Source organism: Pseudomonas sp. MF09156, from assembly GCF_059862305.1.
This window is the reverse complement of sequence record NZ_JCBCUR010000012.1, coordinates 1-111,966: the sequence shown is the minus strand read 5'-3', so window position 1 is coordinate 111,966 and position 111,966 is coordinate 1. Positions and strand designations below refer to the sequence as shown.

111 protein-coding genes, 1 tRNA gene and 3 pseudogenes (1 of these 115 only partly in view) are annotated in these 111,966 nt (G+C 58.7%); 59 read left to right on the top strand and 56 right to left on the bottom strand.

Annotated elements, in window-relative coordinates:
* Together sctT and sctU are read left to right on the top strand one after the other, a co-directional pair.
* Positions 1-518, top strand: partial view of a type III secretion system export apparatus subunit SctT gene (gene sctT, locus AC19YY_RS22495; protein ID WP_500604901.1) — the 3' portion only. 271 nt of this gene lie to the left of the window's left edge; the window shows 518 of its 789 coding nt (coding positions 272-789); its start codon lies beyond the left edge, outside the window; the stop codon is at positions 516-518.
* Complete coding sequence (sctU, locus tag AC19YY_RS22490) at positions 515-1,612, top strand: type III secretion system export apparatus subunit SctU (RefSeq protein WP_169954844.1); 1,098 nt, start codon at positions 515-517, stop codon at positions 1,610-1,612. The genes sctT and sctU overlap by 4 nt, the downstream gene beginning before the upstream one ends.
* On the opposite strand, the gene AC19YY_RS22485 is transcribed toward sctU, so the two are convergent.
* From AC19YY_RS22485 to AC19YY_RS22400, 18 genes are all read right to left on the bottom strand, one after another.
* Complete coding sequence (locus AC19YY_RS22485; protein WP_500604900.1) at positions 1,609-1,971, bottom strand: transcriptional regulator; 363 nt, start codon at positions 1,969-1,971, stop codon at positions 1,609-1,611. The genes sctU and AC19YY_RS22485 overlap by 4 nt on opposite strands.
* A 5-nt stretch (positions 1,972-1,976) precedes the next feature.
* Positions 1,977-2,180 (bottom strand): HrpT family type III secretion system protein, encoded by a 204-nt coding sequence (gene hrpT, locus AC19YY_RS22480; protein WP_169954846.1) that lies wholly within the window; start codon positions 2,178-2,180, stop codon positions 1,977-1,979.
* On the bottom strand, positions 2,177-4,318 hold the full coding sequence (gene sctC / locus AC19YY_RS22475; protein WP_169954847.1) for a type III secretion system outer membrane ring subunit SctC: 2,142 nt from the start codon (positions 4,316-4,318) through the stop codon (positions 2,177-2,179). Before sctC ends, hrpT begins: the two co-directional genes overlap by 4 nt.
* 408 nt (positions 4,319-4,726) lie before the next feature.
* Positions 4,727-4,945, bottom strand: coding sequence for a hypothetical protein (locus tag AC19YY_RS22470; protein WP_169954848.1), 219 nt, complete (start codon positions 4,943-4,945; stop codon positions 4,727-4,729).
* 94 nt (positions 4,946-5,039) lie between these two features.
* The gene (gene sctL, locus AC19YY_RS22465; protein WP_169954849.1) at positions 5,040-5,630 is read right to left on the bottom strand and encodes a type III secretion system stator protein SctL; all 591 of its coding nucleotides are present in this window, start codon (positions 5,628-5,630) and stop codon (positions 5,040-5,042) included.
* 5 nt (positions 5,631-5,635) lie between these two features.
* On the bottom strand, positions 5,636-6,151 hold the full coding sequence (locus tag AC19YY_RS22460) for a type III secretion protein (RefSeq protein WP_432755043.1): 516 nt from the start codon (positions 6,149-6,151) through the stop codon (positions 5,636-5,638).
* Positions 6,152-6,185: 34 nt separating this feature from the next.
* The gene (sctJ, locus tag AC19YY_RS22455) at positions 6,186-6,980 is read right to left on the bottom strand and encodes a type III secretion system inner membrane ring lipoprotein SctJ (protein ID WP_500604899.1); all 795 of its coding nucleotides are present in this window, start codon (positions 6,978-6,980) and stop codon (positions 6,186-6,188) included.
* Positions 6,981-6,986: 6 nt separating this feature from the next.
* Positions 6,987-7,145 (bottom strand): type III secretion system rspB, encoded by a 159-nt coding sequence (locus AC19YY_RS22450; protein ID WP_169954851.1) that lies wholly within the window; start codon positions 7,143-7,145, stop codon positions 6,987-6,989.
* Between the two features lie 310 nt (positions 7,146-7,455).
* Complete coding sequence (locus AC19YY_RS22445; RefSeq protein WP_500604898.1) at positions 7,456-7,656, bottom strand: type III secretion protein; 201 nt, start codon at positions 7,654-7,656, stop codon at positions 7,456-7,458.
* Between the two features lie 190 nt (positions 7,657-7,846).
* The gene (locus tag AC19YY_RS22440; RefSeq protein WP_170058584.1) at positions 7,847-8,770 is read right to left on the bottom strand and encodes a sigma 54-interacting transcriptional regulator; all 924 of its coding nucleotides are present in this window, start codon (positions 8,768-8,770) and stop codon (positions 7,847-7,849) included.
* A gap of 425 nt (positions 8,771-9,195) precedes the next feature.
* Entirely contained in the window at positions 9,196-10,296 is a 1,101-nt protein-coding gene (ychF, locus tag AC19YY_RS22435) for a redox-regulated ATPase YchF (protein ID WP_099167955.1), read from the bottom strand.
* A gap of 22 nt (positions 10,297-10,318) precedes the next feature.
* The gene (gene pth / locus AC19YY_RS22430; RefSeq protein WP_500604897.1) at positions 10,319-10,903 is read right to left on the bottom strand and encodes an aminoacyl-tRNA hydrolase; all 585 of its coding nucleotides are present in this window, start codon (positions 10,901-10,903) and stop codon (positions 10,319-10,321) included.
* A 168-nt stretch (positions 10,904-11,071) separates the two neighbouring features.
* Positions 11,072-11,671 carry a 50S ribosomal protein L25/general stress protein Ctc gene (locus tag AC19YY_RS22425; RefSeq protein ID WP_169954853.1) on the bottom strand — a complete coding sequence of 200 codons (600 nt, stop codon included), beginning with the start codon at positions 11,669-11,671 and terminating at the stop codon, positions 11,072-11,074.
* A gap of 138 nt (positions 11,672-11,809) precedes the next feature.
* Positions 11,810-12,751, bottom strand: coding sequence for a ribose-phosphate pyrophosphokinase (locus AC19YY_RS22420; RefSeq protein WP_003171603.1), 942 nt, complete (start codon positions 12,749-12,751; stop codon positions 11,810-11,812).
* A 45-nt stretch (positions 12,752-12,796) separates the two neighbouring features.
* A tRNA-Gln gene (locus AC19YY_RS22415) sits at positions 12,797-12,871 on the bottom strand.
* A 36-nt stretch (positions 12,872-12,907) separates the two neighbouring features.
* On the bottom strand, positions 12,908-13,756 hold the full coding sequence (gene ispE / locus AC19YY_RS22410; RefSeq protein ID WP_170043038.1) for a 4-(cytidine 5'-diphospho)-2-C-methyl-D-erythritol kinase: 849 nt from the start codon (positions 13,754-13,756) through the stop codon (positions 12,908-12,910).
* Position 13,757: 1 nt separating this feature from the next.
* Positions 13,758-14,375 carry a lipoprotein insertase outer membrane protein LolB gene (lolB, locus tag AC19YY_RS22405; RefSeq protein ID WP_070996768.1) on the bottom strand — a complete coding sequence of 206 codons (618 nt, stop codon included), beginning with the start codon at positions 14,373-14,375 and terminating at the stop codon, positions 13,758-13,760.
* Between the two features lie 4 nt (positions 14,376-14,379).
* Complete coding sequence (locus AC19YY_RS22400) at positions 14,380-16,104, bottom strand: tetratricopeptide repeat protein (RefSeq protein ID WP_170058583.1); 1,725 nt, start codon at positions 16,102-16,104, stop codon at positions 14,380-14,382.
* A 182-nt stretch (positions 16,105-16,286) separates the two neighbouring features.
* Between AC19YY_RS22400 and hemA the strand changes: the two genes are divergently transcribed.
* The 6 genes from hemA (at position 16,287) to AC19YY_RS22370 (ending at position 21,654) form a co-directional block, all read left to right on the top strand.
* On the top strand, positions 16,287-17,576 hold the full coding sequence (gene hemA, locus AC19YY_RS22395) for a glutamyl-tRNA reductase (RefSeq protein ID WP_169954856.1): 1,290 nt from the start codon (positions 16,287-16,289) through the stop codon (positions 17,574-17,576).
* Positions 17,573-18,655 carry a peptide chain release factor 1 gene (prfA, locus tag AC19YY_RS22390; protein WP_169954857.1) on the top strand — a complete coding sequence of 361 codons (1,083 nt, stop codon included), beginning with the start codon at positions 17,573-17,575 and terminating at the stop codon, positions 18,653-18,655. Before hemA ends, prfA begins: the two co-directional genes overlap by 4 nt.
* Positions 18,656-19,486, top strand: coding sequence for a peptide chain release factor N(5)-glutamine methyltransferase (gene prmC, locus AC19YY_RS22385; RefSeq protein ID WP_169954858.1), 831 nt, complete (start codon positions 18,656-18,658; stop codon positions 19,484-19,486).
* The gene (locus tag AC19YY_RS22380) at positions 19,480-20,235 is read left to right on the top strand and encodes a molybdopterin-synthase adenylyltransferase MoeB (protein WP_169954859.1); all 756 of its coding nucleotides are present in this window, start codon (positions 19,480-19,482) and stop codon (positions 20,233-20,235) included. The genes prmC and AC19YY_RS22380 overlap by 7 nt, the downstream gene beginning before the upstream one ends.
* Positions 20,228-21,022 (top strand): glutamate racemase, encoded by a 795-nt coding sequence (gene murI, locus AC19YY_RS22375; protein WP_169954860.1) that lies wholly within the window; start codon positions 20,228-20,230, stop codon positions 21,020-21,022. The genes AC19YY_RS22380 and murI overlap by 8 nt, the downstream gene beginning before the upstream one ends.
* A 113-nt stretch (positions 21,023-21,135) precedes the next feature.
* Positions 21,136-21,654, top strand: coding sequence for an acyloxyacyl hydrolase (locus AC19YY_RS22370; RefSeq protein ID WP_169954861.1), 519 nt, complete (start codon positions 21,136-21,138; stop codon positions 21,652-21,654).
* 122 nt (positions 21,655-21,776) lie between these two features.
* Here the strand turns inward: AC19YY_RS22370 and AC19YY_RS22365 are convergent, their stop codons facing one another.
* From AC19YY_RS22365 to AC19YY_RS22310, 12 genes are all read right to left on the bottom strand, one after another.
* On the bottom strand, positions 21,777-22,082 hold the full coding sequence (locus AC19YY_RS22365; protein WP_170058579.1) for a YkgJ family cysteine cluster protein: 306 nt from the start codon (positions 22,080-22,082) through the stop codon (positions 21,777-21,779).
* A 54-nt stretch (positions 22,083-22,136) separates the two neighbouring features.
* Complete coding sequence (locus AC19YY_RS22360) at positions 22,137-22,616, bottom strand: DUF2878 domain-containing protein (RefSeq protein WP_500604896.1); 480 nt, start codon at positions 22,614-22,616, stop codon at positions 22,137-22,139.
* Complete coding sequence (locus tag AC19YY_RS22355) at positions 22,609-23,880, bottom strand: class I SAM-dependent methyltransferase (RefSeq protein ID WP_432755048.1); 1,272 nt, start codon at positions 23,878-23,880, stop codon at positions 22,609-22,611. Before AC19YY_RS22355 ends, AC19YY_RS22360 begins: the two co-directional genes overlap by 8 nt.
* Entirely contained in the window at positions 23,867-24,670 is an 804-nt protein-coding gene (locus AC19YY_RS22350) for a DUF1365 domain-containing protein (RefSeq protein ID WP_500604895.1), read from the bottom strand. Before AC19YY_RS22350 ends, AC19YY_RS22355 begins: the two co-directional genes overlap by 14 nt.
* The gene (locus AC19YY_RS22345; RefSeq protein WP_432755049.1) at positions 24,667-25,914 is read right to left on the bottom strand and encodes an NAD(P)/FAD-dependent oxidoreductase; all 1,248 of its coding nucleotides are present in this window, start codon (positions 25,912-25,914) and stop codon (positions 24,667-24,669) included. Before AC19YY_RS22345 ends, AC19YY_RS22350 begins: the two co-directional genes overlap by 4 nt.
* Positions 25,911-26,693, bottom strand: a complete 783-nt coding sequence (locus AC19YY_RS22340) for an SDR family NAD(P)-dependent oxidoreductase (protein WP_170043033.1) — start codon at positions 26,691-26,693, stop codon at positions 25,911-25,913. Before AC19YY_RS22340 ends, AC19YY_RS22345 begins: the two co-directional genes overlap by 4 nt.
* Entirely contained in the window at positions 26,690-27,112 is a 423-nt protein-coding gene (locus AC19YY_RS22335) for a nuclear transport factor 2 family protein (protein ID WP_169954868.1), read from the bottom strand. The genes AC19YY_RS22340 and AC19YY_RS22335 overlap by 4 nt, the downstream gene beginning before the upstream one ends.
* On the bottom strand, positions 27,105-28,550 hold the full coding sequence (gene phrB, locus AC19YY_RS22330) for a deoxyribodipyrimidine photo-lyase (protein WP_500604894.1): 1,446 nt from the start codon (positions 28,548-28,550) through the stop codon (positions 27,105-27,107). The genes AC19YY_RS22335 and phrB overlap by 8 nt, the downstream gene beginning before the upstream one ends.
* Positions 28,551-29,486 (bottom strand): MerR family transcriptional regulator, encoded by a 936-nt coding sequence (locus AC19YY_RS22325; protein WP_169954870.1) that lies wholly within the window; start codon positions 29,484-29,486, stop codon positions 28,551-28,553.
* 3 nt (positions 29,487-29,489) lie between these two features.
* A complete protein-coding gene (locus tag AC19YY_RS22320; RefSeq protein ID WP_407073427.1) occupies positions 29,490-30,449 on the bottom strand; it encodes a YbgA family protein in 960 nt (319 codons plus the stop codon).
* 113 nt (positions 30,450-30,562) lie between these two features.
* Positions 30,563-30,778 carry a TIGR02450 family Trp-rich protein gene (locus AC19YY_RS22315; RefSeq protein ID WP_169954872.1) on the bottom strand — a complete coding sequence of 72 codons (216 nt, stop codon included), beginning with the start codon at positions 30,776-30,778 and terminating at the stop codon, positions 30,563-30,565.
* Positions 30,775-31,761, bottom strand: a complete 987-nt coding sequence (locus AC19YY_RS22310; protein ID WP_169954873.1) for an NAD(P)/FAD-dependent oxidoreductase — start codon at positions 31,759-31,761, stop codon at positions 30,775-30,777. Before AC19YY_RS22310 ends, AC19YY_RS22315 begins: the two co-directional genes overlap by 4 nt.
* A gap of 197 nt (positions 31,762-31,958) precedes the next feature.
* Here AC19YY_RS22310 and AC19YY_RS22305 point away from each other — a divergent pair, with 197 nt between their 5' ends.
* On the top strand, positions 31,959-32,858 hold the full coding sequence (locus AC19YY_RS22305; RefSeq protein ID WP_169954874.1) for a TIGR01777 family oxidoreductase: 900 nt from the start codon (positions 31,959-31,961) through the stop codon (positions 32,856-32,858).
* Between the two features lie 14 nt (positions 32,859-32,872).
* A complete protein-coding gene (hemH, locus tag AC19YY_RS22300; protein WP_172313470.1) occupies positions 32,873-33,895 on the top strand; it encodes a ferrochelatase in 1,023 nt (340 codons plus the stop codon).
* A gap of 156 nt (positions 33,896-34,051) precedes the next feature.
* Here the strand turns inward: hemH and AC19YY_RS22295 are convergent, their stop codons facing one another.
* From AC19YY_RS22295 to algW, 3 genes are all read right to left on the bottom strand, one after another.
* The gene (locus AC19YY_RS22295; RefSeq protein WP_500604893.1) at positions 34,052-34,771 is read right to left on the bottom strand and encodes a DUF4198 domain-containing protein; all 720 of its coding nucleotides are present in this window, start codon (positions 34,769-34,771) and stop codon (positions 34,052-34,054) included.
* A gap of 12 nt (positions 34,772-34,783) precedes the next feature.
* Positions 34,784-36,892 (bottom strand): TonB-dependent siderophore receptor, encoded by a 2,109-nt coding sequence (locus tag AC19YY_RS22290; protein ID WP_500604892.1) that lies wholly within the window; start codon positions 36,890-36,892, stop codon positions 34,784-34,786.
* A 75-nt stretch (positions 36,893-36,967) separates the two neighbouring features.
* Positions 36,968-38,128 carry a Do family serine endopeptidase AlgW gene (gene algW / locus AC19YY_RS22285; RefSeq protein ID WP_169954878.1) on the bottom strand — a complete coding sequence of 387 codons (1,161 nt, stop codon included), beginning with the start codon at positions 38,126-38,128 and terminating at the stop codon, positions 36,968-36,970.
* A 102-nt stretch (positions 38,129-38,230) separates the two neighbouring features.
* Between algW and AC19YY_RS22280 the strand changes: the two genes are divergently transcribed.
* The 3 genes from AC19YY_RS22280 (at position 38,231) to cysN (ending at position 42,064) form a co-directional block, all read left to right on the top strand.
* A complete protein-coding gene (locus AC19YY_RS22280) occupies positions 38,231-38,989 on the top strand; it encodes a Nif3-like dinuclear metal center hexameric protein (RefSeq protein WP_500604891.1) in 759 nt (252 codons plus the stop codon).
* A gap of 249 nt (positions 38,990-39,238) precedes the next feature.
* Complete coding sequence (gene cysD, locus AC19YY_RS22275) at positions 39,239-40,156, top strand: sulfate adenylyltransferase subunit CysD (protein ID WP_029295601.1); 918 nt, start codon at positions 39,239-39,241, stop codon at positions 40,154-40,156.
* A 9-nt stretch (positions 40,157-40,165) separates the two neighbouring features.
* On the top strand, positions 40,166-42,064 hold the full coding sequence (gene cysN, locus AC19YY_RS22270) for a sulfate adenylyltransferase subunit CysN (protein ID WP_169954880.1): 1,899 nt from the start codon (positions 40,166-40,168) through the stop codon (positions 42,062-42,064).
* 174 nt (positions 42,065-42,238) lie between these two features.
* Here cysN and yihG read toward each other — a convergent pair whose 3' ends face one another.
* The 3 genes from yihG to AC19YY_RS22255 are packed head-to-tail and all read right to left on the bottom strand — an operon-like array spanning position 42,239 to position 45,637.
* Positions 42,239-43,138, bottom strand: coding sequence for a 1-acylglycerol-3-phosphate O-acyltransferase, YihG family (gene yihG / locus AC19YY_RS22265; RefSeq protein ID WP_169954881.1), 900 nt, complete (start codon positions 43,136-43,138; stop codon positions 42,239-42,241).
* On the bottom strand, positions 43,139-45,238 hold the full coding sequence (gene pta, locus AC19YY_RS22260; protein ID WP_169954882.1) for a phosphate acetyltransferase: 2,100 nt from the start codon (positions 45,236-45,238) through the stop codon (positions 43,139-43,141). It abuts the gene before it with no gap.
* Positions 45,239-45,298: 60 nt separating this feature from the next.
* On the bottom strand, positions 45,299-45,637 hold the full coding sequence (locus AC19YY_RS22255; RefSeq protein WP_169954883.1) for a DUF3565 domain-containing protein: 339 nt from the start codon (positions 45,635-45,637) through the stop codon (positions 45,299-45,301).
* On the opposite strand from AC19YY_RS22255, the gene AC19YY_RS22250 reads away from it, so the two are divergent.
* The 3 genes from AC19YY_RS22250 (at position 45,606) to AC19YY_RS22240 (ending at position 47,999) form a co-directional block, all read left to right on the top strand.
* A complete protein-coding gene (locus AC19YY_RS22250) occupies positions 45,606-46,091 on the top strand; it encodes an FKBP-type peptidyl-prolyl cis-trans isomerase (protein WP_017476012.1) in 486 nt (161 codons plus the stop codon). The genes AC19YY_RS22255 and AC19YY_RS22250 overlap by 32 nt on opposite strands.
* 136 nt (positions 46,092-46,227) lie before the next feature.
* A complete protein-coding gene (locus AC19YY_RS22245; RefSeq protein ID WP_169954884.1) occupies positions 46,228-46,710 on the top strand; it encodes a glutathione peroxidase in 483 nt (160 codons plus the stop codon).
* 185 nt (positions 46,711-46,895) lie between these two features.
* Positions 46,896-47,999, top strand: coding sequence for an NADH:flavin oxidoreductase (locus tag AC19YY_RS22240; protein ID WP_170043025.1), 1,104 nt, complete (start codon positions 46,896-46,898; stop codon positions 47,997-47,999).
* 93 nt (positions 48,000-48,092) lie between these two features.
* Here the strand turns inward: AC19YY_RS22240 and AC19YY_RS22235 are convergent, their stop codons facing one another.
* The 3 genes from AC19YY_RS22235 to cysZ form a co-directional block, all read right to left on the bottom strand.
* The gene (locus tag AC19YY_RS22235) at positions 48,093-49,295 is read right to left on the bottom strand and encodes a glycosyltransferase family 4 protein (protein ID WP_500604890.1); all 1,203 of its coding nucleotides are present in this window, start codon (positions 49,293-49,295) and stop codon (positions 48,093-48,095) included.
* A gap of 55 nt (positions 49,296-49,350) precedes the next feature.
* A complete protein-coding gene (locus AC19YY_RS22230; protein ID WP_500604889.1) occupies positions 49,351-50,343 on the bottom strand; it encodes a cytochrome-c peroxidase in 993 nt (330 codons plus the stop codon).
* A gap of 83 nt (positions 50,344-50,426) precedes the next feature.
* Positions 50,427-51,182 carry a sulfate transporter CysZ gene (gene cysZ / locus AC19YY_RS22225; RefSeq protein WP_169954888.1) on the bottom strand — a complete coding sequence of 252 codons (756 nt, stop codon included), beginning with the start codon at positions 51,180-51,182 and terminating at the stop codon, positions 50,427-50,429.
* Positions 51,183-51,474: 292 nt separating this feature from the next.
* On the opposite strand from cysZ, the gene trxB reads away from it, so the two are divergent.
* Entirely contained in the window at positions 51,475-52,437 is a 963-nt protein-coding gene (trxB, locus tag AC19YY_RS22220; protein WP_169954889.1) for a thioredoxin-disulfide reductase, read from the top strand.
* Positions 52,438-52,621: 184 nt separating this feature from the next.
* Here trxB and AC19YY_RS22215 read toward each other — a convergent pair whose 3' ends face one another.
* The 5 genes from AC19YY_RS22215 to AC19YY_RS22195 all read right to left on the bottom strand — a co-directional run bounded on the left by AC19YY_RS22215 (position 52,622) and on the right by AC19YY_RS22195 (position 55,030).
* Positions 52,622-52,960: a HopJ type III effector protein gene (locus tag AC19YY_RS22215; protein ID WP_170058567.1), complete on the bottom strand. Its 339-nt coding sequence runs from the start codon at positions 52,958-52,960 to the stop codon at positions 52,622-52,624.
* A complete protein-coding gene (locus AC19YY_RS22210) occupies positions 52,953-53,249 on the bottom strand; it encodes a DUF1244 domain-containing protein (RefSeq protein ID WP_057437796.1) in 297 nt (98 codons plus the stop codon). Before AC19YY_RS22210 ends, AC19YY_RS22215 begins: the two co-directional genes overlap by 8 nt.
* A 24-nt stretch (positions 53,250-53,273) precedes the next feature.
* Positions 53,274-53,645 (bottom strand): dihydroneopterin triphosphate 2'-epimerase, encoded by a 372-nt coding sequence (folX, locus tag AC19YY_RS22205; RefSeq protein ID WP_057437798.1) that lies wholly within the window; start codon positions 53,643-53,645, stop codon positions 53,274-53,276.
* Between the two features lie 55 nt (positions 53,646-53,700).
* Positions 53,701-54,408, bottom strand: a complete 708-nt coding sequence (gene folM / locus AC19YY_RS22200) for a dihydromonapterin reductase (RefSeq protein WP_169954891.1) — start codon at positions 54,406-54,408, stop codon at positions 53,701-53,703.
* 61 nt (positions 54,409-54,469) lie between these two features.
* Complete coding sequence (locus AC19YY_RS22195; protein ID WP_170043020.1) at positions 54,470-55,030, bottom strand: putative antibiotic biosynthesis monooxygenase; 561 nt, start codon at positions 55,028-55,030, stop codon at positions 54,470-54,472.
* Between the two features lie 214 nt (positions 55,031-55,244).
* On the opposite strand from AC19YY_RS22195, the gene AC19YY_RS22190 reads away from it, so the two are divergent.
* Complete coding sequence (locus tag AC19YY_RS22190; RefSeq protein WP_500604888.1) at positions 55,245-56,204, top strand: MerR family transcriptional regulator; 960 nt, start codon at positions 55,245-55,247, stop codon at positions 56,202-56,204.
* Positions 56,205-56,206: 2 nt separating this feature from the next.
* Here AC19YY_RS22190 and AC19YY_RS22185 read toward each other — a convergent pair whose 3' ends face one another.
* Together AC19YY_RS22185 and AC19YY_RS22180 are read right to left on the bottom strand one after the other, a co-directional pair.
* Entirely contained in the window at positions 56,207-56,812 is a 606-nt protein-coding gene (locus AC19YY_RS22185) for a hypothetical protein (protein ID WP_169954894.1), read from the bottom strand.
* A gap of 58 nt (positions 56,813-56,870) precedes the next feature.
* Positions 56,871-57,338 carry a PAS domain-containing protein gene (locus AC19YY_RS22180; RefSeq protein ID WP_492634132.1) on the bottom strand — a complete coding sequence of 156 codons (468 nt, stop codon included), beginning with the start codon at positions 57,336-57,338 and terminating at the stop codon, positions 56,871-56,873.
* Between the two features lie 103 nt (positions 57,339-57,441).
* Here AC19YY_RS22180 and AC19YY_RS22175 point away from each other — a divergent pair, with 103 nt between their 5' ends.
* Positions 57,442-57,897: a flavodoxin gene (locus tag AC19YY_RS22175; protein ID WP_169954896.1), complete on the top strand. Its 456-nt coding sequence runs from the start codon at positions 57,442-57,444 to the stop codon at positions 57,895-57,897.
* On the opposite strand, the gene AC19YY_RS22170 is transcribed toward AC19YY_RS22175, so the two are convergent.
* Positions 57,878-58,774, bottom strand: coding sequence for a LysR family transcriptional regulator (locus AC19YY_RS22170; protein WP_500604887.1), 897 nt, complete (start codon positions 58,772-58,774; stop codon positions 57,878-57,880). The two genes, AC19YY_RS22175 and AC19YY_RS22170, sit on opposite strands and share 20 nt — an antisense overlap.
* Positions 58,775-58,866: 92 nt before the next feature.
* Here AC19YY_RS22170 and AC19YY_RS22165 point away from each other — a divergent pair, with 92 nt between their 5' ends.
* The 9 genes from AC19YY_RS22165 (at position 58,867) to AC19YY_RS22125 (ending at position 69,410) form a co-directional block, all read left to right on the top strand.
* Positions 58,867-59,259, top strand: coding sequence for a CidA/LrgA family protein (locus AC19YY_RS22165; RefSeq protein ID WP_169954898.1), 393 nt, complete (start codon positions 58,867-58,869; stop codon positions 59,257-59,259).
* Positions 59,249-59,935 carry an LrgB family protein gene (locus tag AC19YY_RS22160; protein ID WP_169954899.1) on the top strand — a complete coding sequence of 229 codons (687 nt, stop codon included), beginning with the start codon at positions 59,249-59,251 and terminating at the stop codon, positions 59,933-59,935. Before AC19YY_RS22165 ends, AC19YY_RS22160 begins: the two co-directional genes overlap by 11 nt.
* 157 nt (positions 59,936-60,092) lie before the next feature.
* Positions 60,093-60,875 carry a class II aldolase/adducin family protein gene (locus AC19YY_RS22155; protein WP_170058564.1) on the top strand — a complete coding sequence of 261 codons (783 nt, stop codon included), beginning with the start codon at positions 60,093-60,095 and terminating at the stop codon, positions 60,873-60,875.
* The gene (locus tag AC19YY_RS22150) at positions 60,875-61,819 is read left to right on the top strand and encodes an alpha/beta fold hydrolase (RefSeq protein ID WP_170043017.1); all 945 of its coding nucleotides are present in this window, start codon (positions 60,875-60,877) and stop codon (positions 61,817-61,819) included. Before AC19YY_RS22155 ends, AC19YY_RS22150 begins: the two co-directional genes overlap by 1 nt.
* A gap of 197 nt (positions 61,820-62,016) precedes the next feature.
* Positions 62,017-62,928 (top strand): SDR family oxidoreductase, encoded by a 912-nt coding sequence (locus AC19YY_RS22145; RefSeq protein WP_169954902.1) that lies wholly within the window; start codon positions 62,017-62,019, stop codon positions 62,926-62,928.
* A gap of 482 nt (positions 62,929-63,410) precedes the next feature.
* Complete coding sequence (locus tag AC19YY_RS22140; RefSeq protein WP_169954903.1) at positions 63,411-65,201, top strand: DUF1302 domain-containing protein; 1,791 nt, start codon at positions 63,411-63,413, stop codon at positions 65,199-65,201.
* A gap of 30 nt (positions 65,202-65,231) precedes the next feature.
* Positions 65,232-66,599 carry a DUF1329 domain-containing protein gene (locus tag AC19YY_RS22135; RefSeq protein ID WP_169954904.1) on the top strand — a complete coding sequence of 456 codons (1,368 nt, stop codon included), beginning with the start codon at positions 65,232-65,234 and terminating at the stop codon, positions 66,597-66,599.
* Between the two features lie 36 nt (positions 66,600-66,635).
* On the top strand, positions 66,636-66,818 hold the full coding sequence (locus AC19YY_RS22130; protein WP_170059001.1) for a hypothetical protein: 183 nt from the start codon (positions 66,636-66,638) through the stop codon (positions 66,816-66,818).
* 51 nt (positions 66,819-66,869) lie between these two features.
* The gene (locus AC19YY_RS22125; RefSeq protein ID WP_500604886.1) at positions 66,870-69,410 is read left to right on the top strand and encodes a LuxR C-terminal-related transcriptional regulator; all 2,541 of its coding nucleotides are present in this window, start codon (positions 66,870-66,872) and stop codon (positions 69,408-69,410) included.
* 294 nt (positions 69,411-69,704) lie between these two features.
* Here the strand turns inward: AC19YY_RS22125 and AC19YY_RS22120 are convergent, their stop codons facing one another.
* Positions 69,705-70,493: an IclR family transcriptional regulator gene (locus AC19YY_RS22120; RefSeq protein WP_170043015.1), complete on the bottom strand. Its 789-nt coding sequence runs from the start codon at positions 70,491-70,493 to the stop codon at positions 69,705-69,707.
* 119 nt (positions 70,494-70,612) lie between these two features.
* Between AC19YY_RS22120 and hmgA the strand changes: the two genes are divergently transcribed.
* The 4 genes from hmgA to AC19YY_RS22100 all read left to right on the top strand — a co-directional run bounded on the left by hmgA (position 70,613) and on the right by AC19YY_RS22100 (position 75,312).
* Complete coding sequence (gene hmgA / locus AC19YY_RS22115) at positions 70,613-71,896, top strand: homogentisate 1,2-dioxygenase (RefSeq protein WP_500604885.1); 1,284 nt, start codon at positions 70,613-70,615, stop codon at positions 71,894-71,896.
* Between the two features lie 3 nt (positions 71,897-71,899).
* Entirely contained in the window at positions 71,900-73,198 is a 1,299-nt protein-coding gene (fahA, locus tag AC19YY_RS22110) for a fumarylacetoacetase (protein ID WP_500604884.1), read from the top strand.
* A 12-nt stretch (positions 73,199-73,210) separates the two neighbouring features.
* Entirely contained in the window at positions 73,211-73,846 is a 636-nt protein-coding gene (gene maiA / locus AC19YY_RS22105) for a maleylacetoacetate isomerase (RefSeq protein ID WP_169954909.1), read from the top strand.
* Positions 73,847-73,956: 110 nt separating this feature from the next.
* Positions 73,957-75,312, top strand: a complete 1,356-nt coding sequence (locus AC19YY_RS22100; RefSeq protein ID WP_500604883.1) for an MFS transporter — start codon at positions 73,957-73,959, stop codon at positions 75,310-75,312.
* 81 nt (positions 75,313-75,393) lie between these two features.
* Here the strand turns inward: AC19YY_RS22100 and AC19YY_RS22095 are convergent, their stop codons facing one another.
* Positions 75,394-76,197, bottom strand: a complete 804-nt coding sequence (locus AC19YY_RS22095) for a SirB1 family protein (protein WP_170043011.1) — start codon at positions 76,195-76,197, stop codon at positions 75,394-75,396.
* A 185-nt stretch (positions 76,198-76,382) separates the two neighbouring features.
* Here AC19YY_RS22095 and AC19YY_RS22090 point away from each other — a divergent pair, with 185 nt between their 5' ends.
* Positions 76,383-77,402, top strand: coding sequence for a Leu/Phe/Val dehydrogenase (locus tag AC19YY_RS22090; protein ID WP_170043010.1), 1,020 nt, complete (start codon positions 76,383-76,385; stop codon positions 77,400-77,402).
* 53 nt (positions 77,403-77,455) lie between these two features.
* Here the strand turns inward: AC19YY_RS22090 and AC19YY_RS22085 are convergent, their stop codons facing one another.
* The gene (locus tag AC19YY_RS22085; protein ID WP_046071033.1) at positions 77,456-77,665 is read right to left on the bottom strand and encodes a YebG family protein; all 210 of its coding nucleotides are present in this window, start codon (positions 77,663-77,665) and stop codon (positions 77,456-77,458) included.
* A 428-nt stretch (positions 77,666-78,093) separates the two neighbouring features.
* On the opposite strand from AC19YY_RS22085, the gene AC19YY_RS22080 reads away from it, so the two are divergent.
* Genes AC19YY_RS22080 through AC19YY_RS22065 form a run of 4 tightly spaced genes read left to right on the top strand, consistent with a single transcriptional unit; the run spans position 78,094 to position 83,440 of the window.
* On the top strand, positions 78,094-79,350 hold the full coding sequence (locus AC19YY_RS22080; protein ID WP_500604882.1) for a tyrosine-type recombinase/integrase: 1,257 nt from the start codon (positions 78,094-78,096) through the stop codon (positions 79,348-79,350).
* Positions 79,340-80,812, top strand: coding sequence for a site-specific integrase (locus AC19YY_RS22075; RefSeq protein ID WP_500604881.1), 1,473 nt, complete (start codon positions 79,340-79,342; stop codon positions 80,810-80,812). Before AC19YY_RS22080 ends, AC19YY_RS22075 begins: the two co-directional genes overlap by 11 nt.
* A 6-nt stretch (positions 80,813-80,818) precedes the next feature.
* Positions 80,819-82,975, top strand: a complete 2,157-nt coding sequence (locus tag AC19YY_RS22070; protein WP_500604880.1) for a site-specific integrase — start codon at positions 80,819-80,821, stop codon at positions 82,973-82,975.
* 9 nt (positions 82,976-82,984) lie between these two features.
* Entirely contained in the window at positions 82,985-83,440 is a 456-nt protein-coding gene (locus AC19YY_RS22065) for a hypothetical protein (RefSeq protein WP_500604879.1), read from the top strand.
* Between the two features lie 497 nt (positions 83,441-83,937).
* On the opposite strand, the pseudogene AC19YY_RS22060 reads toward AC19YY_RS22065, so the two are convergent.
* Positions 83,938-84,082, bottom strand: a pseudogene (locus AC19YY_RS22060) (transcriptional regulator); the annotation flags it as partial.
* Positions 84,083-84,532: 450 nt separating this feature from the next.
* On the opposite strand from AC19YY_RS22060, the gene AC19YY_RS22055 reads away from it, so the two are divergent.
* From AC19YY_RS22055 to AC19YY_RS21980, 16 genes and pseudogenes are all read left to right on the top strand, one after another.
* A complete protein-coding gene (locus AC19YY_RS22055; RefSeq protein ID WP_046071036.1) occupies positions 84,533-85,531 on the top strand; it encodes an ATP-grasp domain-containing protein in 999 nt (332 codons plus the stop codon).
* A 78-nt stretch (positions 85,532-85,609) separates the two neighbouring features.
* Positions 85,610-86,749: a trypsin-like peptidase domain-containing protein gene (locus tag AC19YY_RS22050; RefSeq protein WP_500604878.1), complete on the top strand. Its 1,140-nt coding sequence runs from the start codon at positions 85,610-85,612 to the stop codon at positions 86,747-86,749.
* A gap of 73 nt (positions 86,750-86,822) precedes the next feature.
* Positions 86,823-87,950 carry a phosphoribosyltransferase domain-containing protein gene (locus AC19YY_RS22045; protein WP_500604877.1) on the top strand — a complete coding sequence of 376 codons (1,128 nt, stop codon included), beginning with the start codon at positions 86,823-86,825 and terminating at the stop codon, positions 87,948-87,950.
* Positions 87,940-88,698 (top strand): HAD family hydrolase, encoded by a 759-nt coding sequence (locus AC19YY_RS22040; protein ID WP_500604876.1) that lies wholly within the window; start codon positions 87,940-87,942, stop codon positions 88,696-88,698. The genes AC19YY_RS22045 and AC19YY_RS22040 overlap by 11 nt, the downstream gene beginning before the upstream one ends.
* Positions 88,691-89,785: a cysteine protease StiP family protein gene (locus tag AC19YY_RS22035; RefSeq protein ID WP_500604875.1), complete on the top strand. Its 1,095-nt coding sequence runs from the start codon at positions 88,691-88,693 to the stop codon at positions 89,783-89,785. The genes AC19YY_RS22040 and AC19YY_RS22035 overlap by 8 nt, the downstream gene beginning before the upstream one ends.
* On the top strand, positions 89,785-90,735 hold the full coding sequence (locus AC19YY_RS22030; protein ID WP_500604874.1) for an HpcH/HpaI aldolase/citrate lyase family protein: 951 nt from the start codon (positions 89,785-89,787) through the stop codon (positions 90,733-90,735). The genes AC19YY_RS22035 and AC19YY_RS22030 overlap by 1 nt, the downstream gene beginning before the upstream one ends.
* Positions 90,732-91,403, top strand: a pseudogene (locus AC19YY_RS22025) (HAD-IB family phosphatase). Before AC19YY_RS22030 ends, AC19YY_RS22025 begins: the two are co-directional and overlap by 4 nt.
* Before the next feature lie 82 nt (positions 91,404-91,485).
* Positions 91,486-92,073 (top strand): TerD family protein, encoded by a 588-nt coding sequence (locus AC19YY_RS22020; RefSeq protein WP_500604873.1) that lies wholly within the window; start codon positions 91,486-91,488, stop codon positions 92,071-92,073.
* Entirely contained in the window at positions 92,073-93,254 is a 1,182-nt protein-coding gene (locus AC19YY_RS22015) for a TerD family protein (protein ID WP_500604872.1), read from the top strand. Before AC19YY_RS22020 ends, AC19YY_RS22015 begins: the two co-directional genes overlap by 1 nt.
* 45 nt (positions 93,255-93,299) lie before the next feature.
* Positions 93,300-93,749, top strand: a complete 450-nt coding sequence (locus tag AC19YY_RS22010; protein ID WP_500604871.1) for a tellurite resistance TerB family protein — start codon at positions 93,300-93,302, stop codon at positions 93,747-93,749.
* Between the two features lie 44 nt (positions 93,750-93,793).
* Entirely contained in the window at positions 93,794-94,798 is a 1,005-nt protein-coding gene (locus tag AC19YY_RS22005) for a TerC/Alx family metal homeostasis membrane protein (RefSeq protein ID WP_122562042.1), read from the top strand.
* 24 nt (positions 94,799-94,822) lie between these two features.
* The gene (locus AC19YY_RS22000) at positions 94,823-95,398 is read left to right on the top strand and encodes a TerD family protein (protein WP_500604870.1); all 576 of its coding nucleotides are present in this window, start codon (positions 94,823-94,825) and stop codon (positions 95,396-95,398) included.
* A gap of 81 nt (positions 95,399-95,479) precedes the next feature.
* Positions 95,480-96,058, top strand: a complete 579-nt coding sequence (locus tag AC19YY_RS21995) for a TerD family protein (RefSeq protein WP_046071046.1) — start codon at positions 95,480-95,482, stop codon at positions 96,056-96,058.
* A gap of 164 nt (positions 96,059-96,222) precedes the next feature.
* Entirely contained in the window at positions 96,223-97,224 is a 1,002-nt protein-coding gene (locus tag AC19YY_RS21990; protein WP_500604869.1) for a hypothetical protein, read from the top strand.
* A 100-nt stretch (positions 97,225-97,324) separates the two neighbouring features.
* On the top strand, positions 97,325-98,281 hold the full coding sequence (locus AC19YY_RS21985; protein ID WP_500604868.1) for a lysozyme inhibitor LprI family protein: 957 nt from the start codon (positions 97,325-97,327) through the stop codon (positions 98,279-98,281).
* A 136-nt stretch (positions 98,282-98,417) separates the two neighbouring features.
* Positions 98,418-99,611 carry a DUF4236 domain-containing protein gene (locus AC19YY_RS21980; protein ID WP_500604867.1) on the top strand — a complete coding sequence of 398 codons (1,194 nt, stop codon included), beginning with the start codon at positions 98,418-98,420 and terminating at the stop codon, positions 99,609-99,611.
* 47 nt (positions 99,612-99,658) lie between these two features.
* On the opposite strand, the gene AC19YY_RS21975 is transcribed toward AC19YY_RS21980, so the two are convergent.
* Entirely contained in the window at positions 99,659-100,903 is a 1,245-nt protein-coding gene (locus AC19YY_RS21975) for a VWA domain-containing protein (protein WP_500604866.1), read from the bottom strand.
* A 329-nt stretch (positions 100,904-101,232) separates the two neighbouring features.
* Positions 101,233-102,486: a TerD family protein gene (locus AC19YY_RS21970; protein ID WP_500604865.1), complete on the bottom strand. Its 1,254-nt coding sequence runs from the start codon at positions 102,484-102,486 to the stop codon at positions 101,233-101,235.
* A 418-nt stretch (positions 102,487-102,904) separates the two neighbouring features.
* Here AC19YY_RS21970 and AC19YY_RS21965 point away from each other — a divergent pair, with 418 nt between their 5' ends.
* From AC19YY_RS21965 to AC19YY_RS21940, 6 genes are all read left to right on the top strand, one after another.
* Positions 102,905-104,164, top strand: coding sequence for a hypothetical protein (locus AC19YY_RS21965; protein WP_169904190.1), 1,260 nt, complete (start codon positions 102,905-102,907; stop codon positions 104,162-104,164).
* Between the two features lie 22 nt (positions 104,165-104,186).
* On the top strand, positions 104,187-105,044 hold the full coding sequence (locus tag AC19YY_RS21960) for an SH3 domain-containing protein (RefSeq protein WP_500604864.1): 858 nt from the start codon (positions 104,187-104,189) through the stop codon (positions 105,042-105,044).
* Between the two features lie 9 nt (positions 105,045-105,053).
* Positions 105,054-107,027 (top strand): hypothetical protein, encoded by a 1,974-nt coding sequence (locus AC19YY_RS21955; protein WP_500604863.1) that lies wholly within the window; start codon positions 105,054-105,056, stop codon positions 107,025-107,027.
* Positions 107,028-107,038: 11 nt separating this feature from the next.
* Positions 107,039-108,250 carry a hypothetical protein gene (locus AC19YY_RS21950; RefSeq protein WP_500604862.1) on the top strand — a complete coding sequence of 404 codons (1,212 nt, stop codon included), beginning with the start codon at positions 107,039-107,041 and terminating at the stop codon, positions 108,248-108,250.
* Between the two features lie 84 nt (positions 108,251-108,334).
* The gene (locus tag AC19YY_RS21945; RefSeq protein WP_500604861.1) at positions 108,335-108,811 is read left to right on the top strand and encodes a DUF2059 domain-containing protein; all 477 of its coding nucleotides are present in this window, start codon (positions 108,335-108,337) and stop codon (positions 108,809-108,811) included.
* Positions 108,812-108,895: 84 nt separating this feature from the next.
* The gene (locus AC19YY_RS21940; protein WP_046071057.1) at positions 108,896-109,321 is read left to right on the top strand and encodes a hypothetical protein; all 426 of its coding nucleotides are present in this window, start codon (positions 108,896-108,898) and stop codon (positions 109,319-109,321) included.
* Between the two features lie 129 nt (positions 109,322-109,450).
* Here AC19YY_RS21940 and AC19YY_RS21935 read toward each other — a convergent pair whose 3' ends face one another.
* From AC19YY_RS21935 to AC19YY_RS21925, 3 genes and pseudogenes are all read right to left on the bottom strand, one after another.
* Positions 109,451-109,993, bottom strand: a complete 543-nt coding sequence (locus AC19YY_RS21935) for a DUF1523 family protein (protein WP_500604860.1) — start codon at positions 109,991-109,993, stop codon at positions 109,451-109,453.
* 187 nt (positions 109,994-110,180) lie between these two features.
* On the bottom strand, positions 110,181-111,350 hold the full coding sequence (locus AC19YY_RS21930; protein ID WP_500604859.1) for a lysozyme inhibitor LprI family protein: 1,170 nt from the start codon (positions 111,348-111,350) through the stop codon (positions 110,181-110,183).
* A gap of 170 nt (positions 111,351-111,520) precedes the next feature.
* A pseudogene (locus AC19YY_RS21925) lies at positions 111,521-111,807 on the bottom strand (histone-like nucleoid-structuring protein, MvaT/MvaU family); the annotation flags it as partial.
* Positions 111,808-111,966: the final 159 nt, after the last annotated feature.

Below are 111,966 nucleotides of genomic sequence, written 5' to 3'. Positions count from 1 at the left end.
TGGTCGAGTCGGTCGGCGCGTTGCTCGATAACCAGCGAGGCGCCTTGGCGGGCGGGCAACTCAACCCCTCGCTGGGGCCGGATGCCACGTCGGTCGGGCATCTGTTCAAGCAGTTGGCGATTTTTCTGTTGATCACCACCCTCGGGCTGGGGGCGTTGACGCAGGTGATTTGGGACAGCTATCTGATCTGGCCACCCACGGCCTGGGTGCCACTGCCCGCAGTCAATGGCTTCAGCGTGTTCCTGGGCCTGCTCGGCGATACCTTCGTGCACATGATGCTCTACGCCGCGCCGTTCATCGCGGTGCTGTTGCTGCTGGAATTCGGCTTTGCCCTGCTGGGGCTCTACAGCCCGCAGTTGCAGGTGTCGACCCTGGCCATGCCGGCCAAGAGCCTGGCAGGCCTGGCCTTTTTACTGCTGTACTTTCCCCTGTTGGAAGATTTGATCGCCGGGCGCATGGGCCTTTTGCTCGACCTCAAGCACTCCCTGGGCGTGATGATTGGGGGCGTGGGGTCATGAGTGACTCAGGCGAGAAAAAACACGCGGCGACCCCCAAGAAACTCAAGGACCAACGCAAGAAAGGCCAGGTCGCACAGAGCCAGGACGTGGCCAAGTTATTGGTGCTTACCGCGATCAGCGAGATCGCCCTGTTTACTGCCCAAACCAGCCTGCAGCGCTTCCAGCAGTTGATGGCGCTGCCGTTTTCGCGCATTGGCCAACCGTTTGTTCGCGCCCTGGAAGAGGTGTTGATGGACGGCCTGGTGGTGTTTTTTTCGTTCGGCCTGTTGATGTGTGGGGTAGCGATTGCCGTGAAGCTGATGAGCAGTTGGCTGCAGTTCGGTTTTTTGTTCGCTCCGGAGAGCTTGAAGCCGGACTTCAATCGCCTCAACCCGCTCAATCAGGTCAAGCAGATGTTTTCTGCCCAGTCAGTGATCAACCTGTTGATGGGGCTCGCCAAGGCATTGCTGCTCTCGTTGATTCTGTATGTGGTGATCACCCCGTCCTTGGGGGTGCTGATCAACCTCGCCACCAGCGACCTGCAAAGCTACATCGTGGCGCTGATTACCTTGTTCCGCCATTTGCTGCACGCCTGCCTCGGGCTGCTGCTGGTGCTCGCGCTGGTCGACCTGGCCATGCAGAAGTACTTCTTTGCCAAGCGCATGCGTATGACCCAGGTGGAGGTGGTCAAGGAGTACAAAGACATGGAGGGCGATCCTCACGTCAAGGGCCAGCGCCGCTCCCTGGCCTATCAACTCGCCCAGGAAGAACCCAAGGTCAAGCTGCCCAAGCTTGAAGAGTCCGACATGCTGGTGGTCAACCCGACGCACTATGCCGTGGCGCTGTACTACAGGCCTGGCAAGACGCCGCTGCCCATGTTGGTCGACAAGGGCACGGATGCCCAGGCCCGCAAACTGATTGGCCGGGCCAAGGCTGCTGATGTGCCGGTGATCCAGTGTGTGTGGTTGGCGCGCATGCTGTATGAACGCAAGCTGGGCGCGCCGATCCCGCGGGAGACCTTGCAGGCGGTGGCGTTGATCTATCGCACCTTGCGTGAGCTGGATGATGAGGCCAAGCGCCAGACCCTGGAGCTGCCGGAGTTGGCGCGCCGCTAGGGCGCGCGGTGCACATCCAGGGCCTCGAGCCTGGCCAGGGAGAGCAGGCGGCTGACGATGTCATCGGCCGAATGGCCTTTTGGCGACCATGCATGCCAGATCACCAGGCTGCCTTTGCCATCGAGATAGATAAAGCAGCCATCGAACCCGATCGCGTGGGCAAAGCGCCGCTTCAGCACCTGGTCCAACTGGCCAGGCTGCAACGCCTCAGGTGCAATCTGCAAGGCCAGGCCAGCTTGGCGCCCGGCATTCAGACGGCATAGGCCAATGCCCGGACACAGCGACTGGTAGGCGGCATTGCCGCTTACCAGGTTGTCCAGGAGTACCTGGCGACGCGCACCCTCGTCGGGCAATCCCATGCTTGTCATTGCTCCAGCGAGATCGTCTGGTAATCGGCCCTTTCGCCCGAGGGGCCGGGTTCGACCCGCATCTGCGGCGGCCACCAGACCACCAGCTTGCCGGCGCTCGATTGTGGCCGTGAACAGGAGTCACCTTTGCACGTTGGTGTACAACCGCCCATCAACAGAGCCAGTGCGAAGAGGGTGATGCCGGCGAGTGGTTGTTTCATGGCGCAGTCTTCCGTGTTGGGGTGAGCAGGGACGGGCGGGAGATACCGATGTGTTCATCCTTGACCACCGGGCGCATGGCGATGAACACCTCAGCCTCTTCGCCCGGCTTGAGCCAGGCCCGTGGCCAGACGCTGACGGCCAGGGTCTGGGCGTTGCTGCATTCGTTTTCATCGATGCGCACGTTGCGTTTGAACTGGTTGCGCATCACCACCACCGCCACGTTGAACTGCGGGCCGGCGTACCACTGGCTGCGTTCGGTATTGAGCGCCAGCAACTCGCGAGGGTTGCACAAGGTGTTCAGGCCCAGGGGCATGGGCGCGGCCTTGAACGCATCGGGTACCTGGCCGGTGACGAGGTGGGCGAGGGCGCTGGTGATCTCGCTGCGCTTGATCACCGGCGGGTGCCCGGCATAGCGCCTGGCCAGCGGCTTGAGGGCTGCTTGCAGTTCCACCTGGTCGTCCTGGGGCAAGTAGCGTGACGGGTCGGCCTGGTCGCCGATTACCCGTGGGGTCAGGATAAACAGGCGTTCACGCCGGTTGTTTTTGCGCTGGGTTGAAGAAAACAGCGCCTTGCCCAGCAAGGGAATATCCCCCAGTACCGGCACTTTGTTTTTCTGGTCGGCGCTTTCGGTGACATGGAACCCGCCGACCACCAGCGAGCGTTTTTCCGCCATCACCGCCTGGGTGCTGACCTTGCCCCGGCGCACATCGGGGCCGATGCGCTCAGGGTTGGACTCGTCGAAGTTGCCGTCCTCGATATCCACCGCCAGATAGACCTGGTGGCTGCCGCGCGAGGTGATGACCCGCGGCACCACCTGGAAACTGGTGCCCACGGTGATGGGCAAGATGGTTGCGTTTTCGACGCCGGCGGTCAGGTACTGGGTGCGATTGAAGTCAATCACCGCCGGCTGGTTTTCCAGGGTCAACACTGACGGGTTGGACACCATGGTCGCCAGTCCCTTGGCCTCCAGGGCCCGGATGTCGGCGTAGAAGCGGTCACGGTTCTCGATCGATATTTGCGCGGAGGTGCCGGGCGCCATGTTCACACCGGCGCGAAAGCGACTGTTCTGAAAGCCCCAGTTGACCCCGAACTCGCGCAGTTGCGTGCGCTCGATATCAAGGATGATGGCGTCTATCTCCACCAGCTTGCGTGCCACATCGAGTTGAGCGATCAGTTCGCGGTACATTGCCTGGCGCTCTGGCAGGTCATAGATCAATACCGCGTTGTTACGCACATCGGCCTCGACACGGATCTTGCCTCGGGCAGGCGGTGCCCGGGATGTGAGCGCCATGCTTGGCCCCGTCTGCCCCAGGGACGCTTGCGAGCCGAGCATCTGGTCCAGCATCGGGTTGCCCAGGCGGGGCAGGATCGGGGTTATGGGCGAAGGCTGCGATGACGAGGTGGGGCGCGGGTTCATTGACGACAGTGCCGAGGCATCGCGAGGCTCCAATAACCCGCGCAACATGCTGGCAACCCCCGGGATGACCAGCTTTTCGCCACGGTAATCAATCGGGCGGTCCGCCGCGTTGGCGAACTTGAGCGGGAACGTCAGCACGCTCTGTTTTTCGTCGGGAGATTTACGCTGGCTGCTGAAGTTCTTGATCTGCTCGATATAGCGCTTGGGGCCTGAGACCAGCACCACGCCATCGTCGGGCAGTTCGCCCCAGCCAAAACGGCTATCGAGCAGGCCAATATCGGTCAATGCCTGCTTCAAGTCAGCCACGGTCTCGGCGGACACCTCCAGGCGCGCGGACTCTTGCTGGTCCAGGGTGCTGATGTACAGCGTGTTGTTGTACATGTACCACTGGAAGCGGTGTTCTACCCCCAGCCTATCGAGCATCGACTGCGGGGTGTTGGCGCGTATCTTGCCATTGACGTTGCCCTCCAGCAGGCCGTCGATCTGCAATTGCGTGCCAAAGGTCTGGGCGAAATCCTCCAGTACATCGCGCACCGGCTTATGTTCGGCTTCATAGGCGTATGCGGTGTTTTTCCATTCGGCGGGGATAGCGGCGAGGGGGCTCTGCAAGGGCGCCAGCAACCAGGGCAGCACCAGCAGGCAGCACCAACGGCGGCTTTTTTGGGGGGATGCAGGCGAGACGGCGCGCAAGCAAGTGCGCTTGTGGTTTTTGTTATACATGGAGCGTTCCCTGATTAGTGCGGCAGCGATCGGAGTGACGTGGGCTGGAACCTTGGGGTTGGTTTTGTGAGGCGCGTAATCATTGCGCGCCAGGTATCGCGCTGGTTGAGCAGGGCTTCGAGACTGTCCAATAGATGCTTTTCGCCGGCGCTGTGCGGTAGACACTGGACGAGCCAGAGCACACCCGTTGCAGGCGCCTGGGCGAGCGCTCCCTGAAAGTGACTCAGGCTTGCATTGCCCAGGCGCATCCAGGTGTGGAGGTGTGATTTGTCAGGCCGGCTTGAGGTCAGTTGGACGCGCAGTAACAGGGTGTCAGAACCGCGGCTGAGGATTATTTCGTCGTCATCCTCAAACAGTATTAGTTCTTCAGTACGGCTGTTCAACCAGTTACAAAGTAGCTCCTTCAATTTACTGCCCGCTGTCCAGGCCAGACTTGAGCAGCATATGCCTGGCTCTAATATGCTCGGTGTAAACGTATTCGGATTTGCGATTCTTCCTCAGCAGTTCGTAGAACAAAGCCATATCTTCCTCAGATCCAGAGTTGTCTTCCATCAAGTCGCGGACATCGTTTCTAGTGAGCTTCGCATCCTGTACAAGTCGTGCTCTATAACCTTCGTAGTAGTTCATGGCTTCGCTCCTTTTGTGTTTCCTCTCTGTGGTTTGTATTTCGAATTGGTTCCAGATGTAGCCATTTATTTTGGATACATATGCGTGTTTAAAATCAGCTGCCCAAGAACTTGTCGCTTTGTTCCTGGAAACTATCGCGCATGGCGGCCCAGCCGATACAGAAGTCTCCCTCTTCGGTCTGTAGCAGCAGTGTTTGAGGTTTGACCGTATCGTCAGCACGCAACGCCCAGAGCGTATTGTTGTGGCCGGCCAGGAAGTGCCTGGCGGCTTCCAGTTCCTGTGGATGGCATAGCAAAGCCGCCTTGACCAGCGGAACCTGGCTTGCCATCAATTGCTTGATCAGGGCCGCCATGCGTTGTGCTGGGGGCGTTTCTTCGAGCAGCAGATCAATAGCCTGGTTGGCGATAGACGAGGCATAGCGCTCAAGGTTGTCGTACATCGCCTGGCGCTCGACTTCCCAGCGTTTGAACTGCGCATCGGCACGTTGCCAGATCTCAAGGCCGGCCTGTTCCAGGAGCTTTTCACGCTGCTTTTCTGCCAACTTCAGCAATTTCCTGGCCTGGGCCTTGGCGTGTTCCAACACAGTGTTGGCCTGGGCATAACCCGCCAGCGTTTCGCGGGGGATCAGGGTTTCGGGAGTGGCAGCGGCACCTTTGGGCAAGTCGATTTTGTGTCGGCAAAACATCGTTTTCAGTCTCCATGGTCCTTGGCGTAAGGCGCTTTACCGTCGCTGTTGATCGTTGCAATCCGCCAGACTACGGCGTGCCAAAGGGTATCGAGGCGACTGTACGAGTCGCCCAGCGAAAGGGCGTTTTTCTCCAGCTCCAAGACGCGCCTGCGAGAAAACCTCAATCTGATTCTCTGCCAGGTTGGCGGGCTGACCCAGGTTCGTAGTAATTGCAGGGGGTCGTCATCGGGCAACAACATATCTGCAGGCAACGCCTTGGAGAGTCGGTTGCACCACTGGAGGAGGCTTTCATTCAATAGGCTGGCGTGGCTCGGGCGACACGTGCTGTCGACCAATGCCAGCACCAGGTCCAGTTGGTCCGGCGAGGCGAGCGCCAATTGAAGCAGGGTGGGCTGGGGCGGAGGAGGCAGGCAGGGGGCGATGCCGTATATCTTGCCTACCCATGAATGCCGACTGCGATACAGCCCATTCAGCGCAGGGTGTTCATCAGCCGCTCTCCAATCTTCACGCGAATACATCCAGGGGGTTGCCCACCACTGGACCCAAGCCAGGTTACTCATCGGGCGCGTGGGCCGGGGCGTTAGGGGATGGCGGCGGCAGTACGCGCTGGCCTCGGATCCGCCAGAACGTTACAGCGAGAATCAGCAGCACCAAAACGATCAGGGTGAATGTGACACTGGCCCGCCAAAATCCAATGTCGTCCCCGGGAACCAGGAATGGACCGAAATAGGCCAGGCGTTGCTGCTCCATGTAGGCCGTTGCCGGGACGAATACCACGGTCAATTTTTGCGGGTTTTCGGCAGTGTTGGTCATGCCAGGGATACTGCTGGCAACCAGCCGGCGCACACGGGCCTGGATGTTGTCGGGGTCGAGCCGGGGATCGTGTTTGATGAACACCGATGCGGAGGCGGGTTGCACCGGTTCACCCGGTGCGACTCGCTCGGGCAACACCACGTGCACCCGGGCGACGATGACTCCGTCGATGTTCGACAGCGTTGTTTCCAGCTCCTGGGACAAGGCATAGATATAGCGCGCCCGTTCCTCAAGCGGGGTCGAGATGACCCCTTCCTTGCGGAACGTTTCGCCCATGGTGGCGCGGGCGGCCTTGGGCAATCCCACTGCATCCAGGGTACGTACGGCGCGCCCGATGTCGGATGCGTTGACCATCACGACAACACCGTCTTTGGCGGGAACTTTGCTGGCGCGTATATGTTTGTCTGCCAACTCCGCGAGGACCTCGTTGGCTTCCTGCTCAGAGAGTTGACGGTGAAGTTCGACACGTTCACTACAGGCATTGAGCATAAATGAAAGCGCTAGAACTAATGCAATACGCAGGGTGCGAGTCATGTTTATCTACTGAAGATTGCAGATTTTATCCACGCATTGTGCGGTTTTACCGACACTCTTGACGAGTAAATGCGTGAGCAATAGCGTATCGGACAGTTGGTCCGGGTATTTGCGCGCTTCGTCAAACTTATCGTCGCCACTCAGGGCACGCAGACTTTTGGTCATGCGTTGGGTTACGGAGGATAGTTTGCCTGATGCCTCGGAAAGCATACTTTGTGGCGTCGTATAAGTTGTCGTCGAATTTGCCGGCATTGACGGTGCCATGATTGAGGCAAAAAAGTTCACGTCGGTACTAGAGACAGATGAGTCTTGTGCGCTTGCGGCGCCAGCAAGATTATTCTCTTCAAAAGAACTTACTCTTCCTATAAACATATGGCGCCTATTACGTAAGTACTCAGGAGGGGAGGTGTAGCGCAGACTTTAAGTGGCCTTCCCGCTATCAAGCACCAGGAAGGCCAGAGGGCTGCCGGACTGATTACAAACGGAGTGCGTCAGCGGCTGTTTTTATACCTGCGGTATTTTGGTTCTCCGCAGTTTTCCAAGCGTTTTTCACACCATCTGCCCTCTTTTTTGCTTCTGCGGCTTCAAGGCCCGCGTCGGCCTGTTCTACACTCATACCACCAGCGCCGCTGCCGTAAGGGTTAGATCCGGAAGAGCCAATAGAACCGATACTCATATTTTTTACTCCGTACTTAACGTTGATCTCACTGGAATAGGGCGATCCTGAGAGGTGGTGTGTCACATCCAGTTTCGCTGTTCCATGATTTATGTGGCGCAGAAGATGTATGCGTTCCACGTGTTTCTGGAGGGTGTATTTCAAAAGGTGTAACTTTTTCAGCGCCGTGCGGGTGAGTTGTGCAAGGTACTCAGGTCAGTGATATTTCCAGTTGTTTCATCCGGTAATAAAGTGTGCGCTTGGCAACGCCTAGTTCGATGGCCACCACGTCGACGTTGTGGGCGTGGCGGTTCAGTGAGGCTTCAATCAATGATTTTTCTATCTGCTGTAGCCGCTCCTTGAGAGGCATGTTCATGTCTGCGCGCGCTGCCTCGGGGACGCAAAGGGGGGCTAACCCCAGGACGAAACGCTTGGCCGTCGAACGCAGCTCGCGGACATTCCCCCGCCAGGGGTGACACAGTAATTGTGTTAACAGGTGGCTGGGGGGGGCCGGCACAGGGCATTTGAAATACTCGGCCTCCTGCCGGATCATTTTCAGGAACAAGGGGATGATGCGATCTCGTTGCTCGCGCAGGGGCGGCAGGTTGATGTTGACCACGTTCAGGCGAAAGTACAGATCGCGCCTGAACGCTCCTTGCTCGACCATCTCATGCAAGGATTGCTGCGCGGAGGCGATCACGCGCATATCCACTGGAATAAATCGGGTTGAGCCCAGGCGCTCAACCCCCCGCGACTCCAACACCCGCAGCAATTTGGCCTGCAGGCTCAGCGGCATGCTGTCTATTTCGTCAAGATACAAGGTCCCCAGGTGCGCGGCCTCGACAGAACCTGCACGTGACTGCATGGCCCCTGTGTAGGCCCCGCTGTTGACACCGAACAGTTGGCTTTCGGCAAGGCTCTCCGGTATTGCCGCACAGTTGAGTGCGACGAAATTCCCCCGCCGCCCCGATAAGCAATGAACACGTTGCGCCAAGGTGTCCTTACCCGTCCCCGTTTCCCCCAGCAGCAGCATGTCAATGTTGAGCGGGGCGGTATTTATGATAGTTGTTTCGATGTCTGGGTATTCGTTGAATGGCGTATCTGTTTCAACTTCGTTCTGATAGGAGGCCGACATATTGCTATTGCTCCAATAGAGTTGTCGCTTCACTATTGTTTGAATTAGCGAATGATATTGACCAGTAGACCGCAAAATATCCAGGTTGTCATCGCGAAAGGATGTTGGAATGCGCCGCTGTTGTGCTTTAAGTGTTTAGGGCGTTGTTCTTGGGAAATATTCAAGTTTTTGTAGGAAGGTTATTTGTAGCTGTTGGTAGGAGAAGTCTTAAATGATTTATGAATGTTATTGATTAAGCAAATCTCATGCTTGAAGTGGTTGCGTCCTGTTTTTTAGATGTCTTTATTAAAAATATTTAACGATTGCTTGATGTTTCATGGGCCGCTTGAACTGTTGGAGATCGGCGTCGTTATTGGTGCGGCCATAAAAAAAGCCGATGCTGGGCATCGGCTTTTTTTGTGGGGGCATAGGCCGCCGGTGAAGCGTTATACGTTGAAGCGGAAGTGCATCACATCGCCATCCTTGACGATGTATTCCTTGCCTTCCAGGCGCCATTTGCCGGCTTCCTTGGCCCCGGCTTCGCCCTTGAACTGGATGAAGTCGTTGTAGGCGATCACTTCGGCGCGGATAAAGCCTTTTTCGAAGTCGGTGTGGATCACACCCGCAGCCTGTGGCGCGGTGGCGCCAACCTTGACGGTCCAGGCACGCACTTCTTCGACACCGGCAGTGAAGTAGGTCTGCAGGTGCAGCATTTCGTAGCCCGCACGGATCACGCGGTTCAGGCCAGGCTCTTCCAGGCCCAGGGCCTCGAGGAACATGTCTTTCTCTTCGCCGTCTTCCAGCTCGGCGATTTCCGCTTCGATCTTGTTGCACACCGGTACAACCATCGCGCCTTCTTCTTCGGCAATGGCCATGACCACGTCGAGCAGCGGGTTGTTTTCAAAACCGTCTTCAGCCACGTTGGCGATGTACATCACAGGCTTGGTGGTCAGCAGGTGGAAGCCTTTGATCACGGCCTTTTCGTCGGTGCTCATGCTCTTCATCAGGCTGCGTGCAGGCTTGCCCAGGGTGAAGTGTGCGATCAGCTGCTCAAGCAGGGCCTTCTGGACCACTGCGTCCTTGTCGCCGCCCTTGGCGTTGCGCGTGACCTTTTGCAGTTGCTTTTCGCAGCTGTCGAGGTCGGCGAAGATCAGTTCCAGGTCGATGATCTCGATATCGCGTTTTGGGTCGACGCTGTTGGAGACGTGGATCACGTTCTCGTCTTCAAAGCAGCGGACCACGTGGGCGATGGCATCGGTTTCACGGATGTTGGCGAGGAACTTGTTGCCCAGGCCCTCACCTTTCGACGCGCCAGCCACCAGGCCTGCGATGTCGACGAACTCCATGGTGGTCGGCAGGATGCGCTTGGGATTGACGATGGCCGCCAGGGCCTCCAGGCGCGGATCGGGCATTGGCACGATACCGGTGTTGGGTTCGATGGTGCAGAAGGGGAAGTTCTCCGCCGCAATACCGGACTTGGTCAGGGCGTTGAACAGGGTGGACTTGCCGACGTTAGGTAGGCCGACGATGCCGCAATTGAATCCCATGGTGTTTCCCCTCGGATAAGAGTCAGGCCTTCTGGCTGTGCAGGTTTTTCATCGCACGGTTCCATTCACCGGCGAAGATATCCGGCAGCACGCCGAGGGCAAAATCGATGCTGGCATCGAGTTTTTCCTGTTCGGCGCGTGGCGCACGACCCAGGACGAAATTTGAAACCATACTGGCAACGCCTGGGTGGCCAATGCCGAGCCGCAGGCGGTAGAACGTATTCTGATTGCCCAACTGCGCGATGATGTCGCGCAGGCCATTATGACCGCCGTGGCCGCCGCCTTGCTTGAGCCTGGCAACGCCGGGTGGCAGGTCCAGTTCGTCATGGGCCACCAGGATTTCCTCGGGTTTGATCCGGAAGAAGCCCGCAAGCGCCGCGACAGCCTGGCCGCTGCGGTTCATGTAGGTGGTGGGAATCAGTAGACGAACATCCTGCCCCTGATGCGAGAAGCGTCCGGTCAGGCCAAAATATTTGCGATCGGCCACAAGGTTTACACCTTGGGCGTGGGCGATCCGCTCAACAAAAAGGGCCCCCGCGTTATGCCGGGTCTGTTCGTATTCGGCGCCTGGATTTCCCAGGCCAACGATCAGTTTAATGGCAGTCACGACAGGGGCCCTTCCTTTGGAGTTGTGGATAACATCGCCGCAACCAACGGGCGGCGAAAGTGGACAACAAGAGATCATTTACTCAAGAGTAAACGCCGCGTTATCGCCCGCTTTCTCGCTACGTTTCGGTCCGCGATGTTTCCTCAAGCTCCGGCATTACAGAGTGAATTACTCTGCAGCGCCTTCTTCAGCTTCTGGTGCAACGCGCGGAGCGTGAACGTTTGCAACAGCTTTGTCATCACCGTGAGCCAGTGCGACGAACTCAACGCCTTTAGGCGCCTTGAGGTCGGACAGGTGGATGATGTCGCCGATTTCAGCAGCCGACAGGTCGACTTCGATGAACTCAGGCAGGTCTTTCGGCAGGCAGGTCACTTCGATCTCGGCTACAACGTGCGAGATTTCGCCGCCTTTCTTGATCGGAGCAGCTTCGCCAACGAAGTGCACAGGTACGATAGCGGTCAGTTTCTGACCGGCTACAACGCGTACGAAGTCAGCGTGCAGCACGTGGCCTTTAGCTGGGTGACGTTGCAGGGCCTTGATGATGACGTTCTGCTTTTTGCCACCTACGTTCAGCTCGATGATGTGGCTGTAGGCCGCATCGTTTTCGAGCAGTTTGGCAATTTCTTTAGCCAGCATGCTGATGGATTCAGGGGCTTTTTCGCCACCGTAGACTACAGCTGGAACCAGGCTTGCGAGACGACGCAGGCGGCGGCTCGCACCTTTCCCCAGGTCGGAACGCACTTCAGCATTCAAAGTAAAATCGTTCATGTTGTATCTCCAAAATAACCACATTCGCCCCAGCGTTTGCGACCAGCGCTAAAGGCGATATGGGCAAAAAAGCCCCGCCCCAGCAGAGTGCTGGGGCGGGGCGCTTTTCGTCAGGTTGATGCTGCCAAGGTTTGACCCTTAGCGGAACATCGCGCTGATCGATTCTTCATTGCTGATACGGCGAACCGCCTCAGCAACAACCGGGGCGATATCCAGTTGACGGATACGCGCACAGGCTTGAGCAGCTGCGGACAACGGGATGGTGTTGGTCACCACCAGTTCGTCCAGCACGGAGTTCTCGATGTTCTCGATCGCTCGGCCCGACAGCACAGGGTGTGTGCAGTAGGCGAAGACTTTAGCCGCACCGTGCTCTTTCAAGGCTTTTGCCGCGTGGCACAGGGTGCCGGCGGTATCGACCATGTCATCGACCAGAATACAGGTACGCCCTTCGACATCACCGATGATATGCATCACTTCAGAGTGATTGGCTTTCTCACGGCGTTTGTCGATGATCCCGAGGTCCACGCCCAGGGATTTGGCAACAGCCCGTGCACGCACGACGCCACCAATGTCCGGGGACACGATCATCAGGTTTTCAAAGCGCTGGTCTTCGATGTCATCCACCAGGACGGGGGAGCCGTAGATGTTATCTACCGGAATATCGAAGAACCCCTGGATTTGGTCAGCGTGCAGGTCAACCGTGAGAACACGGTCGATACCTACCACGGTCAGCATGTCAGCGACGACTTTCGCGCTGATAGCCACACGTGCAGAACGCGGACGGCGATCCTGACGGGCATAACCAAAGTAAGGGATTACAGCTGTGATTCGAGTCGCTGAGGAGCGGCGGAAGGCATCAGCCATCACGACGAGTTCCATCAGGTTATCGTTGGTCGGAGCGCAAGTCGGCTGAATAATGAAAACATCTTTACCGCGGACATTTTCATTGATCTCGGCTGTAATCTCGCCGTCGGAAAATTTACCGACAGAGATGTCACCGAGAGGGATATGCAGCTGACGTACAACACGCCGAGCCAGATCGGGGTTGGCATTCCCCGTAAAGACCATCATCTTGGACACGCGCAGTACCTAGAGGCTGAGGGTAACCTGGATGAGTATAGAAAATGGCAGGGGCGGCTGGATTCGAACCAACGCATGGCAGGATCAAAACCTGCTGCCTTACCGCTTGGCGACGCCCCTGTATCTGTTGCAACGAGTACCCAGTACTCGGTTCCTTTAGAGCAGACTTTGCAACTTGCGATGCAACATCGAAACGTTGCTTCCCTTTGCTACAAACCCTGTAAGGGTCTCTGTAAGAAGGGCCGAGACTTTATCAGCTTCAGCTTTGTTTGGGAAGCCCCCAAACACACAACTTCCAGTTCCGGTGAGTTTTGCTTCGGTAAATTTACCTAACAAATTCAAAGCGTTACGTACATCTGGATAACGCCTTGCTACCACCGGTAAGCAGTCATTTCGACTGTTTCCCTTGGGAACGGGGCGCACTTTAATGGGAGAAGAGTTACGTGTCAACAACGGATCTGAAAAAATTTCTGCTGTACTTACAGATACTTGCGGAACAAGCACGACATACCACGGCTCTTCGGGGTCTACGGGTGTGAGTTTTTCCCCGACACCCTCAGCAAATGCGGCGTGTCCACGCACAAAAACCGGGACGTCGGCGCCCAGGGTCAGGCCCAGTGCGGCCAGGCGATCTTCGTCCCAACCCAGTTGCCATAAGTGATTGAGACCGAGCAGGGTGGTCGCGGCATTCGAGCTGCCGCCGCCGATGCCGCCGCCCATGGGCAGGATTTTATCGATCCAGATATCGATGCCCAGCGTACAACCGGATTGCTGCTGAAGTTTTTTTGCGGCCTTCACGATCAGATTGCTGTCGTGGGGTACATCGGCAAATTCGGTGTGCAGTTGAATCACGCCATCGTCGCGCACGGCGAAGGTCATCTCGTCGCCGTAGTCGAGAAATTGAAACAGCGTCTGCAACTCGTGGTAGCCGTCTTCACGACGACCGAGGATGTGCAGCATCAAATTGAGCTTGGCCGGGGACGGCAGCGTCAGGCGTTCAGTCATGTCACTGCCCCAGTTTGCGTGGTTGCCAGTCCTTGATCACCAGCGTGACATCAAGGTTGGAGCCGTGCAGCTTGATACGTTCGGGCAGCCAGTAGCCGCTTTGTTCTACGTAGCTCAAGTATTCAACCTGCCAGCCATCCTGTTCCAGGGTGGCCAGGCGACTGTCGCCATTGAGGCTCAGGCGGCTCTTGCTGTCAGGTGCGGGCAGCCCGCGAACCCACCAGACCAGGTGCGAGACTGGCAGCTTCCAGCCGACCTGCTCTTCGAGCAAGGCCTCCGGTGACGGCGCTTCATAGCGGCCCTGGTTGGCCACCTCGAGGCTCACCTGCCCCGGTCGACCGGTCAGGCGTGCAGCGCCACGGCCCAGGGGGCCGGAGAGGCGGATGTCGTAATAGTCCTGGCGTTGCAGCCAGAACAAGGTGCCGCTGCCCGAATCCTTCGGTGCGCGAACCCCGATCTTGCCCTCGATCTGCCAGCCATCAATGCTGCTGAGCTGATCCTTGTGCTGTCGCCATTGAGCCGGGTTGCCCTGGCCTTCGACGGACTCACGGGCACCGAAGCCCGCACAACCGGCGAGCAAGGCGATAAAACTGAAAACGATGGCGTGGCGCAAAAACATAGAATTAAAGAGTCTCGGATCCGGTCAGGCGCTTGATGGTGCTGCGCAGGATAGGGCTGTCGGGTTGTTCCTTGAGGAACTTGGCCCAGATTTGTCGGGCTTCGCGCTGGTTGCCTTTGGCCCAGAGCACTTCGCCCAGGTGCGCGGCGACTTCCTGGTCGGGGAACCGCTCCAGGGCCTGACGCAGCAGGCGTTCGGCCTCGTCGAGGTTGCCCAGGCGGTAATTCACCCAGCCCAGGCTGTCGAGCACCGCCGGGTCTTCCGGGTTGAGCTGGTGGGCCTGTTCGATCAGGGCCTTGGCCTCGGCATAGCGCGTCGTACGGTCTGACAAGGTGTAGCCCAGGGCGTTCAGTGCCATGGCATTGTCCGGGTCGCGCTTGATGATCAGGCGCAGGTCTTTTTCCATCTGGGCCAGGTCATTGCGTTTTTCGGCCTGCATGGCGCGGGTGTACAGCAGGTTCAGGTCGTCGGGGTATTGCAGCAGGGCCTGGGCGAGGATTTTCCAGGCGCGCTCCCCCTGATTGTTGGCCGACAAGGTTTCGGCCTGGATCAGATACAACTGAATAGCGTAGTCCGGCTCGGCATCACGGGCAGCGGCCAGGCGTTTTTCGGCTTCGTCGGTGCGGCCGTTATTCATCAGGATATCGGCCTGGCGCAGTTGTGCCGGCAGATAGTCATTGCCGGGGCCGACCTGGGCGTATTCGATCAGTGCGCCTTGCGGGTCATCCCGTTCCTCGGCGATGCGCCCCAGATTCAGGTGGGCCGAATCGACATGGCTTTCCCGCGCGATCAGGTCTTCGAGGTAGCCCTTGGCTTCTTCCCAGGCCTTGGCTTCCAGGCAGACCAGTGCCAGGGAGTAACGCAATTCGTCATCGTCCGGGTATTGCTGGACCAGGCTGGCGAACTCTACCTTGGCGTCCTCCATGCGGTCCTGTTCCACCAGCATGCGTGCGTAGGTCAGGCGCAGGCGCTTGTCGTCCGGATACTTCTTGATGCTTTTTTGCAGCAGCGGCAAGGCTTCCTTGCCGCGATTGAGGCTTTGCAGCAGGCGTGCGCGCAGCAGCAGCGGGGCGATTTCACCTTCTTCCGGCGGGTTCTGCTCCAGCAGCTTGAGAGCCGCTTGCGGTTCATCATCCTGTTGCAGCAGCAGCGCCTTGCCAAAGACCAACTGGCCATTGCTTGGGTGCTTTTGCAGCAGGCGGTCGAAACTCTTCATCAGGCCATCGCGGGTGTCCTGGTCGGTGTCGGCGGCCGACAGGGCGAGGAAGTCGAAATGGGTGTCGCCCTTGCCCTGCAAGACTTTCTCCATATAGACCATGGAGTCGTCGTAGCGCCCGGCACGTGCCAGCTGGATCGCCGCGGCGCGCTGGGCTTCCAGGTCGTCCGGGGCGTTTTTCGCCCAGATCAGCGCGGTATCCAGGGCGGCCTGGTCTGCGCCCAGGTATTCGGCGATGCGAAACGCGCGCTCGGAGATCCCTGGGTCCTGGGTGTTGATGGCCTGGGTCACGTAGTTATCCAGGGCAATGTCGAAACGATTGCGCTGGCCGGCCAGCTCCGCGCTCAGCAGGCTGAACACTGTTTCTTCGCTGAACGAGGAATAAACCTTGGGTTTTTCAGGGACGGGGGTGCTGTCTTCCACCGGCGCAGGATTCTGCGGCGATACGGGGGCCATGGACTGGCAGCCGCCGAGGAAGGCAAGGGCAAGGAGCAACGCGGAAGATCTATTCATATAGGAAGAGGACGACTAACCTGCGGTCGGATCATCATGACACAAGCCCTCGGCCAAACATAACCGAGTCTCAATTGGCGCCTTTATAGACACAAGGCATTAGGACAATAGACGACGGTGGTTGTTCTGGATGAGTCGAAGTAGGACAATTGTCGGCTTCTCGACATCATCAGCGATATTGAATGGCCTTCCTTGCTCTGGGTATCAACCACAAGACTGCTTCTGTAGACGTCCGCGAGCGCGTGGCGTTTACCCCGGAGCAGTTGGTTGAGGCTTTGCAGCAGCTGTGCCGGCTCACCGACAGCCGCGAAGCTGCGATCCTTTCCACCTGCAATCGCAGTGAGCTCTATATAGAGCAGGAACATCTTTCGTCGGATGGGGTGCTGCGCTGGCTGGCTGATTACCATCATTTGAGCCTGGATGACCTGCGCGCCAGCGCTTATGTGCATGAAGATGATGCGGCAGTTCGTCACATGATGCGTGTGGCATCCGGGCTCGACTCCCTGGTTTTGGGCGAGCCGCAGATCCTCGGCCAGATGAAATCGGCCTACGCCGTGGCCCGTGAAGCCGGGACCGTGGGGCCGTTGCTGGGGCGTCTGTTCCAGGCCACCTTCAATTCGGCCAAGCAGGTGCGTACCGATACGGCGATTGGCGAAAACCCGGTCTCCGTGGCATTCGCCGCTGTCAGCCTGGCCAAGCAGATCTTCAGCGACCTGCAACGCAGCCAGGCCCTGCTGATCGGTGCCGGCGAGACCATCACCCTGGTCGCCCGGCACCTGCATGACCTGGGGGTCAAGCGGATTGTGGTGGCCAACCGAACCCTGGAGCGCGCCAGCATCCTGGCCGAAGAGTTCGGCGCCCACGCGGTGCTGCTCGCCGACATCCCGGCGGAACTGGTGCGCAGCGATATCGTCATCAGCTCCACCGCCAGCCAGTTGCCGATCCTTGGCAAGGGCGCGGTGGAAAGCGCGCTGAAGCTGCGCAAGCACAAGCCGATTTTCATGGTGGATATCGCCGTTCCCCGGGATATCGAGCCGGAAGTCGGCGAGTTGGACGACGTTTACCTCTATAGCGTCGACGATCTGCACGAAGTGGTCGCCGAAAACCTCAAGAGCCGCCAGGGCGCTGCCCAGGCCGCCGAGGAAATGGTCGCGATCGGCGCCGATGACTTCATGGTGCGCCTGCGCGAGCTGGCCGCGGTGGATGTGCTCAAGGCCTATCGCCAGCAAGGCGAGCGCCTGCGTGACGAGGAATTGATCAAGGCCCAGCGCCTGCTGGCCAATGGCGGCAATGCTGAAGATATCTTGATGCAATTGGCCCGTGGCCTCACCAACAAGCTGTTGCATGCTCCCAGCGTACAGCTTAAAAAACTGACAGCCGAAGGCCGCCTCGATGCGCTGGCCATGGCCCAGGAACTCTTTGCCCTCGGTGAGGGCGCGTCAGACAGCTCTTCGGATAAAAAACTGCAATGAAAGCGTCACTGCTCAATAAACTGGACGTGCTCCAGGACCGTTTCGAAGAACTGACCGCCTTGCTCGGCGACGGCGAGGTTATTTCCGATCAGACCAAGTTCCGTGCCTATTCCAAGGAATACGCCGAAGTTGAGCCGATCGTGACCACCTATTCGCAACTGCTCAAAGTGCAGGCCGACCTCGAAGGCGCCCAGGCGCTGCTCAAGGACAGCGACCCGGACATGCGCGAAATGGCCGTGGAAGAAGTCCGCGAAGCCAAGGAAAAGCTCGTCGAGCTCGAAGGCGACCTGCAACGCATGCTGCTGCCCAAAGACCCTAACGATGGGCGCAACGTCTTCCTGGAAATCCGCGCCGGCACCGGCGGTGACGAGGCGGCGATTTTCTCCGGCGACCTGTTTCGCATGTATTCGCGGTATGCCGAGCGGCGCGGCTGGCGCGTGGAAATCCTCTCCGAGAACGAAGGCGAGCACGGCGGCTACAAGGAAATCATCGCCCGCGTCGAAGGCGAGAACGTCTACGGCAAGCTGAAGTTCGAATCCGGCGCGCACCGCGTACAACGTGTGCCCGCCACCGAGTCCCAGGGCCGTATCCACACCTCGGCCTGCACCGTGGCGGTATTGCCAGAACCGGACGAGCAGGAAGCCATCGAAATCAACCCGGCGGACTTGCGCGTCGACACTTATCGCTCATCGGGCGCCGGTGGCCAGCACGTCAACAAGACTGACTCGGCGATCCGCATCACCCACTTGCCGTCCGGCATTGTGGTGGAGTGCCAGGAAGAGCGTTCCCAGCACAAGAACCGGGCGCGGGCCATGTCCTGGTTGTCGGCCAAGCTCAACGACCAGCAGACCAGCGCCGCGGCCAACGCAATTGCCAGCGAGCGCAAGTTGCTGGTGGGCTCGGGTGACCGCTCCGAGCGCATTCGCACCTATAACTACGCCCAGGGCCGGGTCACCGACCACCGGGTCAACCTGACCCTGTATTCCCTGGACGAAATCCTTGCCGGTGGCGTGGACGCAGTGATCGAGCCGTTGCTCGCCGAATACCAGGCCGACCAACTGGCCGCGATAGGTGAATAAATGACCATTATTGCCAGCTTGTTGCGCGCCGCCGACCTGCCAGATTCGCCTACCGCCCGCCTGGATGCCGAATTGCTGCTGGCCGCTGCCCTGGGCAAGTCCCGCAGCTACCTGCACACCTGGCCGGAAAAAATCGTCAACAGCGAAGACGCGCTGCGCTTTGCCGATTACCTGCAACGTCGCCGCAGCGGTGAGCCGGTGGCCTATATCCTCGGCCAGCAAGGCTTCTGGAAGCTCGACCTGGAAGTCGCTCCGCACACCCTGATCCCGCGCCCGGACACCGAGTTGCTGGTGGAAGCAGCCCTGGAGTTGTTGCCCGCCACCCCGGCCACTGTCCTGGACCTGGGCACCGGCAGCGGCGCCATCGCCTTGGCCCTGGCCAGCGAGCGCCCGGCCTGGCGCGTGACGGCGGTGGATCGCGTGCTCGAAGCGGTGGCCCTGGCCGAGCGCAATCGCCAGCGCTTGCACCTGGATAACGTCACGGTGCTTAACAGTCACTGGTTCAGCGCCCTGAAAGATCACACCTATCACCTGATCATCAGCAACCCGCCCTACATTGCCGACAGCGATCCGCACCTGGTGGCGGGCGATGTGCGTTTCGAGCCGGCCAGCGCACTGGTGGCCGGCCACGATGGCCTGGACGACCTGCGCCTGATCATCGCCCAGGCGCCGCAGCACCTGGAGGCTGGTGGCTGGTTGCTGCTCGAACACGGTTATGACCAGGCCCCGGCCGTGCGTGACTTGCTGCTGACCCAAGGTTTCGAAGAGGTCCACAGCCGTATCGACCTCGGCGGCCACGAGCGCATCAGCCTGGGGCGCCGGCCGTGCTGACCGATCAGGAGCTGTTGCGCTATAGCCGACAGATCCTGTTGCAACAGGTGGACATCGACGGCCAGTTGCGCCTGAAAAACAGCCGCGTGCTGATCGTCGGCCTCGGCGGCCTCGGTGCCCCGGTGGCGCTGTACCTGGCGGCTGCCGGCGTGGGTGAGCTGCATCTGGCGGACTTTGATACCGTCGACCTGACCAACCTGCAACGCCAGATCATCCACGACACCGACAGCGTTGGCCTGAGCAAAGTGGACTCGGCCATCCGCCGCCTGAGCGCGATCAACCCCGAGGTCCGGCTGGTTGCCCATCGCACGGCGCTGGACGCCGACTCGCTGGCCGCCGCCGTGGCCGATGTGGACCTGGTGCTCGACTGCTGTGACAACTTCACCACCCGTGAGGCGGTGAACGCGGCGTGCGTGGCGGCTGGCAAGCCCCTGGTCAGCGGCGCGGCGATTCGCCTCGAAGGCCAGCTCTCGGTGTTCGACCCACGCCGCCCGGAAAGCCCCTGCTACCACTGTTTATATGGGCACGGCAGCGATACCGAATTGACCTGCAGCGAAGCCGGCGTCGCCGGCCCATTGGTAGGCCTGGTCGGCAGCCTGCAAGCCCTGGAAGCCCTGAAGCTGCTGGCCGGTTTTGGCACACCGCTGGTTGGGCGCCTGCTGCTGATCGACGCCCTGGGCACACGTTTTCGCGAACTGCGGGTCAAGCGCGACCCCGGTTGCAGCGTCTGCGGTAGCCAGCATGGTTAAGGATGCACCGATCGGTGTGTTCGACTCCGGTGTCGGCGGCCTGTCGGTGCTGGACGAAATTCATCGGTTGTTGCCCCATGAATCGCTGCTGTACGTGGCGGATTGCGGGCATATCCCCTATGGCGAGAAAACCCCTGCATTCATTCGCGAACGTTCGCGGGTGGTCGCGGAGTTTTTCCGTGGGCAGGGCGCCAAGGCCTTTGTGATTGCCTGCAACACGGCCACCGTGGCGGCGGTCGCGGATTTGCGCAGTGATTACCCGGACTGGCCGCTGGTGGGCATGGAGCCAGCGGTCAAGCCAGCCGCCGCCGCAACCCGCAGCGGTGTGGTCGGGGTGCTGGCCACTACGGGCACCCTGCAAAGTGCCAAGTTCGCTGCGCTGCTGGATCGTTTTGCCACCGACGTGCGGGTGATTACCCAGCCATGCCCGGGGCTGGTGGAGCTGATCGAAGCCGGCGACCTGGACAGCCCGGCGCTGCGCCAGATGCTGCAAGGTTATGTCGCGCCGCTGGTCGAGGCCGGATGCGACACCATCATCCTTGGTTGCACTCACTATCCTTTCCTCAAGCCACTGCTGGCGACGATGCTGCCACCGTCGATCATCCTGATCGACACCGGGGCGGCCGTGGCGCGCCAACTGCAACGCTTGCTGGGTGAGCGTCAGCTGCTGGCCGAGGGCAATCCTCGGGCCGCGCAGTTGTGGACCAGCGGTGATCCGCAACATCTCAGAAATATCCTACCCACACTATGGAAATTCAGCGGCGTTGTGCGAAGCTTCGCCCTGTGAAAAATTCGTGAAATAGCGGGTTTTCCGGCTGAACTTCTGCGTTGTCCGTGATTTCTATAGCTCTTGATGAGCAGTACAAAACCATACAACTTCGTTTGGAAAGGATGTTTCTTATGAGGCGCTTGTTCTGTTTGGCTGCGATTGCGGCCGTCGTGGTGGGACACTCGGTTTCGGCCCAGGCTGCCGGCCTGGAGTTTGCGGTGGGGCATACCAGCGATTCGACCATGACTTATCGTCTGGGCCTGCAATCGGACTGGGACAAGAGCTGGTGGCAGAGCGATGTGGGGCGCCTGACTGGCTACTGGAGCGGCGCTTATACCTTCTGGGACGGTGACGAACGGGCGAGTGTCAGCAGCCTGTCGTTTTCGCCGGTGTTTGTGTATGAATTTGCCGGTGAGTCGGTCAAACCCTACATCGAAGCGGGGATCGGCGTGGCGCTGTTCTCACGCAGCCGGGTCGAAGACAACAACATTGGCGGCGCTTTCCAGTTCGAAGACCGCCTGGGCTTTGGCTTGCGCTTTGCCGGTGGGCACCAGGTGGGGATCCGTGCCACGCACTATTCCAACGCTGGCATCAGCAGCCACAACGATGGTATCGAGAGCTATTCGTTGAACTACACCATGCCGCTCTGATTTTCCCAGCACAGCAGAACCCATGTAGGAGCGGGCTTGCCCGCGATGCAGACGACTCGGTGCTTCAGACAAACCGAGGTGATGCTATCGCAGGCAAGCCAGCTCCCACATTTGCCCTGGGATCAGCGGTAGACCGTCGCAATCCCCAGGCGCTCTTCAAGGCACTCCGGCTCGCCCATCTCGAATTCCCGGCAGATCAGCGGTCGTTTCTCATAGATCGTGCACATCATCGTGTCGCGATCCAACGCCGCGCACCAGCCGTCGTCCAGGCGCAGCATGACTTCGCCGCCCCAATCGTCCGTATCGATAAAGCGATCAGGCACGCCAGTGTCGGTGATCAGCATGACTTCCAGCTGGCAGCAGCAGGCTGCGCACGTGGAGCAGGTGACGGCAGGTTCGGTGATTTGGGTGTGAGGGATGGTGGTCATAGGCGCGCAGTGTAAGGCAAGCCGGTCTAGCGCGTGTGAAAGCTCTGACAAACGTCAGCGCGCGAGCCGGTGCAGGCCAGGAAATACCACAGCCCACAGCAGCGCGATTGCCACCAGGGTTGGCACGGTGGCAAACCCGAAGCTCACACCGGCCAACTGGCTGCCGGCGTAGTACGACAGCGGCCCGCCCGCAGCTCCGAGCAGGCTTGCGCGCCACCAGGGCCGGGCGCTCCAGGCCAGGCAGTGGCGTAGGGTGGTCGCCAGTAGCGCCCACAGCAGGATCAGCCACACAGGAATCAACGGACCTGGATCACTGAATTCAAACACCCCGAGCGTGCGCAGCAGCGTGTCCAGCAGGGTGCCCAGCACGGTCACGCTCAAGATCAACCGCCACTCAACGGCCCACGAAGTTATCCACAGCAGGTGGACCGCCAGCACGCCCAGCCCGACCAAAAACCACAGGCTGTCACCACCGATCACACAGGCAAACCAACCGCACTGGAACAACGCGGCATTGGCCAGGTTTTTAAGCATTGAAGCGCCCGAGCAACGGTTGTGTCACCGCGCAGGGCTTGGCCAGCAGCAACTGCGCGGTGCCGATGGTGCGTTCCATAAAGCCGCCTTCGCAGTAGCACAGGTAGAACTCCCACAACCGCAGGAAGTATTCGTCGTAGCCCAGTTCCGTCAGTCGACCGTGGGCGCGGCGAAAGTTCTCATGCCACAAGCGCAAGGTTCGCGCGTAATGCAGGCCGAAATCCTCCATGTGCAACAGGTTCATATCGGTGTCGCGGCTGACGATCTGCAACATCTTCTGCACACAGGGCAAGGCACCGCCGGGGAAGATGTAGCGCTGGATGAAGTCGACGCTGCCCTTGGCCTGTTCATAACGTTGTTCGCGAATGGTGATGGCCTGCAACAGCATCAACCCGTCGCTCTTGAGCAAGTGCGCGCATTGCTTGAAGTAGGTGGGCAGGAAACGATGGCCCACGGCCTCGATCATTTCGATGGACACCAGCTTGTCGTACTGCCCGCTCAGGTCGCGGTAGTCCTGCAATAGCAGCGTCACCTGGTCCTGTAGTCCCAAGGCCTGGATGCGCTGTTCGGTGTAGGCAAATTGCTCCTTGGACAAGGTGGTCGTGGTGACCCGGCAGCCGTACTGCTGCGCTGCATACAGGGCCATGCTGCCCCAGCCGGTGCCGATTTCCAGCAGGTGGTCCGATGGCTTGAGTGCCAGTTTCTGGCAAATGCGCTCCAGCTTGTTAAGTTGTGCCTGCTCCAGCGTGTCGTCGGCGGTAAGGAACTGCGCCGCCGAATACATCATGGTCGGGTCAAGAAACTCCTGGAACAGGTCGTTACCCAGGTCGTAATGGGCGGCGATGTTTTTTTGCGAGCCCTTGCGGGTGTTGCGATTGAGCCAGTGCAGGCCTTGGGTGAGTGGGCGGGCCAGCTTGGCCAGGCCGCCTTCGAGGGCGTCCAGTACATCGAGGTTGCTGACCATCACGCGCACCACGGCGGTCAGGTCCGGGCTGCTCCAGAACCCATGGATAAACGCCTCGCCGGCGCCGATGGAACCGTTGGCGGCCACCAGGCCCCACACCGCCGGGTCGAGGATCTGGATCTCCCCCAGCAAGTGCGCTTCCCGTGCGCCGAACACCTGGCGCTCGCCGTCCTCGATCACCACCAGTTGGCCATGGCGCAGCTTGCCGAGTTGGCGCAGCACGGCTTTGCGCAACAGCGCGCCGGTCAGGCCGTTGACGTTCAGGCGGTTGGATTTGACCGATAAGCTAGGGGATTTCATGGCGACGATCCTTGGGATAGCCAATTGCACAGGCGCCATCGGCGGCCTGATGGGGAAAAAACGGGGTGCGTTTAAAGAGCAGGCGCAGCGCTTGCCAGTAGATGGCCAGGCAGGTCTTGGCGGTCATCCACGGAAAGCGCCGCAAGTAGCGATGCAGGCTGGCGCGGTCGAGGGCTTCGCGTTGCAGGCTCAAGGTGGCATCGAAGACCTTGGTCTCGCCTTGCCAGTCGGCCATATGCACGCCCAGGCGCTGGCTCGGCGGGCTGAAGCTCATGCGGTATTCCAGGTCTCGGGGCAAAAACGGCGACACATGAAACGCCTTGGCCACCGCGAAATGCTGATGCTCGCCAACCGCCAGGGCCTGGGCCGGCAGCACGTAGTGATAACGCTCGCGCCATGGCGTGTTGGTCACTTCACAGACAATCGCCGCCAGTTGCCCGTCGGCCTCAAAGCAATAGAAGAAACTCACCGGGTTGAACGCCAGGCCCCAGCTGCGGGCCTGGGTCAGCAGGCAGATGTTGCCCTGGGGGGTATGCCCCAGCGCCGTGCCGACCACTTGGCGCACGGCATCGATCAAGCAGGTGCCGTCGCGGGTCAATTCACGCAGGTAATCCTGCTGGCGAAACGCAAAGGGCGCGAAGCGGCCATGACCTGCTAAGGGCGACAGCCCCAGCACCTGTTCCTGTTCGCTCAGATCCAGGTACAGCAGGCCAATGCGATAGCGAAAGGCATGGCCTTTGGGGGTGAAGCGCCGGTGGGCGATCCAGCCGCTGTAGAGCGCGCTGTTCACAGGGTTTCCCCAAAGGCTTGGGCCACGCGCAGGGCGCTGACCACGCCGTCTTCATGAAAACCGCTGGCCCAGTAGGCCCCGCAATAATAGGTGTGCCGGGTGCCATGCAGTTCTTCCCAGCGCGCTTGCGCCGCCACCGCCGCCAGGCTGTATTGCGGATGGGCATAGGTATAGCGGGCGAGAATCTTCAGCGGGTTGATAATCGCCGTCTGATTGAGGCTCACACAAAAGGTGGTGGGGCTGTCGATGCCTTGCAGGATGTTCATGGCATAGGTGACGGCTGCCGGCTTGTGTGTGCTGGCGTCCATCCGATAGTTCCAGCTGGCCCAGGCCAGGGGGCGATCGGGCAGCAAGCGGGTGTCGGTGTGCAGGGCCACGTCATTGTCGGCGTAGGTTATCGCCCCAAGAATCTGCTGTTCAGCCTGGCTGGGATCGTCCAGCAGGGCCAGGGCCTGGTCGCTGTGGCAGGCGAAGACGACCTTGTCGAAAATTTCACGGCCATCGGCACTGTGGATAACCACGCCTTCTGGTGTGCGCTCGACTTTTTGCACCGGGCAGTTGAGGCGGATCTGCTGGCCAAACGAGCGGGTCAGCGGCTCGATGTAACGACTGGAGCCACCCTCGATCACACACCACTGCGGCCGATTGTTCACCGACAGCAAGCCGTGGTTCTTGAAGAACCGCACGAAAAACTGCAGCGGGAACCCGAGCATGTCCGCCAGGGGCATCGACCAGATCGCCGCGCCCATGGGCACGATGTAGTGGCGGATAAATCGCGGGCCGTAGTTGCCCGCCTGCAAGTATTCGCCCAGGGTCATTTGTGCGCTGATGCGTTGCTCCTGCAAATCCAGGGGCGCCTGGCGATTGAAACGCAGGATGTCGCGCAACATGCCCCAGAAACCCGGGGACAGGAGATTGCTGCGCTGGGCGAACAGGCTGTTGAGGTTGTTGCCGTTGTACTCGACATTTTCCTCGGGGTCGCACACCGAAAAACTCATTTCGGTCGGTTTGAACGGCACGCCGATCTGCCCCAGCAGGCGGATGAAGTTGGGGTAGGTCCAGTCGTTGAACACAATAAACCCGGTGTCCACCGCATACCGCGTGCCCTCGACGGTCACGTCTACCGTATGGGTATGGCCGCCAATCCGGTCGGCGGCTTCGAACACCGTGATGTCGTGACGGCGGCTGAGCAGATAGGCACTGGTCAGCCCGGAAATACCGCTGCCGATTATGGCGATCTTCACAGGTCGTCCTTCTGCGGCGGCGGGCTGCGCAGCATGCGTTTGCCGATGATCAGTTGCGCGCGGTTCGGCAGTTTCGACAGTGGCCACAGGGTGGCGATGAACAGCGCTGGGAAGGCGATTTCCAGCGGGCGTTTTTCCAGTTTGCCGAAAATATGCCGCGCGGCCTTGTCGGCCGGCCAGCTCAGGGGCATGGGGAAATCGTTGCGTTCGGTCAGTGGCGTATCGACGAAACCGGGGCTGACTACCGTGACATCAATGCCTTCGGGAGACAGGTCGATGCGCAGGGATTCGAACAAGTAGCGCAGGCCGGCCTTGGACGCGCCATAGGCTTCTGCGCGGGGCATCGGCAGGTAGGTGACGGCACTGGCGACCCCCACCAGGTGCGGGGTGTGACCGGCACGCAGCAGTGGCAGCGCGGCTTCGATGCAATAACTGCTGGCCAGCAGGTTGGTGCGCACCACGTGTTCGATAATCGACGCATCGAACTGCCGGGCATCCACATACTCGCAGGTGCCGGCATTCAGGATCACGGTGTCCAGGGCGCCCCAGGTTTGTGCGATCTGCTCGCCGATTTCCCGTACGACCTGGCTGTTGGTCAAGTCTCCGGCCACCACCAGCACTTGGCCGGGGTAACGTTGGGCCAGTTGTTCCAGCGGCGCCTTGGAACGTGCACTCAGCGCCACCTGCGCGCCACTGCCGAGCAACTCTTCGGCCAGGGCGGCACCGATGCCACTGCTTGCTCCTGTCAGCCAATAACGGCGTGGCGATTTCAGGCTCATGCCATTCTCCCTTTCAACCAACGGACCAGCCGGCCAAGTACCGGCAGGTGTTCGTAAAGCAGCGCTCCAGCATCAAAGTAATCGCGGTGCCGGTAGACCTTGTCGTGCCATAGCAGGTGGGAGCAGCCTTGCACCTGAATCTGTTGGCCGCCCGCCAGGCGCGGGTGGCAGAAACTCATGGTCCAGCGTAGATAACCCTCGCCTTCGGCCACGTGGTCGAAGCCGTGGAAGTCAAAATGCAGTTGATTGACGTTGCTGTAAAGCTCGGCGAAATACGCATTCAGCGCGCTGATGCCGTGGACCTGGTGCAGTGGATCGCTAAACGATATGTCCTGGCTGTACAGGCTGTCGAGCCGGTGCAGGTTGTGTTTGTTAAGACCGGCGAAAGACTCGGCGAACTGGCGCAGGAAGTCACTCATACCCACCTCCTGCCGCCTGGCGCGGGGGCAGGGCACGAAAGGCCGCCAGCGCCCGCTCGCGGGAAGACTTCAGGTCGACGATGGGCCGTGGGTAGTCGGCCACGCCAAACAGGCCGCCGACGGCGTCGGGGCTGTGCACTTGCTTTTTGTTCAATCCCGCCAGTTGCGGCAGCCACTGCTTGATAAAACGCCCTTCGCCGTCGAATTTCTCGGACTGGCTCAACGGGCTGAAAATGCGGAAATACGGCGCCGAGTCGGTGCCGGTGGACGAACTCCACTGCCAGCCGCCGTTATTGGCCGCCAGGTCGCCGTCGATCAGGTGCCGCATAAAGAAGCGCTCGCCCTCGCGCCAGTCGATCAAAAGGTTCTTGGTCAGGAACATCGCCACCACCATGCGCAGGCGATTATGCATCCAGCCGGTTTCAAGAAGTTGGCGCATCGCGGCGTCGATGATCGGCAGGCCGGTGCGCGCCTCTTGCCAGGCGGCCAGGTCGGCGGGGGCGTGGCGCCAGGCCACGGCTTCGGTTTCCGGGCGAAAGGCACGATGGCGCGACACCCGTGGGTAGCCCACCAGAATATGTTTGTAGAACTCACGCCACAGCAGCTCGTTGATCCAGGTGATTGCACCGATATCGCCGCTTTCGAATTCACCCTGGTTGCTTTGCAGCGCCGCATGCAGGCACTGGCGCGGCGAGACCACGCCAGCAGCGAGGTACGCAGAGAGTTGGCTGGTGCCGGGCTTGGCCGGAAAGTCGCGTTCGTCCTTGTAGTAGCTGATCTGGGCATCGGCAAATTGCCCGAGGCGCCGCTGTGCCTCGTCTTCACCGGCCGGCCACAGGGCGCGCAGGGTGTCGCTGGGCGCGGCGAATCCTCTGACCTGTTCGGGAACCTTGTCGCTGACCAATGCCAAGGCCGCCTGGGCCTTGGGCGTCGGCACCCGGCGTGGCAGGGCACTGTGCAGGCGGTTGTAACAGACCTTGCGAAACTGGCTGAACACTTGGAAGTAGGTGCCGGTCTTGGTCAGTACGCTGCCGGGTTGGAACAGCAGTTGGTCCAGGTAACTGTAAAAATCCACCCCTTGTGCTTCCAGGGCCTGGGCTACGGCGGCATCACGCCGGCTTTCGTGGATCCCGTACTCTTCGTTGGCGTGGACGGTCTCGACCGCCAAGGCCTGGCACAGCTCGACCAATACCTGTGGCACTTGATCCCATGTATCGGCGTGGCGGATCAGCAGTGGGATATTCAATTCACCCAGGGCCTGGCCCAGGCACTTGAGGTTGCGCAGCCAAAAGTCGACTTTGCACGGCGCATCGTCATGGGCCAGCCATTGGTCCGGCGTGATCAGGTACACCGCCGCCGTCGGGCCACGCTGGCAGGCGGCAGCGAGGGCGGTGTTGTCATGTAGGCGCAGGTCGCTGCGCAGCCAGATCAGGTGCATTTAAAGAAGCCCACGCTGGATCAGGAGCTGATGGGCCGACAACGGGTCTTCGGCCAGCAACAGTTCAGGGATGTCTTGGGTTAATACCGCCAACTCGGCCTGGTGGATGCACACCGTTGGTCCGGCGAGGAGGATTGGGCAACTACTGCCGCTCAAGAGTTTCGGCAGCGCCGCCAGATTGATGGCCTTGCTGGAGTAGAGCACCACGGCGCGTGGTTGCAGGTGTTCGACCGCCAGGGCCAGTTCGCCGGTGGGCAACGGCCAGTCGAAGACTTCCACCGGGCAATCGGCGCTGCTGGCCAACCAGGCGCTCAACCACAGGTGCGGCTCCAGCGGCAGGTCGCAATGGTTGATCAGCAATAACGGGGAGCCACTGAGTTGGCGATTGTTGTGATACATCCGTGCGCCAAATTTGCTGCGCAGCCAAGAGTGGAAAAACACCCGCTCCATCTGCGCGCCGAACTGGCCTTGCCAGCGCTGTTCCAGTTCCTTGAGCAGAGGCAGCAACAGTTGCTCGCACAGGGTGCGCGGCGGGTAGAGGGCCATGGCCTGGTTGAACACATCATCGACCCGGCGCTCGGCCAGTTGGCTGATGGCTTGCACCAGGGTCTGGCGCAGGCCCTGCCATTCGTTTTCGCCGCTGTCGTCCACCGGCTGGGCGCTGTCGATCAACTGCTTGACCTGGCTGACCGGCACGCCACGGTTGAGCCAGGTCAGGATGGCCTGGATGCGCTGCACATGCTCGGTGTTGAACAGCCGATGGCCCTTGGGCGTGCGCTGCGGCACGATCAGGCCATAGCGCCGTTCCCAGGCACGCAGGGTCACGGCGTTGACCCCGGTCTGGCGCGCCACTTCGCGAATCGGCAGCCAGCCTTGTTCCAGGGCCTGGGCGACGTCTTCGACGGGGTGGGTGGGGTGGTGCAGGGAAGCATTCATGGGTTAGATCGCATTACGCAGGCTGAGATTTTCCGGATGCGGTTGCAGGTAGGCCTGCTGCGCGATGTAGCGGTCCGGATGTTGGCGAAAGTGATGTTTGAGCAAGGTCAGCGGCACCACCAGCGGCACGATGCCGTGGCGGTATTGGCCGATCAGGGTTTGCATCTCCTGTTTGTCCTCGGCGCTGAGGGCTTGCTTGAGATAGCCGCTGATGTGCTGCAGCACGTTGGAATGGGTGCCACGGGTGGCGCACTTTTTCAGGGCACTCATCAGCTCGCTGAAATAGTCCCTGGCCAAGGCATGCAGGTCGCAGCCCTTGCCCATGCTGCCCAGCAGATGGCCGAGGCTTTTGTAGTGGGCTGGGCTGTGGGCCATCAGCAGGTATTTGTAACGCGAGTGAAAGGCCAGCAGGCGGTGGCGGGTCAAGCCCTCGGCCAGTAGTTGCTGCCAGCTGGCATACACAAACACCCGGGTGAGGAAATTTTCGCGCAGCACCGGGTCATGCAGGCGGCCATCTTCTTCCACTGGCAGATTGGGGTGGCGGGCACAGAATGCCTGGGCATAGATGCCGCGCCCGCCGCCATCCACCGGGGTGCCGTTGTCGCGGTAGACCTTGACCCGTTCCAGGCCGCACGACGGTGACTTCTGCATGAAGATGTAGCCGCACAGGTCGGTGTGCTCGGCGGCCATGTCCTGGCCGTAGGTGTCCAGCGCGGCGGTCACGTTCAGTTCGCGGTGCACCGTGCCCACGGCCTGCGGTTGCTGCGGGTCGCCCACCAGGCGAATCGGCTCACGGGGGATGCCCAGGCCGATGGCCACTTCCGGGCACAGGGGCACGAAGTCGAAGTAGTCAGCGAGGGTCTGGCTGCACAGAGGGGATTGTTTGTGCCCGCCATTGAAGCGCACGTTCTCGCCGAGCAGGCAGGCGCTGATGGCGATCTTGGGTTTGCCGGTGGCGGACACAGGGGTGGACATGGCAAAACCTCTACAAGATTCCTGTACAGCATGTAATTCCTGTACAACTTAATCTCATCATAGGTCTGAAGCTATACAAGTCAAATTATTTGTACAGGTTTTTACTGCCAGCCGATTTTCCACTGCCCGGCATCTTGCAGGCTTTGCCAGGCCAGGCGCTCTGCGCGACGGGTCAGGACCGCTTGCAGTTCTATCTCCAGCACGCGGCCTTGTTCATCGCGAAACAACTCAGTGACCAGGAAATGCTTTTCCTTGTGCCGAGGCTGGGTGGCGGTCCATTTCGAGAGCAGTAATTTCGCCGGGTTGATGCGCTTCATTGCAGGTGCTCAAGCAGGCGCCGCGCGGCTTCCTGGCCGCTGAGCCATGCGCCTTCGACCCTGCCTGACAGGCACCAGTCGCCGCATACGTAGAGGCCCAGGTCGGCATCCGCCAGCACTCCCCATTCATGGCTGCCCGCCGGGCGGGCGTACAGCCAGCGGTGGGCGAGGCTGAAGGAGGGCGCCGGCATGCTGCAATGCAGCAGTTCGGCAAAGGCGCCGTGGAGCAGTTCGATGATGGCTTCCTTGGGCAGGTCCAGGTGCCTTTTGCTCCAGGCACTGGTGGCGTGCAGGATCCAGGTGTCTGGCGTGGCGTCACGCCCTGGTTTGCTGCGGTTGCGGGCCAGCCAGTCGAGGGGGCTGTCTTGTACGAAACAGCCTTCCATCGGCGTATCCAGCGGCGTGTCGAATGCCAGGGCGACAGCCCAGGTCGGGTCCATTTTCACCCCGGCCGCCGTGCTCGCCAGTTTGGGCGCCGCCGCCAGCAATGCCGTGGCCTGGTGGGCTGGGGTGGCGATGATCACATGGCTGAAGGGGCCATGGTTGCCGCCGTCGGCGTCCAGCAGGTTCCAGTGTTGCTGGCCCTGGAACACTTCGGTGATCCGGCAGCCAAACTCCACCGGCAGGTCATCCAGCAATGCACGGGTGATGGCGCTCATGCGCGGGGTGCCGACCCAGCGGGTCTGTTCGTCGGGGGAGGGGCTCAGTTGGCCGGATTGGCAGTTGTAGAGTTGCGGTTCCCACTCGGCGGCCCAGCCATTGGCTTGCCAGCGTTGCACTTCATTGACGAAGCGCCGGTCGCGCGCAGTGAAGTACTGCGCGCCCAGGTCCAGTGCACCGGCCTCGCTGCGCTTGCTGGACATACGCCCGCCACTGCCACGGCTTTTATCGAAGAGTTGTACAACGTGCCCGGCATCTTTTAACGCTCGGGCGGCCGAAAGTCCGGCGATGCCGGTACCGATGATCGCGATGGGAACAGTCATGGGAGGCCTCGTTTTACCGTTGGGTACAGACTACGCCGACACCAATAGCTGTACAATATTGTTTTTTGGTATAAGTTTCGGCATGCCTGAATGTGTCGCGTGACCTATGGTTAAACCCAGGTCGCGGCCGATTAAAAAGATCCCTGCTTATAAAATAGACCAGCGATGCCCGGCCAACGTTACAGGAGGAAGATCTCATGCATATTTTGCTGACCGGCGGTACAGGTCTGATCGGCCGCCAGCTCTGCCAGCACTGGAGCGCCCAGGGGCATCGGTTGACGGTCTGGAGCCGCAACCCCGCGCAGGTCGCCACGTTGTGCGGTGCGCAGGTGCAGGGCGTGGCCCGTTTGCAGGACGTGACGCAGCCGGTGGATGCCGTTATCAACCTGGCCGGCGCGCCGATTGCCGACCGCCTCTGGACCCACAAACGCAAGGCGCTGCTGTGGAGCAGTCGCATCAGCCTGACGGAAACCCTGCTGGCCTGGCTTGAAGGCCTGGCGGTAAAACCTGCGGTATTGATCAGTGGTTCGGCGGTGGGCTGGTACGGCGATGGCGGTGAGCGCGAGCTGACCGAAGCCAGCGGCCCGGTGCAGGACGATTTCCCCAGCCAGTTATGCATTGCCTGGGAAGAAACCGCCCAGCGCGCCGAAGCCTTTGGCCTGCGGGTGGTGCTGGTGCGTACTGGCCTGGTGCTAGCGGCGCAGGGCGGCTTTTTGTCGCGGCTGTTGCTGCCCTTCAAGCTGGCGCTGGGCGGGCCTATCGGCAACGGTCGGCAGTGGATGCCGTGGGTGCATATCAAGGATCAAATCGCCCTGATTGATTTTCTTCTGCACAAACCTGACGCCAGCGGTCCTTATAATGCCTGCGCGCCGCAGCCGGTGCGTAACCGCGAGTTCGCCAAGACCCTGGGCCAGGTGCTGCACCGCCCGGCGTTCATGCCGATGCCGGCGTTTGCCTTGCGGGTGGGTTTGGGCGAGTTGTCCGGGCTGTTGCTGGGCGGGCAGAAGGCGTTGCCCGAGCGGTTGTTGGCCGCCGGTTTCACTTTTCAGTTCACTGAGTTGCACGCGGCCCTGGACGACTTGTCCAGCCGCCTCTAGAGATAGGATGTTGCATGACGGATCACGCGTTGTTACTGGTCAACCTGGGCTCACCGGCGTCCACTTCGGTGGCCGATGTGCGCAGCTACCTCAATCAGTTTTTGATGGACCCGTATGTGATTGACCTGCCGTGGCCGGTCCGGCGCTTGCTGGTGTCGCTGATCCTGATCAAGCGTCCCGAGCAGTCGGCCCACGCCTACGCTTCGATCTGGTGGGATGAAGGCTCGCCGCTGGTGGTGCTCAGCCGTCGCCTGCAACAGCAGATGACTGCGCAGTGGACCCAGGGCCCGGTGGAGCTGGCGATGCGCTATGGCGAGCCGTCGATTGAGAGCGTGCTGACTCGCCTTGCTGGCCAAGGTATCCACAAAGTCACGCTGGCGCCGTTGTATCCACAGTTTGCCGACAGCACCGTGACCACGGTGATCGAAGAAGCGCGGCGTGTGGTGCGCGATCAGCAGCTCAACCTGCAGTTCTCGATCCTGCAACCGTTCTACGACCAGCCGGAATACCTCGACGCCCTGGTGGCCAGTGCCAAGCCGCATTTGCAGCAGGATTACGATCACCTGCTGTTCAGCTTCCACGGCCTGCCGGAGCGGCACCTGAACAAGCTCAACCCCGGGCATTCCCTGGAAGGCGCGGGCGACTGCTGCGCCAATGCGTCGCCGCAGGTGCGCACCACCTGTTATCGCGGGCAGTGCTTCAGCGTCGCCCGCGATTTTGCCGCGCGCATGGGCTTGGCGGACGATAAATGGTCGGTGGCGTTCCAGTCGCGCCTGGGCCGGGCGAAGTGGATCGAACCCTACACCGAGGCCCGCCTGGAGGCCTTGGCCCAGCAGGGGGTGAAGAAGTTGCTGGTGATGTGCCCGGCGTTTGTCGCCGATTGCATCGAGACCCTGGAAGAGATTGGTGATCGCGGCCTGGAGCAGTTCCGCGAAGCCGGCGGTGAGGAGTTGGTGCTGGTGCCGTGCCTCAATGATGATCCGCAATGGGCGGCGGCGCTCAATACCTTGTGCGAAAGAGCGCCTGTCAGCCTCTAATGTGGGGGCTTGTGTAGGAGCTGGCTTGCCTGCGATGCAGGCACCTTGGTGTGTCATTCATACCAAGGTGATGCTATCGCAGGCAAGCCAGCTCCCACACAAGTCAGCCCCAGGCAAGTCCTACACAAGCAGGCTCCCACATGGCTTCAGTGGTGTTCACTCATGATGGGGCTGGCCGAGGAAGGTCAGTGAGCTGAACAGCGCGCGGGCCTGTACCTCGCTGTCACCCTTGACCGGCACTTCTGTCTGCGCCGCAATCACATTCAACGCCTCATTGCGCACCAGTACCTGGGCCCGGCCATCCTTGTCGGTCTCGGTGCTCAGGGTATTGGGCGCGCTGCGGTAGTCACCAATCAACTTGATCCCGGCGGCAGGCTTGCCGTCGATCAGCACCCGTACGGGCAGCGATTGGCCGGGGCCGACGGTCAGCGGGTCGACCTCGGGCACAATCACCATTCTCAATTGATCCAGCTTGGGCAGCTTGACCCCGGCCTGATAGATCGCCAGGCTGTACTTCAGGGCCTGGGTGGTTTCGACGGCGCCAGGTACCTGGCTGCGGCCCTTGTTCACCCACTTCTTGTCCGGGGTTTGCGACCACAAGCCGTTATCAAAGGCCACCGCCAGCACGGCAGGCGGCTTGAGCGGTTGCAGGCGCGCCTGATCGTCCAGGCGCTGCACGGTCACCGGGATCATCCGGCCACTGGCGTCGTAGGCCCAGGCGCCGCTGACTTTCCTCGCCTTGAAGGCTTCATCCTCGGCACCGTGGCCGTAGACCACCTCGAGATGGCCCCGGCGTTGTTCGGTCCACAGGCCATGGGCCGAGACCTGGGTGGCGAACAGCAGGCCGAGCACGGCCAATGATTTGAGCGCTTGCATGGTGAGGTCCTTTTACAGGTTGAGGGTCAGGCTGACGGTGAAGTTGCGCGGCTCTCCGGGGTTGACCCAGTAGTTGCTGTAGGAGCGCTCGTAATACTTTTCGTCGAACAGGTTGTTGAGGTTCAGGCCCACGGTGACGTTATCGCTGGCCTTGTAATGGGCCAGCAGGTCGACGGTATGGTAGGCCGGCAACTCGAAGCTTTTACCGGCCTCGCCCGAACGGTCGCCGACGTAGGTAAACGCCGCGCCCAGGTCCGAGCCACGCAGGGCGCCATCCTGGAACTCGTACACGCCCAACAGGCTGCCACTGCGCTTGGCCACGCCGAGAATGCGGCTGCCGGCGGGGATCTCTTTGTCGCCCTTGGTCACTTCGGCATCGATGTAGGCAAACGCGCCAATCACCCGTACGGCATCCGTCAATTGCCCAGTCAGTTGCAGGTCGAAGCCCTGGCTGCGGGCCTTGCCGATGGCGCGCTTGGTGTCGGTGGCCGGGTCCGTGGCCAGGGTGTTTTCCTTTTCGATATGGAAGGCGGCCAGGGTAGTGCTCAGGCGGTCGTCGAACAGCTCGCTCTTGATCCCCACTTCATAGCCGATGCCTTCCTCGGGCTTGAGGAAATTGCCGGCTGCGTCCAGCTCACTTTGCGGTTTGAACGAGGTGGAGGCGTTGGCAAACAGGCCCACTTGCGGGGTCAGTTGATACAGCAGGCCCGCCCGTTGGGTCATGACATCGTGGGTTTTCTGGCTCTTGGCACCGTTCCGGGTGAAGTCCTTCGAGCTTTGCTCGACATGCTCCAGGCGCACGCCAACCACACCGCGCAGGCGGTCGGTAAAGACGATCTGGTCTTGCAGGTTCAGCGCCTGGCTTTTCACCTGGGTGAAAAAATCACTGCCGGTGCGCTCGCCATTGGGCTTGGGCTGGCCATAGACCGGACGGTAGATATCAATCGGGTAACGGCCGGCGATGGCGGTCACCCGTTCTTTCTTGCGGTAGTCCTCGTACTCGGTGCCGATCAGCAGTTCATGCTGCCAACTGCCCACCTCGAACAGGCCGCGCAACTCCAGTTGGGTGATGCTGTCGTGCCAACCCATGGAGCGTTGGCGGTAGCGGCGGTTGATGGTATGGCCGTCGGCATTCAGCGCGCGGTTTTCCGACGCTTCGCCCCACAGGCTGCCCTGTTTGTAGTGGCTGGCCAGGCGCAGCTTCCAGGCATCGTTCAAGTGATGTTCGAGGGTGGCTTGCAGGCGGTTGTTGTGGTTGTCGATATCGCCGTCGTTGGGCTCGCCGAGGAAGGTCGAGCGGGACATGCCGCTCCAGCGGTTGTTGGGGGCGACGAGGCCGCGGTCGAAGGTCGAGCTGTGGCGCACGAACTCACTTTCCACCAGCAGGCTGGTGTCCGGGTCCAGTTGCCAACTGAACGAGGGCGCGACAAACACTCGCTTGCTCTGCACATGGTCGCGGAAGCTGTGGTTGTCCTCCACTGCCAGGTTGACCCGCGACAGCACATTGCCTTCGCTGTCCAGCGGGGTGTTCATGTCGATGGCGGTACGGTAGCGGTCCCAGCTGCCGGCGCTGGTCTGCACGGTGGTGAAGGCTTCGGCTTGGGGCTTCTTGGTGACGATGTTCACCGTGCCGCCGGGATCACCACGGCCATACAGGCTGGCGGCGGGGCCCTTGAGCACTTCGATGCGTTCGATATTGGCCACGTCCGGTGTGCTGGGGTAGCCGCGGTTGGCGCTGAAACCGTCCTGATAGAACTGCGAGGTGGTGAAGCCACGAATGCTGTATTCGTAAAGGGTCAGGCCACCAAAGTTGTTCTGCTTGGACACGCCACCGGCAAATTCCAGGGCGCGCTCGACGTTGTTGCTGCCCAGGTCCTTGAGCACCGTGGCGGGAATCACACTGATCGATTGTGGGATATCGCGCAGGGCCGTGTCGGTCTTGGTCGCGCTGGCCGAGCGGGTCGCGCGGTAGCCCTTGACCGGGCCGGTGGCGGACTCATAGGCCTCGCCGGTGATGCTGGTGGTGCCCAGTTCCAGGGGGTTGGTGTCTTCTGCAAATACCGGGTCTACCAGCAATCCCAAGGCGAGACCGGCCAGGGGCGCAAACTTTCGAGACGTCATGGTCTAACATTCCAATATCAATATTGAAATAATATAACATGACTATTGAGAGTGTATCTCTTTAAGGATCTTCGTTTATTCCTGCTCTTTCACCGTTGCCGGTGCCGGCGGCGGGCGCAGGCCCACTTCGGCCAGCAGCTTGATTTCCTTGCCGTTGCGCATCACCTGGATCGCGACCTTTTCCGTCGGTTTGATTCGCGCCACCTGGTTCATCGAACGCCGGCCGTCGCCCGCCGGTTCGCCGTCGATACTGAGGATCACATCGCCCACCTGCATCCCGGCCTTTTCCGCCGGGCCGCCGCGCAGGATGCCGGCAATCACAATGCCTGGGCGCCCGGTCAGGCCAAAGGACTCCGACAGCTCCTTGGTCAGCGGCTGCACTTCAATCCCCAGCCAGCCGCGAATCACCTGGCCGTGCTCGATGATCGACTTCATCACTTCCATCGCCAGCTTGACCGGGATCGCGAAGCCGATGCCTTGGGAGCCACCGGATTTGGAGAAGATCGCGGTGTTGATGCCGGTCAGGTTGCCACTGGCATCCACCAGCGCGCCGCCGGAGTTGCCCGGGTTGATCGCCGCGTCGGTCTGGATGAAGTCTTCGTAGCTGTTGAGGCCCAGTTGATTGCGCCCGGTGGCGCTGATGATGCCCATGGTCACCGTCTGGCCGACGCCGAACGGGTTGCCGATCGCCAGCGCCACGTCACCCACGCGCAGGCCCTCGGAGCGGCCGATGGTGATGGACGGCAGGTTCTTCAGGTCGATCTTCAGGACGGCAAGGTCGGTTTCCGGGTCGCTGCCCACCACCCGCGCCAGGGTTTCGCGGCCATCACGCAGGGCCACGACAATCTGGTCGGCGCCGGTGCTCACATGGTTGTTGGTCAGGATGTAGCCTTGCGGGCTCATGATCACCCCGGAACCGAGGCTCGACTCCATGCGGCGCTGCTTGGGCGAGTTGTCGCCGAAAAAGCGCCGGAACTGTGGGTCTTCGAACAGTGGGTGCGCCGGTTTATTGATGACTTTGGTGGTGTACAGGTTGACCACCGCAGGCGCGGCCACCACCACCGCATCGGCGTAGGTCACCGGGCCCTGTTGCACCGCGCTGGTTTGCGGCGCCTGTTGCAGGTTGACGTCCAGGCTTGGCAGGCCGACCCATTGCGGATAACGCTGAATGATCAGCATCGCGATCAGCACGCCGGCCAACAATGGCCATCCAAAATAACGCAGTGCCTTGAGCATCAAGTAAGTCCTGACAGGTTGCAGGGGGCGCGGGAGCGCCCATAATGTCGCGCATTATACGAGGCCGCGAGCGCCTCTGAACGGGATATTTAGGAGTCTTTTATGGCCGTCGCCCTGAGCACCTTGGTTGAAGAAGCGGATCGCTACTTGAACAGCGCGAAAATTGCCGATTACTGCCCCAATGGCCTGCAGGTCGAAGGCCGGCCGCAGGTGTTGCGCATTGTCAGTGGCGTGACCGCCAGCCAAGCGCTGCTCGACGCGGCGGTGGAGGCCAAGGCCGACCTGGTGCTGGTGCATCACGGCTATTTCTGGAAAGGCGAAAGCCCGTGCATCACCGGCATGAAGCAGCGCCGCCTCAAGACCCTGCTCAAGCACGACATCAGCCTCTTGGCCTACCACCTGCCGCTGGACCTGCACCCGGAAGTGGGCAACAACGTGCAATTGGCCCGCCAGTTGGACATTACCGTCGAAGGCCCGCTGGACCCGGACAACCTCAAGGTCGTGGGGCTGGTGGGCTCCCTGGCCGAGCCGCTGTCGGCGCGGGATTTCGCCCGGCGCGTGCAGGAAGCCATGGACCGCGAGCCGTTGCTGATCGAAGGCAGCGCGATGATCCGCCGCGTGGGCTGGTGCACCGGCGGCGGCCAGGGCTACATCGACCAGGCCGTGCTGGCCGGGGTGGATTTGTACCTCAGCGGCGAAGCCTCGGAGCAGACCTTCCACAGCGCCCGGGAAAACGACATCAGCTTTATCGCCGCCGGCCATCACGCCACCGAGCGTTATGGCGTGCAGGCCCTGGGCGACTACCTGGCCCGGCGCTTTGCCCTGGAACACCTGTTTATCGATTGCCCCAACCCGATCTAAGCCCCCATTGCATCCACTGTAGGAGCCGGCTTGCCGGCGATGAGGCCCTTGAGTCATGCATTGATTTCAAGGACACCATCGCCGGCAAGCCGGCTCCTACGGGGCGATGTACGGCCAAACGAGGCGGTATATCCATATACCGTTTCGATCTAGCTGGCTCCCTGAATAGAAGAAGGTGCTGTGCTAGCATGCCCCGCTCGAACACGGCCCGCAGGCCGTCCAAAAAGAATCGTTTTTCCGTGAGTAGCCATGGTCGATAAACTGACGCATCTGAAACAGCTGGAGGCGGAGAGCATCCACATCATCCGTGAGGTTGCCGCCGAGTTCGACAACCCGGTGATGCTCTACTCCATCGGCAAAGACTCCGCCGTGATGCTGCATCTGGCGCGCAAGGCATTCTTCCCGGGCAAGCTGCCGTTTCCGGTGATGCATGTGGACACTCAGTGGAAATTCCAGGAAATGTACAAATTCCGCGACCGCATGGTCGAGGAACTGGGCCTGGAGCTGATCACCCACGTCAACCCGGACGGCGTGGCGCAGGGCATCAACCCGTTTACCCACGGCAGCGCCAAGCACACCGACATCATGAAGACCGAAGGCCTGAAACAAGCCTTGGACAAGTATGGTTTCGACGCAGCGTTCGGCGGCGCCCGTCGCGATGAAGAGAAATCCCGCGCCAAAGAGCGCGTGTACTCGTTCCGCGACAGCAAGCACCGCTGGGACCCGAAAAACCAGCGTCCGGAGCTGTGGAACGTCTACAACGGCAACGTCAACAAGGGCGAGTCGATCCGCGTGTTCCCGCTGTCCAACTGGACCGAGCTGGATATCTGGCAGTACATCTATCTGGAAGGTATCCCGATCGTGCCGCTGTACTTCGCCGCCGAACGCGAAGTGATCGAGAAGAACGGCACGCTGATCATGATCGACGACGAGCGCATCCTCGAGCACCTGTCCGACGAAGACAAAGCCCGTATCGTCAAGAAGAAAGTACGTTTCCGTACCCTTGGCTGCTACCCGTTGACGGGCGCGGTGGAGTCCGAAGCCGAGACGCTGACGGACATCATCCAGGAAATGCTCCTGACGCGAACTTCCGAGCGCCAGGGCCGTGTCATCGACCACGATGGCGCCGGCTCGATGGAAGACAAAAAACGTCAGGGTTATTTCTAAGGGGTTGTCATGTCGCACGTATCTGATTTGATCAGCGAGGACATCCTCGCCTACCTGGGCCAGCACGAACGCAAGGAAATGCTGCGCTTTCTGACCTGTGGCAACGTCGACGACGGCAAGAGCACCCTGATCGGGCGCCTGCTGCACGACTCGAAGATGATCTACGAAGACCATCTGGAAGCCATCACCCGCGATTCGAAGAAAGTCGGCACCACCGGTGACGATATCGACCTGGCATTGCTGGTCGACGGCCTGCAGGCCGAGCGTGAGCAGGGCATCACCATTGATGTGGCCTACCGCTATTTCTCCACCGCCAAGCGCAAATTCATCATCGCCGACACCCCCGGCCATGAGCAGTACACCCGCAACATGGCCACCGGTGCGTCCACCTGTGACCTGGCGATCATCCTGGTGGACGCGCGCTACGGCGTGCAGACCCAGACCCGTCGCCACAGCTTTATCGCCTCGCTGTTGGGCATCAAGCACATCGTCATCGCGATCAACAAGATGGACCTCAACGGTTTCGACGAGAGCATTTTCGAGTCGATCAAGGCCGATTACCTGAAGTTCGCCGATGGCATTGCGTTCAAGCCGAGCACCATGGCCTTTGTGCCGATGTCGGCGCTCAAGGGCGACAACGTGGTGAACAAAAGCGAGCGTTCGCCGTGGTACACCGGCCAGTCGCTGATGGAGATTCTCGAAACCGTCGAGATCGCCAACGACCGCAACTACACCGACCTGCGTTTCCCGGTGCAGTACGTCAACCGTCCGAACCTGAACTTCCGTGGTTTTGCCGGCACCCTGGCCAGCGGCATCGTGCACAAGGGCGACGAAGTCGTAGTGCTGCCGTCGGGCAAGAGCAGCCGCGTCAAATCCATCGTCACCTTCGAAGGTGAACTGGAGCACGCAGGCCCAGGCCAGGCCGTGACCCTGACCATGGAAGACGAGATCGACATCTCCCGTGGCGACCTGCTGGTGCATGCCGACAACGTGCCGCAAGTCACCGATGCCTTCGACGCCATGCTGGTGTGGATGGCCGAGGAGCCGATGCTGCCGGGCAAGAAATACGACATCAAGCGCGCCACCAGCTATGTGCCGGGTTCGATCACCAGCATCGTGCATCGTGTGGATGTGAACACCCTCGAGGAAGGCCCGGCCAGTGCCTTGCAGTTGAACGAGATCGGCCGGGTCAAGGTCAGCCTCGATGCGGCCATTGCCCTGGACGGTTACGCCAGTAACCGCACCACCGGCGCCTTTATCGTGATCGACCGTTTGACCAACGGCACCGTGGCTGCGGGCATGATCATCGCCCCGCCGGTCAGCCATGGCAGCGCCGCGCAGCACGGCAAGTTGGCCCATGTGGCCACCGAAGAACGCGCCCAGCGCTTCGGCCAGCAGCCGGCCACCGTGTTGTTCAGCGGCTTGTCGGGCGCTGGCAAGAGCACCCTGGCCTATGCGGTCGAGCGCAAACTGTTCGATATGGGCCGTGCGGTGTTTGTGCTGGATGGGCAGAACCTGCGCCATGACCTGAACAAAGGTCTGCCCCAGGATCGTGCCGGGCGTACCGAGAACTGGCGGCGTGCGGCCCACGTGGCGCGTCAGTTCAACGAAGCCGGCTTGCTGACCCTGGCGGCCTTCGTCGCACCGGATGCCGAAGGCCGGGAACAGGCCAAGGCGTTGATCGGCAGTGACCGTTTGCTGACCGTGTACGTGCAGGCCTCGCCGCTGGTGTGTGCCGAGCGTGACCCGCAAGGCCTGTACGCCGCCGGTGGGGATAACATCCCTGGCGAGTCGTTCCCGTACGACGTGCCGTTGAATGCTGACCTGGTGATCGATACCCAGGCACTGTCGCTGGACGACAGCGTCAAGCAAGTGCTGGAGCTGTTGCGCCAGCGCGGCGCGATCTAAACCTCGCCGCCACAAAAAAGCCCGCCACCGAGCACTCGGTGGCGGGCTTTTTTCACACTCTAAAGGTCAACACCGTCAATGTGGGAGCTGGCTTGCCTGCGATTGCAGGAGGCCAGGCAATGCACTTACCTCTGACAGACCGCTGTCGCAGGCAAGCCAGCTCCCACATAGTGATCACCTATTGCCTGGGTACTCGATGTGAAGTCGGCTCAGCAGAGCATCCTTGTCTTCCCATAACTGGTTGATCCAGCCCTGGAACGCCAGCCGATATTCCCCATCCTGCTCATAATTCTTGCCAATGAACTCGGCCGGGATCTGCACCTCTTCAAACTGCACCACCACCTCCTGCACATTGCCGCACAGCAAGTCCCAGAAACCCGGGCGGCCGCCCGGATAGTGGATAGTCACGTTGACCAATGACTTCAACTGCTCACCCATGGCATCCAGCACAAACGCAATGCCACCAGCCTTGGGCTTGAGCAGGTAACGAAACGGCGACTGCTGCTGCGCATGTTTGCCTGGGGTGAAGCGCGTGCCTTCGGCAAAGTTGAAAATACCCACCGGGTTGTCGCGAAACTTCGCACAGGTCTTGCGGGTGGTTTCCAGGTCCTTGCCTTTCTTCTCCGGGTGTTTTTCCAGGTAGGCCTTGGTGTAGCGCTTCATGAAGGGGAAACCCAGCGCCCACCAGGCCAGGCCAATCACCGGCACCCAGATCAGTTCCTGCTTGAGGAAAAACTTCAGCGGGCGGATCCGCCGATTGAGCACGTACTGCAGCACCATGATATCGACCCAGCTCTGGTGGTTGCTGGTCACCAGGTACGAGTGCTGGTAGTCCAGGCTTTCCAGGCCCTTGAGGTGCCAGCGTGTGCGGCGTACCAGGTTCATCCAGGTGTTGTTATTGCTGATCCAGGCCTCGTGGGTCTGGTTCATCAGCCATTCGCTGAAGCGCTTGGCGAAGGGCAGTGCCTTGAACAGCGCGACGATAAACAGGAATGAACACAGCAGAATTGTGTTCAACGCCAGCAACAGCGAGGCGATCACCCCACGCAGGGGGGCAGGCAGGAATTCCAGCATTTAGGCATCCATAGGTCGGTTGGCGGCTTGAATCGCGGTCAGGGCGATGGTGTAGACGATATCGTCCACCTGGGCCCCACGGGGCAGGTCGTTCACGGGTTTGCGCAGGCCTTGCAGCATGGGGCCGAGGCTGACGCAATCGGCACTGCGTTGCACCGCCTTGTGGGTGGTGTTGCCGGTGTTGAGGTCGGGGAATACAAAGACCGTGGCCTTGCCCGCCACCAGGCTGTTGGGCGCCAGTTGCCGGGCGACGTTTTCGTTGGCGGCGGCGTCGTACTGCAACGGGCCGTCGATCAGCAGCGAGCTTTGTTGCTCGTGGGCCAGCAGGGTGGCTTCGCGAACTTTCTCCACTTCCTCGCCACTGGCCGAGTCACCGCTGGAATAGCTGATCATCGCCACGCGTGGGGTGATGCCGAAGGCGGCGGCCGAGTCGGCGCTTTGCAGGGCGATTTCCGCCAGTTCCGCAGCGCTTGGGTGTGGGTTCATCACGCAGTCGCCGTAGACCAGCACCTGCTCGGGAAACAGCATGAAAAACACCGATGACACCAGGGTGCAGCCCGGCGCCGTTTTAATCAGCTGCAAGGCCGGGCGGATGGTATTGGCGGTGGAGTGGATGACCCCGGAGACTAGGCCGTCTACTTCATCCAGCGCCAGCATCATGGTGGCGATCACCACGGTGTCTTCCAGTTGCTGCTCGGCCATCGGTGCGTTGAGGCTTTTGCTCTTGCGCAGCGCCACCATGGGCTCGACATAGCGCTCGCGGATCAGGTCCGGGTCCAGAATTTCCAGGCCTTCAGGCAGCTCGATGCCATGGGCGCGGGCTACGGCTTGGACATCGGCCGGCTTGGCCAGCAGCACGCAACGGGCAATGCCGCGGGCCTGGCAGATGGCGGCGGCTTGCACGGTCAGCGGCTCGCTGCCTTCGGGCAACACAATGCGCTTGTTGGCGGCCTGGGCGCGCTGGATCAACTGGTAGCGGAACACCGCCGGCGACAGGCGCATCTCCCGTGGCGTACCGCAACGCTGGTGCAGCCAGCGCGCATCCAGGTGGCTGGCGACGAAATCGGTGATGATCTCCGCACGTTCGCGGTCATCAATCGGGATTTCCTTGTTCAGGCTGTTGAGCTGGTTGGCGGTGTCATAGGAGCCGGTACTCACCGACAGCACCGGCAACCCGGCCTGGAATGCACCACGGCACAGGTCCATGATCCGTGGGTCGGGCAGGGTGTCGCTGGTCAGCAGCAGGCCGGCCAGGGGCACGCCATTGATCGCGGCCAGGCTGACGGCGAGGATGATGTCGTCGCGATCCCCCGGCGTCACCACCAGCACGCCGGGCTTGAGCAGCTCCACGGTGTTGCGCATGGTGCGCGCGCAGATGATGATTTTGTTCATGCGCCGGGTTTCATAGTCGCCGGCGTTGAGCACTTGCGCGCCCATCAGGTCGGCCACATCGCGAGTGCGCGGGGCGTTGAGCTCGGGCTGGAACGGGATGCAGCCGAGCAGGCGGAAATCGCCACTGCGCAGCAACGGCGAATGCTCCTTGAGGCGGGCGGCGAAGGCCTCCATGCTCTCGTCGGTCTGCACCTTGTTGAGGATCACCCCCAGTACTTTCGGGTCTTTCGGGCCGCCGAACAGCTGCGCCTGCAATTCCACACGGCCGGACAGTTCGGTCAGCACCTCGTTTTCCGGGGCCGAGACGAGGATGACTTCGGCATCCAGGCTTTTTGCCAGGTGCAGGTTGACCCGTGCCGCATAGCTGGCGCTGCGGGTCGGCACCATGCCCTCGACAATCAGCACGTCCTTGCCCACGGCCGCCTGTTGATAAAGGGTGATGATTTCTTCGAGCAACTCATCGAGCTGGCCATCGCCGAGCATCCGCTCGACATGGGCCAGGCCCAATGGTTGCGGTGGTTTGAGGCCATGGGTACGGGCCACCAGCTCGGTGGAGCGCTCAGGCCCCGTGTCGCCGGGATGGGGCTGGGCAATGGGCTTGAAAAAGCCGACTTTCAGCCCGGCCCGTTCAAGGGTACGCACCAGCCCAAGGCTGATGGAGGTCAGACCCACACCAAAATCGGTGGGCGCGATAAAAAAAGTCTGCATGCGAATTCTCTGAAGGTGCATGGCTTCGGTGGTGCGCTATGGCTGCGCGCCGACCGGGAATCAGCTGCCAAGGGTATCGTTATCCGGGCGCTGCGCACACCAGCCACAGGCAAAGGGCTGGCCTATTTTTGCCAGGCGTTGCGCCGGATCCATCACCCAGCCCCGGGATTGCCAGGGCGGCTGGTGGCGCAGGTGCTGCGTATGGCCGCAGGACAGCGCGGCGACCCAGTGGCCATCTGCATCCTGGTGAAATCCGACGACCGTCGGGTCACCGGATCGACTCCGTCTGTCCGGGTTGTGTTCGCTTTCGGGCAAATCCTTGTTTAGACTTGTCCGTTCTTCATTCTTATGCAAAAGGTCTCGCCCCATGCCGATCGCCGCCAACAAGGCTGTCTCCATTGACTATACCCTGACCAACGACGCTGGTGAGGTCATCGACAGCTCCGCCGGCGGCGCGCCGCTGGTCTACCTGCAAGGCGCAGGTAACATCATCCCTGGCCTGGAAAAGGCCCTGGAAGGCAAAGAGGTTGGTGATGAACTGACCGTTGCCGTAGAACCTGAAGATGCCTACGGCGAGTACTCGGCCGAACTGGTCAGCACCCTGAGCCGCAGCATGTTCGAAGGCGTCGACGAACTGGAAGTGGGCATGCAGTTCCACGCCTCCGCTCCGGACGGCCAGATGCAGATCGTGACCATCCGCGACCTGGACGGCGATGACGTGACCGTCGACGGCAACCACCCGCTGGCAGGCCAGCGCCTGAACTTCCAGGTCAAGATCGTTGCCATCCGCGACGCTTCCCAGGAAGAAGTGGCTCACGGCCACGTACACGGCGAAGGTGGTCACCACCATTGATTGACGGGCCACGTCCAGTCAGTTGAAAAGAGAGGCGCCTTCGGGCGCCTTTTTTGATTGGCGGCTATTCTTGCCGACTTGGCGGCTGTAATCTCGAATGGCCGTTACACAGAATATGGGAAACCTGGAGTTCTTCATGAGTGCTTTCCACGACCTTAAACTCAAAGCCCTGGATGGTCAGGAGCTGCCTCTGGCGCCCTACAAGGGGCAAGTCGTGCTGGTGGTCAATGTCGCCTCCAAATGTGGGCTGACTCCACAATATGCCGCGCTGGAAAACCTCTACCAGCAATACAAGGGCCAGGGTTTCACCGTGCTGGGCCTGCCGTGCAATCAGTTCGCAGGCCAGGAGCCTGGGACCGAAGAAGAGATCCAGGAGTTCTGCAGCCTCAACTATGGCGTGAGCTTTCCCCTGGGCAGCAAGCTTTCGGTGAACGGCCCTGATCGCCATCAGTTGTACCGCCTGCTGGCGGGTGAGGGGGCAGAGTTCCCGGGGGATATCACCTGGAACTTCGAGAAATTTTTGCTGGGCAAGGATGGGCGAGTATTGGCGCGGTTTTCTCCGCGTACCGCGCCTGATGATCCGAGCGTGGTCCAGGCCATCGAAAAAGCCCTGGCCTGACCTGCTGTAGGCGCCGGCTTGCCGGCGACCCGCAGTAACGGCCATCGCCGGCAAGCCGGCTCCTACGGTGTTTTATGTGGCTCACGGCTTTTACCCCTTAATCACCGCAATCAATAGTGCTATCCGGCACTGCCCGCGTTCCATATTATCCGCATCATAAAATCCCTCTCGTGCGGAGTGCTCCCATGCCTGTCCAAGCCTTGTTCAAACCTTTCCAGCTCGGTGCGCTGCAATTGCCGTCCCGTGTGGTCATGGCGCCGATGACCCGTTCGTTTTCCCCGGGTGGCGTACCCAATTCCAAAGTGATCGAGTACTACCGCCGTCGCGCGGCGGCCGGCGTAGGTTTGATCATCACGGAGGGCACAGTGGTGGGCCACCAGGCTTCCAACGGTTATCCGAACGTGCCGCATTTCTACGGTGAAGCGGCATTGGCCGGCTGGAAGAAAGTGGTCGATGCGGTGCATGCCGAAGGCGGCAAGATCGTCCCGCAGTTGTGGCATGTCGGTAGCGTGCGGCGCATTGGCACCGAGCCGGATGCCAGCGTCCCGGCCTATGGCCCGATGGAAAAACTCAAGGATGGCAACGTGCTGGTCCATGGCATGACGGTCGAGGATATCAAGGAGGTGATTGCCGCCTTCGCCCAGGCCGCCAAGGATGCCCAGGCCATCGGCATGGACGGCGTGGAAATCCACGGCGCACACGGTTACCTGGTCGATCAGTTCTTCTGGGAAGGCAGCAACCAGCGTACGGACGAATACGGTGGCAGCCTGGCCAACCGTTCGCGCTTTGCCATTGAGTTGATCCAGGCCGTGCGGGCCGCCACAGGTCCTGGATTTCCGATCATTTTCCGTTTCTCCCAATGGAAGCAGCAGGATTACACCGCGCGCCTGGTGCAAACCCCCGAGGCGTTGGGTGAGTTTCTCAAGCCGTTGTCTGACGCGGGCGTGGATATTTTCCACTGCTCCACGCGGCGTTTCTGGGAGCCTGAGTTTGAGGGGGCCGAGCTGAACCTGGCGGGTTGGACCCGTAAGCTCACCGGCAAGCCGACCATCACCGTGGGCAGTGTCGGCCTGGATGGCGAGTTCCTGCAGTTCATGGTCAACACCGACAAAATCGCACAGCCGGCAAGCCTGGAAAAACTGCTGGAGCGCTTGAATAACGACGAGTTCGACCTGGTGGCCGTGGGGCGTGCGCTGCTGGTCGATCCGGATTGGGCGCTGAAAGTGCGTGAAGGGCGTGAGGGCGATATCTTGCCGTTCAGCCGTGAGGCGTTGACTACCCTGGTTTAAGGGGGGAATTGACGGGCTCTATCGCGGGCAAGCCCGCTCCCACATTGGAATGCAAGCAACCTGTGGGAGCGGGCTTGCCCGCGATAGGGCTCGTCAGGTCAGCTTCGAGCTGCCCGTCTCCAGCAAGTCCTCGCCACACGCCCCGCGCAGTTGATGTTCAAACCGCTCAATAATCGCCGGCCAGCCCTGGCGACTGGCATGCTGGCGCGCATTCAGGCGCACGCGGCGTAAACTCTTCGGCTCTTCCAGCAACCAACTGGCGGCATCGCAGAACGCATCCTCATCCCCCGGCATCGCCACGGCACCGCTGTAGCCGTGGCGGATATGCTGGGTGGCGGCCGCCTGGTCGTAGGCCACCACACCCAGGCCCGATGCCATGGCTTCCAGGACCACGTTGCCAAAGGTCTCGGTGAGGCTGGGGAATAGAAACAAATCCCCGGACGCATAGTGCCGGGCCAGCTCCTCGCCGCGTTGCGTGCCGCAGAACGCTGCTGCCGGGAGGGTCTTCGCCAGGGCTTCGCGCTGCGGCCCGTCGCCGACGACGATCAGCTTCAAGCGACGCTGTGGATAAGTCGCCTGCAACGCCTCGAAGCAACGTTTGAGCAAACCGAGGTTTTTTTCCGGTGCCAGGCGTCCCACATGCAGGACGGCAATATCTTCATTACCCAGGCCCCATTGCTCACGCAAGCCATTGTCACGCCTGGCCGGGTGGAACAATTGGCTGTCGACGCCGCGTGACAACAGGTCCAGGCGCTCGAAGTGGCGGCGCTCCAGCTCCAGGCGCTGGCTGACGCTGGGCACCAGGGTCAGGGTGGAGCGGTTGTGGAACCAGCGCAGGTAGTGGGTCAGGAAGCGGCTGAGCATGCCCAGGCCGTATTGGCTGGAATACTGCTGGAAGTTGGTATGGAAACCGCTGACCACGCTGATCCCCAGGCGCCGTGCCGCACGCAAGGCGGACAAGCCCAGCGGGCCCTCGGTGGCAATGTACAGCACGTCCGGGCGCTGGCGTTTCCAGCGCCGCAGCAGCTTGTGCATCGAGGACTGGCCCCATTGCAGGCCGGGATAGCCCGGCAAAGGCCAGCCGCGACACAGCAGCAGGCCGTCGTCACTGATGCGACTCAAGTCGCCACCCTGGCGCGGGCGCACCAACTCCACCTGATGCCCACGCGCGCGCAGGCCATCACACAGGCGGCCAAGGGTGTTGGCCACGCCGTTGATTTCCGGTGGGAAGGTTTCGGTAATCAGGGTGATGTTCAGGAAGGCTGTCGTCATGCAGCCAGTGTCGGCGCGGGCCATGTCGCCATTGTGTCATCGCAATGACGGATTTATGACGACAGGGCCCGGCATTGGCTTAGTTGAACGGCGTAGGACGCGGGGTCTTGGCCGAGGAAGGCGGCAGGATCGGCAGCTTGAAGTCCGGCTGGTCGCCGGTCAGGGTGTCGAGGAACGCGACAATCTGGCTGACCTCATCGGTGCTCAACTTGCGGCCCAATTGCAGGCGGGCCATGACGTCCACCGCTTCGCTCAGGTTCCAATAGGCACCGTCGTGGAAGTAGGGGTAGGTCAGGGCGACGTTACGCAAGGTTGGCACCTTGAACATCATCCGGTCCTGATCCTTGCCGGTCAGGCCGGCCACGCCCTGGGCCGGGTTCTTGGTGGCGTAGGGTTCGACCATGCCCATTTTCTGGAAGGTGCTGCCACCGACCGCCTCGCCGTTGTGGCAGGCCACGCAGCCGATGTTCTTGAACAGCTGGTAGCCCTGGGCAGCCGTGGCGCTGATGGCTTTTTTGTCGCCCAGCAGCCAGCGGTCGAATGGGGCGTTGGGGGTGACCAGGGTTTCTTCGAAGGCCGCGATGGCGTTGGTCACATCGTCGAACTTGATGCCGTCATCGCCATACACTTTCTTGAACGAGGCCTGGTACTGGGGGATTGAGCGCAGCACGTCCACCGCCAGGTCATGGGTGAAGCCCATTTCGCCCGGGTTGGCGATCGGGCCGCCGGCCTGCTCCTGCAGGGTCGCCGCGCGTCCGTCCCAGAACTGCGCGACGCTCATGCTCGAGTTGAGCACCGTCGGTGAGTTGATCGGCCCCTGGTGCCAGTTATGCCCGATGGAGGTGGGCAGATTGTCGCTGCCGCCCATGCTCAGGTTGTGGCACGAGTTGCAGGAAATGAAGCCGGACTTGGACAAGCGTGGGTCGAAGAACAATTGCTTGCCCAGTTCGACCTTGTCGGCATCGGTGATCTTCGCCGGTTGTACCGGCAATATGGGCTCATTGGCGGCGGCGGCCCCCCAGGCCCCACCGCCCAACATCAATCCGAACATCAGCATCAACGGTCTGTACATGGTGCGCTCCCCACAGGCTTATAGTTTTAATAACCATGTGCTCTGTATGGGCAAATCACCATGATCCAGGTCAATCGAACAGCCTAGGGGTTTTTCGCCAGCATCGTTTCGGCGCCTTGCTCACGCACCCAGAACAACGTCGCCCCGGCCACCGCTGCTGGCATCATCAGCAGGTTGACTACCGGCACCAGCAGCACCAGGTAGACGATCCCGCCAAAGCTCATGCTCTGCCAGCGCTTCTGGCGCAGCCAGGCGAGCATTTCGTTCCAGCCCAGCTTGTGGTTGTCGGCCGGGTAGTCGATGTATTGGATCGCCATCATCCACACCCCGAACAGCAGCCACAGCGGTGCGGCAATCAGGTTGACCACCGGAATGAACGACAGGATAAACAGGCCGATGGCCCGGGGCAGGAAGTAGCCCAGTTTGCGCATTTCCCGGGCCAGGGTGCGCGGGACCATGGCAAACAGCTCGGCCCAGCTGAAGGCGGGGAAGTCATCGGTGCCGCGCACCACCACTTCGACTTTTTCCGCGAGGAAACCGTTGAAGGGTGCGGCGATGATATTGGCGAGCATGGTGAAGCTGAAAAACACCATAAACGCCACCAGCAGCACGAACAGCGGCCACAGGATGTAGCTGAGGAAACTCAGCCAACTGGGCAGCGTCGGCATCAAGGTGTCGACCCACAGGCTGAACTGATGGCCAGCAAAATAGATCAATCCGACGAACAGTATCAGGTTGATCGCCAGGGGCAGCAGGACGAACAGGCGCAGGCCTGGGCTCAAGACCAGTTTCAGGCCTTCACGCAGGTATTGTGGGCCTGACAGAACGGGGGCGGGCATGGATAACTCCGGGCAAAAGGGCGAACGCGCCGACCTTACCGGCTTTGCCGATACGGTGAAAGCACGGTCAGCAAGCCGACATTAACGGTAACAAACATGTTGATTAATAGGTGCCACGGAATAGAGACCGCCTATGAGCTGGATTGTTAATCCGTATTTCCTTAATCTTGCCCCCCTCTATACGCTGCACCCATTATTTTCAGGGCCTGCGAGTTCAAGCCTTCCCCAAGTGCTTCGCGGTCCTTTTTTATTCCAGCCGCCCTGTAGTCCGGGCGGTCGATAGGAGTGAGTCATGTCTGATACCCGTCATTCGCGAGTGATTATTCTCGGTTCCGGCCCTGCCGGTTACAGCGCTGCGGTCTACGCGGCCCGGGCCAACCTCAAGCCGTTGCTGATCACCGGCATGCAGGCGGGTGGTCAGTTGACCACCACCACTGAAGTCGACAACTGGCCGGGCGACGTCCACGGCCTGACCGGCCCGGTGTTGATGGAGCGCATGAAAGAACACGCCGAGCGTTTCGAGACCGAAATCGTCTTCGACCATATCAATGCCGTGGATTTCTCGAAAAAGCCCTACAGCCTGACCGGCGACAGCGGCGTCTACACCTGTGACGCGCTGATCATCGCCACTGGCGCCAGCGCTCGCTACCTGGGCCTGCCATCGGAAGAAGCGTTCATGGGCAAGGGCGTTTCCGCCTGCGCGACCTGCGACGGTTTCTTCTACCGCAACAAGCCGGTAGCTGTGGTCGGTGGTGGTAACACCGCAGTGGAAGAGGCGCTGTACCTGGCCAACATCGCCAGCACCGTGACCCTGGTTCACCGCCGCGAAACTTTCCGCGCCGAGAAGATCCTGATCGACAAGCTGCACGCGCGGGTTGCCGAAGGCAAGATCATCCTCAAGCTCAACGCCACCCTGGATGAAGTCCTGGGCGACAACATGGGCGTGACCGGTGCGCGCTTGAAAAACAACGACGGCAGCTTCGACGAGCTGAAAGTCGACGGCGTGTTCATCGCCATCGGCCACACCCCGAACACCTCCCTGTTCGAAGGCAAGCTGACCGCCAAAGATGGTTACCTGGTGGTGCAGGGCGGCCGTGAAGGCAATGCCACTGCAACCAACATCGAAGGGATCTTTGCCGCTGGCGACGTGGCTGACCATGTCTACCGCCAGGCCATCACCTCGGCCGGCGCCGGTTGCATGGCGGCCCTGGATGCCGAGCGTTACCTCGACGGCTTGAAAGACGCTTCTTTCTAAACCGTTGCCATAAAAAAACCGGCCAAAAGGCCGGTTTTTTTGTGTGTAACTGGACGAACAGCGCAATCTCAATTTGGCAATCCAATCAATGTGGGCGCTGGCTTGCCTGCGATGGCGGTGTGACAGCCACCACCGCCATCGCGGGCAAGCCCGGCTCCCACATTGACCGGGTTTGCAAGCTGGATCAGCGGCGGGTCAAAGGCGGCTGGACAAACTTCACTCCCGCCAACCCATGCTCGATCAGCGCGCGGATATTGGCGTGATCTGTGCCCTCAGGTGTCGCCAGCACCGAACGATAATGCTCGCCAAACGCCAGCAAGGCCTGCTGGTCGCTCAACCCTTCCAGCAGCGCCAGGCCCAGGGTCTTGCACGAGCCTTCGTTCTGCCCGGCGGCGTTTTCTACGCTGCCATTGGTGAAGGCTTGTGGCTGGTAGTCGTAGCCGGCGGCGATAAAGGCCAGGGTGTCGGCAAAGAGGTGTTCGCCGCTGTCGAGGCGGGTGCGCAGGGTGTTCAGGTCAGTCATGGGGTTTTCCTTTGGCAAACGCCGCTTGTTGTTCGGCGCTAGCTTCTTGCTGGTATTGGGCTTTCCACTCGGCGTACGGCATGCCGTACACCACTTCGCGGGCGTCATCGAGGCTGACCTCGATCTGGCGTTCGTCAGCCTCGGCTTTGTACCACTTGGACAGGCAGTTGCGGCAGAAACCGGCGAGGTTCATCAGGTCGATGTTCTGCACATCCTTGCGGCTGTCCAGGTGCGCTACCAGCCGGCGGAAGGCGGCGGCTTCGAGTTCCAGGCGTTGTTGGTCGGTCATGGGATTCACACAGATTCAGGGGGGTTAACGGCTGGCTGCCAGGGTGATCGACACCGACTCGGCAAAGCGCAGCGCATGGGGCTTGTCGACTTCGACTTCGGCGTACAGCACCGACTCGTTGCTCATCACCAGGTCCAGCAGCTCCTGGGTCAGGCGTTCGAGCAGGGCGAAGCGGTTGCCTTCGACGTGGGCGATGATGGCCTTGGTGATGGTGCGGTAGTTCAAGGCGTGGTCGATATCGTTGTCGCGCACGGCGTCTTGTGCGGCATACAGGATGGTCAGGTTGATCAACACATCCTGCTTGTTGAGGATCTCTTCCTCGTTGATGCCAATAAATGTACGCAGACACAGGTCCTTGACCCGGATGCGCGCCATACCTGGTTGAAGTTGTGGCATTGCTACTTGCTCCGTCCAATCAGTTGCAGGAACCCCAGGCCGCTGGTGTTCGGGTTTACTTGACATGCCGCCCGCCATTGACGGTCAGGGTGGTGCCGGTCACATAAGGGTTGTCCAGCAGGTAACGCACGCTCTGGTAAATCACCTCGGGCCCGGGTTCGATACCCAGTGCCGACTTGGCCAGGACCTTGGCACGATAAGCTGCGTCGTCGCCGTCGTTGAACATCACCATCGCTGGCGCGATGCCATTGACCTTGATCCGGGGCGCGTATTGGGCGGCGAAGGACAGGGTCAGGCTGTCGAGCCCGGCCTTGGTGGCACAGTAGGCAATATGCTGGCGGCTGCCCTTGCGGGTCACGTCGTCGCTGATGTGCACAATGTCGGCCGGCGTCGAGCGCCGCAACAACTCAGCACAATGCAGGTTGATCAGGTACGGCGCAAGCATGTGCACGCTGAACATATCGATAAAGGCGTTGGCCTCGTCACCGGGTGTTTCTGGGGCCCAGGTCGAAGCATTGTGGATGATCGCCCGCAGGCTGTCGGTATGGGTCTTGAGTTCGCTAATGAACGCCAGGATACCGGCCTCGGACGAGAAGTCGGCAAACACGCCAATCGCCCCGCGCTCGCGCAGGGCCTGCACGCCTGGACGTTCACTGCGATAGCTGAAGATCACCGGTTGCTGTGCATCCAGCAGGCGCTGGGCGCAATGCAGGCCGACACGTTGGCCGGCGCCGGTAATCAGGATCGGTGCGGGAGAGGTCATGGGAGGCTCGGGTCACGGGCAAGCTAAAACTATACCAGCGACCGGCCTGTTGCGGATCGGCTCAAACGGCCGCTTCGGCAGGTTTTACCCGCGGCGGGGTAGGATTGAGCCAGCCTGCCAGCAAATGGGTCGACAGCGGAATGAACAGATAGACCATCAACGGCGTCAGGGCCAGGGTGCTGACCAGCACGCGGCTGAACATGCCCAACTCGGCGAGCAACGGCTCAAGGCCAAAGTTGAACAGCAGTGAAACCGGGAAAAACGCCAGCCAGATCGCCACGGCCTGTTTCCAGCGCGGCGGGCGCTGGCCCACGGCGCCAAACCAGCCCTCCATGCCGCTGACGCGATGCTCCATGGGGTCGGCGAACAATTCGCTGCCACGGCCCAGCCAGGCGCTGCGCGATGCCGAGAACTCCCAGGCATGCAGGGTCTGCTCGTCGGCGAAGCGGAAGATGATCTGGAATTCGCCGCCATCGGCAGGCGGCGCAAGTACGCCTGAACCCAGGTAGCCGGGGAAGTCCGTGGCCAATTGCTCGCCTTCGCGCAGCCAGCTCATCATGTCTTGATAACGGCCTTGGGCAGCACGGCGTGCAACCATCAAGGTGACGGGTTGGGTAGACATTGTGTATCTCCGAATGTGTGGGCGCGTTGCACCGGGTAGGTGGCGTCCCAGGCGAAGCCGCAGGGTAGGGCGGCGACGCAAAAAAACAGGCAAGGATTATTCCTGATTTGACGAAATACGCCAGCGGCATTGGACGGCTGGGCAGATCCCTTGAAAAAGACAGGTATAAAAGCGTTAAATGGGATCCAACTACGTGCCAATCTTCGGTCCTTTGATGTCTGTAATCACAGCTCCATCCCCCGGTCTTGAGCAAGGTGCCCTACGCATTGGCGATGAGTTGTTCCCGATTCGTGAAGTCTCAAGATTGACAGGTATCAATCCGGTCACCCTGCGCGCGTGGGAGCGCCGTTATGGGTTGATCCAGCCGGTGCGCACCGAAAGTGGGCATCGCCTGTACACGCAGAAGGACATCGAGACCGTTCATCGCATTCTGGATTGGATCGAGCGTGGTGTGGCGGTCAGCAAAGTCGGCAAGATCCTCGCTCGGGACGATGGGCAATCGTCATCACTGCACCACCTGCAGGAAGGCAGCGACCATCATGAATGGGCCCAGTGGCAGCAGCAGATGCAAACTGCCATCGGTGCGTTTGATGAGCTGCAACTGGAGCGCCTGTACGGCCAGGTCTTTGCCGCGTACCCCGCTGCGGTGGTGTTCCAGGACATCCTGATGCCCCTTTGGCACCAGTTATTGCGCCATCAGGGACGTTTCGGCCAAGCCAGCGAATGGCTGTTTTTCGACAGCTTCCTGCGTGCGCGGATCTCCCAGCGCCTGCAACTGGCCCGCGCTGGCCGCACGCCGCAGGTATTGCTGGCGGCGATTGCCGGTGAGTGCCGCGAACTGGAACTGCTGGTGGCCGGGCTCATGCTCGGTGGTGATGAACGGGTGGTGCATGTGCTGAGCGTCGGCCAGCCCCTGGATGAGTTGACGCTGATCTGCGAGAAGATCCGCCCGCAGGCCCTGGTGCTGTTCTCCAATCGCGCGCCAACCCACGAACTACCCAAGCGCCTGGGGCGCCTGGCCTTGACCCTGGACTGTCCGCTGCTGCTGGCCGGTGATGCCTCGGACATGGCCCAGCAGCAACTGGCAGGTAGCGTTATCGGTTGCCTGGGCAGTGAAGGACGGTTGATGCAGCGGCGCTTGCGGCAGTTTCTCAGTGGAACCCTGGATACCTGAGATCAGGCATGCACTTCAGGGTGGGCCAGGCGATGCTGTTGCAGGATGAACTGGCGCAGGCGCTCGGTTTCATCCACATCGCCCTGGTTCAAGCGGTAGGCAAACAGCCCGCGCGCGGTCTCGCGTTCCAGGGTGCCACGCACCGCAATTCGCTCGTAGCCAGAGGGGCTGAACCACATCGAGAACGTCCTGGGTGGTTTGCTACGGCCCCGGGACTGCACCAGCAGGCCCTTGAACGACACTTCATGCACCCACAGTGAACCAGGCTGGCCCCTGACATTTTCCAGGGCCACCGGCTCTTCGAGCACCAGGCGCCACGGCCGGATCATCGGCCCGTCTTCGAAAATGCTCGGCACCCCAAGGCGCAAGTGCAGCGCATGGAACTCGTCTTCCACCAGTTGCAGAGGAAAGGTCATTTGCTGGTTATCGAACTGCGCCTGGATCGTCACCTGCTCATGGGCCGCGAGGCGCGTGAGCAGGTCGCGGATCTGCGCGCCGCCATTGACCGTCAGGCTCGACGACACATCCCGCACATTCAGTTGTGGGTTGTGGTGCATGTTCTGGATGAAGTCCAGTTCGTCCTGGGTCAAAAGGGCGTCGCGTTGCATTGATGTGGCTCAAGGAAATGCGTGATTAAACGGATTATCACCCTAAAGACCGTATTTTCTAAAGTTTGTTAGATCCGCTCGTCGCCCGGAGTGCGGCCAACTCGGCTGTAAGCTGCGCCACCTGGGCTTCCAGCTGGGCAACACGCTGCTGGGTCTTGACCTGAACCGTGACGTCTTTCTGCACGCCGACGAAGTAAGTCTGCCCATCCGCCTGGTTATAAACCGTCGATAATGACAGCTCATTCCAAAAGTGCGTGCCGTCCTTGCGGTAATTGCGCAGGATTTCCCGGCAGGCTCCGCCACTGTCCAGGGCTTCGCGAATGGCCATCAGCGCTGGCTGGTCACGGTCGCCTGACTGCAGGAAGCGGCAATCCTGATAAAGGATGTCGTCCAGGTTATAGCCGGTCATGCGTTCGAAGGCCGGGTTCACGTAAATCAGCGGCTTGTCCTTGCCTTCCCGTTCCGCCACGACAATCCCGTCGTTGGAAGCATTGACCACCATCTGCATCAGCTTGGCGTTGATCATTGAACGATCCATAGCGTGTTTGTGGATTTCTTAGTGTAGGGCAACCGAGCCGGCTGCCAGCTGTTAATATCCCAGGTTTTCAATCAACTACAGGATCAGATTGATGAAAGTCGCCATCCTTTCCGGCTCGGTCTATGGCACGGCAGAAGAAGTTGCCCGCCACGCCATGGGTATCCTCAACGCAGCCGGTTTCCAGGCCTGGCATAACCCGCGGGCGACCCTGGCCGACGTGCAGGCCTTCGCCCCGGACGCCTTTCTGGCCGTCACTTCCACCACCGGCATGGGCGAACTGCCGGACAACCTGATGCCGCTGTATTCGACGATCCGCGACCAACTGCCCGCCGCCTGGCGCGGTTTGCCAGGTGCGGTGATCGGCCTGGGCGACGCCAGCTACGGCGACACCTTCTGTGGCGGCGGCGAGCAGATGCGCGAGCTGTTTGGCGAGTTGGGCGTGCGTGAAGTGCTGCCGATGCTGCGCCTGGATGCCAGCGAAAGCGTCACCCCGGAAGCGGATGCCGAGCCTTGGCTGGCGGAGCTGGTCACGGCACTGCGCGGCTGATCGGGTACTCGCGCAAAAGCGCGAGCCAGGCCTGGGCGGCTTTCGACAGATAGGCGCCTTTGCGCCAGATAAAGGCGATGTCCCAGCGTAGGAAATCGGGCGCCCTGAGTGTCAGGCGCACCACACCGGGGCGCCCAAGGCCGCGCGCGACCACACTGGGCAGCAGCACTACGCCCTGGCCTGCGGCCACCAGGGCGACGAGAAAATCCGCCTGGCCGCTGCGCCCACTTTCCCGTGGCGTGAAGCCCAGTTGCTGGCAGGCCTGGAGCAGCCGGTCATTGAGCACAAAGCTGCGCTGGTACATCAAGAACGGCGTGTCGGCCAATTCCTCCAGGCCAATCTGGGCCCGCTGTGCCAACGGGTGGTCCACGGGCAGCAGCGCATCCAGCGGCTCATCGCAGAAGGCTTGCCAGGCAAACGCCGGATCGGTGGGCAACAGGCTGCCGCCGACGTCCAGCTCACCCGCGAGAATGGCCTGCTCAATATTGCGGCTGCCGCCTTCAAGTAATTGGATGCTGACATTGGGGTAGCGCCGGCGATATTCGGCAAACAGCCCGGCAAACAGCGTATCGCCCCCCAGTTGCGGCAGGCCCATGCGCAACTCGCCACGGGTCATTTGATTCAGGTCGTCCAGCTCACTCACCAGCTCGGTCTGCAAGCGCAACATGGCTTCGGCCCGTTGCAGCACCACCTGCCCGGCGGCGGTCAGGCGCACGTGCGAACCGATGCGGTCGAGCAGGGGGGTACCGAGGCTCTGTTCCAGTTGCGCCACTTGCTTGCTCACGGCGGACTGGCTGATATGCAGGGTTTTCCCGGCCTGGGTAAAACCGCCACGGTGCACCACTTCGATAAAACTGCGCAGCTGTTTGAATTCCATTGCACCAATTCCAGTTTGGAATGGCTTGCAGTCTAACAATTCGCTTTGGGGATGCCAGAGGGCTCTTTAAAATGAGGGCCTGCGAGGAACCCATGTCGACTAAACGTTTCACCTTCAAACACCTGGGCCGGCTGCTGGTTGAGCTGCTGGTATTGCTGGCGATCTACCTGCTGGGCTGCCAACTGGCCGTATGGCTGGCCTGGCCGATCCCCGGCGGAGTGATTGGCCTGGGGCTGCTGTTGCTGGTGTTCGCCAGCGGCCTGATCAAGCCGGCGGCCCTGCAATTGGGCGCTGGCATGCTGATGGCAGAAATGCTGTTGTTTTTTATCCCGGCGCTGATGAGCCTGCTCGATTACGGTGGCCTGCTGCGCCATGACGGCTGGCGGATCATGCTGGTGATCGCCCTCAGCACCCTGATGGTGATGCTGGTCACGGCGTTTACCGTCGAACTGGTCTGCCGCTGGAAGCTGCGCCATGAAGCTTGAACTGATGCCGCTGTTCTGGCTGGCCCTGACCCTGCTGGCCTATGGTTTCAGCCGCTGGATCTACCGGCGCACCGGGCGCTACCTGCTGTCACCGCTGATTTTGGTGCCCGCGCTGCTACTGGCGGTGGCCGTACCGCTGAACACCGCCTATGCCGAGTACGCCACCGACACCCATTGGCTGATGCTGGTACTGGGCCCGGTCACGGTGGCATTCGCCATCCCGATCTGGCAGCAGCGCCAATTGTTGATGCGGCACTGGTCGGCGTTGCTCCTGGGGATGCTGGCCGGTAGCGCCGCGTCCATTGGCACCTCCTTTGGCTTGGCCAAGGCGCTGGCCCTGGACAGCGCGGTGACGATGTCGTTGGTGCCACGCTCGATCACCACCCCCTTTGCCATGCCCCTGGCCCACGATCTGGGCGGCGTACCGGAACTCACGGCGGTGTTTGTGATGTTCACCGGTGTGTTCGGCGCCATGCTCGGCGGGGTCCTGCTCAAGTGGCTGCCGCTGCGCAGTGCCTTGGCGCGGGGCGCGTTGTTTGGGGTGGGCGCCCACGGAGCGGGCGTCAGCCGTGCCCACGAAGTGGGCGGCGAAGAAGGCTCGGTGGCCGGGCTGGTGATGGTCCTGACGGGCTTGCTCAACCTGTTTGCCGCACCTTTACTGGCGTCGCTTCTCTGACACCACATTGTACGAATCCGAACTATCCTCACGGTTGACTCGCTCGGTCATCAAGCTGGCTGCCAACGCAACTACGGCAGGCCTGTGGTCTGACTAGACTGGCCCTTCAGCCCAAAAATAATAAGAACACCACAGCGTCAGCGTCGAGGTCCTTGCCGTGAGCCTAGCCCCCGTTCCATCGACACAGAGTGTAAAAGACCAGGTCAGCGCCGCCGAATGGCAGGCACGGATCGACCTGGCCGCCTGCTATCGCCTGGTGGCCATGCATGGCTGGGATGATCTGATTTTCACCCATATCTCGGCCAAGGTGCCGGGCACCGAAGACTTCCTGATCAACCCGTTCGGGCTGATGTTCCACGAAATCACCGCCTCCAGCCTGGTCAAGGTCGACCAGGCCGGCAACAAGCTGATGGACAGCCCCTACGAGATCAACCCGGCGGGCTATACCATCCACAGCGCGGTACACGAGGTACGCCACGACGTGGTCTGCGTGCTGCACACCCACACGGCGGCGGGCGTGGCCGTATCGGCGCAGAAGCAGGGCGTGCTGCCCATCAGCCAGCAGTCGCTGTTCGTGCTCTCGAGCCTGGCCTATCACGCCTACGAAGGTGTGGCGCTGAACCACGAGGAAAAGGCCCGCTTGCAAGCCGACCTGGGGCCGAGCAATTTTTTGATGCTGCACAACCATGGCCTGCTGACCTGCGGCGCGACCATTGCCGATACCTTCCTGATGATGTTCACCTTCCAGCGCGCCTGCGACATCCAGGTGCTGGCGCAAAACGGCGGGGCCGAATTGATCGCCATCGAGCCGCAGATTCTGGCGGGGGCCAAGGCGATGATTGCCGGTGTGACCAAGAGCGCCCAAGGCATGGGCGGCGCGCTGGCCTGGCCGGCGCTGCTGCGCAAGCTTGATCAACAAGACCCTGGATACCGACTCTGATGCCACTGGCCGAGATCCCCCTGAGCGCCTGGCGCAAGCGCGGGCAGAGTTTTGTCTTTCGCGGGCAGACCATCCGTTACTGGGTGGCCGGGCAGGGCGAGCCCTTGCTGCTGATCCACGGTTTCCCCAGCGCCAGTTGGGACTGGCATTACCTCTGGCAGCCGCTGGCCCAGCGCAACCTGGTGATTGCCTGCGACATGCTCGGCTTTGGCGACTCGGCCAAGCCCCTGGACCACACCTATTGCCTGTTGGAACAGGCCGACCTGCAACAGGCGCTGCTGGCCCATCTGCGGATTCAACAGCCGGTGCATGTCATGGCCCATGACTACGGCGACAGCGTGGCCCAGGAACTGCTCGCCCGGCACTATGAGGGGCGGTTCCAGCTGGCCAGTTGTGTGTTTCTCAATGGCGGGTTGTTCCCCGAGACCCACCGCGCGGCGCTGGTGCAAAAACTGTTGCTCAGCCCGTTGGGTTGGATGATCGGCCGCGCATTCGGGCGCAATGCCCTGGCCGACAGCTTCAAGCAGATCTTCGGCCCCGACACCCGCCCCAGCGAAAGTGCCCTGGATGACTTCTGGAGCCTGATCGAAAACAACGATGGCCCACGGATCCTGCACAAACTCATCGCCTACATCCCCCAGCGCCGCCGTCAACGCGAGCGCTGGGTGGCGGCGATGCAGCGCGGCGAAGTGCCGTTGCGGGTGATCGATGGCGAAGTCGACCCGATCTCCGGCGCGCATATGGTCGCGCGCTACCGCGAGCTGATACCGGATGCCGACACGGTGTTACTGGCCAACATCGGCCACTACCCGCAGATTGAAGCGCCGGTGCAGGTGCTCAAGCATTACCTGGCGTTTCGCGAGGGTATCGAGGCCAGCAAAGACCCGCTATGGGAACTGGCTTGTGTGGGAGCTGGCTTGCCTGCGATGGGTACACCTCGGTAAATCAGTTGTACCGAGGTGATGCAATCGCAGGCAAGCCAGCTCCCACACAAGCCAGCTCCCACACAAGCCAGCTCCTATACGAGCCGATCATCCCCGTGCCTTATTGCGCACCATTCACCCCCGCCCGTATTTATTGTGACCACAAGCCCCGTGCCTGACACTCAACCCATCGTCCACTGTCTTCGCTGGAGTTCCCTATGAGTGAGTCTGTGCAGTTCCAAGATAAAGTCGTGATCGTCACCGGTGCCGGGGGTGGCTTGGGGCGTGCCCATGCGCTGCTGTTCGCCAGGCACGGGGCCAAGGTGCTGGTCAACGACCTTGGCGGCTCGACTCAGGGCGAAGGCGCCAACGCTTCGGCGGCCGACCGTGTGGTGGCCGAGATCCGCGAGGCCGGCGGGATTGCCGAGGCCAACCACGATTCGGTGACCGACGGCGAAAAGATCGTGCAACACGCCCTCGAGGTGTTTGGCCGCATCGACGTGGTGGTGAACAACGCCGGGATCCTGCGTGACAAAACCTTCCATAAAATGGAGGACAGCGACTGGGACCTGGTTTACCGCGTGCATGTCGAAGGTGCCTACAAAGTCACCCGCGCCGCCTGGCCGCATCTGCGCGAGCAAGGCTACGGACGGGTGATTTTCACCGCCTCCACGTCGGGCATCTACGGCAACTTCGGCCAGTCCAACTACGGCATGGCCAAGCTCGGCCTGTATGGCCTGACCCGCACCCTGGCGCTGGAGGGGCGCAAGCACAACATCCTGGTCAATGCCATCGCACCTACCGGCGGCACGCGCATGACCGAAGGCCTGATCCCGCCGCAGGTGTTCGAAAGGCTCAAGCCTGAACTGGTCAGCCCGCTGGTGGTGTACCTGGGCAGCGAGGCGTGCCAGGAAACTTCTGGGCTGTTTGAAGTGGGCGGCGGCTGGATCGGCAAGACCCGCTGGGAACGCAGCCTGGGCGTCGGGTTTGACCCCGAGGCGGGCTTCTCGCCAGAGGATGTGGCGGCGCACTGGCAGCAGATCTGCGACTTTGAAGGGGCGGCCCATCCCAAGGACAACATCGAAGCCTTGAAAGAGATGATGGACAACCTGCAGAAATACAGCCTGTGATCGTTACCTGAAAAACAGTCAATCCTGCGGGGCGCTTATGGCGCCCCGCTTTGTTTCAGGCATAAAAAAGGCCGCTGCATAAGCAGCGGCCGAAGTAAGACGTTGGATCAAGGAGCTACAAATCAACGTCAGTGAACACCGGTAACAGACTGAAAATACGCTTCAATCCGTCAAAAATTGGCTTTCGTGAAGCAGGCGGTTCGCCTTGAAAGCCCGGTAAGAATAGTCCGTTGTAACAGAATGAAAAACACTGATTCAGGACAAGGACTGTTACCAAAACAACAACAGTGGCGCGCCTGACGGGCGGGGTATCCATTCTCTTGATGGCGCTCCATCCACTGCGTCGATAGCCCCGCCAATACCCACGCTAGAGCCTGCGTTAATCCTTTGGAGCGACACAACGAATACCTCCTTGGTGCGCTTATCGCTCCTGATGGCGGGCAGTAGGGTGGGGCCTTCTGTCACACCACCGGGGAAGACGCATGACAAAAACAACAATGCGCGCCATCTTCAGGCCACAGGCGCTGGCCGCTGCGGTTGCTTTGGGTTGCTGCGTTCAGGCGCAGGCTGTTTCATTCAATATCGGCGAGATCGAGGGGCAGTTCGATTCGTCGCTGTCGGTGGGTGCCAGCTGGGGCATGCGCGATGCCGACCGCAAGCTGGTGGGCACGGTCAACGGCGGCAGTGGCCAGGCTTCCACCGGGGATGACGGGCGGCTGAACTTCAAGAAGGGCGAAACCTACTCGAAAATCTTCAAGGGCCTGCACGACCTGGAGCTCAAGTACGGCGATACCGGGGTGTTTGTACGGGGCAAGTACTGGTACGACTTCGAACTCAAGGACGAAGACCGTGAGTTCAAGCCGATCAGCGACCACAACCGCAAGGAAGGCTCCAAATCCAGCGGTGCACAGATCCTCGATGCCTTCGTCTATCACAACTATTCCCTGGGCGACCTGCCGGGCACCGTGCGTGCCGGCAAGCAGGTGGTCAGTTGGGGCGAAAGTACCTTCATCGGCAACTCCATCAACAGCATCAACCCCGTCGACGTCTCGGCCTTCCGCCGGCCTGGCGCCGAGATCAAGGAAGGCCTGATCCCGGTGAACATGCTGTTTGCCTCCCAGGGCCTGACCAACCAACTGACCGTGGAAGGCTTCTACCAGTTGGAATGGGACCAGACCGTACTGGATAACTGCGGCACCTTCTTTGGTGGCGACGTGGCGGCCGATGGCTGCACCAATAACTACACGGTCGGTAGCCCGGCGATCCGCCCGCTGCAACCTGTGGCCGCGGCGTTCGGCCAAGGCTTTGGCGTGACCAACGAAGGGGTGATCGTGCGTCGCGCCGCCGACCGTGATGCACGGGATTCCGGGCAGTTCGGCATGGCCTTGCGCTGGCTCGGCGATGACACCGAGTACGGCCTGTACTTCATGAACTACCACAGCCGCACGCCGACCGTGGGCACCCTCACGGCCAACACCAACCTTGCGACCATCGGCAATATCATCAATACCGCCAACGGCATTGCCCCCGGCAGCGGCGCCGGCCTGGCGCAGAGCGTGATGCTCGGACGCGGCCAGTACTACCTGGATTACCCGGAAGACATCCGCCTGTACGGCGCCAGCTTTTCCACGACCCTGCCCACCGGCACCGCCTGGACCGGAGAAATCAGCTACCGCCCCAACGCCCCGGTGCAACTCAACACCACCGACCTGACCCTGGCCCTGGTCAACCCGATTGCCGGTAACACCGTGTCGCCGATCAAGAGCTCATTCGGCGCTGACAACACCGGCTACCGGCGCAAGGAAATCACCCAGTTCCAAACCACCATGACCCAGTTTTTCGACCAGGTGCTGGGCGCCGAACGCCTGACCGTAGTAGGCGAGGCAGCCATCGTGCGGGTGGGCGGGCTGGAGAACAAAACCAAGCTGCGCTATGGCCGTGATTCGGTCTACGGCCAATACGGTTTTGGCGGTGACACCGACGGTTTCGTCACGGCGACTTCCTGGGGTTATCGGGCCCGGGCGATCCTGGACTACAACAACGTGATCGCCGGGATCAACTTCAAGCCCAACCTGTCCTGGTCCCATGACGTCAAGGGTTACGGCCCCAATGGCCTGTTCAACGAAGGGGCCAAGGCGCTCAGCGTCGGGGTCGATGCGGACTACCGCAACACCTACACCGCGAGCCTGAGCTACACCGACTTTTTTGGCGGTGACTACAACACCCTGACCGACCGTGACTTCCTCGCCCTCAGCTTTGGCGTGAACTTCTGATTCGGCTAAAAAAGAACAAGGACAACAACCATGCGTAAGATGATTTTGCAGTGCGGTGTACTGGCCCTCAGCCTGGTGGCCGCCAACGTGATGGCCGCCGTGTCACCGCAAGAAGCAGCCAAGCTCGGTACGACCTTGACCCCAGTGGGCGCCGAGAAAGCCGGTAACGCCGATGGCTCGATCCCGGCCTGGACCGGTGGCATCCCGAAAAACGCCGGCGCGGTGGACAGCAAGGGCTTTTTGGCCGACCCGTTTGCCAATGAAAAACCGCTGTTCGTGATTACCGCGGCCACGGTCGACAAGTACAAGGACAAACTGTCGGACGGCCAGGTGGCGATGTTCAAGCGCTACCCAGAGACCTACAAAATCCCGGTCTACACCACCCACCGCACGGTCAACCTGCCCGACGATATCTACGAGTCGATCAAGCGCAGCGCGCTCAACGTCAAGTCGATCAACGACGGCAACGGCCTGGAGAATTTCACCGGCAACCGCTACTACGCCTTCCCGATCCCGAAAAATGGCGTCGAGGTGTTGTGGAACCACATCACTCGCTATCACGGCGGCAACCTGCGACGCATCATCACCCAGGCCACACCGCAGACCAACGGCAGCTACACGCCGATCCGCTTTGAAGAAGAAGTGGCAGTGCCGCAACTGATCCCGGACATGGACCCGGCCAAGGGCGCCAACGTGCTGACCTTCTTCAAGCAGTCGGTCACCGCGCCCGCCCGCCTGGCGGGTAACGTGCTGCTGGTGCACGAAACCCTCGACCAGGTGAAAGAACCGCGCCTGGCATGGATCTACAACGCCGGCCAACGCCGCGTGCGCCGTGCACCGCAAGTGGCCTACGACGGTCCGGGCACTGCGTCCGACGGCCTGCGTACCTCGGATAACTTCGACATGTTCTCCGGCGCGCCAGACCGCTACGACTGGAAACTGGTGGGCAAGAAGGAAATGTACATTCCCTACAACGCCTACAAGCTCGATTCGCCGTCCCTTAAATATGACGACATCATCAAGGCCGGCCACATCAACCAGGACCTGACCCGCTACGAGCTGCACCGGGTCTGGGAAGTGGTGGGCACGGTGAAACCAAGCGAGCGGCACATCTACGCCAAGCGCCACATGTACATCGACGAAGACAGCTGGCAAGTGGCGCTGGTGGATCACTATGACGGCCGCGGCCAACTGTGGCGCGTTGCCGAAGGTCATGCGCAGTTCTACTACAACCACCAGACCCCGGCCTACACCGTCGAGACCCTGTACGACATCATCGCCGGCCGCTACATCGCCCTGGGCATGAAGAACGAAGAGAAGAGCAGCTTTGTATTCGGCTTCAACGCCAAGGCGGCGGACTACACCCCATCGGCCCTGCGCGCCTCGGGCGTACGCTGACCTGAGGTTGTAAAGCCAATCACTGTGGGAGCTGGCTTGCCTGCGATGGCGGTGGACCAGGCAAAACCCATCAACCTGACCCACCGCCATCGCAGGCAAGCCAGCTCCCACATAGGCTCGGGTTTTAACCTGCCAATCCTGTGCCGGGCTCAAATGAAGCCCGGCTTTTTTATGCCCGGCAATCAGCCCGCTGAATACTTCTTCAACAACGCCCATTGACAGGACTACGGTAGACCGCACGCCGCATAACAATAAAAAAGGGACGTTGTAATGACCGCCATGACCCGTCGCCTGGATCGCCCTGGATTCATGCCACGTCTGTCTTCCCACCATTTGCTGCGCCCACGCCTGGCCGAGCCGTTGCTGGGGGCCGAGGCGCGGGTCCGGTTGCTGTGCGCGCCGGCCGGTAGTGGCAAGAGTGCCTTGTTGGCCGAATGCGCCCTGCAGGCCCCGGCGAGTTGCCAAGTGTATTGGCTGCCCCTCAACGGTGCGGCCCTGGACCCGCTGGATTTCTGTCAGCGCCTGGCCCAAAGCCTGGGCCTGGTGTTTGTCGATCAAGCCAGCTTGTTGCTCGACCTGAGCCGCTGGCAAGCGCCGGCCTGGCTGTTTCTCGATGACTATTGCCGGGTGGCGGCGCCCGCATTGGATGCCTTGCTCGATCGGGTGCTGGCGGCCAGCAGCCCGGCCTTGGTCTGGTGGCTGGGCGCGCGGCGCCGGCCGGCCTGCAATTGGCCACGGCTGTTGCTCGATGATGAGTTGTGGGAGTGCGGCGGCACCGAGTTGGCGTTCGATCAGCGCGAGGTCCAGCAACTGCTCGAGCATCACGCTGCGGGCGGGCAGGCCGCTGATAAAGTCCTGCAGTTCAGCGCCGGCTGGTGCGCCGGCGTGCGTATCGCCCTGCTCGAAGGCGACAGCCATCCCGACAGCGGTGCCTGGCATGGGCGCTCCCAGACCTTGCTCGATTACCTGCAACACGAGCTGTTCAGCACTTTGCCCGAAGAGTTGGAGGAGGCCTGGCGCGTGTTGGCGCACCTGCCGCGTTTCAACCCGGGGCTGTGCGAACACCTGTTCGGGTTTGGCGATGGCGCCGACTACCTGCGCGAGCTCCAGGCCCTCGGCGCGTTTATCGAGCCCTGGGAAGATTCGCCGGAGTGGCTGCAGGTCTTCGCGCCCCTGGCCCAGTTACTGCGCGACGAACCCTGGCCGGCCCGGCGTTCCTGGCACCGGCGCGCCTGCCAATGGTTTACCGCAGCCCAGGACTGGCAGGCGGCGTTTGAGCAGGCGCTGCTGGCTGAAGAGTACGAAGTGGCGGTCAGCCTGTTGGAGCACTTCAGCTTTGAAGACTTGTTCCGCCAGCAAAACGCCGTGCTGTTGTTGCGCCTGCATGAGCAACATGGCGACGAGTTGATGCTCGGCTCGGCGCAACTGGTGGGGCTGGTCACGGCGGCCTTGCTGTTTGCCGGGCGTTTCGACCAGGCCGCGCAATGCATCGATCAACTGGCGCGCTTCACCCCGCAACCCACCGCCGCGCTGCAACGCCACCTGCTGGCGCGCTGGCAGGCGCAGTGGGGTTGGTTATTGCACCTGGGTGGGGAAGCGGTGCCTGCGCGTGGGCATTTTCTGGAGGCATTGAATGACTTGCCGGACAGCGCCTGGACGTCGCGCCTGATGTGCCTGTCCGGGCTGACCCAGCAAGCGCTGTTGCGCGGCGAACTGGACGTGGCCCAGGCGCTCAATCGCGAGGCGCTGTGCCTGGCGCGGGCCCATGGTTCGTTGCTGCTGGAAGCGGTGCTGGAGCTTGATCATGCGCAACTGCTGGAACAGCGGGGCGCACCGTACCGGGCCCAGAGCCTGTTGGAAGGCGTGCAGGCCATGCTGGTGCAGCAGCGCCTCAAGGCCGGGCCGCTGATGGGCCGGATTGCCTTGCGCCGTGGGCACCTGGCACTGCGCCAGGGGCATGACGCGATGGCTACCGACTGCCTCGAAGCCGGCCTGGGCATGTGCCTGCATAGCCAGGATAAGCGCGTGCTGTACGGCTTCCTCGGGTTGGCGATGCTGGCGGCCAACCGTGGCGACTACGCCCAGGCGTTTATCCAGTTGCGCGACGCCGAGCGCCTGATGCAGCGCCGGCAGGTGCCCGACACGGTGTACCGGGCGGTGTTGTTGTTGCTCAGTGGGCACTTTTGGTTGCAGCAGGGGCGCGCCGAACTGACCCTGGAGGCCGTCAGCCGGGTGCTGCGCCACTATCATGGCCCGCAGGCGAAACAGGCACCGCCGGCGACCCTGGAGCTGATCCCCCGGCTGGAATACTTGCTGGTGCTGGCCCAGGTCAAGCTGCGCCGGGCCGAGCAACCCATCCAGCGGCTCACGGCCTTGCTCGATACGGCCCGCGAGCGTGGCATGCAGTGCCTGGAAGTGGAGTTGCACCTGGTGTTGGGCGAGGTGGCCTGGCAACTGGGCGAGCGCGCGAACGCGGTGCGTTCGCTGCAAACCGGGCTGGCCCTGGCGGCGCGCTGCCAGGTGCAACAGGCGGTGCGCGAACTGCGTCTGCGCCAGCCGGGGTTGCTCAGTGAACTGGGGCTCGAACCTCAGGATGCAGTGGCGGCGCCAGGGGAAAACCCGTTGAGCCAACGGGAACTGGAGGTGCTGCAACTGATCGCGCTGGGCAACTCCAACCTGGAAATTGCCGACTTGTTGTTTATCTCGCTGCACACGGTGAAGACCCACGCGCGGCGGATTCACAGCAAGTTGGGGGTGGAGCGGCGCACCCAGGCCGTGGCCAAGGCCAAGACCCTGGGCCTGATGGCCTGATTACTCCCAGCAATGCCGATCAACAGGTGGGAGCTGGCTTGTCGGGTCGCCGCATCGCTGCGATAGCGGTAGGCCAGTCAACACATCCTTACATGACCCACCGCCATCGCGGGCAAGCCCGCTCCCACAGGGGATCTCGGCTGGGCACAGGACTTTGCACACACCACACACCAACTGTGGGAGCTGGCTTGCCTGCGATGACGGTGTATCAGTCGCAGAATGTATCAACTGACCCACCGCCATCGCAGGCAAGCCAGCTCCCACATTGGCCTGTGTGCATTCAGTATGGGTGGATCAGGGTTGATAACCCATCCGCCAACTCACAGCCTGGCTCGCCGCCAGCAACTGCCGGGCCGCCGGTCCATCTTCATCGGCATGGAACAACGATGTCGGCCCCACCACCGTCATCACCGCCACCACCTGGCCCATGGCATTAAAGACCGGCGCCGACAGCGCATCGACCCCGGGCATCAGCAAGCCATGCACAAAGTGCAGGCCCCGCTGGCGAATCTGCGCACAGGCCTGCCCATACGCCTGGTCGTCCGCCAGCGCATGGGCGGTGCCGGCCTGGATCTCCTGCGTGCGCAGGTCGACGGTTTCGCGCTCTGGCAAAAAGGCGCTGAACACCAGGCCCGTGGATGAGCTGAGCAGCGGCAGCACCGACCCCAGTTGCGTCACCACCGTGACCGCGCGTACCGCCGGTTCGATATGCACCACCGTTGCGCCGTGGTTGCCCCACACCGCGAGAAAGCAGGTTTCATTCAACTCGTCGCGCAGCTGCGCCAGGGGCAGGGTGGCGACTTTCAGCACGTCCATGCTGCCCAGCGCCGCCAACCCCACGCGCAAGGCTTCGCGGCCCAGGCCGTAATGGTTGGTGGCCGTGTTCTGTTCGGCAAACCCCGAGGCAATCAACGCCTGCAAATAGCGGTGGACCTTGCTCGCGGGCATCTGCACATGTTCGGCCAGGCGCGACAGGGACGTGGCCGGCGACAGTTCGGCCAGGGCCTTGAGGATGTCGGTGCCGACTTCGGCCGAGCGGACTTTCTGTTTACCGGTGTCGCGGGGGGCGGGGGGCTTTTCCATGGAGAGCGTGTGTCCGAAAGACGAATGGCGGTCTTTATAGCTTGACGGTCGATACGGAGCAAATTACGTTATGCGTAACTGGATTACGATAAAAACAACTTCCTTACTGAGGACGATCCATGACCCTCGATTACCAATCGGGCTTTGGCAATGAATTCGCCAGCGAAGCCTTGCCAGGTGCACTGCCGGTCGGCCAGAACTCCCCGCAAAAAGCGCCCTACGGGCTGTACACCGAACTGTTCTCCGGCACCGCCTTCACCATGGTGCGCAGCGAAGCGCGGCGTACCTGGATGTATCGCATCCAACCGTCGGCCAATCACCCGGCATTCATCAAGCTGGAACGACAACTGGCCGGTGGCCCGCTGGGCGAGGTGACGCCCAACCGCCTGCGCTGGAACCCGTTGGATGTACCTGCACAACCCACCGACTTTATCGACGGCCTGGTCGGCATGGTGGCCAACGCCGGCGCCGAGAAACCCTCCGGCATCAGCATCTATCACTACCGCGCTAACTGCTCCATGGAGCGGGTGTTCTTCAACGCCGACGGCGAACTGTTGATCGTTCCCGAGCAAGGCCGCCTGCGCATCGCCACTGAACTTGGGGTGCTGGAGGTCGAGCCGCTGGAAATCGTCCTGCTGCCACGGGGCCTGAAATTTCGCATCGAATTGCTGGATGCCCAGGCTCGCGGCTACGTTGCCGAAAACCATGGCGCGCCGCTGCGCCTGCCGGACCTGGGGCCGATTGGCAGCAATGGCCTGGCCAATCCCCGGGACTTCCTGACCCCGGTCGCCCACTACGAACATCTTTCACAGCCCACGCCGCTGGTGCAGAAGTTCCTCGGCGAGCTGTGGGGCTGCACCCTCGATCACTCGCCGCTGAACGTGGTGGCCTGGCACGGCAATAACGTGCCGTACAAATATGACCTGCGCCGCTTCAACACTATCGGCACAGTGAGTTTCGATCACCCCGACCCGTCGATCTTTACTGTGTTGACCTCGCCTACCAGCGTCCACGGCCTGGCCAATCTCGACTTCGTGATCTTCCCGCCGCGCTGGATGGTGGCCGAAAACACCTTCCGGCCACCGTGGTTCCACCGCAACCTGATGAACGAATACATGGGCCTGATCCAGGGCGCCTACGACGCCAAGGCCGAAGGTTTCCTGCCCGGCGGCGCGTCGCTGCACAGTTGCATGAGCGCCCACGGCCCGGATGGCGAGACCTGCACCAAGGCCATCGCCGTGGACCTGGCGCCGCACAAAATCGATAACACCATGGCCTTCATGTTCGAGACCAGCCAGGTGCTGCGCCCGACCCGCTTCGCCCTGGACTGCCCGCAACTGCAAAACACTTACGACGCTTGCTGGGCCACGCTGCCGGCAACCTTCAACCCGAATCGGAGATAAACCATGACTCAGTCCACTCTCACCCGTAGTTGGGTGGCCTCGGCCAACGGTCACCCGGATTTCCCCCTGCAGAACCTGCCCCTGGGCATCTTCAGCCTCACCGGTTCGGCACCGCGCAGTGGCGTGGCGATTGGCGAGCATATTTTTGATCTGCAAGCGGCCCGTGACCTGTTTGACGGTGAAGCGCGCCGCGCCATCGATGCCATGGCGGACGGCCAACTGAACGCCTTCTTCGAACTGGGCCGTGGCCCACGGGTGGCACTGCGCGAACGCCTGCTGGAACTGCTCGCCGAGGGCAGCAGCCAGCAAGCCAAGCTGCAAGCCCTGGGTACCCAAGTGTTGCCACTGGCCGCCGATTGCCAGATGCACCTGCCAGCGAAAATCAACGATTACACCGACTTCTACGTCGGCATCGAGCACGCGCAGAACGTCGGCAAACTGTTCCGCCCGGACAACCCCTTGTTGCCCAACTACAAGTACGTGCCAATTGGCTATCACGGCCGTGCCTCGACGATCCGCCCGTCCGGCACCGAGGTGCGCCGGCCCAAGGGCCAGACCCTGCCAGCCGGCCAGACCGAACCGACTTTCGGCCCGTGCGCACGCTTGGACTACGAACTGGAACTGGGCATCTGGATCGGCCAGGGCAATGCCATGGGCGACTCGATTGCCATTGGCGACGCCGCCGAGCATATCGCTGGCTTCTGCCTGCTCAACGACTGGTCGGCCCGCGATATCCAGGCCTGGGAGTACCAGCCGCTGGGGCCGTTCCTGTCGAAAAGCTTTATCACCAGCATCTCGCCCTGGGTGGTCACGGCTGAAGCCCTGGAGCCGTTCCGCAAGGCCCAGCCCGCACGCCCGGCTGGCGATCCACAACCGCTGCCGTACCTGCTGGACACCCGCGACCAGGCCGCTGGCGGCTTTGATATCGAACTGGAAGTGCTGCTGACCACCGCCGCGATGCGCGAGCAGAACCTGGCGGCCCATCGCCTGACCCTGAGCAACACCCAACACATGTACTGGACCGTGGCGCAAATGGTCGCGCACCACAGCGTCAACGGCTGCCAGTTGCAGGCCGGCGACCTGTTTGGTTCGGGCACTTTGTCGGGCCCGGAAGCGGGGCAGTTCGGCAGCCTGCTGGAAATCACCGAAGGCGGCAAAAAGCCGATCGAGCTGGCCTCCGGCGAAGTGCGCAAGTTCCTTGAAGACGGCGACGAAATCATCCTGCGCGCCCGCTGCACGCGTGATGGATTTGCCTCCATCGGCTTCGGCGAATGCCGTGGCACTGTGGTCGCCGCGCGCTAAGGGGGCGAGGGGATGGAACTCTATACCTACTACCGTTCCACATCGTCCTACCGGGTGCGCATCGCCCTGGCGCTCAAGGGCCTGGACTTCACCGCGCTGCCGGTCAACCTGCTGGTGCCCAAGGGCGGCGCCAACCGCCAGCCCGAATACCTGGCGATCAACCCCCAGGGCCGTGTCCCGGCCTTGCGTACCGACGAGGGCGAACTGTTGATCCAGTCGCCGGCGATCATCGAGTACCTGGATGAACGTTATCCACAGGTGCCGCTGCTCGCCAAGGACCTGGCAGCCCGCGCCCATGAGCGCGCGGTGGCCTCGATCATCGGCTGTGACATTCACCCGTTGCACAACTCCAGCACCCAGAGCCTGTTGCGCCAGTGGGGGCATGACGAGGCGCAATTGCTGGAGTGGATCGGGCACTGGATCAGCCAGGGCCTGGGCGCGGTGGAGCAATTGATCGGCGAGCAGGGTTACTGCCTTGGCGACCAGCCTGGGCTGGCGGATACGTTTCTGATTCCGCAGTTGTACGCGGCAGAGCGCTTCAAGGTGGCACTGGATGGCTACCCACGAATCCTGCGCGTCGCAGCCTTGGCTGCCAAACATCCTGCATTTATCCAGGCCCATCCCTCCAACCAACCTGACACCCCCTAACCCCTGCAGGAGCCGGCTTGCCGTCGATGGCGCTTCACCTGATACACCGCCATCGCTGGCAAGCCAGCTCCTACAGGCGGATATCCAATAAAAAAAACAGGTACCTTGCGATGCACAATCAGATTGCCAGCTTTCGCGCGGCACTCGACGCCCGTCCGGTGTCGCGCTACCAGTGGTTGATTCTCCTGTTGTTGGCGTTGTTGCTGGTCACCGATGGTTACGATGCCCAAGTGTTGGGCTACGTGGTCCCGGCCCTGGCCCAGGACTGGGGCCTGGAAAAATCCGCCTTCGGCCCGGTGTTCAGTGCCAACCTGCTGGGGCTGACCTTAGGTTCCCTGGCCGTGACGCCCCTGGCGGACCGCTTCGGCGTGCGCCGCATCCTGCTCGCCTGCGTACTGATCTACGCCAGCCTCACGGTGCTGATGGTATTCGCCAATTCCCTGAACACGCTGATGGCCGCACGCTTTATCTGCGGCATTGGCATGGGTGGCGCGATGCCCAGTGCCATGGCCTTGATGTCGGAATATTCGCCACCGCGTATGCGCACGTTGATGGTGACGCTAGCGGCCTGTGGTTTCTCGTTCGGTGGCGCGGCGGGTGGTTTTGTCGCGGCGGGTTTTATCGACAGTTTCGGCTGGCAGGCGGTGTTCCTCGCCGGTGGTGTGACGCCGTTGCTGCTGTTTCCCTTCCTGGTATGGCTGCTGCCTGAATCCTTGCCACGTTTGTTGCGCGATGCGCCGCCCTATGCGCGCCTGCAGAAAGTCACGGCGCGCATGCTGCCTGGTTGGCAGGCGCCGGCGGCCAGCGAAGAACAGAATCGCCAGGAGCAGGGCAGCAAACTGACGGTGGTGGAGTTGTTTCGCAATGGCTATGCCCGGCCAACGCTGCTGATCTGGTCGACCTTTTTCGTCAGCCTGATCCTGCTGTATTTCATGATCAGTTGGTTGCCATCACTGTTGCTGGAAAGTGGCATGGCCTTGAACAAAGCCAACCTGGTGACCTCGATGTTCCTGTTCGCCGGCACGTTGGGCGCGATTGGCATGGCGTGGTTTGCCGACCGCCTGAAAAGCAAGGTCCGCCTGCTCTCCGGTGTGTTGGCGGCCGCGGCGGTGTGCACGATTCTGCTGGGGCTCAATCACGACAACCCGCGTTACCTGGTGGCGTTTGTGTTTGCGGCGGGCTTTTGCATCATCGGTGGCCAGTTGACCCTCAATGCGTTTGCCAGCAACTTTTACCCGGCCCATGTACGTGCGACGGGCACGGGCTGGGCGCTGGGTGTCGGGCGGTTTGGTTCGATCCTCGGGCCGCTGTTTGGCAGCATGTTGCTGGCGATGCAGGTACCGGTGCAGCAGATTTTCTTCTTCTGCGCGATTCCAGCGGTGATCGCCGCGCTGCTGATCATTCAGGTGCGCTCCCCCGAGCCCACGCCGCCGGTTGAGATCCTCCAGCACCCGCTTGAATCCTGAAGGGCAACCCCCTTATTTGTAGGAGCTGTCGAGCCCCGGCGAGGCGGCGATGAGGGCGACGCGGTTCACCGGTCGCCCCCTTTAATGCACCACCGCCCCAGGCGGCAAATGCCCCAGCCGTTCCGTCAGGCGCAGCCGCTGCACCGGGTCTTCACTGAGCAACAGCGCGTGCTCAAGATCGAAGCGCTCGGCATTCGGGCAATCCAGGTGCTTGTACAGACTGGCCCGCGCCAGATAGTCGGCGGCGCTGGCATCGCCCAGTTCCAGCACGCGCTCGGCGTCGATCAGCGCCGCGAGGTGATTGTCATTGGCCAGGTGCAGTTGCCGCAGGTTGCGCGACAGCCGTTGCAGGATCAGCCGTGGCTCGACGCTGCGCAGGTGCTCGGCTTGCAGCTTGAGATTGGGGCCGTACTGGCGTTGCAGCAATTCGCGGCAGTCGTTGGGGTACAGCCGCCGCCCGCCACAGGGGTCGAGCAAATGATCGGCACCGCTTACCCTTAGCAGGAAGTGCCCGGGGAAGTTGACCCCGACCATCGGGATCTCCAGGCGCCGCGCCAACTCCAGGGCAATCAGCCCCAGGGCCAGAGGCTGTCCGCGGCGGCGCTGCAACACCTTGTCCAACAGCGCGGCAGCGGGGCGCAAGGGGGTGAAGTCATCCTGGGCGAACCCCAGGTCGTTCAGTATCCGCAGCAACGGTTGGCCCAGCTCATCGGCCGGCAGCAGCGGCATGCCGAGGCTTACCTGCTGTTGCAGCACCGCGAAGTCAGCCAGGATCGCCCGTGGCTCCACGGCGGGGTCGTGCTCGGCAGCGATCCATAAGGCGGCTTCAAACAGCGCCGCAGGCGAGCGGTGCAGGCAGTCGAAAAAGGCTTGGCGGGGATTCATTGCATTCTCCGTCGGATGTCTCGTTTTAGCCTTGCCGAGAACTTTCGTCCAGCTTCTTGAGAACCAGCCTACTTGTTTATGTCACAAAGCCTGAAATTGCGGTCGGCTTATTCCCGCGTGTTCCGGCAATCTTTTACCGGCGGCCTATACTTGGCGACTACAAGAAGTGATTCGGGAGCTTGACGATGTTTGCTCTCATGCACAGCACCCGCCTTGAATCCCTGCACCTGAGCGTTGACCCGGTGAGCGGGTTGAAGGCGGTCATTGCCATTCACAGCAGTCGCCTGGGGCCGGCCCTGGGCGGCTGTCGCTACCTGGCCTACCCCGACGACGAAAGCGCCGTGGCCGACGCCGCGCGCCTGGCCCGAGGCATGAGCTACAAAGCCGCGCTGGCCGGCTTGCCGGTGGGCGGCGGCAACGCTGTAATCATCCGCCCGGCCCATGTGGAAAGCCGCGCCGCGTTGTTCGAAGCCTTCGGCCGGTGCATCGAGCAACTCGATGGCCGCTACATCACCGCCATCGACAGCGGCACCTCTGTGGCCGACATGGACTGCATCGCCCAGCACACGCGCTTTGTCACCAGCACCACCGCCGCCGGCGATCCGTCTCCCCATGCGGCCATGGGCGTATTCGCCGGCATCCGCACCGCCGCCATGGCCCGCCTGGGCAGCGACAACCTGGAAGGCCTGCGTGTGGCAATCCAGGGCCTGGGCAACGTCGGCTACGCCCTGGCCGAACAACTGCACGCCGCTGGCGCTGAATTGCTGGTGAGCGATATCGACCCTGGCAAAGTGCAACTAGCCATGGAGCAACTGGGCGCCCACCCGATTGCCAACGACGCCCTACTCAGTACCCCATGCGACATTCTCGCGCCGTGCGGCCTGGGCGCTGTCCTCAACCGCCAGAGCGTCGCCCAACTGCGCTGCGCCGCCGTGGCCGGTTCCGCCAGCGCGCAGCTGACCCACCTGCAAGTGGCCGACCAATTGGAAGCGCGCGGCATCCTCTATGCACCGGACTATGTGATCAACTCCGGCGGCCTGATCTACGTCGCCCTCAAGCACGGTGGCGCGGACCTGGCGACCATCACCGCGCACCTGTCCAACATCGGCACACGCCTGACCGAAATCTTCGGCCACGCTCAAGCCGAAAAACGCTCACCCGCCCGAGTGGCCGATGAACTGGCCGAGCGCCTGCTGTACGCCTAGCCCTTATTAAAAAGGCCCTGAATCAACGATCCAGGGCCTGTTCAATTCGGGCTTTATTCCGCCGCCGGGTTCAGCAACTCGGACAACGCATCCGGCTGGCTCTTGAACGCCTTGGCAAACACATCGCGATTCTTCGCCATGTAGATCCCGGCTTCCTCCACCTGCTGCTCGCTCAGGGACGGCACGGCTTTTTGCAACACTTCTGCGAGCAACTCAGCGAGTTCAAGCATCTTGTCATGACGGTCAGCTTCGGCTTTATCCATGATTTACCTTAATGCCGGGTGCCTAGATACGTGAGTCTGAGGAACGTCTAGCGCGGTCGTCACTAGGGGTTGATTATTACGATAGACAGGTCTACTTTGAGAAACAGTGCCAGTGAAGCACCTCGGGTTTTTAGATAGCAGGTAGGCGTCGGAATTATCCGCGGCTCGGCATCTGTACCCCCATGACAGAGCTTTCGTCGGGGTATGAGCTATGCGTCTAACTATTTCCATGCCTATTCCTTCTCTTTGTGAGGCATCAACATTTAGCGCCTCACGGCCACCCCTTCGATGGCGTGAAGATTTCCTCTGTCAAGAAAAGTCCAAGACTGCGAATAATTACTCGTTCGGTAAATTTGATTTACGGAAAGTAGAAGTTTGTCAGGCTGTTGAACTTGCAAACTTAGCTGGCGTGGGCGAGGTAAGCGCTCATGATTGACTTGGCGAATCGTAGTGCCTCTACAAAACGGGTATGTCTAGAGTATAAAGTCATAAAGTTTTCTCATGGCCAACTAGCAAGGTATGTATTGGTCTCTGACAAAACATTCATGCCTGTCGTGAGTGCAAGCGTGTACGAAGTTTCGTACTCATTAGGAAATCGTAGATTTAAATCCAGCATAAGAACAATTTTTTATCATTTGGCATTTCTGTTCACATGGGCGGGAAAGAATGGTGTTGATATTGAGGTGATGCTGTTAGAAGGGCTTGGTGTTGATTTCAAGAATGTCAGGAGCTTCGCGCGCTGGCTCGAAACCGTAATATTGCCATCCCGAGGTGGTGATCAAATAAGCCGCTATGTTACCAAGGTGCTCCACAGTTGTAGTGCTTTCGCGTTGTGGTTTGTGGAGAACTTCACTCCGTTAGTAAGTTATCAAGTGGACAGCAATGTTAATTACATTAAGCTTATTGAGAGTCATAAACAGGTTTGGTCCGAAGTCATGGCTGGCAGTAAAGCTGACGCTATCGCGCAGGATCTAACTGATGACGAGTTGCAATTAATCGAGAAATTATTAAAAGCTAGATTGGACAACGCCACGCGAAAGCGTGGACTGCAGTTGCGCAATTATATTTTATGGCGGTTGATGCTGAGGTTTGGTCTTAGAATTGGTGAAGCGCTCGCCCTTCGATTGGAAGATATAGATCTTACAGGTGATTATCCTTCGCTTGAAATCGTCCGTATAGAAGAGAGAGGGGCAAACTACGTAGATCCACGGACGCCAAATAATCCTCTTGTTAAAACGTATGGACGATTGCTTTACTTTGGGTCGGGGGACGAAGATGTTATCGAGTACATTGAAGAGTATGTATCGACGTATAGAGTAAAGGCAAATGGAAAGAGGCACGGCTTCACAGTTTTCTTGGATCATGACTTCCTGTTTGTGTCGCACGGATCGTCTAATATGGGCCGTCCCCTATCTTGCTCTTCAGCTAACAAAATTTCAAAAGATATACGTTTGGAATGTGTTGATAAGTTTCATTGGCACGTGGTTAGGCATGCGGTCTTTAATCGACTCTATGAGGCAGCAAGTTCGCTGGAGAATAATGCGACAGAAATTGATCACATAGTTTATATGGGTGGATGGCGCAGCCCTAACTCACTGCGGTGTTATGCCAAACGAGCAATCAGGGATTTGACTAGGAATAGGTTAATTCAGATGAATACGGAAGGAATCATAGATGAATATTGAATTAAATCATCTCGAAGAGTTTCGTGATGAACATGGCAGGCTTTATGTTGAATGTCGGGCTGATGCATTGAATCCTTTCTTTATCGATATTACAACTTGCAGGGTTGAAGCTGAGTGGCAGAGGCGGCGGTATTCAATATGTTTGGATGAATACAAGCTTCCTAAAATAGTCATTAATGCTGCGCATGAGTACTTAAAATTTAAGCTTAAAACGGTTTGTCCTCGTATTCTGCCTAGCTTTCGTTCAGCATTATCGTGTCTTGAGTCAAAATGGAATACTTCGTGGACTGATTTTTCCGATCTTTCGTTGGGGGATCTGTTTGATATCACATTGGCTGAGTCACGGGCAGGCGGGCAATTTCGAATGTTTTATAGATATTCAGCGCAGAACTGTTTGGCCGGCGCCGATGAAGTTTATGCGTTAGAGCTGGATGCAATAAAGTTTAAACCAGGTGAGTCAAAGAATATAATACTCCAATGGCATGAAACCAGAGGGGCATTGACCAGTTCGGAAATAGAAGTTGTAAGAAGAGCTATGGTGGCCAAGGCACCCGATGAATCAACCTGGGACACGTCTGTCCGGTTATTCGCATGGATTGCGTTTGAAACGCTAAAACGCCCCATTCAGCTACATGAAATGTTAGACAGCGCACTATGGATGCCCGACCCCACAGCATCTGACCAGCAGTTTTTTTTGAGAATTCCTAAGGCGAAGAAACAAAGAGGTCAGGAGGCAGAGCTATGGCCCATAACCGGAGAGCTGGCGGTTGCTATACGAGATTATTCCGCATTACCCCATGTGAGAGATTTGCAGAAATCGCGAAAAACCTTATTAGTTAATATGTCGGGGGGGGAAAGACCAGACTTTGGTCGTGGATTAACACTTTGGAGCCAAAAAATAGGCCTCGTCAGCCCGAGGACGAAAGAGCTATTGGTGTTAACTCCGTATCGAATACGCCATAGTGGGGCTACACAAATGGCTGTTCAAGGGGCGTCAAGAGATGAAATTCAATATGTATTAGAACATAGTTCCATCACCGCAGCAGATTGGTACATAGATTGTTTGGCATCGGAGTTCTGCCCGTTGCTAGAACGAGCCAACAAGAGGCTTGGAGGTTTGTTTTCAGATCTTAATGGTCTCTTTTTTAACGGGCGTGTTGGTCCTCGGGGTGCTGGTTCGCCGATACTGATTCCCGTCGTACAAAAGCCCGCTCTTGTGGGAGAGTGCGGCAAAGAAGGAGTGTGCGGGCAGCACCCTTTCTTTAGTTGTTATAATGGGTGTAGGTATTTTATTGCTTGGCGCGATGCAGACCATCAAAAGTCTTTGCAGTACTTGGAGGCCGAACTTTCGAGGTGGGGTAAGTCTGAAGGTGGCAAAGAACGTAGTAAGGTTCTTAAGGATCTAGAAAGGGTCTACCAATCCGTTAAAGATGTTGTAACGAGAATAAAAAATGGTGAGTAACTTCCTATGAGCGAGAGTTTATTAATGTTGGAAGTACCTATCGCACTACACGAGCTTACGACTTCCGTCTCGAAAGTATTGAGCCCCGAAATTAATGTTTTTAGCGATGATTGGGATATTTTGGATTGGGTTAAAAGACCCGGAAATTTAACTGTCTTAACTCTGCGTTTTGGCCGCCTTAAAAACAATGCTTTGAGGATGGTGGCGAAAATTTACATTGCAGCTAAGCGAGTTCAAGTGGGAATTGCTGATGGTGGAGCTTTCGCGATTATCGAGGCATTGGTAAGGCTTGATTCGGTGATTGGTGATAAAACGATTGCCCAGATTAACCTTCTCGATTTTATCGCAGTTGAGAATGCTTATATTGAGCGCGGGATAGTAGGAAAAGTATCAAGCCTATCCAATCTCCAAGCCTTCTCTAAATGGCTACAAATGAGGCTTGGATTAAGGATTTTATATACAGCACCAAAGAGCCGTCTTGAGTATGGAAGGCATGGTTCTGAAAGTGGAAGGCAGAAAAAATTGCTGCCGACGGAGGTTCTTCGAGATATTGTCGCATTGGTTAATCACCCGGAATTGGAGCTTCGTGACAAGTTTTTCATTAATGCATTATTGATAAATATTGCATTGGGATGCAGAATTAATGAATTAGCGTGCCTTCCGTTGGAATGCTTGATAAAACTTCAAGGGAGGTGGGCTTTTAAAGTTTTTCCTGAGAAAGGTGGTACGCTTTTGTATAGACCTTTCCCTCAGGAAATGTATCCTGCGGTCAAAGCAGCAGTGACTTTCATCGCTAAGACTACAATGGAAGGGCGACATATAGTTAAACAGCTACGATCGGCTCCGCGCCTAGATTGGAAGAAAATACTGAGTTCGGACCAATCGCTAAGGTACTTTTCGAAAAAATTTGCATCCGAATGGACAAAAGAACATACGCTGTTCACGCCAAAAGGAAGCTATTATTTTTCAACCGGACAGTTCGTTGACGCTATAGGATTACTAGAGCGATTCAAGAAGCCATCGAAGGCAGCGGCGTACCTCTGCACTACAACTCGCGTTTTTAACCGTTTGTTAAATAACCAGATCGCGATGTCACAAAAGGTTTATCTGTATGAGAAAAGTTGGGATGAACTTGCTCCAGTGACCTGTGAAGTTGAAAACTGGCAGAGGAAACTGCGGAGGCACCCTCATTCGATAACCGCGAAGTGTATGGAAAAAAATTGCGGGGTGACTGTCTCTGCGAGAAGTTGGATGCGGGAAGTAGTGAGAGGGGTATTTGATGATGCGTTATTATGTCAGCTCCAAGATAAAGTATACCCGTTCGAACGCGACTTTAAATATGAGGAGGAGTTCTATTGCTCGATCTCGCCGACAATTCGTGCAAACTCGAAAACGTTATTAGAGCCTGAGGACTCGTTGTTCGTTATTTCACGTAATCTTTTGACCTATTCAAAATCCGTAAGGTTGAACGAGTTTAGAAAAGTTAGTGGCGGGATGTTCATAAGTTGGTTGGGCGGTACGTCAGCACAGGGTGGATCACTATTTAGAAAATTTGATATCCTTGATCCGCGAACAGGCACTGTTGCAGAGTTTACTTGGCATGATATCCGTCATTGGCTCAATACTGTATATAAGCAGGGCGGGCTTTCGGACGCTCAGGTGAATATTATATTAGGACGAGCGGATTATACTCAAGCTCAAATATACGACCACACCTCAGCATTAAGTAGATCACTTATACTTCAAGATATGATGCAGCGCGTTAGGGAGGACAAGGCGGTGGGATTGATACAGACTACGTTCAATAATTTTAAGATAGCAGATCGTAAGGCGGCCGAAGATTATCTTACGGCTGCTATTCGTGTTATCAACCCAATGCCTCATGGCGGGTGCGCTCATAATCTTGCACTCAAGCCTTGTCAAAATCATCTTTCCTGTTTGTCAAAGGGAGGTGATGGCAAGCCCTGCGAGGTGCTTATTGTAGACTCGCAAAATGAAAAGCAAAGGTCTGAAATTCAGCGAATAGCTCATGATGCGAGTTTTATCAGAGTTCATATAGTCAACGCCGGCGGTGAGTCAAGTCCCCAATATAAGCATTTTGAAAGCGTGGAGCAGTCAGCTAACTTTCTGCTGACAGAGATTTTTAAAAAGAGTAATCATTGAGGAGGTTGTATGAATTACAGGGGGGAAAGACTCAAGGAGTATCTAAGAAGTAAGCTGTTGGAGTTGATTATTTTTTATCGCGATCGCTCTGTGCAGTATACATACAGCCAAAAAGAATTCTCCATTTACGCAGGAGTATCAAGGGAGACAATCAGGAAATATCAATTTGAGATTGATGTCGTATTGCAATCTTCACTTATCTCTAAATGGGTATTTGATAAAGATGCCAAGTGTAGGAATTTGCAGGAGAAGATTTCAATACTTCAATGTGAGTTAAATAAGGTTGATAAAATGTATGTGGCGATGCGAACTCAGTATATCGGTATTTTAGAAGCGTTGTTAATGCACTCTATAGATATTCGTGCTTTAGTCGTCCGGTCTCCTGATACGCTGAAGGTGGAGCGCGCGTATAACGAATGCGTTCTATGTAACTCCGTTGTCTGTGATGAATTGCCGCTCGGTTAGGACCGTATCCGAAACTTCACGACACTGGCGTATTGTGATCCGAAGTACTGATTCTTCTGAGCCCTATGTTGCCACCAATAGTATTCGCATGCAATTGAGTGTCGAAAACTTGTGGGTTTATTCAAAGATATAATTCGCTTCCGTATTGATAAAAATATATTCGCGCCATGATTGCCACAACATTCATCATCCTGGGTATTCTGACTGAGCGTATTGGGCGTCAGTCAAGAGGCGGACTTAGCTAGTAGGAAAATCTGAGAAATCATGTCAGCAACCGAATGAAAAAATTTCTATGCCCAGTGACCCCATTGCTCCACAAATCACCACCGCAAGACCAGTGCATCGGATGGCGTAACAAATGTGCCCAGCACCCAGACTGACGTCCGGTCTCGGCGCACCGCCTATTTAATCTGAGCGGTGGTGATTACACGAACTGCCTCCAGGTAGTCCAAGATTTCTTCCGCATCCACCGGGTCAGTTTTTAATCAGCGCCAACAGTGCAGTTGTACAGCCGTTCCTGCCATGTGGTACATAATAAGTACGCGCGAGCTGCAATCGGCTTGGGGGCGCGGAGACATATCGTGTATCCGCGTTTTGGCTAATCACCATGAGGGCCTCAATAGCTTGGGCCACTTGCGCTTCTACTGGTTCAAAACTTGAGAACGGTACGGGGTGAGCTTCAGTTACCCTGCAGCTTCATACGCTGAAATAGAATGTCTGTGGACGACTTACTTGATATCGGTGCAAAATTGCCAAGGAAATGTTGTGGTCGGTGCCCATTCTGAACTGGACTCGACTCAAAAATGACAATGCTGTTTGTTTTTCTCCGGCGGACCCCGCTTAGTTTTGCCTCACCACTACCGTCCCTAATTACTTTACGAGCGCAGGAACCGCATGCAAGCGGTCCAGTTTAAAACCTGAAAACCAAATTGTGGATGGGAGCTTGTCTTGTGATGACGCTCTCCTGAAGGAGCGCGCTGAATTGCCTTGACGCTACCGCAGCACTCGTTATGTTTTGGTTGACCATCGGATGCTGTCAGTCTCCGTCATAGGGTTTGACTGTCAGTGCACATCTACAAGTGAGATTAAAACATGATTTGGTTTCTCGAAGGGCAGTCTAGCCAGCGCGACATTATTCAAGGCGCTCGTGATGCGTTGCCGCCTGACGTGAAGATATTTGCCTCGCATCGAGACGATCGCCCTGAAATCACGGCCGGTGCCGATATCAGCTTTACCGAGCCTCGTGGTGATGAAGAGCGGATATCGTGGGTGATTTCAACTGCACGCACCTATGGCATCAAAGTAATCCTGGCAGGTCGACTGGGTGGCGTCTTTGAGCAGGCCCGAACACGCTTCGAGCAAGCTGGGTTGGTTCTGGTAACCGGCGGGATGTCGATGCGAACTTTCGATCTTGTCGACGACAAGAGCAAATTCACCGTTGAAGCTGAGCGCGCGGGTTTGGCCTGCGTGCCAGCGATTACTGCTACGAATGCTGATGAAATGTTTGCTGCATACAAAACCCTCGCCGCGTCGGGTGAGGTATGCGTGAAACCCGCAGTCGGCATTTATGGCCAAGGCTTTTGGCGTTTCAAGGAAGGCGCCGATCCCTTCCGTTGTTTTGCAGATCCCGATGCGCGAGTTGCGAATTTCGAAACCTACATGCATGCGTACTGTGATGGAGGGTCGCCGCCGGCGATGCTTGTCATGCCTTACATGGCTGGGAGCGAGTGTTCGGTCGACATGGTCTGCGAGGCTGGACGAGCGGTGTCGTTCGTAGCCAGAAGAAAGACTGGTGTTCATCAGATCTTTGAGAAGGAAGGTCGGGCGGTCGAGCTCGCACTCAAAGCGGCCGAGCATTTCCAATGTGACGGCATCGTGAATGTTCAGACGAAGGATGATGTGCACGGTCATCCCCACTTGTTGGAAATCAACCCGCGCTACTCTGGTGGCGTTGGTTATACCCGGGAGGCTGGCGTCAATTTGGCGGGTATATTTGCTACGCGCCGCCTGAATCTCCCTGAGCCAGCTACCGTTTGGCGGCCAGACGTACGTGTGAAAGGGGTCACCGTTGCAGCTGTAGTGCCAAAATGACATCCTGAGGCATTGAGAAACCTGAAGTTTGGTACCATTGCAGCGCGGTGGTTTTAGCACTTAAGGAGTAATCAAGGAATGATGGTGCTCGCGCCAGGCGCAAACACTGCGGTATCAAGTGCACGGAGTGAATGGACTCTGGAATGCGGGAACTCCTCGGCTTTCGGGGACTACGCTGCGATTGCCATACTGCCGGTAAATGACAAACGCCAACCCACTGGTGAGGCTGCCCTATTTCAGACGTCACAGTCTTGGATGGAGTGGAGCGGCGACCAAGCAAAGGTTGGTTGTAAGTTGAACTTGTCAGCCCTCCCGTCCGGTAGCGATCGGCTACTCCTCATCGCATACACTTTTTCTGCAGCAGGACCGGTAAGCGATCTTCGTTCGTTGCACCTACTTGTTGACGAACAGATTGAATATAGGTTGGACCTTCGCGATAACGGTGAAGCGGCGATCATTATCGGCGAATTCTACATCCGCAATCAGCAATGGAAGTTTCGCGCACTGGCTGAGGGTTCGGCTTATGGTTTAGCCGCTCTAGGCCGCCGCATCGGGATCGATATTAATGACGCTCATCCAAAAGGGCGCAGTAGCTCTGCGGAGGCTGACCGCGCACGAACGGGCGCAACCGGCACTGGTTTCGCTGTTTCCCAGCACCATGTGCTCACCTGTGCTCATGTAATCGAGGGCATGAGTGACATATTCATTTCCTCCTTTGAAGGTCGTTATCGTGCAGAGCCGGTCGTCGTTGATCAGCGTAATGACATCGCTCTCCTCAGGGTGATGGAGTCCCCTGTCCTCAGATCTGTCTCTTTTAAGGACGGCTCCGGCTGCGACTTGGGCGAATCTGTAGTCGCGCTGGGTTTCCCTATGTCGGGTTTCGCCGGCGGTGGTGTCCACGTGACCCAGGGCGGCGTGTCGGCGTTGTTTGGCCTGCATAACGATTCTAGCCTTCTACAATTTACTGCGGCTATTCAACCTGGCTCTAGCGGATCTCCCTTATTTGATTCGACAGGCGCTGTTATCGGTTTGGTAACTTCTACAATGCCTGATGCTCAAAATATGAACTTTGCCGTTAAAGCGTCTTTGCTCCTCTCCTTTCTGGAAGCGTGCCGCGTTGATGCAGTTCAAACATCCAGCAGCAGGACGTTCACAACTGCTGAATTAGCACGGTCGGCCCAAGCATCTATGTGGCGCGTCGAAGCCAAGAATTTTTAGCCCCTATTTTGACTTGAAAGCTGCGGAAGAGACGTTAGGTTATCGACCTCACGCTACCCTAGGAATTTGTTTCATGGAATGTAACGCAGTTAAACAAGCTCTAAGCGCACAACTGATGCGCGGGCGTCTCGATGTCACTGTCGATGCCACACATATCGACCCGGACTCCTTGTTCGGTTTTGCCGAGCGCCGTAATCCAAAGCGTGCGTTTCTTTTCGTGTCCAAAGTACTTGGTCGCCACATACCTGTGCGGCCTTCGATCATGAATTCAAGCTTCAATAGCCTCGCTTCACAAATTCCTGACGACCTGCCTGGGCCCGTACTCGTTATCGGCATGGCTGAAACAGCAGTTGGCCTGGGTGCTGGTGTGCATCGCGCATACAGCGCGACGCGCCCGGACACGGTTTACATGGTCAGCACACGCCACCCTACTGGCAATGATCTGTTCGCCCGTTTTGAAGAAGAACATAGTCACGCCAGTGCGCACCTCATTCATTTGCCGATCGATGCCGACGTTCGGGAAATGATGTTAAATGCCCGTTCGCTAGTGCTGGTCGACGACGAAGCCTCGACGGGCAAAACCTTCATCAATCTTCACCGTGCGCTGGTCGATGCCGGCCTGACTCAGGTAGAGCGCGTGGTGACGTGCGTACTGACGGATTGGTCTGGCGATGCGGTGCGCAAAACCATCGGTGACTCTGCTCATCAGGTTTCGCTGTTGCAGGGGTCGTATACCTTCCACGAGGACGCTGATGCGCCGCTGCCGGAAATGCCGGCCGTGGGCAGCATCGAGCCCGGAGAGTGGCCGTTGTCGACGGAAAGCGATTGGGGGCGCCATGGTATTCGCTGTGTAGAAGACACTTTGGCTCTCGATCTGAAAGTCAAAGCGGGTGAGCGCGTACTCGTGGTTGGTACCAGCGAATTTGTCTGGCGTCCGTTTTTGCTCGCCGAGCGCTTGGAGCGTGCTGGTGCTGATGTGCATTTCAGTTCGACCAGTCGCTCACCAATCGCACTGGGCCATGCCATCGGTCACGCGTTGTCGTTCGCGGACAACTACGGTCTCGGTATCCCCAACTTCCTCTACAATGTCAGCCCAGGGCAATTTGATCGTGTCCTTATTTGCTCGGAAACACCTGAGCAGGCTGTGTCCGCCGCCCTGATTGAATCCCTGAGCGCGGAGGTGATTGTCGATGGTCAATAAGCGCCCCCTCGCCCTGCTTGATCTCGACGACACCCTGTTCCAGACTGCTCGCAAAATGCCAGAAGGTTCTCAGCGGATTACTGCGACTCTCGATATCGAGGGTCAGCCCAATGGCTACATGAGTACGGTCCAACACTCCCTCGCCCAGTGGCTCCTGTCCACGACCGACGTGGTCCCAGTTACAGCGCGCAGCGTTGAAGCATTCAGTCGTGTGAAACTGCCTTTTATGCACGGTGCCGTCTGCTCCCATGGCGGCGTGATCCTTGGTGCTGATGGAAAGCTTGACGAGGAATGGCAAGCTCGCATGAGCGATGTTCTTGCTGACTATCAGACTCGCTTGCCAGGCCTCAGTGAAGCAACCCTTGCCATTGGCAAGGAGCTTGGCATTTCCTTGCGCGGATGGGTTGTCGAGGAAGAAGGCCTCCGCCACTACGTGGTGACCAAGCACAACGAATCCAATGATGAAGTCCTGCAAACGGTTCTCGCTAAAGTACAGGCCCGCGGTTTGTTGGAAGGCATGCACATCCACGGCAATTCCAACAACCTCGCGTTCTTGCCGCAGGGCCTGTCGAAGGAAGTAGCTGTTCAAGAATTGTTGCGCCGTGATCGTAAGGCCAATGGTGAGCGTCCGGTGCTGGGCTTTGGGGACAGCATCACTGACCTCGGTTTCATGCGGGAGTGCCATATGTGGGCGACCCCAGCGCGTAGCCAATTGGCCAAGCTGGTTGGAGGGAAAGTCCATGACTAAGGCTATTGCAGGTCTGGTTACCGTGGGGAGCGGCAGCTATGAAGCAGAGGATGTTCAGTTCCTGCTGCAGGCCGTTCAGATGGAGACCACTGATGTCTTGGAGAAGGAGCGTCTGATTCAGTCGAAGCAGAAGCACTACTCCGAAATGATCAGCCTTGAGAGTGCCCCGACTGACGTGCACAAAGCCCTTTACGAGCGCGCACTCGAACAAAACGGTACCCGCATGGCCATGGACGTTCAGTCCCTGGCGCTGGCGCTGAGCGAGGCATGTACGGCCTCGTCTATTGTGCTTGTGTCGTTCGTTCGTGCTGGCTTGCCGCTCGGCGTGTTGTTGCGTCGGGCCCTGCTCGACATGGGTCGAGATGCGCACCACTACGGAATCAGCATAGTCCGAGATCGGGGGATCGACAAAGTCGCCCTCGAGGCCATCATTCAGGCGCATGGTTCCGAGAACATCGTCTTCGTCGACGGCTGGACAGGGAAGGGCGCAATCTCTGGCGAGATTCAGCGCAGCCTCAATGGCGACTCGCGCTTCCCTGAGGAACCCCGGCTTGTAGTGCTGGCAGATCCCTGCGGCCGTGCGTGGTTGTCCGCGTCGGCTGAAGACTGGGTTATCCCCTCCGGCATCCTTGGTGCGACGGTGTCTGGTCTGGTTTCGCGGTCCATATGGCCCGCAGATGGAGGCCTGCATGGTTGTGTGGTTTATGACCATCTGCGAGAGCACGATATCACCCGCGAGTTCATCGAGCAGATCGAGGAGAAGCGAAAGGCGCTGGGTATGGTTCCTCAAGCCTCTCCATGGACCGATACCCAGCGTTTTGAACTGCAGGGAGCAGCTTCGCACGTAGTCAAGTCGCTGGCCTCCCAGTTCGGCATTACCAATCTCAATCGAGTAAAGCCTGGTATTGCCGAAGCAACCCGCGCGGTACTGCGTCGAGTACCGGATCACGTCTTGGTCCGCAGCCGTAGCGACAGTGATGTTCAGTTGCTCATGCACCTGACTGAGGGCGCTGGGGTCGCGGTGGAAGAAGTGGGTGCTGCATTAGGCCCGTACCGGGCGGTAACCATCATTCGGAGTGTGAGCTGATGAAAGTCCGTTCTCCTTACGCCCTGGGGGCAACGCTCTACATGCCGGCTACACGTGCGGATCTGCTTGATGTGGTTTTCCGCACAAAATTTCCAGAACTACGTTCTTTGGTCGTGTGTCTGGAGGATGCGGTCGCGGAAATTGACGTCGACACGGCGTTGAGGAACCTGAATGGCCTGCTAACCGCGATCAACGAGCGCGGTGGGCGTCCGTCCGATGGTCCGCTGCTGTTTGTTCGTCCCCGAGACTCGGTGATGGCTGCTGTGCTTAATGATTGGCCGTTGATGGCCCACATTGATGGGTTCGTTGTGCCGAAATTGACCCTGCGAAACCTAGGGGAATGGGAACAGGCCGTTACGAACCCGGCGTTGTACCTCATGCCGACGCTGGAAACTACAGACGTGTTCAACCCTGTGGCAATGGTCGAGTTGGGCCAGGCGCTGAAGGCGAACCTGAATCAGCGGATTATCGCTCTACGTATCGGTGGGAACGACCTGATGGGAAGTCTTGGACTTCGAAGGAATCCTGCAACAACGCTCTATAGCACCCCTATGGGCTACGTGATCCCAATGTTGGCAGGCGTCATGGGATCCCAAGGTTTCGCACTGACGGCACCGGTGTTCGAGCAACTCGCGACACCGCATTTGCTGATGGAGGAGCTGAAACTCGACATCGCCCATGGCTTGGTAGGGAAGACGGCGATTCATCCATCGCAGATCAGCACGATCCAGGACACGTTGCGCGTAAGCCTCGAAGACCTCAACTGCGCGAAGATGATTGTCAGTGACGTTGCTCCTGCAGTGTTCAAGCACAACGATGCCATGTGCGAGCCAGCGACCCATTACAAGTGGGCGGTCAACATCCTTGAACGAGCGGAATGGCACGGAGTTCGTCAGCCGGATGTAGGTCCTGTCGAGGCGCCTATCCGCTTGGCTGAGGCCCTGCGATGACATTGAAAGCTGACAAAGAAGCCACGCAAGGAACTCAGGTGGTGCCGGTCTTAGACTTCGACGGCACACTGACTCGGAGCGATAGCTTCGTTCCTTCCTGAAGTTCGCTTTCGGAAGCATCGAATTTAAACGACGCATTTAGCGGCTTGCGTTGCCAAGCGTCCGATTCCTGACTCGGGATTTGAAACGTGAAGAGTTGAAGGCACAGCTGATCAGTACGTTTCTTACTGGCGAGGATGTGAAGTACTTTCAAAAGCGAACCGTGAAATTCTGAGGGTTGTATTGGGTACAGCTCATACGCCCTTCAGGTTTAGAATCTGTCGCAGTTGAGCTAAAGGCTGGTGCTGTCGTTACTCTCTGCATCCCCAGCGATGATTCTCCAGCCTTTTGCAAATCGCCTTGGCATCAAGGTGATCGGTACCGAGCTTGAAGTGGAAGACGGTCTGTTGACCGGGCGTATGACTGGCTACAACTGTAGATGCGAGAACAAAGTGCTCAGACTTGACGCTGTGTATGGGTCACTTGGCCATTACCGGTTTAAAGCATGGGGCGACACCCGCGGCGATTTCGAGTTGTTGGCTGCGGCGCAAGAAGCATACTGGCGAAACTTTCATCCCGCATGGTGTCGACTTCGCCTGCGGGCAGATAGAAGCGGGAATGGGGCGTGAGCAATGTCGCGCACGCCAACCTGCAAGTGACGGTCAACGCTGACCGGCACACGAACACAGACGACCAACAAGGAGCGTAACCATGGCACTCACCCTGCAAAAAAAGCAATCCATCTCCCTGGCTAAAACGGCCGGCAGTTCGCTTACCAGCATTAGCCTAGGTTTGGGTTGGGACCCGGTCAAGGCGGCTGGCTTCCTTGGCAAGATGTTTGGTGGCAGTACCGAGATCGACCTCGACGCTTCCTGCATTCTGCTCAATAGCGACTTTCAGAAAATCGACCTGGTCTGGTTCCGTCAATTGAAGTCCCAGGACGGATCGATCCAACACTCCGGTGACAACCGTACAGGCGATGGCGATGGGGATGACGAGACGATCCATGTTGACCTGCAGCGTCTGCCTTCAACCGTTAAATACCTTATTTTTACTGTAAATTCCTTCACCGGCCAGTCATTTGAGAAAGTCGAAAAGGCCTACTGCCGTATCGTGAATGGCAGCAACAACACTGAGCTCGCACGCTTCAACCTTTCGGAAAAAGGTGGGCACACCGGAATCGTCATGGCGAGCCTGACTCGCGAGAATGGCGACTGGGAATTCAAGGCAATCGGTACGACCACGAATGGCCGAACTGCCGACGACCTGATCACTCTGGCCGTTCAGGCGCTGCGCTAATGGCGAATCTCGTACCTGGTGGTAATGCGCCGGTTGCCAGCGGCCAGCTTCGCGTTGATATCAATTACTCGCCAATCCCGGGGGCCGACATTGACGTCTCGGCATTCGCACTGGGCGCCTCGGCCAAAGTCCGAGGCGATGGCGACATGTGTTTCTATGGCCAGCCTCAAATTCTGGGTGGCGCCGTTCAGCTGACCGAGTCCTCGGCCGGGCGCGCAGTGTTCTCCCTCGATACGAGTCGTCTTGAGTCTGCAGTTGAGAAAGTGGCCCTTACCGCCACTATCTACGAGAACAAGGCGAGCTTTGAGCGCGTGTCACAACTTTCGGTTGTGGTGACGGGTGGCATTGAAGCTCAAATCCCTACTGGCGGCATGAAGGAAACAGCACTCATCCTCGGTGAATTTTATCGCCGAAATGGTGAATGGAAATTCCGCTGTGTGGCCCAGGGCTTCAATGGCGGCCTTGAGCCGTTGGCCAAGCACTTTGGTGTAGAGGTCGCCGCACCAGCGCCGGCCCCAGCACCTGCCCCCGCTCCAGTGGTACAAACGCCGCCGCCTGCTCCGGCCGCTGCATCTAAATCTACGATCAGTCTGAGCAAGGTCACCCTCGATAAAACACGATCGTCTATCAGTCTTGAAAAGACTGCAGCCGGTTTCGGCGAAATCAAGGTGAACTTGAACTGGAACAAAGGCAGCTCGGGCGGGTTCTTCAAGCGAAGCCAATCCGTCGACCTGGACGTTGGTTGCCTGTACGAACTGCAGGACGGCGAGAAGGGAGTTGTTCAAGCCCTCGGAAAATCGTTCGGTAGTCTTACACGTGAGCCTTTCATTCAGTTGATGGGTGACGACCGTACTGGCTCTGTCGCTGGTGGTGAGTGGATGCACATCAACGGGACCAAGTGGAGTGAAATCCGCCGGATCTTGGTCTTCGCCTTCATCTACGAGGGTGCTCCGAACTGGAGAGAAACCGATGGTGTTGTGACCATTTTCATCCCAGGCCAACCTGAAATTGAGGTGCGTCTCAATGAAGAAGGCGGCCGTGAACCAATGTGTGCCATTGCGATGCTTGAAAATGTGAACGGCGCCGTTAAGGTCTCTCGGCGCGTGGACTTCCATCGAGGTCACGCAGTTATGGACAAAGCTTACCGCTGGGGCATGAACTGGCGCGCAGGCTCGAAATAGAAAATCTGGCGGGGTCTGTCGACCCCGCCCTTGGAGGAAAACAACATGTTTGCATGGCTTAAACAAAACGTAGTTGCAGCGCGTGAAGCACTGACTACTGAAGTTTCAAAGTTCAAGAACCAGAAATTTCTTGATGCGATGACTGCGAATTGCGCGCTCATCTCGGCGGCGTCAGGTGGTATATCTTCTGAAGAAAAACAGAAGATGACCGGCTTCATTCAAAACTCGCCTGAGTTGAAAGTGTTCGACATGGGCGATGTGATCAAGGCGTTCAACGCACACTGCGAAAAGTTCGAATTCGACTTTCAGCTTGGCCAGGCCGAAGCACTGAAGGTTATCGGCAAGATCAAGAACGATGCTGGCGCTTCCCGCCTCTTGGTTCGCGTCGGCTGCGCCATTGGTGCGTCTGACGGCGACTTCGATGACAAAGAAAAAGCAGCGTGCCGCTTGGTCTGCCTTGAGCTGGGCCTTAACCCAGCTGATTTTGAACTTTAAGGAGCGGTACTTTGGACACTCACATCGGTTTCCCTCCGCTTACCATGGCGGTATTCGTCGGGATCGCGCTCAGCGCGCTTCTCCTCGACATGGTCACTCACCGCGGTGACAAGCCAATTTCCCTGGCTAAGGCTTCGATTTGGTCGATCTTCTGGATCGCTATCTCGTTAGCGTTCGCCGGCTTCCTATACGTACAGCACGGCCCGGAAGTCGCCAGCCTGTTTGTAACTGGCTACGCATTGGAAAAGGTTCTGAGCGTCGACAACCTGTTCGTGTTCATGGCGATTTTCGCCTGGTTCAAAGTGCCGGATGGCATGCGTCACCGAGTTCTGTATTGGGGCATCATCGGCGCCATCGTGTTCCGCGGCATCTTCGTAGCCATTGGTACCGGACTGTTGGCTTTCGGTCCGTGGGTCGAAATCGTCTTCGCAGTAATCGTGGCTTGGACCGCAGTTATGATGCTGCGCGCCGGCGGTGATGATGACGAGGAAGAGGACTACTCCAAGCACATGGCTTACCGCTTCGCACAGAAGCTGTTCCCTGTGTGGCCGAAACTCTATGGCCATAACTTCTTCGTCAGCCGTAAACAGCTTCAGGTTGAGTTGAAGAAGCCTGAAAACAAAGGCATGACCCTGGCAGCAAAAGGAACAATTTTTGCTACCCCGCTATTCCTTTGCCTTGTTGTGGCTGAAGTGTCTGACGTCCTGTTCGCATTCGACTCTGTGCCGGCGGTAATCGCGGTTAGCCGTGAACCTCTGATCGTCTACTCAGCCATGCTGTTTGCGATCCTGGGTCTGCGTACCATGTACTTCGTGCTCGAAGCGCTGAAACGCTACCTGGTCCACCTGGAAAAATCTGTAGTCGCGCTGCTGTTCTTCATCGCCATTAAACTCGGCCTGAACGCAACCGACCACATGTTCCACCATGGCTACACAATCGATGCAAACACCAGCCTGCTGATCGTTATGGTTGTACTGGCGATCGGTGTGGTTGCAAGCCTTGTCTTCCCAGGCAAGGAAGAAGCTCAACCTGAAACCGCTGAAAAATAGCCCATACCACAAGGAGTAATACCCATGGCGTTGACCCTACAGAAAGGTGGCAATCTCTCGTTGACCAAAACCGACCCGAGCCTGACCAAAATATTGGTAGGCCTGGGCTGGGACCCGCGTGCTACTGATGGTGCTGAGTTCGACCTGGACGCAAGTGCGCTACTGCTGGGCGCAAATGGCAAAGTACGCGGCGAGGCCGACTTCATTTTCTACAACCAGCTGAAAAGCGTTGACGGTTCGGTTGAGCACACTGGCGACAACCGCACTGGTGCGGGCGACGGCGACGACGAAGTAATCAAGGTAGACCTGAGCCGCATCCCGGCTGACGTGGACAAAGTGGTGTTCATCGTTACCATCCACGATGCAGAAGTACGCAAGCAAAGCTTCGGTCAGGTCGGCGGCTCCTTCATTCGCATCGTTAACGATACGAGCAATGCTGAAGTTGTTCGTTACGACCTGGCAGAAGACGCGTCGACTGAAACTGCGATGGTGTTTGCTGAGTTGTACCGCAACGGCGGCGAGTGGAAATTCCGCGCTGTTGGCCAGGGTTATGCCGGGGGCCTGAAAGCTCTGGCCAATAACTATGGCATGAATTTTTAACGCCTAAGTCGTCAATCTAATTATCTTTTTTACTTGGCCTTGATCTAAAGGCCTTGTCTACCTTACTAAAAGGAATCGAAAATGGCCGTATCTCTGCAGAAAGGCGGGAACGTTAGTTTGTCTAAAGAGGCCCCAGGCCTGACCGAAGTCACTGTAGGTCTGGGTTGGGACGCACGAGTTACCGACGGTTCGAAATTCGACCTCGACGCGTCGATCTTCATCCTGGGTGAAAGCGGCCAAGTCCTCGACGACGCCAGCTTCATTTTCTACAACAACAAGAAATCGGTTGATGGTTCTGTTGAACACATGGGCGACAACCAGTCCGGCGAAGGCGAAGGTGATGACGAGCAAGCCACCGTCAAGTTGAACGGTCTGGCTGCCGCTGTGAAGAAGCTGGTTTTCGCAGTGACCATTCACGACGCTGAAGCGCGCAAGCAGAGCTTCGGCCAGGTTGCCAATGCTTACATCCGTGTAGTGAACAAGGCTGACGGCAAAGAACTGGCGCGCTACGACCTGAGCGAAGACGCTTCGACCGAAACCGCCATGATCTTCGGCGAGCTGTACCGCAATGGCGACGAATTCAAGTTCAAGGCGATCGGCCAAGGGTTTGCTGGTGGCCTGGCGCCTCTGGCTAAATCGATGGGCGTGAACATCGGCTAACCCGCAAGGGTTGAGAAAGCCCCCGCGAAACGGGGGCTTTTTCTTGCCTACAGAAAGACCACGGAGTTGGTCCTGTAGGCGGTTTCGACTACTTCATCACCAGGAGCGACTGCTGGCGATCGCCACGGCAGTCTACCGGTTCTCGGGTTTAAAAGGATATTTGGATGGGCATGTTTCGTGGGGTTGTAGCTGCAGGTGTTTTGGTGTCTATGTCAGGCTGCGGAGCCTACAACGATTTCCAGGCAAACAATGCAGTTCAAGAATACAGGCAGGCATGCCTTGGAAATTATACGAACGAGTGCGAAAGCAAACTGGTCGACACGAACATTGTCATGCTCGAGCTCGCGCGAAGCAACATCGAGCGGGAAAAGGACTCGATTGTGCAAGTCGTCGGCAAAGATGGATTTGATCGTTTCTCAAAAACTGCCAATGAGCTAATTGACCACTTGGTCGATCAACAGGAAAACAAGCGTCCAGGTTTTTTTGCACGATGGTTCCTGGGTGAAGGTCAACCGTTCGGCAACACACGCAACCAACTTTTTGACATTGCAGACATGCAAGAATTACGTGCTGCAGTGCTTCAAAAGATCAGCTCCGGTGTTCACGCGAGCAAAGCATCTGCTAAGCCTAATGAACCAATGACTGAGACTGAGGCAATCTTGTTAGGCAAGGTACCTCAGGCACCGATTCAGGCTCAGGTCACCCCGACTGCCCGGCCGGCGGAACCAGCAGCACAGGCCGTCGAATCGACTGTTCAGGCATTAGTGCCATCCGACCTTGCTGCATCTGCAGATCGGATGATCACGAGTGAAATCGCCCGGGATGGCGGGGATGAATACAAAGAGGGCCGTCAGGTTAAGTTTGCTGACCTAAATAACGACGGCATCAAGGATGCCGTGGTTCTTTACACGATCGAAGGTCAAGGTGGCGGCAATGGCTACTTCCAAACCCTTGCCGCGTTCATTGGCGACTCGGCAGGATGGGACTTCCGTGGAAAAGCTGTAGTCGGCAATGGTGTCCAGGACATTCAGGTAGTTGATCCCCAAACCGTCAGACTGACTGTTCTCTCCGTCGGTGCTGAAGATGCGGATTGTTGCCCGAGTGTTCAGAGCATCGAAAACTACAAGTGGGACGGTACAACATTTCTTCAAGCCCCAACGCCGTAAGTAAGAGCCAGGCTTCAGGCACCTAACCGTATGTATACGAGCACGGTTAGGCAGGACTCTGGCGAAACGCTGGAGCAAAAAAAATGAAGGAAAATCGGATATGTCGCGCTTCAACATCGGCCCCGGCCTTTTCGCCATGTTGCTCACATTGGTATCAGTCCACTCCAATGCCACCAGCTTTGATTGCACCAAAGCTGCAATCTTTGCTGAAAAATCGATTTGCACAGATTCTGCACTCAGTCGTCTGGATGAGCAGATGAACTCCGAATATGTCCGCGCTTTAGACGCAGCGCCGAACAAGGCTCAGGTCCGTCAAGATCAAAGAGACTGGTTGCGTCTGCGCGACAATTGCAAGACTTCCAGTTGCTTAACCGCTTCTATGACTGATCGGCTCAGTGTTCTATTAAGCACCAGGGTGGATCAGCCATCCAAAGCGCCAACCTCCGTTGCCGCAACCCGGGTTGATCAATCTGAAACGAATGTGATTTCAAAGGCCGCTACTTCTCCAATGGACCCCCCCGTGGTGAAGCCGGCAGCCCCGCGAAATGCAACGGATGATCATCAAGCGATCCTGAACTTGAAGATTGGCTTGTTCGTGATGGCAATGTTGCTGCTGGTCTGCATCTACCTGCATCGTCGGGGGACCATTACGATCTATCAGGACTACACCGACGCGCTTTGGACAACCTTGACTCCGATCTTGGGGATTGGTGCGTATTTCGTCGCGAGCTCCTGGCTCGAGGTGCCACGCAACTACTCCATCATTGCTGGCTGTGTCCTTGGTGGTCTTATGTCATTGCAGGTGCTTATCCAAACGTACAGAAGCAACAGCATCTGGTTTTTCCTTTTATCCCTCTTCGCAAAGGTCATTCTGCTGACTTTCTACCTCCTGATGATGGCCCTCCTGCTGTGCGGCGGTGCGCGAACCAAAAGTGAGGCCCGGCGGCGGCGCGGCTGGGCAGTCCTTGCCACGACTGTATTCGTATTCCTCTCAGGCTGGATGTGCCGGCATCGGCAATTCAGTTCGATCGACGATTACATAGCCGGACGGGCATAAGTGACATATCGGAGGTCGCGCTATTGCCACATGCGCGGCCACCGATGTAAATGGACGTCGGGCCAGTCTAAGGGGCCCGACCGAAGCCGGCATTTCAAACAACAAAGAATCCAGGAAGAAGGATCAAGGAGTAGTCATGGGATTTCGTTTCAGCAAGCGAATCACGATTGTGCCTGGCGTACGCCTTAACATTAGCGGCAAAGGGGTAAGTACTTCGATAGGGCCTCGTGGTCTGAGTATGACGATGGGTCGCAATGGCACCTATCTCAATGCGGGCTTACCCGGTACTGGTCTTTCATATCGTGAAAGGATCGACCGGCCCAGTAGATCGAGTAGCTCCCAACCAGGACCTGCCGGAAGCGAATACTCTGGCCAGGTAAAGGTGAAAGTAAACGATGATGGCACGTTGTTGATTACGGATATGGATGACATCGAGTTGCCGGCTGCTGTTATCAAACGCGTCAAATCCGAGATGGCCGATTCCATTCAGGACTTGCTGACGAAAGCAGCTGATAAGGTCAATCAGGATCTCGAATCATGCCTAGGTGTGCACCTACTGACACCTCGGCCGGGGGCCATGCCGGTAATCCCAGCTCCTTTCGCCATTGAAGAGCCCACGAGGCCTACCCAGCAAACGCTAGGCTTAATGGATCGAATGCTACTGCGCAGCGCGAAGATTGAGCGTGAGGCCGAGTCGGCGGAAGAGCTGTATCGACAAGACCTCGCGAACTGGCAGGCAACCCGGGACGCCCATGAATTTGAACGCACCGAAATCGAGAAAGCATTCCGGCTGGCGGCAAAGGGCTTCAGTGCTCAGATGGAACGTGCCCTGGACTATGTGTTGAGCGGCATTGCCTGGCCAAAAGAAACCCAGGTGGACTATGAGTTCTCACAAGACGTTACCGGCGTCGCGCTCGATGTTGATTTACCTGATGAGGGCGATATCCCGCAGCGCAGCGCTGAAGCCCGTGGCAACGGCAAACTAACCTTCAAAAATCGTTCGGATGCCCAGGTACGTAGAGACTTTGTCGCGCTGTGCTATGGATCTCTGTTTCGAGTTGTAGGGGAGGTGTTCGCTCTACTGCCGGCGATCCAGAAGATTCTGGTGTCGGGTTATATCCAGCGTGACAACCCCGCTACCGGGACAGTGGATGATCAATACGTGCTCTCGGTCTTGGTAGCGCGAGATCAGTGGGATGCGATTGATTTTAATCGTCTGGATGCGATCGATCCTGCAGCGACCCTGAACGCGTGTGGCGCAGTGGTAAAGCTGGACCGCTCTGCGCGTTTTGTTGAGGTGACACCGATGGATATGTCGGTGATGAACTGAAGACAACCGCGGCGGCTTGAGCCGCCGCGGTGTGGGGCAGGGCAGGGTTAGCGAATGATTCCTTCGCGCTTTGCCTCCAAGATCCACATCGGGAATTCCTGCATCAGCCGGTCGTACAACTGCTCTTCCGTCATGTCGTGCAGGTCATCCAGGGCAAAGAATCCGCAGTTGTCCACGACTCTCCCGGGCATGGTGTCCAGTTTCTCCAGAATGCCGTAATTCCGGCCTGCTAAACCTACGTATTGCCAGAAGATTCCCAGCTTCGCTGCATCCACCATTAGTTGCGTGATCTTGCGGTTTTCAGACACGCCACCGTCGCTAATGAAAACGACAAACATTGGGGTTTTGTCATTAGACGCTTCGAAGGACTCGATCACTTTTTGGATCGCTCTCGGCTCATCATTGTAGCGCCGACCGACGTCCCACTTTTTCCAGCCGCTGTTGTCGGATTCGACAAAGTTCTGGTAGTTGTTCAGTGTCACAGGTGAGAGTCGCAATGGCCGTTCGGCAAATGTCCAGCACTCAAGTTCGGCGTCTGTATCTAGGGCGACGGCGATTGGCACAAGTCGATTGAGTACTTCCTGCACCCGGCCGGTTTTGTATTGATTTCTCATCGAGTCGGTGACGTCGAGCACGAGCAAAACGCGAGCTTTCATTCCAACCAGGCAGGCTTTCTCGAGGCTAACCTGTGCCCTCTTGGCCAGACTGACCAGTTCCGGCGCGACAGCAGCTACACGCTTCTCCAGAGAGATTGTGGAGGGAGATGGGGCCGGTGCAGCCTCTTCAGTAACTTCGCCGCCAAAATGCCTCACGAGAGCGTCCAAGCCCTCGGCAAACCCCTGAAGGTTTGAGGCCAACCGCCACTCCCCATTCTTACGGTAAAGCTCAACGATCATTACCGCTTTCTCGGTTGTGAATGTGAGCCCTGAGAATGCGCAGGTCGCTCCTATATCACCAGATGGGCTGATTACTTTGAAGTTGCCATTCTGGATGTCATTCATCGCCCCGGCACCGTCGATGGAGGCTGTAAAGACCAAGCGATCGATAGAGGCGGGCAGGGTGGCTAGATTAATTTCAAACTGGCCACCGGGGGCGAGAACCAAACTGCGGCAAGGCGTGAAAGGCTGATTGAAGAAGACCATGTAGCGATCATCAGAAAGCTTGCCATGTTCGTCGACACCGAAACAGACGAAGTCGATTGCGCTGGGGCTTTCGATGTTGACCGAGAGAGTGAGTGAGAGACCGGGAAGAATATTTGCCAGAGGCATACGCTGGCCTTGGGTGATCTGCATGCATGGTTCCTTGTGACGATTAGAGCGCCTGATTATGAAACGGCCAAGGTGATACAGCCGTTTTCACAGGAGTGGCTGGTATATCCGTAGGCTTAAACTTAACGGCGCTCTATGTTTCTGCAAGTCTTATACGGCCAATGAGGTCGCAGCGGGAAATTCCTATGGGAAGAACTGCTCATTCTCTCGAGGACACGGGGCAATTCATCATGGGTTGACGAGGCCGATGATGCTTGCATACAACCAAAATAGAAATCCCGCGGCGGCCATGTGCCGTCGCGGGAGTACTTGTCAAGCATGAATCTGCTGAAAGCGCCTGCTAGCACGAAAGCTTAGACATACTGTTTTTTGCCGCTCCTTTCGATTGGGTGGCCTTTAAATACGTGTGGGCCGTCCATGGTCAGCTCAATTTTGTCTCCCTTTCGAGTCAGCCACGGGGTGGCTTCGCTGCCGGCTTTGGAGGTAACTCCGGACGGGCTAAGCAGGACAAAGTCCTGGGAAATTTCGATCTGCCCGATCACATAGGTATACACCATTGAGCTAAAAAACCCGGACTTGAACTCGAACGCGCATTCCACGACCTGGTCGCCATACTCCATCCGCATCTTAGGTTTCAGCGATGCCACCGAAACCGCACCGTTATCTACTGCTGAATAAACGCTGCAGACCAGCGCTACCTTGCCGCCCATGAGCTGCGAGATTGCTGGGTTAATTTCAACGGTTTCAATACCAGGAGCGGAGGCGCTGGCGCTGACCACGTCACCGGTATGGAAAACGAAGGGATCGACGTCAAAAGCCCCACGCTTGTCAGGTGCCTGGATGATGGACATTCGCCCATCAGGACGAAGGATGCCGATTCGCAGATCGAGGTCGTCGTTGTCAGATCCGTCGCCGTTATCAACCCACGTAGCGCTGACGCGAATTACCTTTGGAGCTGACGGCCCTTTTTCGAGTGACACCTTGTGGCTGCTGCCAGGCTTGTCCAGTTTTACCACGGTCTTGGCGATGTTGACGGGCTTCGGAGGCGGTGCAGGTGTTACCGCCTGCCCGGAGGATGCATCGTCTTCAACTTCGATGCCATAAAACCCGCAAAGTCCGGCAAGACCTGAGGCGAAACCTTGCCATACAGATCGCGCTTTGAGCTGGCCGTTCCGGACGTACAACTCAAGCACGATGATGCCCGTCTCTTGTGAGAAGGGCTCAGGTGCCAGTTCCAGGGTTTGGTCCCCGGCAATGACGATAGCGCGAAGGTCTTTGACTGCTTCGAAGCCGCCGGCGCTGCCGTCTTGCGTCAAAGTAATTGCGATCTTAGTTATGTTGGACGGGAGTCGAGACGAGTCGAAGCTGATCCTGTGACTGACCGTGTCGCCACGAGCGACCGGGGGCGCGAATGTCGCCGCGCCTGAAGAATGCTCGGGTGCATTGAAGAAAACCATGCCGCTGTCATCCACTACCTTGCCAGTATCGGTGACCAAAAACGCAGTAAGGTTTACGTCCAGGTTGTTACCTGCCGCATGGGTAACTTCCACCCGCCCTTGGGAGGAAGAGATCGTTGTGTTCTCGCCGGGTTTGAGTGACTGATTCAATTCATGCCGCCTATTCCATGGGTTTTCGCAACGCATTGTTCATGCGCTGCGCTTTCGTTGTTTGAGCGTGAAGGCCGGCCAATGGGAAACATCCCCTCATTGGGACTGATCGCATTGAAGCAGTTTAACGGCTTGGCCGCCGGCGACCGCCGAGACAACCATTCTCCATTTACACACCGTCTGAAACCCAAAATTGGAACGTACGAGAGGGAATGTTGTGCGCGACATTGAAAGTCCTCTCAGTCCCGTTAAGTTCTGATCGTAGGAAACAAAAACATCTGCCCGGTGTTCTGCACCGGAATTCGACAAGGCATTTTGAGTGGTGCGGTCTCCTGCTAGGTGGCAATATGCTACATCTATTTGCGCTCCCCCTCATCATCCAGGGTCTGGCGTTTAATTTCTGACAAGGACCCGTTGGATGCTAATCGCACTTGTGGTTTTGAACGCCCTTTATTTGATCTGCAGTCTGCTGTTCAACGCCGAGCTGCTCAACATGGCTGGCGCTGATATCCCCCTCCGAAAACTCGAAGTCCTTGAGACCTATAGCCAGATCCTGGCGGCGACGAGTATGTGCTTGCTGGTATGGCGAATCTGTTATCGACGATACCAAGGCAAGGGGAGGGTGCTGTGGGTTTGGCTCGGAGCATCGACACTTGTCGTTACGCCGTTGACGTGGTGGTTTCAGGGTGCGGCACCGGATTGGATCGCAGAGCAGTTCCCCGGCTCGCTACGGGTCAGTAGCCTCTACGCATACGTCACCAAAAAGGGATTGCTCTATGACTCCCTGACTATTCCGCAGATCCCCTATAAGGCTTACAAGGATCAGGGAGAGGGGAAGGCTTTTATAGCAAACCTCGGCGTTCTGATGAGTGTTCAAGGCTCTTACGTCGAGCGCATCGACAGGAACTTCCAAGGCTTTTCAGCTGCTGTTTTTCGTGGCTACACCGTCCGTAATGGAGACGCGTTATACGAGCGCTTGCAAGAAACTGTCGTGCCCTCAATCAGTGACATCAGCAGGGCGTATGCACAGCTTGAAGGTTTTCGTGCGGGAGGCATCTCGGGGAGTGAGTGGCGACCGATCAAATGGCCGAATGCAGGGGAAGATCTGGGATACCAGCCGACCATTGACGAGTACGCCCGGTCAATCAATCCCGGTGTGCGGACACGAGATGCTCTGGCCAACACCACCGAGGTTCGCCACATGGCGAAGACCAAACTCGGTCCTCTCTATGTGAAGGGCATGAACCTTCTGGCTACGCGAGAGCAGTACCAGGCTTATCTGCCTGGCATTGCCGACAACATGGCCTATGACGTCGCTCACACCGACATTCACGGGGCTGAAGGTTTGAACGTCCTCAAGAATATGTGGTTTATCCCCTTCTCCCTTCTTAGCGGGTTGTTCTTCGGCGGCATCAGTCTTGTGGTCTTGATCATCTCGGGTGTTGAGGCGCTTCGAAGCCTCCCCGGGCGAATTCGCTTCGTTCGACCGGTCGCCGTGATTTCGATCGTTATGCTGCCTCTCGTTGTTGGCAACGCAATTGTCGATAGCCCCGGTTATAGAGATGCGTTCAGGAGCTTGGGCAAACAGCCAGTTGTGCTTGCCACCGTTTTCCATTGGGCCATGTCCTCAGAAGCAATGCTTTACAACATTACAAGGCCTCTGCTGAAAGCAGAGTGACCTACACAAAGGGAGAGTCACCGTGCGTAAAAAGTTTCTCGTTTCAGTACTGGCATTGACCATCGCAGCATCAGCCTCTGGCTGCGCTGAGTTGGGTATCAACAAGCAACAGGCTGGTACCGCAGTGGGTGTCGTTGCTGGCGCTGTCATCGGGCAGTTCATCGGGAAAGGCAACGGACGGATCGTGGCAACCCTGGTCGGCGGTGCACTGGGCGGTTACATCGGTAACAAAATCGGTGCAAAACTCGATGAGCAGGATCAGCAGGCCCTAGCACAACGCACGCAAGATGCATTGAACGCCTCGCCGAGCGGGTCCAGTCTGCCCGTGTCCTGGACATCGGCCCATTCTGGCGCGTCGGCGGAGATCGTTCAGGGCAAAGAGTTCACCCAAACCAAAACGGTTGAAGTGAAACGTGCTCCGAAGATCGTCGCCGTCCCTTCGATGAAGCTCATCAACGAACAGTACGTCACCAAAAGTAGTTCGAATGTGCGCGCCGCGCCTGAAAAAGGCGCAGACAAAGTGGGTGGTTTGAAACCTGGCACCGAGTTCACTGCCGTTGGTTCGACAGGCGACTGGATTCTTGTCGGCCGCAAGGGTGTAACTGTCGGCTACGTCCACAAAGATTTGGTTGAACCAAAATCAGTAGCCGTTGCGAAGCGTGTGAAGTCCGCGGCCAACCTGGACGAGATGAACGTCGCTGCCGACAAGGAAACAAGGGCCTTCGATCTCGATTCGATCCCGACGTTGCCAACTCAGCAGGTCGCTGCTGAAACGTCTTGCCGGCCGGTGACCGTGAGCCTCAAAGCGGCCGACGGAAACACTGTGCAGGAGAAGAACACCTTCTGCAAACAAGCCAACGGCACCTGGGAACTCATCTAAGGGATCTTCATGAAAAACCGCGCACTCGCTCTCGTTGTAGTGGGTGCTTGCGGCATCGCGCCGCAAGCCTGGGCTCACCAGCTCGCCTACTCGAAGACAGAACAGATCCAGGTGAACGTTGATGGTGAGGCGACAACCTGGTGCAAACCAGAAGTGGCCATCACCATGCAGCGCCCAACTTGGGATGACCAGAAGCCGCTGAACACGCTTCTATCGAAGCTCCCGTATATTCTCGGCCAGGAATGCCCGACGGCCAAGGTCACCTGGAAAGCAGTCGACGCAAAGGGGGCGGTTTACGCCACCGGCGCGGGCTATGCGACCAATCTGGGCCTGGCCACGCTGACTTCACCGCCTGCCGCTCCGGCCGCTGTCGCGCCCGCTGTTTCGGTAGCCCCCGTGGCTTCTCCTCCTACACCACCAGCAGCTGTGGCGGCTGCGTCTGTACTACCAGCCGCCGCTGCGCCTACTGAGCCTGCCGTCGCAGCGCCTGTGGCTGCTGCACCGGCCCCAGCGCCTGTAACGGCACCTGTGATACCACAACCAGCACCAGAGGCTTCACCCGCGCCAGTGCAACCGGTGCCGGTGGCTCAAATACCTGTGACGGTTGCCCCTGTTGCTCCTGTAGCTGCCGTGGCCACAGTACATGTGGAGGCAGCTACAGCCGCCACCCCTAAGCCTGCCGCTCCAGCTGAAGCGCCGGCCGCTGTTGCCGCCGTTCCTACCGGTGACTTCGGCCGCTCATTGGTGCTGGCCAACCAGAACCTGATGGGGATTACCGACGGAAGCGGATGCAAATGGGTTATCAGTAAGTCGGTAACTGATGAGTCCGATCCAAGTCTGTCCTTTGCGTCGACACCCGCCATGCCTTGCTCTGCATCAGGCTATGCCGAGGGGTCCTATGACAAATTGCGTTGGGCGGTACCGAACACCTATCGCGGTGATACCTGGTCAAAAACAACCGTGCACCCGAGCGGTCTGATGTTCAACCAGGCACTGGTCCCAGCGGTGAAAGGCAAGGCGCTTTCTTTCCTGAATAGCCGGGCAGACCAAGCACTCTTTCAGGTGGGTGAACTGCCTGCGCGTAACATGAAGGTGTATTTGGCCTTTGAGCGCCCCAACTACCGTGTCCTGTCGCCGTTCTCCAGTGATCCGTATTATGTAGTGATCACTGCAGATGAGGCATTTGCTCTTGATGCGGTTGAGTTGAAGCGCGCTGTGGTTGAGGTCTACCAATTGGTGAAGGCAACGTCGCCAACGACCGTCGGCCTGTCGAACCTCTTCTTCGCCAAGAACTTCGAAGCGCTTTACCCCGAGGGATACGCGTCGGAAACCAAAGACAGCATTCTCAAAACGCGTATGGGCGAGAACCGTGGTGAGTTTTACTTCGATGCTCGCCAAGGCAATAACTTCGCCCTGCGTCGCGAGGAGATCCGCCTGAGAGAAGTACGTCGCCTGCAGCAGCAAATGGCTGAGCTGCACACACGCGTCTTGGCGCGTTACGAACAGCTCAAATCCGGGATGAAGGAATTCGAAGGTCGGGAGGCTGAGGCGCTGGCGCAGATGGCCGGTATCAAAGTCACCTTCCCATCGCCGATCGCAATGCAGGACCCGAACTCTTCAAAGTCCGCTGTGCCGATGATGATTCACGTCACTGGAAAGAGCGGCGACTTCTACGAGGTCGACTTCCCACGTAAGGGGCGTGTACAGGCTGATGCTGAACTGGAGAGCCAGTGGTACGTGCTGCCGGCGGCAAACATGACACCCTTCCTGCCGCTCGAAGACGGTCGCGCCGTTCCTACGTATCGCGTGTATACCGCTGGCGCGGCTGAGGCCTGCAAGCAAGACCACTGTGCTGACAGAGTGTCATTTGGTGCCGTACTGGCCAAGGAATTTCCTAGCGCCGGGATCGACTTCAACTGGACGCCTGCAGTCTCTCAGCAGCACGTGATTGATTGGCAGCAAGCATCTGCTCAAATTCAGTAAGGCAACCGACTATGAAAACGATGAACAAGAAGCACATCCTCATCGCCGCTGCGGTCGCCGGTATTGCGATTCTTGCAGCTGGTGTGGGGTTATCGAGCTCCGGCAAGAAGCAAGCGCTGCGTCAGTACGATGAGATGAAGGAACAGTACTTCCTCGAGAACGTCCTGAGCGAGGGAGATATTTCCTATTCCTTCTGGTCGGGAAACGTCACCGTTGAAACACCAGAAATCCGCCTGGTTGCAGCAGAGACCAACGGCGCAGATAAATTCCTGAAAGGGATTATGGGGCTGCTCGGTGGAATGGACTCCGGGGCAAAAGAGTCTGCCCTGGTCGAATGGTCACGGTATCTGCTTTCGTCCAGTACTGGTGGCGGTCGTGCCGGTGGCGTTTACTTGAAGGCCGACGCCCTCAAGGTTAGCCGCGAAGGTGATAACAAGAAGGGCGAGATTCATGTCCAATTGTTGGGCATGGACATGAGTACTCCTTACCTGTCGCACAAAGGCACAGATGTGGTCCTGCCCTCGGAAGTAGCGGATGAGATCCAGCCGCGCGCGGAGATGGATCAGTACGGAGGCGTGGTCAAGTCGCCCTACTCGTGGGGTAGCAATATCGTCCAACGTCTGCCGTTCACTGGTGCATTTATCACCGGCGCTACAGGGGAGTTCGGCACCAAAGTTGACTTGGACTTCAAGCTCACGCGCTCTAGCGACGGCGAAGGCTCGGTCGAGTTTGTAGTGGTGCATCGTAATGACGGCAGTGAAGTTGGCCGGATTGTGCGCGAGGCTAAATTTGCGTCCATCCCAGAGCTTGACGATGTCCAGGCGCAACTCAAGAGCGCGCTAAGTGGCTTCATCATGGGGGCTTACAGTACGTCCATGGGCCAGGCCGTAATTGCGGAAGCCGCAGGTGACTTTGCTCGTAAGACCAAGGTGGCCAGCTACTCGCTGACCTACAAGGGCTTCGACCAGTTGAAGGAGTCGTTCGACGAATTCAAGGCCACTACCAGGCGTGAGGAGTTCACCGGCTTTTGCAATGAAACAGGCCTATCAGTTTATCAGAGTGACTTTGGAGTCAAGGGCAAGGATCACAGCGATTCGGAGTGCGCGATCGCTCAAAAGCTGGCCACCGATGCCAAGTTTGAAGAGTCCTACATTTTCAAGGAAGACAAGTCGTTATTTTCCGGCCTGTTCGTGAGCAAAAGCTTCACGCTTGAGACGAACTGATCACCACATTTCCTAGAACCTGGAGTGCGGTCCGCCGTACTCCACGGTCACCAAAAAAAATTTCAAGACAAAGGCAGGCATTTCATGACGAACGTTTCCAAATGGGCAATCACGGCGTTCTGCTCGGTGCTGCTGGCCGGTTGCGGTTCAAGCCAGGACAAAGCTGAAGAACTGGTCAAGTTGATGGGCATGGACGTCCAATACAAGATGGTAGTGCAAGTCGCCACGTCGGGTTATGCATCCAAATATCGCGAAGTCGCGCCGGAAAAAATCAAGGCCGTGATCGAGGACAACATTTCCCAGGACCTACTGAAAGATACCTTGGTCCAGGTATACGCAGATCACTTTGATGCCGACGAGCTCGAACTGATGATCGAGGCCAACAAGCATCCTGATCAGGCGATGAAAATTATTATGGGCTCTAAGGACGGCATGAAGTTGGCAAAAAAATCCATGGACGTCCAGGTGGATCTGCAGCGTGATATGGCCAAGGCGTTCGAGGATCGCGATGAGGACATTGTCGACGAACTGGACGACCTCCGAAAGGAAGCCCGCGGCTGATCCGTCATTTGCTCCGAACCACGGTAATCGACGCGGCTACTATGAACAGTTCCAGGTAGCGTTCGGCAATTCATGGAGGGTGGGATGAGGCTTATTTTGGTAATGCTGCTGGTGCTCAGCGGCTTCGCTCACGCCGGTTGCGGCAGCATCAACAACGACGATCAACGCGCCTACTGCTACGTCAAAGAGGGGAATGGGAGTTGCGCGAGCATTAAGGACGACGATCTGCGCGCTACCTGCTATGTGGAGGCCGGCAATGGCAGTTGTGCGAGTATCCGTGATGATGACAAACGCAAATACTGCTACGTGAAAGAGGGCAACGGGAGCTGTGCAAGCATCAACAATGACGACTTGCGTAACGCCTGCTACGTCGAAACAGGCAACGGGAGTTGCGCGAGTATCCGTGACGACGATCAGCGATACTTGTGCTACGCCAAGACTGGCAATGGCAGTTGCGGGAGCATCAAAAACGATGACTTGCGACGTCAGTGTGAAATGGTAAAGCGCTGACTGGCTTGCTTTAGCCCGGCCGGATGAAGGAATCTCACCTACAAAAAATGCCAGTCAGGTAACTGACTAGCATTTTTCATTCTGCGGCTAACGAATCTTCCAAGCTGAAAAGGCGAGTGGTTCAACCGCTCAACCCAGTACTTCGCCCCTGGTCTTGCGCTTGAATCGCCGGCGCAGGAAAAACACCACAAACAAAATCAGCAGCGTGCCTACGGTGAGGAAAATCGTGTTGAACCAAGGAAACGGCTCTTCGCGACTGTTCGTGGCTTCGATGTCTGTGATGTTTGGGAACACGGACAAGATTTGAATGCGCCAGCCGTAATAACGAATGAGAGCCAGCTGCTGGGCATCTCGTGAGTAACCCTGGGCCTTTGCCTGAACGTCGGCCGAGTCAAACTTGAAGTACCACGGAAAACTCCACCCGGTATCTTCATTGCGATAGACCATTACCTTTTTCGATGTTGGGTGTTCAGTGTTAATGAAATACACATCCCGGGTAGGGCCGTCTGCTGGGTTTTCAGCATTGATGACGCCGTCATCGTCCACACGTTTTACCTCAACGCCGGTGATGGCCACCACGTCGTACTGCGGTAAAACATAAAACAGACCCAGTCCCGCACCAGTGATTACGAGCAAGATTGCGCAGATAACCACCCCTTTAATCCACTTCATTTATGTGCTCCATTTTGATCGTCGAATTCTGCCCCAATTCGATCTTGGGTTTTCACCTTTGACCGCTGGGGTGCTACTAAACTTGGTTAGCAAATGTGTAGGTGCTGCAGTGATAGTAACGACGGCTCAAAAAAGCCCAGGAATTCTCCCGGGCTACTTATCTGCTGAAGCACTCGATCGCCCTGGCTTATGCAGGTGCTGTATCAAATTCCAGGCATACGGAAAGTGAGGTGAACTCAGGTCGCCGGCAGACCCAGGCAGTAAAAGCGGTGTAAGCCACCGACAAGCCTGTGATCAGAGCCATGGTTTGCTTCTTCTCTCGACTGTTTCTCGCAGCAGCACGCGCTTGAGATTCACCTTTGCGTCGAGCACTGTTCGAAAAGAGCGACGCGATCAGCATTCCAATCACCGCATAGAACACTGTGATGAGAGTGAGCTTGGCAACAATAACTAGGGTGATACTCAGAACTCCCTGGTTAGTCCGGAAGGTCGCGAATACGGCGTATGCAATGGCCAAGATAATCCCGGTACCCAACGCTATCCCTGAGACCAAGCCAGGCATTTCAAGCCAGCGAAGGATCAGAGCCGAAACGGCACCGATCGCGGGCAGCGCATTCGTGATCGCAGCATCGGTGTAGTCGGTGTAGATCGTGGCAGCCTCTGTGTGGTGTCTCCAGATCGCCAGACAGGTGATCAAAGAACCTATCAAGAGCGTGTATTTCCATGCCGGGCCTGCCCAGAAGGCCTGCCACATGCGTAGCACTGCTGGTTTCTCAGCTACAGGCTGAGCAGGGCGCACTTGCTGTGCCGAGACCACATAGGCTGGGCTCTGAGAGGAGGGCGCCGGTTGCACACTTTGAGGCGGTGTCTGAGCCACCTGATGCTGCTGAGGAGATTGTTGTCTTTGTTGACGGGATTGTTCCTGAGCGATCCGGTACTGCTCATCTCTTTGGGATCTGGCAATTTCCTCTGCCTGGCGCTGAGCTTCATACTCATCCTTGCGCAGCTTCTCTTCTGCTGCGTATGCCTTACTTTTTTCAACGCGGGAGAAACTATCCAGAAAGGTGACACGAGCTCCCATGGTTTGATCGAGACACTTCTGGGTGGTGCACTGATCTCGTACGGACAGCCATTCGCGTTGTGACTGGCGCAGATCATCCGGGTGCTCTGTTTCAGCGAGGGCTTTTTGATAGGCTCGACCGAGAATACTGTCGACGCCACTCAGATAGCCGTCTTTACAGATGCTGGACTCCGCGAAATTTGCAGCCTTTGAACAATCAAAGCTCGCTGCCATTGAGTTACAGGCCACTAATGCCAGCGTAAATGCGAGAGCGTTGCGAAACATCATCCGGTTCATCCCTAATTCCGTTATCCAGTACCCAGAAGGGTATAGTAGTTATCGGCCGGGTATGTGAATACGTGAGGAGGTTCTGCATGCTCGTGTGGACGCGTCAGCTATCGTGGATTAGACGGGCCATTCATAAAAAACCTGGGATACCTCCCTAGCTTTTGGTGTTATGGTAAAACTTATTGAACAGTAGCCCAACCTTCGACTACGTCACCGCCCCACTTGGCTTTCCACTCTTTCAAAGTCTTGTAGTTTCCACCTTTTGTTTCGATGACTTCGCCTTTGTGCGGGTTGTTGTATTGTTTGACTTTGCGAGCGGCATGTTCAGTGCTTTTTTCGTTTGAGCGCTGACTGGCCGACCAGCGCGTTTAGGGTCGAGGAGTGCGATCACATCACGCAGGCTCTTGCTGTACTCGCCCATCAGATTTTTCAGCTTTGTTTCGAACTCAAGTTTTTTTGCAAGCCGTCATTGGACTTCGAAGAATTCAAACGAGCTTTAAGGAAGGTCTGAAGTAAGCAGCCGTTTTTAACGGCCTCGCTGTCTGAGGTTCAAAAAACACCGACTTAATCGAAAATCAGACCTTTCCTCCTGTCAGTTCACTGTTTTTTGCGGAATAGCACCTTT

Bases quoted from the DNA above. Each gene is read 5' to 3' on its own strand.
- murI (WP_169954860.1), top strand. From the start codon at position 20,228: ATGGTTAAGGATGCACCGATCGGTGTGTTCGACTCCGGTGTCGGCGGC.
- AC19YY_RS22425 (WP_169954853.1), bottom strand. From the start codon at position 11,671: ATGAACGATTTTACTTTGAATGCTGAAGTGCGTTCCGACCTGGGGAAA.
- cysD (WP_029295601.1), top strand. From the start codon at position 39,239: ATGGTCGATAAACTGACGCATCTGAAACAGCTGGAGGCGGAGAGCATC.
- AC19YY_RS22450 (WP_169954851.1), bottom strand. From the start codon at position 7,145: ATGACCAAAAGTCTGCGTGCCCTGAGTGGCGACGATAAGTTTGACGAA.
- AC19YY_RS21985 (WP_500604868.1), top strand. From the start codon at position 97,325: ATGTCGCGCTTCAACATCGGCCCCGGCCTTTTCGCCATGTTGCTCACA.
- AC19YY_RS21995 (WP_046071046.1), top strand. From the start codon at position 95,480: ATGGCCGTATCTCTGCAGAAAGGCGGGAACGTTAGTTTGTCTAAAGAG.
- AC19YY_RS22305 (WP_169954874.1), top strand. From the start codon at position 31,959: ATGCATATTTTGCTGACCGGCGGTACAGGTCTGATCGGCCGCCAGCTC.
- AC19YY_RS22400 (WP_170058583.1), bottom strand. From the start codon at position 16,104: ATGAATAGATCTTCCGCGTTGCTCCTTGCCCTTGCCTTCCTCGGCGGC.
- AC19YY_RS22325 (WP_169954870.1), bottom strand. From the start codon at position 29,486: ATGAATGCTTCCCTGCACCACCCCACCCACCCCGTCGAAGACGTCGCC.
- AC19YY_RS22140 (WP_169954903.1), top strand. From the start codon at position 63,411: ATGACAAAAACAACAATGCGCGCCATCTTCAGGCCACAGGCGCTGGCC.
- AC19YY_RS22175 (WP_169954896.1), top strand. From the start codon at position 57,442: ATGAAAGTCGCCATCCTTTCCGGCTCGGTCTATGGCACGGCAGAAGAA.
- AC19YY_RS21975 (WP_500604866.1), bottom strand. From the start codon at position 100,903: ATGCAGATCACCCAAGGCCAGCGTATGCCTCTGGCAAATATTCTTCCC.
- AC19YY_RS22070 (WP_500604880.1), top strand. From the start codon at position 80,819: ATGAGCGAGAGTTTATTAATGTTGGAAGTACCTATCGCACTACACGAG.
- cysN (WP_169954880.1), top strand. From the start codon at position 40,166: ATGTCGCACGTATCTGATTTGATCAGCGAGGACATCCTCGCCTACCTG.
- prmC (WP_169954858.1), top strand. From the start codon at position 18,656: ATGACCATTATTGCCAGCTTGTTGCGCGCCGCCGACCTGCCAGATTCG.
- AC19YY_RS21945 (WP_500604861.1), top strand. From the start codon at position 108,335: ATGACGAACGTTTCCAAATGGGCAATCACGGCGTTCTGCTCGGTGCTG.
- trxB (WP_169954889.1), top strand. From the start codon at position 51,475: ATGTCTGATACCCGTCATTCGCGAGTGATTATTCTCGGTTCCGGCCCT.
- AC19YY_RS22470 (WP_169954848.1), bottom strand. From the start codon at position 4,945: ATGAACTACTACGAAGGTTATAGAGCACGACTTGTACAGGATGCGAAG.
- AC19YY_RS22065 (WP_500604879.1), top strand. From the start codon at position 82,985: ATGAATTACAGGGGGGAAAGACTCAAGGAGTATCTAAGAAGTAAGCTG.
- AC19YY_RS22280 (WP_500604891.1), top strand. From the start codon at position 38,231: ATGGCCGTCGCCCTGAGCACCTTGGTTGAAGAAGCGGATCGCTACTTG.
- AC19YY_RS22235 (WP_500604890.1), bottom strand. From the start codon at position 49,295: ATGGCCCGCGCCGACACTGGCTGCATGACGACAGCCTTCCTGAACATC.
- cysZ (WP_169954888.1), bottom strand. From the start codon at position 51,182: ATGCCCGCCCCCGTTCTGTCAGGCCCACAATACCTGCGTGAAGGCCTG.
- ispE (WP_170043038.1), bottom strand. From the start codon at position 13,756: ATGACTGAACGCCTGACGCTGCCGTCCCCGGCCAAGCTCAATTTGATG.
- AC19YY_RS22250 (WP_017476012.1), top strand. From the start codon at position 45,606: ATGCCGATCGCCGCCAACAAGGCTGTCTCCATTGACTATACCCTGACC.
- folM (WP_169954891.1), bottom strand. From the start codon at position 54,408: ATGACCTCTCCCGCACCGATCCTGATTACCGGCGCCGGCCAACGTGTC.
- AC19YY_RS22045 (WP_500604877.1), top strand. From the start codon at position 86,823: ATGGAATGTAACGCAGTTAAACAAGCTCTAAGCGCACAACTGATGCGC.
- AC19YY_RS22365 (WP_170058579.1), bottom strand. From the start codon at position 22,082: ATGACCACCATCCCTCACACCCAAATCACCGAACCTGCCGTCACCTGC.
- AC19YY_RS22370 (WP_169954861.1), top strand. From the start codon at position 21,136: ATGAGGCGCTTGTTCTGTTTGGCTGCGATTGCGGCCGTCGTGGTGGGA.
- AC19YY_RS22240 (WP_170043025.1), top strand. From the start codon at position 46,896: ATGCCTGTCCAAGCCTTGTTCAAACCTTTCCAGCTCGGTGCGCTGCAA.
- AC19YY_RS22230 (WP_500604889.1), bottom strand. From the start codon at position 50,343: ATGTACAGACCGTTGATGCTGATGTTCGGATTGATGTTGGGCGGTGGG.
- AC19YY_RS21950 (WP_500604862.1), top strand. From the start codon at position 107,039: ATGAAAACGATGAACAAGAAGCACATCCTCATCGCCGCTGCGGTCGCC.
- AC19YY_RS22100 (WP_500604883.1), top strand. From the start codon at position 73,957: ATGCACAATCAGATTGCCAGCTTTCGCGCGGCACTCGACGCCCGTCCG.
- AC19YY_RS21955 (WP_500604863.1), top strand. From the start codon at position 105,054: ATGAAAAACCGCGCACTCGCTCTCGTTGTAGTGGGTGCTTGCGGCATC.
- ychF (WP_099167955.1), bottom strand. From the start codon at position 10,296: ATGGGATTCAATTGCGGCATCGTCGGCCTACCTAACGTCGGCAAGTCC.
- hrpT (WP_169954846.1), bottom strand. From the start codon at position 2,180: ATGAAACAACCACTCGCCGGCATCACCCTCTTCGCACTGGCTCTGTTG.
- AC19YY_RS22015 (WP_500604872.1), top strand. From the start codon at position 92,073: ATGGCGAATCTCGTACCTGGTGGTAATGCGCCGGTTGCCAGCGGCCAG.
- AC19YY_RS22030 (WP_500604874.1), top strand. From the start codon at position 89,785: ATGAAAGTCCGTTCTCCTTACGCCCTGGGGGCAACGCTCTACATGCCG.
- AC19YY_RS22010 (WP_500604871.1), top strand. From the start codon at position 93,300: ATGTTTGCATGGCTTAAACAAAACGTAGTTGCAGCGCGTGAAGCACTG.
- prfA (WP_169954857.1), top strand. From the start codon at position 17,573: ATGAAAGCGTCACTGCTCAATAAACTGGACGTGCTCCAGGACCGTTTC.
- AC19YY_RS22335 (WP_169954868.1), bottom strand. From the start codon at position 27,112: ATGAGTGACTTCCTGCGCCAGTTCGCCGAGTCTTTCGCCGGTCTTAAC.
- AC19YY_RS22050 (WP_500604878.1), top strand. From the start codon at position 85,610: ATGATGGTGCTCGCGCCAGGCGCAAACACTGCGGTATCAAGTGCACGG.
- AC19YY_RS21990 (WP_500604869.1), top strand. From the start codon at position 96,223: ATGGGCATGTTTCGTGGGGTTGTAGCTGCAGGTGTTTTGGTGTCTATG.
- AC19YY_RS22440 (WP_170058584.1), bottom strand. From the start codon at position 8,770: ATGTCGGCCTCCTATCAGAACGAAGTTGAAACAGATACGCCATTCAAC.
- AC19YY_RS22255 (WP_169954883.1), bottom strand. From the start codon at position 45,637: ATGGAGACAGCCTTGTTGGCGGCGATCGGCATGGGGCGAGACCTTTTG.
- AC19YY_RS22195 (WP_170043020.1), bottom strand. From the start codon at position 55,030: ATGTCTACCCAACCCGTCACCTTGATGGTTGCACGCCGTGCTGCCCAA.
- AC19YY_RS22080 (WP_500604882.1), top strand. From the start codon at position 78,094: ATGATTGACTTGGCGAATCGTAGTGCCTCTACAAAACGGGTATGTCTA.
- AC19YY_RS22355 (WP_432755048.1), bottom strand. From the start codon at position 23,880: ATGAAATCCCCTAGCTTATCGGTCAAATCCAACCGCCTGAACGTCAAC.
- AC19YY_RS22000 (WP_500604870.1), top strand. From the start codon at position 94,823: ATGGCGTTGACCCTACAGAAAGGTGGCAATCTCTCGTTGACCAAAACC.
- AC19YY_RS22290 (WP_500604892.1), bottom strand. From the start codon at position 36,892: ATGACGTCTCGAAAGTTTGCGCCCCTGGCCGGTCTCGCCTTGGGATTG.
- AC19YY_RS22120 (WP_170043015.1), bottom strand. From the start codon at position 70,493: ATGGAAAAGCCCCCCGCCCCCCGCGACACCGGTAAACAGAAAGTCCGC.
- AC19YY_RS22040 (WP_500604876.1), top strand. From the start codon at position 87,940: ATGGTCAATAAGCGCCCCCTCGCCCTGCTTGATCTCGACGACACCCTG.
- AC19YY_RS22445 (WP_500604898.1), bottom strand. From the start codon at position 7,656: ATGAGTATCGGTTCTATTGGCTCTTCCGGATCTAACCCTTACGGCAGC.
- AC19YY_RS22020 (WP_500604873.1), top strand. From the start codon at position 91,486: ATGGCACTCACCCTGCAAAAAAAGCAATCCATCTCCCTGGCTAAAACG.
- algW (WP_169954878.1), bottom strand. From the start codon at position 38,128: ATGCTCAAGGCACTGCGTTATTTTGGATGGCCATTGTTGGCCGGCGTG.
- hemA (WP_169954856.1), top strand. From the start codon at position 16,287: ATGGCCTTCCTTGCTCTGGGTATCAACCACAAGACTGCTTCTGTAGAC.
- AC19YY_RS22160 (WP_169954899.1), top strand. From the start codon at position 59,249: ATGAAGCTTGAACTGATGCCGCTGTTCTGGCTGGCCCTGACCCTGCTG.
- AC19YY_RS22090 (WP_170043010.1), top strand. From the start codon at position 76,383: ATGTTTGCTCTCATGCACAGCACCCGCCTTGAATCCCTGCACCTGAGC.
- AC19YY_RS22055 (WP_046071036.1), top strand. From the start codon at position 84,533: ATGATTTGGTTTCTCGAAGGGCAGTCTAGCCAGCGCGACATTATTCAA.
- AC19YY_RS22005 (WP_122562042.1), top strand. From the start codon at position 93,794: ATGGCGGTATTCGTCGGGATCGCGCTCAGCGCGCTTCTCCTCGACATG.
- AC19YY_RS22190 (WP_500604888.1), top strand. From the start codon at position 55,245: ATGTCTGTAATCACAGCTCCATCCCCCGGTCTTGAGCAAGGTGCCCTA.
- AC19YY_RS22180 (WP_492634132.1), bottom strand. From the start codon at position 57,338: ATGATCAACGCCAAGCTGATGCAGATGGTGGTCAATGCTTCCAACGAC.
- AC19YY_RS22095 (WP_170043011.1), bottom strand. From the start codon at position 76,197: ATGAATCCCCGCCAAGCCTTTTTCGACTGCCTGCACCGCTCGCCTGCG.
- sctL (WP_169954849.1), bottom strand. From the start codon at position 5,630: ATGTTTTGCCGACACAAAATCGACTTGCCCAAAGGTGCCGCTGCCACT.
- AC19YY_RS22460 (WP_432755043.1), bottom strand. From the start codon at position 6,151: ATGTATTCGCGTGAAGATTGGAGAGCGGCTGATGAACACCCTGCGCTG.
- AC19YY_RS22310 (WP_169954873.1), bottom strand. From the start codon at position 31,761: ATGACTGTTCCCATCGCGATCATCGGTACCGGCATCGCCGGACTTTCG.
- AC19YY_RS22165 (WP_169954898.1), top strand. From the start codon at position 58,867: ATGTCGACTAAACGTTTCACCTTCAAACACCTGGGCCGGCTGCTGGTT.
- hmgA (WP_500604885.1), top strand. From the start codon at position 70,613: ATGACCCTCGATTACCAATCGGGCTTTGGCAATGAATTCGCCAGCGAA.
- hemH (WP_172313470.1), top strand. From the start codon at position 32,873: ATGACGGATCACGCGTTGTTACTGGTCAACCTGGGCTCACCGGCGTCC.
- AC19YY_RS22170 (WP_500604887.1), bottom strand. From the start codon at position 58,774: ATGGAATTCAAACAGCTGCGCAGTTTTATCGAAGTGGTGCACCGTGGC.
- AC19YY_RS22245 (WP_169954884.1), top strand. From the start codon at position 46,228: ATGAGTGCTTTCCACGACCTTAAACTCAAAGCCCTGGATGGTCAGGAG.
- AC19YY_RS22135 (WP_169954904.1), top strand. From the start codon at position 65,232: ATGCGTAAGATGATTTTGCAGTGCGGTGTACTGGCCCTCAGCCTGGTG.
- AC19YY_RS21940 (WP_046071057.1), top strand. From the start codon at position 108,896: ATGAGGCTTATTTTGGTAATGCTGCTGGTGCTCAGCGGCTTCGCTCAC.
- AC19YY_RS22215 (WP_170058567.1), bottom strand. From the start codon at position 52,960: ATGACTGACCTGAACACCCTGCGCACCCGCCTCGACAGCGGCGAACAC.
- AC19YY_RS22145 (WP_169954902.1), top strand. From the start codon at position 62,017: ATGAGTGAGTCTGTGCAGTTCCAAGATAAAGTCGTGATCGTCACCGGT.
- fahA (WP_500604884.1), top strand. From the start codon at position 71,900: ATGACTCAGTCCACTCTCACCCGTAGTTGGGTGGCCTCGGCCAACGGT.
- sctJ (WP_500604899.1), bottom strand. From the start codon at position 6,980: ATGACTCGCACCCTGCGTATTGCATTAGTTCTAGCGCTTTCATTTATG.
- AC19YY_RS22075 (WP_500604881.1), top strand. From the start codon at position 79,340: ATGAATATTGAATTAAATCATCTCGAAGAGTTTCGTGATGAACATGGC.
- AC19YY_RS22315 (WP_169954872.1), bottom strand. From the start codon at position 30,778: ATGAAGCGCATCAACCCGGCGAAATTACTGCTCTCGAAATGGACCGCC.
- AC19YY_RS22485 (WP_500604900.1), bottom strand. From the start codon at position 1,971: ATGGGATTGCCCGACGAGGGTGCGCGTCGCCAGGTACTCCTGGACAAC.
- maiA (WP_169954909.1), top strand. From the start codon at position 73,211: ATGGAACTCTATACCTACTACCGTTCCACATCGTCCTACCGGGTGCGC.
- AC19YY_RS21930 (WP_500604859.1), bottom strand. From the start codon at position 111,350: ATGAACCGGATGATGTTTCGCAACGCTCTCGCATTTACGCTGGCATTA.
- yihG (WP_169954881.1), bottom strand. From the start codon at position 43,138: ATGCTGGAATTCCTGCCTGCCCCCCTGCGTGGGGTGATCGCCTCGCTG.
- AC19YY_RS22035 (WP_500604875.1), top strand. From the start codon at position 88,691: ATGACTAAGGCTATTGCAGGTCTGGTTACCGTGGGGAGCGGCAGCTAT.
- AC19YY_RS22085 (WP_046071033.1), bottom strand. From the start codon at position 77,665: ATGGATAAAGCCGAAGCTGACCGTCATGACAAGATGCTTGAACTCGCT.
- AC19YY_RS22185 (WP_169954894.1), bottom strand. From the start codon at position 56,812: ATGCAACGCGACGCCCTTTTGACCCAGGACGAACTGGACTTCATCCAG.
- pta (WP_169954882.1), bottom strand. From the start codon at position 45,238: ATGCAGACTTTTTTTATCGCGCCCACCGATTTTGGTGTGGGTCTGACC.
- phrB (WP_500604894.1), bottom strand. From the start codon at position 28,550: ATGCACCTGATCTGGCTGCGCAGCGACCTGCGCCTACATGACAACACC.
- AC19YY_RS21965 (WP_169904190.1), top strand. From the start codon at position 102,905: ATGCTAATCGCACTTGTGGTTTTGAACGCCCTTTATTTGATCTGCAGT.
- lolB (WP_070996768.1), bottom strand. From the start codon at position 14,375: ATGTTTTTGCGCCACGCCATCGTTTTCAGTTTTATCGCCTTGCTCGCC.
- AC19YY_RS22150 (WP_170043017.1), top strand. From the start codon at position 60,875: ATGCCACTGGCCGAGATCCCCCTGAGCGCCTGGCGCAAGCGCGGGCAG.
- sctU (WP_169954844.1), top strand. From the start codon at position 515: ATGAGTGACTCAGGCGAGAAAAAACACGCGGCGACCCCCAAGAAACTC.
- AC19YY_RS21980 (WP_500604867.1), top strand. From the start codon at position 98,418: ATGGGATTTCGTTTCAGCAAGCGAATCACGATTGTGCCTGGCGTACGC.
- sctC (WP_169954847.1), bottom strand. From the start codon at position 4,318: ATGTATAACAAAAACCACAAGCGCACTTGCTTGCGCGCCGTCTCGCCT.
- AC19YY_RS22295 (WP_500604893.1), bottom strand. From the start codon at position 34,771: ATGCAAGCGCTCAAATCATTGGCCGTGCTCGGCCTGCTGTTCGCCACC.
- folX (WP_057437798.1), bottom strand. From the start codon at position 53,645: ATGCCACAACTTCAACCAGGTATGGCGCGCATCCGGGTCAAGGACCTG.
- AC19YY_RS22340 (WP_170043033.1), bottom strand. From the start codon at position 26,693: ATGAGCCTGAAATCGCCACGCCGTTATTGGCTGACAGGAGCAAGCAGT.
- AC19YY_RS22125 (WP_500604886.1), top strand. From the start codon at position 66,870: ATGACCGCCATGACCCGTCGCCTGGATCGCCCTGGATTCATGCCACGT.
- AC19YY_RS22210 (WP_057437796.1), bottom strand. From the start codon at position 53,249: ATGACCGACCAACAACGCCTGGAACTCGAAGCCGCCGCCTTCCGCCGG.
- AC19YY_RS21935 (WP_500604860.1), bottom strand. From the start codon at position 109,993: ATGAAGTGGATTAAAGGGGTGGTTATCTGCGCAATCTTGCTCGTAATC.
- AC19YY_RS22360 (WP_500604896.1), bottom strand. From the start codon at position 22,616: ATGCTTAAAAACCTGGCCAATGCCGCGTTGTTCCAGTGCGGTTGGTTT.